This window comes from Paenibacillus glycinis (assembly GCF_009909185.1).
GTDB lineage: Bacteria > Bacillota > Bacilli > Paenibacillales > Paenibacillaceae > Paenibacillus_Z > Paenibacillus_Z glycinis.
Genome location: NZ_JAAAMV010000026.1, coordinates 57,672 through 171,624, shown reverse-complemented (window position 1 = coordinate 171,624; position 113,953 = coordinate 57,672). Strand labels below are relative to the sequence as shown.

Below are 113,953 nucleotides of genomic sequence, written 5' to 3'. Positions count from 1 at the left end.
ATTAGGCACGCCGCCAGCGTTCGTCCTGAGCCAGGATCAAACTCTCCATAAAAGTGGCCGAAGCCATTTTCAGGATGCGCTTGTTAGCTCATCGCTGACTTACGCGATGAAACTCGCTTCGTCACCAAGATGACGTCGATCGTTTCACCGTATTTATAACCTTTTGACAGGTCGCTCATTGTTCAGTTTTCAAGGAACAAATGTGTTGCTTGTTGATTGTCCGGTTCAAGCCCGGAACTAGAATATATCATATTCGCTAGCAACTTTGCAACTGTTTATTTTCTCCAAGTGGTTCGCAGTGAAGATCGAGACTACTTTGGATGCCACCGGCGTCTCGTTCTTGCCTGGCGACAAGAGTATATATTACTAGGATTAAGAGAGGGATGCAAGTTGTAAAATTTTACAGCCCATAATCGAAGAAGAAGGCTCTCACATGCTTGAATAAACTAAGAGACTGCCCGCAGCGCGGAACAGTCTCGATAAACAAATAACGATGCCCGCATAACTGGCATCTACGCTTCCCAGCGCCAGCCGAACGGAAACTGCTCCGACAACGCGAGCGGCAGGCGTCCCCTTGGCGTGATCTCGCCGATCAACGCGCGGGCCGCGGATTCCAGCGCCAACGGACGGCATTCGTAAACCGCGAGAAAAACAGGCATCTCCGGGTAGACAAGCAAATCGAGCGGATTGCGGACCGAGACGGCCACCGTGCGGTCGCCTGCGAGTTCAAGCAGGCGGCTCGCGATTTCGCGCTCTTCGGCATGCTTCGCCGCATCATAGCTCACGTAGACGATTTGCTTGAATTCGTCGAGACCCGCCAGGGCATCCGAATCTCCTACGCGACGCTCCGTCACGTCCAGCATGCGAATCGCCAGCCTTCCGCCAAGCGTGCCGTCGTCGGTCAGCAATTCGTCCGCCTCCGAGACGGTCACGATGGAAGGCCATAATACGAGCGTTCGCGCCGAACGCTTCAGCGGCAGCAGGCCGCCTTCGTTCTTCACGAGCGTGACCGAAGCTTCGCTCCAATGCCGCGCCGTCGCAGCTTGCTGCGCCGTATTCAGCGCGGGTTCGACTTCCGTCCAGGGTCGAGTCGGCTCCCCGGCTTTGCGTTTCTCCTTCAACCTCATGATTCTCGCCAAGGATTGTTCGATTCTCGCTTCCGTCAGCTCGCCGCGCTCGACTGCGTCCGCAACGGCCTCGACCGCCGCCCGCTGCTTGGAGGGCGTATGGCAAACCAGCACCATGTCCGCGCCGGCCTGCAGCGCCATGACGGCTCCGCGTTCCGGTCCGTAGAACGTATCGATCGCGTTCATTTCGAGGCAGTCCGTCACGATGATTCCCTCGTACCCGAGCTCTTCCCTAAGGAGTCCCGTCAGCACCGGCCGGGACAGGGTCGACGGCAAACCCGTCGGATCGATGGCGGGCAGGCACACATGCGCGGTCATCACCATGTCCGCATCGACTGCCGCGGATTTGAAAGGCACGAGCTCGACCGCATCCAGCCGGGCGCGATCATGCGTCAGCACGGGCAGGTCACGGTGCGAATCCACGCTCGTATCGCCATGCCCCGGAAAATGCTTGACGGTCGCGCTCACTCCCGCGCTCTGATAACCGCGCACCGCGGCGAGGCCCAGCTCGCCGACGACGTCCGGCCGGTCGCCGTATGACCGGACATTAATAACGGGGTTGTCCGGGTTGTTGTTGACGTCGACGACGGGCGCGAAATTCAAATTGATGCCGAGCGCCCGCAGCTGTTCGCCGCATATCGAAGCCGTCTCGAAGACGCCTTCGGCGCTGCCCGCGGCGCCGAGCGCCATATTGCCGGGCATCAACGTGACGCCCTTCGCGAGCCGCGACACCATGCCGCCCTCTTGGTCGACCGCGACAAACATCGGCGGACGTCCGGCGCGTTCCGCTGCTGCCATGAAACTCCCCGTCAGCCGGTGCACTTGCCCGGCGTCGACGATGTTGCGGGTAAAATAGACGACCCCGCCGATTCCGTGCTCCGCGATCATCGCGCCGATAGCTTCCGACGGCTCGTGGCCATGGAACCCGAACACGAACAGCTGACCGATTTTCTCCCGCAAACTCCAAGTGTCCCACGCTTCTCCCATATCGGCTCGCCTCTTCCCGTTGCTTATTCGATATGCGGACGGCTGGCGCCGCTTATCGTTCTTCCTCCGGCTCTTCGTCTGGGTGCGCCTGCGACCCAGCCCCCTGCAGCGACATCCGGTATTCCGTCGGATTCCGGCCCGTGTATTTCATGAATACTTTCGTGAAATAACGCCGTTCCGAATAGCCCACTTCCTTTGCGATCTGAGCGACGCTCTTCGGCGTGTCCCTCAGCAGGGCTTTGGCAGCTTCCATCCGCTGCCGCGTCACGTATTCGATGAACGTTTCCCCGTAGGCGCCCTTGAAAAGCAGGCTGAAGTGGGAGATCGACAGGCCGACGTACGACGCCGCCTCCTCGACGCACAGATCGCGGAACAAGTGACGGTCGATGAAGTGCTTCGCTTCCGTCATCTGCAGCTCGGAATGCTTCCGCTTGTCCGTGGAACGGGCGACGCCTTCGCTGGACGCCTGCCGGATGGCGGCGAACAGATCCTTCACGCCGAAGCGCAGGTCCATCTTGCGCCAAAGCGCCTCTTCCTGCTCCCGCGGCAGCAGTTCCGCTTCCTTCAGTTCCCGCATCAGATGCAGCGCCAGAAAATGCAGCCAAGGCTTCAGCCGGCCTTCCGCTCCTCCGTTCGCCTGCTGAAGCTGCTCGGCGATTCGCCGCTGCTCCTCGCTGACGCCGGCCTCATCGCCCCGCTTCATGGCGCCGATCAGCCGTTCCGCGATATCCCACAGCGTCCGGCCGACCTCATAGACGGAGGGCTGCTCGCTGCCGTAAAAGGCAATTTGCCCGGCATCCGTCGACAGCTGCATGCCGCGCTGCACGATCTTGTACGCTTCCGACAGCCGGTTCATCGCCGCAAGCTTGTAGTAGACGCCGGCATGCAGCCGCAGCTTCGCGTTCTGCCGCACGGACTGCAGCAGCAGCTCGATCCAACCGACGACCCGCCGACCGCAAAGCTGCTCGCGAACGGACGCCGTCGCCAGCCCGCCCTGCGTTTCCTCGTCCGCGCCGCCGAGCATGAGCACGCACCACTCCCCGTCGCGCATCTGGATGACGCAATGCGGAAGCTCCGCGTTCCGCAGCGTCTCCCGCAGTACGTTGCAAACGGCGAAATTCCACATCTTCCGCTCTTTGTCCGGCCATTCGCGCCAATCCTTGGCATCCTCGGAGCCGACGTCGATATCGAGCACGATAAGCGTGTATTGGGGTTCGCCGATCGTCTGCTCCTGTCCCGCCATCAGCCAATGATCGGGCGTCAAGTCCGCGTAGTCCATCAAGACGTCGTAGAGGATCTTCTCGTTGGCCAAATCGATCATGCGGCCCAGCTTGCTTCGTTCCTCGCGCTCCCGCGCCCGTTTGCCGCGCTGCTCCGACATGACCCGGGCGATGACGCCCGTCAGCTCGTCGTACGGAATCGGCTTCAAGATATAATCTTTGACCCCGTACTGGATCGCCGATCGCGTATACGAGAAATCCTGATAGCCCGACAGCATGATGACATCGCAAGGCAGCCCCCGCTCACGGATGCTGCGGACAAGCTCCAAACCGTCCATGACGGGCATGCGGATGTCGCACAGGACGAGATCGACGTCCTCGGCCGACAGCAGCTCCAGCGCCTCGACGCCGTTCTTCGCCGTGCCCGCGATTTCCAAGCCAAGCATGCCCCAAGGGATGACCTTCTCCAAATTACGCGTGATATGAAGCTCGTCGTCGACGAGCAGCACCTTGCCGTTCATGCGTTTCACCTCTGCTTCGGAATCTTGATCCGGATGACCGTGCCATGCCCCGCCGCGGAGCAGAGCCGAAGGCCGTACTTGGGTCCGTAATGGATCCGCAGCCGGTCCGCGACGTTGCGAAGCCCCATACCCCGGCGCTCGCCCTGCTCCGCGACGTTCATCCCGGTCTCCCGAAGCCGGCCGGGGCCGTTGACGCGTCTCAGCGCGACTTCGTCCATGCCGAGGCCGTCGTCCGAGACGACAAAGACGAGATCGCCCGCCTCCGCCGTTACCGCGATGCGGATCGTGCCGCCGTAGGGGAGGCCCTCGAAGCCATGCTGGATCGCATTCTCGACGAGCGGCTGCAGGGTCAGCTTCAAAATCGTGCAATCCAGCGCTTCGTCCGGGATCTCCAGCTCGTAGCCGAACAGCTCCTCGAAGCGGTATTTCTGGATCTCGAGGTAGCTTCGCACATGCTCGATCTCTTCGCGGACCGTGATGATCTCGGAAGGATGCATGCTCGTGCGCAGCAAAATGCTGAGCCGGCGCACCATCGCCATGATTTTGCCGCCTTCGTTCTGGGCGGCCAGCGCGTTGATCGACTCCAGCGTATTAAACAGAAAATGCGGCTTGATCTGCGCCTGCATGAGCATCAGCTCCGCCCGCTGCTTGCGTTCCTGCTCGGTCCGGACCTCGCTCAGCAGCCGACCGATCGTATCCACCATGCTGTTGAAGCTGCGCGCCAGCAGGACGGTCTCGTCCTTGCCCTTCGCCGGCACGCGGATGTCCAGCAGTCCCTGTTCCACAAGACGCATCTTGCGCACGACGCGGATGATGGACTTGGCGACCCGGCTGACGAAGAAGATGTTGAACAAGATCGCGAAGATCAGGCAGAGCAGCGTGATCCCGCCGATCCACTGCACGAAGCGGACGTTCTCGCTCGTCAGCGACTGCCAGGACTTGACGGAGACGAGCACCCAGCCGCTCCGATCGAGATTGTACGCGGAGATGAGCGAGTCTTCGCTGCCGAACAATCCGCGGTAACTCGCGTAACGCGCGGTATCCTGCAGGTTCAGCTTCGTCTCGCCGCCGGCCAATCGGCCGTTCAGCTCATGCCGGCTGTCCAGCATGACGAGCCCGTCCCGGTCGATGATCAAATACCGCGTCTGCGTCTGCTGTTCGCCGGTCAGCGTGAAGTCCTGCAGCATGTTGTCGACCTCGTCCGACTTCACCTGCGTGACCATGATCCCGGAATCGTTCAGCGTATCGGCATCCTTGACCAGGCGCATCTGCGTGAACAACGCGGCGTCCGTGCCCGTCAGCTCCGGCTGCTCGTAGGGACCGAGCCAGAGCGGGCGGCCGGCGAGCCGCATGATGTCGGGATAGACCGAATGGCTTTGCAGCAAATCGTACGGGATCGGCTTGAACGTCGTCGGGTCGTTCCGGTACGAACGGAACATCGTGCCGTCCTTGCCGTAAAGCACGACCATGCTGAGCGCGGGATGCTGGAAAAGGATCTTGCCGAGGGATTTCTCGTATTGGCTGATGGCGATCAGCCGGCTCGCGTCGTTGACCGAATCGCGCGAGCTGCGCAGGGCTTCCTGAACGCTCGGGTTCGTGACGCTGGAATCGGTGAGCTGATCAAGCTCCCGGAAGAAGTAGCGGATGTTGCCGCCGACCGCCTTGAGCGTGATTTCCGTCTGCTCGCTGTATTTCTTCTCCAGCAGATGCTCCGAATTCAGAAACGACGCGATGCCGAGCCCGATCAGCGGCACGACGATCAGGGTGATGAACGCAACCAGCAGCTTGGGACGAAGATTCATGGGCGGAAGGCTCCTTGGAATAATGGCGTCTCCTGCATGGGCGCGCGGCCGGGCTCCGCCGTCGCCGCGCTGCGGGAAGCGCCGGCGTCAGCCTTTGACGCTTCCCGCGGTCATGCCGTCGATGATCTGGCGCTGCAGGAACATGTACACGGCGAGCACCGGAATAATGCTGATGATGACAGCCGCGGACAGCGACGCGAAGTTCGTCCGGTAGCCGTCGTTGAAGGTCGCCATGCCCGTCGGCAGCGTGCGCAGCGACTCCGACGTGACGAACAGCTGCGAAAAAATATATTCGTTCCAGTTGCCGATGAAAGCCAAGATGAATACGGTTACCAAAGCCGGCACCGTTATCGGAAGAATGATTCGGGCGAACAGCCCCGCCGCCTCCAGCCCGTCCATGATGCCCGCCTCTTCGAGCTCGCGCGGAATGGACTGCATGAAAGCATGGAGAATAAAAATCGTGATCGGCAATGCATAGGTGCAGTATACCAAAATAAGCGAGCGAAGCGTATTGATCAGATGGATATCCGTCACCAGTTGATACAGTGGAATGAACACCGCGCTCGGCGGCACGATCAACCCCAACAGAACGAACGCGTAAACCCGCTTGCTGAGTCCCTTGAACGTCATCCGCGAGAGGGCGAACGCCGTGGCCGAGGAAAGCAGCAGCGTCAGGAAACAGGCGGCCAGCGTGACGAACAGGCTGTTCAGCGCATAGGTCCCGATATGGGCGGTCTCCCAAGCGGCTTTATAATTGGCGAAATCGAGCCGCTTCGGCAGCGCCCACGTATTGACCGTGATTTCGCGGTTGGTCTTGAAGGAAGACAACAGCAGCCAGACGAGCGGGAAAAGCACGAGGACGACGTAAGCCCAGAGCAGCGCATGCATCGGCAATTGACTGCTCCGAAGGCGAAGGCGGCCCGGCAGGCCGCCGCTCGAGGCGACCGGCTTCTCGGCGTTCATTTGCGTTTCCGTCTGCGTTTGCGCCGTGCGATTCATCAAAACTGCACCTCCTCCGACTTGGACATTCGCTGAAGCACGCCCGTCATGATCATCGTGATGACGAACATGGCGACGCCGATCGCGCTGCCGTAGCCGAGCTCCAGCGACCGGAATCCGACCTTCAGCATATACGTGGACATGACCTCGGTGGACTGGAACGGCCCGCCGTTCGTCATGATCTGGACGATGTCGAGCACCTTGAGCGTGCCGGAAACGGTCAGCAGCAGAATGACGAACAGGATCGGGCGGATGAGCGGCAGCGTGACGAGCCGGGTCTCGCTCCAGCCGTTCACGCCGTCGATCTTGGCCGCGTCCGTAATTTCCCGCGGGATGTTCAGAATCGCGGCCAGGCAGAGCACGATGAAGAACCCGACGTTTTGCCAGGCGTTCGCGATCAGGATGGAGAGCATCGCGAGATTCGGTTTCGACAGCCATTCGAGGGCCCAGCCATCGCCGCCGACGAGGCGCAGGGCTTGGTTGATGAGCCCGGATTCGTAGTCGTACAGCACGCCGAACAGGATGGCCACGGTCGCCGTCGAGATCACGACGGGAATGAACACCGCGGATTTATAAAAGCCGCGCATGCGCCGGACCTTGCTGATCGCGACGGCGATCAGGAACACGAGCGGTATGTTGACGATAAGCGAGAACGCCATGAAATACAGGTTGTTGCCGAGCGCCTTCAGAAATACCGCGTCCTGCAGCAGCCGCTTGAAGTTGTCGATCCCGATGAACACTTTCGGGGACACGCCGTCCCATCGGTAGAGCCCGTAGATAAACGAAACGATGACCGGATAGACGAAAAAAAGCGCGTACAGCAGCAAGGTCGGCACGACGAATGCCGCGTAGGTCCATGGATTCCGAAGCGCTTTGTTCATGGGGGACCTCCTGGATATGAGCGGTATGAAGCAAAAAAGAGGATGCCTTGCACGGGAGGGCACCCTCTTTCGCGAACGGTTCGGCACGGGGCCAAGCAACGGCGGTACCGCGCCTTTGGCTATTTCGATGCTGCGTTGCAGTGCTTCGGTGTTCGATTCTTATTTCTGCGCGTTCGCCTTGTCTTGCGACGCCTGGATTTCCTTGGCGACGGCGTCCGGCTTCTTCACTTTGCCGATCAGCTCCTGCAGGCCCACGCCAACGTCGGCGCCGACGCTCGGCTGCACGATGGCGTCGAACGCTTTCCAGGAGGAGGACGCGCTCGCCATCACCTGCAGCACTTCGGAGATCAGCGGATCCACGCCGGACAGGTCGGAGAGCTTCATCGACGGAAGGACCTTGTCTTCGAGCAGCGTGCGCTTCTGAATGTCTTCGTTGAAGAAATTTTTGATGAACGCTTTGACCATCGCCTTCTGGTCGTCCGACAGGTTGGACGAGAAGCCGAAGCCGTTGGAATAGCTGGCGTTGATCGAGGTTTGATCGCCTTTGCCGCCGGCGATGGACGGGAAGGAGAAGTAGCCGATGTTGCCTTTCAGGTCGCCGGCTTCGTCGCCCGTGAACCGGTTGGCGTCCCAGGTGCCGGTGAATACCATGGCCGCGTCGCCTTTCAGGAATCTCGCGCCCTGTTCCGCGTACGGCAGACCGAGCGAGCCTTTGGTGAAGTAATCGTTGTCGACGAGCTTCGCGTAATCCGCGAACCCGGCCACGAAGTCGGGATCGGTCCACTTGGTCGCGCCCGTGACGAGTCCTTCGAATCCCTTGATGCCGACATGGCGCTCCATGACGGTATTCCACAGCATGCCGTTGACCCAGGCGTCCTTCGCGGCCAGCGCGAACGGCGTTTTGCCTTTCGCCTTGATCGCGTCGGCGAGCGTCATCAGCTCGTCGAACGTTTTCGGAACGGTCAGGCCCATGTCCGCGAACAGCTTCTTATTGTAAAAAACGCCTTCGCTGTACCCGCCGAACGGCAGGCCGTAAACTTTGCCGTCGATGGTGAATTCGTCCAGGCTGGCAAATTGGTCCTTGATGCCGAGTTCGTCGATGATCGGCGTCAGGTCGAGCATGCGGCCCGCCTTGACGTACAAGTTCAGATCCGCGCCTCCGAACACTTCGAAGATATCGGGCGGATTGCCCGCCGCCATCTCCGCCTTCAGCTTCTGGTCGCGGTTGACGACCTCGTCGATGCCTTCCAGGTTGATCTTGAGGCCCGGATTCTCCCCGAGCGTCTTCGCGACGACGTCCTGGAGGATCTTGAGCCGGACCTTGCTCGTTTCCTTGATCTGCGTGTGGCGGAGCGATAACGTCACGTCCTTCGCCACGGGTTCGTTCGCCGGTTCGTCGGCCGGTTCCGTACTTGAGTTCGCGGGAGCGTTCGCATCGGATTTCGCGGGTGCGTCGGCGTTCGCGTTGCCCGTCCCCGCCGAATTGTTCGCTTTGTCGTTCGCGGAACCGCAAGCCGAGAGAACGAGCGAAGCCGACATCAACGTCGCCGCGGCGACTGCCAAGCCTTTCTTCATCGAAATGACCTCCCCATTTATATGGTGTTCATGGTTCCAGGTTCTTGCCGCCGTTCCTTACAAGTCAATTATAGTCGGGGATGGAAAAAAGCAGGAGGTCGAAATTACGATGGGTCCGGGCGACTTTTCGACGGAGGCGAAGGGAGAGGGGAAAATAAAACGGCCCGCAGGAGGAGAACATCCTGCGGGCAGCGTTTTCAATCAGAGGATAATACCCTTCATGTCAGGTTAAATGGACGTACGGGCCTTACCAGGCGTACGCGCGGGGCGCGTCTCCGCCGGGACCCGGGAAAATCTCGTCGATGCGCGCCAGGGTCGCATGATCCAATTCCAGTTCGACGGCACGCAGGGAGCGCTCGAATTGTTCCAGCGTCCGCACGCCGATGATCGGCGCGGTGACCGCGGGATTGGCCAGCAACCACGCCAACGATACGACGTCCTCGCGCTCGCCGAGCTCGTCGCAAAGTCCCGCATAGGCCGCCAGCTGCGCCGCATGCTTGTCCAGGCGCGACTTGTCGCCGCTCCGCTTGCCGGCTCCGCCGCGATTCGCGTTGCCCGCGAGCAGGCCTCCGTCCAGCGGGCTCCACGGGATGACGCCGATGCCGAGGCCCTGCGCCGCCGGCAGCACTTCCAATTCCGGCAAACGGCAAAGCAGGTTATATTTATGTTGTTCCGATACGAGACCGAGTATGCCGCGCGCCTTGGCTTCCCCCTGCGCTACGGCCAGATCCCAGCCCGCGAAGTTGCTGGCGCCGACATAGCCGATCTTGCCTTGGTTCTGCGCGACCTCGAACGCGTTCCACAGCTCGTCCCAGCCGACGTTGCGGTCGACGTGATGCATCTGGTACAGTTCGATGTGATCGGTCTGCAGGCGCTGAAGGGAACCCTCCAGATGGCGACGGAGCTTGTAAGCGGACAAGCCGCTGGCTTGATTCGGACCGTCCGTCTTGTCGTGCATGTCGCCGTGGAATTTGGTCGCCAGCACGGTGCGCTCGCGGCGTCCGCCGCCCTGCTTGAACCAGCGGCCGATGATTTCCTCGGTGCGTCCGGAATTCTCGCCCCAGCCGTAGATGTTGGCCGTATCGAAAAAGTTGATGCCCGCGTCAAGCGCCGCGTCCATGATCTTGAACGCTTCCTGCTCTTCCGTATCCACGCCGAAATTCATCGTGCCCAAGCACAGGCGGCTGACCTTCAACCCAGAACGTCCCAAATATGCGTACTTCATTCCTACACAGCTCCTTTGGATGAAACCGGATACAAACAGCCCTATGCGCAGGTGGCTTCCCTTGCCGTTCTCCGGCTTCGATTGGAATAAAATAAAAAAATGAGGAAGGGAACCCCAACCTCATCATTATATAGAAAAGCTAGCGGCAAAAGAAATGTCATGAAGTCTTATTTACCGGAACGCATATCCGTTACCGCTTCCCGGATCGCGCGGTAAAACGCGCGCCATTGCGGGGCGGCGCCTGCCGGACCGATGGCGGGATCCCCGCCGTCCTCGCGATCCGGGCCGATCTCGAGTCCCAAGTCCCCGGCTCCGGCGTCGCCCTCGTCGGGCGCGGACGGCCTGTCGCCGCCTGCCGGCGCTGCGCCGGGCGCCGCGCCTGATGCGGCAGCTGCACGGCCCTCGCTGCCCCCGGGTTCTCCCGCACGGCCGGCTGTCGCCCCGTCGGCGGTACGCCGTCCGTTCTGCCGATCGGCGATGGACTGCCGAACGGCGGAACCGCCGGCATTTGCGCCGTTTGCCGCCGGTGAACCGGAATCGGCTTGCCCTGCGGCGCCTCCCTCAATCGTTTGCTCATCCGACATGCCGTTCGCTCCCTTCGCTTCGCGGCGGTCCGCCGCGCTCGCTTACCCTTTCAGCCGATGCTTCCGCAGCGAGAACAGCTCGCGCAGCTCGTCGGTGGACAGCTCCGTGATCCAGTTCTCCGAGCCGCTGACGACTTGGTCGTTCAGCAGCTGCTTGCGGGAAATCATGTCGTCGATCCGTTCTTCGAGCGTGCCCAAAGTCACGTACTTGTGCACCTGCACGTTGCGGCGCTGGCCGATCCGGAACGCGCGGTCCGTCGCCTGATTCTCGACGGCGGGATTCCACCACCGGTCGAAATGGACGACATGGTTCGCCGCGGTCAAATTAAGCCCCGTGCCGCCCGCCTTCAGCGAGAGCACGAACGCGCAGCCCGGCACCGCTTCGTTCTGGAAATTCTCGATCATCGCGTCGCGGTCGGCCTTCGGAACCGCGCCGTACAGATACGGCGTCGGCAGGCCGATCCGTTCCTCCAGCAGCCGTTTCAGGGTCGCGCCCATCTCCACGTACTGCGTGAAGATCAGGCAGCGTTCCCCTTCCGCCGCGATTTCCTCGACCATCTCGAGCAGCCGAAGCAGCTTGTTGGAGCGTTCGGGGTCCCAAGCGCCCGGCGACAGGTCGCGGTCTTCCTTCAGCAGCAGGCTCGGATGATCGCAGACCTGCTTCAGCCGCGTCAGCGTGGAGAGGATCATGCCGCGCCGCTGCAAGCCCCCGGCTTTCTCGAGTCCCGACATCAGCTCCGCCACGATATTCTCGTACAGCGTCCCCTGTTCGACCGTGAGCGACAGGTACGTGTTCATCTCGTTCTTCTCCGGCAGCGAGAGCTGAATGGCCGGATCCTTCTTCAACCGGCGGAGCATGAAGGGCTTCACCCAGCGCTGCAGCTCGGCGATCCGATCCGCGTCCCGATCCTTCTCGATGGGGAGCACGACTGCTTTGCGGAATTCGTTCAAGCTGCCGAGATAACCGGGATTCGTGAAATCGTACAAGGACCACAGCTCCGTCAGCCGGTTCTCCATCGGCGTGCCCGTCAGCGCCACGCGATGGTTCGCCGACAGCCGCCGGATCGACGCGGATTGCTTCGTGTAGTAGTTCTTGATGTTCTGCGCTTCGTCCAGGCAGACGACGTCCCAAGCGACGTTCGTCAGCTCGGTCTCGTCGATCGGCGCCAGCGTGTACGAGGTGATGACCAGATCCGCGTCCGCCGCCGCGGCGGCGAACTCTTCGCCGCGCGGACGCTTGGGTCCGTAGTGCACATGCACGCGGATGCCAGGCGCGAAGCGCTCCAGCTCCTTCTCCCAGTTGCCGATGACCGAGGTCGGGCAGATAAGCAGCGAAGGGCCGAGGCCGCTGGTTTCCATGACATGCTGCAGGTAGGCCGTGAACTGAATCGTTTTGCCGAGGCCCATATCGTCGGACAAACATGCCCCCAGGCCGAAGCGGCGCAGAAAGGCGAGCCACGACACGCCCTGCAGCTGATAAGGCCGCAGTTCGCCCTGGAAAGCTTCCGGTTTGTCGACGAGCGGCAGCTCGCTGGATTCGTTCAGCTTCCCGATCCAAGCCGTCAGATGCTCGTTCAGCTCGACCTCCGCGTTAAGCGCCTCGCCGATCTCGCTCTCCGGCTCCAGCTCCGTGCCGCCGCGCAGATGCATCTCGAAGACGTCCCGCATCGTGAAGCCCTGCTTGCCGCCGTTCTTCTTGAGCCATCGCCGCAGGCGCTCCATGTCGCCGGGATCGAGATGCACCCATTCGCCGCCGATCTGCATCAGCCGCTTGTTCTCGGCCGCGAGCTTCATGAACTCCGCTTCGCTCATGTCCACGTTGCCGACCGCGAGCTTCCAGTCGAAATCGACGATCTGCTGCAGGCCGAACATCGACTGCTCCGCGGAGCCGACGGACGACTTGACCTTCGCCTTCAGCTTCATCTTCCGGCTGCGCGCCGCTTCCCACCAGCCCGGCAGCAGGACGGAGCAGCCCGCGGCAAGCAGCTTGACGCTCTCGTGCTCGAGGAACTCCCAGGCCTGCATATCCGTCAGCTCGGTCATGATGTCTGTCGAGGCGCCGCCGCTGCCCGATCCATCGGCCGGCCGCGCCCACTCCGCGAGCGCGGCCGCCCATTTCGCTTCTTCCCTGTCCAGCCGCGCGGCAAAATGCGGTCGCCATTCCTCCGGCGCTTCCGCCGGAAGCGCGAAACGGTCATGCGCGCCGTCTCCCGCGCTAGCGCCGCCGGCGTTCATCGCCGGCTCGAGCGTGAACCATTGCCCGCCCTGCGCCCGGTCCTGCATGGCCGGACGCAGCCGCCAGCCCTGCCGTTCGTTCGGCTCGAGCAGCTGGAGCGCGATCCGGAACGGCACATGGTCCTGCTTCATGCCGATCGAAACGAGCCAGTCGTCCTCGTCCGCCGCCTTCGTCAGCAGCGCTCCTTCGCCGGCGGCTTCCGCGGCGCCGCGCCATGCTTCGGCTGCGGCCGGGTTCGCCGCGATCAGCTCCTCGACGATCGCGCCGAGCCACTCCTGCACCGCGTCCAGATCGCCGCCCGCTTCCAGCCGCGGAACGAGCGCGCGCCAGGTCTCCAGCGCTTCCGTCTCGCCCGGCGGCAATTCAAGCCGCCAGGCGCGGGCTTCCGAGCCCCAGCGCGACCAATCCGGCGCATACCAGCCGTTCAGCAGCGCCTGGCGAAGCAGCGCCGCCAGCTCGGACAGGCCCTGCGCGCGAGGCGTCCACTCGACCTCGAGCAGCCGGACGGGCTCCGGCGCCGACAAATAATCCATGGCGATCGCGGCCGGCAGCACCATCTCCGTCTGCTTCAGCCGCTCGTTGCTGCTTTCCTCGATTTCCGCGCCATACCAGGAAGCCTCGTGCCAGGCGAACAGCAGCCTCCGCAGCCGGATCGTCAAGCCGGCGGCATGCGCCGCGGCGAGCACGATGCCCTCGCCTGCCCTCCAGAACCCGTCGACGACGATCGTTTCCGCGCCCGTGTATCCTCTCATGTGACGATCTTTCCTCTCCAAAGCTCTTCCTGCAGCGCGCGCAGCCGCTGATGCTTCCGAACGATGCCGTCCACGAATCGGCTCCACGCTTCATGCTGCTTTTCCGCTTTATACAGCTTCTCCAACCGCTTCATCAGCTTGACCGCCTGCCGGTAGCCCTGCCTGTTCCGCGTACGTATCGCGCCGTCGATCGCCTGGTGGTACAGCGGGTACAGCACGCGCGGCGCCGCCTTGCCGATCTCCCGCATCAGCTGCACGTCGATCTCGTCGGGCTCGATGCCGAACAGCAGCTGCAAATCCGCCCATTTCTCGTACTGCCGCAAGTCGAGCCAATGCTCGGTGAGCGCCGAATACGAATACGGCAGGAACGAGACGAGGTACCGCTGCCAGCGCGACCTATCCGGCTGCTGCCGGTCCGCCAGCCGGCACATCGAGAGAAAAGGGCCGAACGCCTTCGATTTGCGGTCCTTCGACAGCCCTTCGTACAGATAATCGATCCAGTCTTCCAGCTTGCCCCAATCACGCTCCTCCAATCGCTGCAGCGCGCAATCGCAGGCAAGCAGCGCCGTCCGGTTGAACGCCGTTCGGCCCAGAAGCGCCATCGCATCCCCGTCGCGGTCGTCCGCGAACGCGAGGAACGCCAGCGCCATCGGCACGAAGAAGAGCCCGTACGCTTCCGGCGTCCGCCGCAGCTGCGCGCGCAGCAGCGATTCTTCGCGCGCCGCCCAATCGGCATCCGCGATCAAGCGCGACCACAAGGCGAAATAAAGCGTCTCCCAGCGGTGAAGCTGCTGCTCGCGGTCCATGTCGCGGTCGTGGAAGACCGCCACCAGGCTTTCCACGGCGGCCCGTTCCTCCGGCTTCAGCGCCGCGGGATCCAGCTCGGCGGCAAGCTCCTGGTATTGGTTGATCCACGGCTCCGTCATCCGGGCGAACGCCATCTCGTAATAATAGCGGCTGTAGCTGTCCGTATGGGAATACGCGCGTTCCGACTGCTCCAGCACGAAGGCGATGCCGTGCATCCAATGCAGCCGGCGCTGACCCTCCGGCCAATTCTTCGACGCGGATTTGATCGCAGTCAGTACCGCCTGCAGCGGATGAAGGGAGTGCCGGCATTGCCGCCAAACCTCGCCGTGCTTCTCTTCCATATCCTCCAACCAGCGCTCGGGCTGGCGCTCGATCGACGCCGAATCGCCGGCATTGGCGTCCAGGACGGCCTTTCCTCCGAACGGAATGCCGCTCAGGAACCGGTTATGAATGTCGTCCGGGCTTTCCCCGATCGTCGCGCAATACGCATAAAACACGGCCGCCATGTGCTTGCAGGCGCCTTTCACGGGGCAGGTGCAGGTGCTGAACTTGAAATCGTCGCTGTCCAGCGTGACCGCGTAGATCGCCGTCCCCTGCACGACGCCGTAGACGGAAAAGCCCTCCATCACCTGAACGGAGAGCACCTTCTCGCGGCGGTAGTAATCGAAGCCTTTCTCCAGCACATCCAGCGGAACGCTGTTCGCGATCGCAGCCGCCAGTGCCCGAAGCCGCCCCTCATCCAGCTGAAAAAACGTGCTCATGGCGCCCCCCCGTTCGTTGATACCCATTCCTCCCATTATACCACATTCGACGGCGATATTACGCTTGCGCGCAAGAAGTTGCATCCGTGCGGGCAAAGAACAAAAAAAACGACCCGTAAAAGGCGCCCTTGCGGGTCCTTTCGCGAGTCGACTTTTCTTCCCTCCGGCGGAATCGTCTTAATGATCGTTCCCGATGCTTTGATAGAAATACCCCATGCCGCGCATCCGCCCGGCATCCAACATGTTGCGCCCGTCAAAGAAGTTGGGCTGTTCGAGGAACGCTTTCGCCTGCGCCCAGTCCAGCTCCGCGAACTCGGTCCATTCCGTGCACAGCATGACCGCTTCCGCCCCGAGCAGCGCTTCCTCCGGCGTGGAACAGACCGTCACGTCCCGATAGGAAGACCGGTCCGGCAGCGCCGCGACCGGATCGTACAGCCGTACGCTCGCCTGCTCGAGCAGCAGGCGGTCGATCATCCGCAGCGCCGGCGCTTCCCGAATATCGTCCGTATCCGGCTTGAACGCAAGGCCCAGCACCGCGATCTCCTTGCCCGCCAAGCTTCCGAGGCGCGCCCGCGCTTTGTCGAGCAGGTAGGCGAATTGACCTTGGTTGACTTCCATCACTTGGTCCAGGATGCGCAGGTTCACTTCGTGCTTTCTTGACGTCATGACCAGCTCCGAGACGTCTTTCGGAAAGCAGGAACCGCCGTACCCCAGGCCGGCTTGGAGAAAGCTTGGCCCGATCCGCGGATCCAGCCCCATCCCGTCGGCTACCTCTTTGACGTTGACTTCCAGTTCGTCGCATAATTTCGCGAGCTCGTTCATATACGAGATTTTCGTGGCGAGAAACGCATTGGACGCGTACTTGATCAGCTCCGCCGTCCTCGGCTTCGTCACGATCCAAGGGCAGCGGAACGAACCGTACAGCGTTCGAAGCTGCCGCGTCGCCCTCGCGCTGTCCGTTCCGATCACGATGCGATCCGGCCGCAAGGCGTCTTCCACGGCCTTGCCCTCCCGCAGAAACTCGGGATTGGAGGCGACATCGAAACGATAGGGCTGCCGCTGCGCGGATTCGATCCATGCTTTGACCTGCTCTTGCGTGCCGACGGGGACGGTGCTCTTGGTGACGACGAGCTTGTAGCCGTTCATCGCGCGCCCGATATCCTCGGCCGCTTGCCGTATATAGCGCAGGTCCGCGTTGCCGTCCGGCCGCGAGGGCGTCCCGACGCAAATGAAGATAACGTCATGGTCGGCGATGGCGGTCTCGCTGTCCGTCGTAAAGAGCAGACGGCCGCTCCGCACATGCTTGGCGATCAGGTCCTCGAGGCCGGGCTCGTGAAAATGCAAGCGTCCCTGCCGCAGCCGTTCGATCTTGCCGGCATCGATGTCAAGTCCGGTGACCTGCCAGCCCGATTCGGCGAAAACCATGGCGGTCGTTGCCCCTACGTAGCCCGTACCGATAATCAAAATGTTCAAGGTTCGTTCACTCCTTCGTCGATGCGCACGCCGGCGAAGATGGAATGATCGCCGATGATGACGTTTTTCAACGGGAAAGGAAGGTCTTTGGCATGAACCCCGTTTAGGATGATGCTGTTCTCGATCTGACAGTTGTCCAGCTTGGAGCCCTCGCCCACCGACACGTACGGGCCGATCCGGCAGTCCTTCAGCACGCAGTCCTTCTCGATCGATACCGGTTCCACGATCGTGCACCCCTCCAGCCGGACGGAGCCATGAATCCGGTTCTTCGAGGCATCCGTGCCCAGCAGTTTCTGATTGGCCTTCAGCCACCTGTCCATCGTGCCGACGTCGATGTTCAGCTGATCGGTCACGTGGTACGCGACGGCTTGCCGCTGCTCGATCAACCGCTGGATCGCGTCCGTGATTTCGTACTCTCCCCGCTTGGAAGGCCGGATCTCGCCGATCGCGGCGAAGATGTCCTTCGTGAAGGCATACGCCCCGAGCACCGCCAAATTAGACTTGGGATTCTTCGGCTTCTCCTCGAGACCGACGATGCGCGCACCTTGAATATCCGCGATGCCGTAATCCTGCGGAACCGCGACTTCCGCGAGCAGCAGGGATGCTTGTACCCCGCCAAGTTCGATGTCGTCCTTCAGCGCGGATAACGGAGCGGAAATCAAGTTATCCCCCAGAAGCAGCAGGAATGCCTCGTCCGATACGTAAGCCTTCGCTTGCTTGACCGCATGCGCGATTCCTCTCGCCTCGTGCTGATAGATGTACGTAATTGAAATGCCGAGCGCTTCCCCTTCCCCGAATTGCTCGCGAATGCCCGCTTCCTGGGATGGATGGATCACGATGCCGACTTGATCTATGCCGAGCTCCATTAATTTCACGATCGATAATTGCAGCAGGGGCGTATTCGCGACAGGTATGAGCGTCTTCGGCCGACTGTAGGTAAACGGATATAAGCGGCTCCCTTTTCCCGCGCAGAGAATCAATCCTTTCAACAGCCTCTCTCCCCTCTTCATCAACTGCTATTATTCTATGAAAACTGTTTTCACTTGGTATAGGCCATATGCTACGAGAGATTAATAATGCGGCTGAATTTGATGAATGCGCCGTGCCCTGCTCGGGAGTCCGCTCATATCCTACAATGAATGCCTATGGAAGACACTGACCTAAGGAGCTGGGGACGTTTGAGGATTGCGCAAATCTCGACGAATACGATTCCTGTGCCGCCGAAGGATTACGGGGGCACGCAGCGCGACGTTCATTATTTGACGGAAGAATTGGTCAAACGGGGGCACGAGGTGTTTCTGTTCGCCAAGAAAGGATCGACCTCGAACGCGACCCGCACGTTTGAATACGAATCCGACGATCCGCAAGAACAGCTCGACTTCATCATTAAGAACCTCCCGGATGACGTGGACATCATTCACGATCATTACGGCATCGTCGCCAAAGCGAATCCGCCGATTCCGACGATCTGCCAATCGCACTCCAAAGGAATCAAGAGCCGCGTGCAGATCCCGGTATACGTCAGCAAATTCATCCTGCGCAAGTACGGGAAACGCCGAGGCTACGCCGTCTACAACGGCATCCGCATGGACGATTACACGTTCCGGACCGCCAAGCAGAAATACCTGCTTTTCCTGGGTAGATTGATCAAGGAAAAGGGCGTCCACCTGGCCATCAAGGTCGCCAAGAAATCGGGCAGGCGGCTCATCATCGCCGGCACGCTGAACGATAAGCGCTATTTCAACGCCAAAATCAAGCCGCATCTGGGCAAAAAAATCCGCTACGTCGGCACGGTCGGCGGAGACCGCAAACGCGAGCTGCTCGCCAACGCCAGCTGCGTCCTGTTCACCTCGACGTGGGATGAACCGTTCGGACTTGTCCTCGTCGAATCGATGGCGAGCGGCACGCCCGTGCTCGGCTTCCGGAAGGGCGGCGTCGCCGAGGTGCTCCGGGGCATGCCGTCGCTCCTGTGCAAGACGACCTCCGGCATGGCGGCGAAGGTCAAATACCGCAAGCGGCTGCCCGCGGCCCGCAGACTCCGGCGCTATGCCAGAAGCCGCTATTCGGACATCATCATGACCGATTCCTTCCTGAAGCTTTACCGCAAGGTCATCAACAAAAAACTGTATAAAATCAAGAAAAATACATTATGGAACCGACGCAAGGCCAAGCTTCAAGCCGCGGCGAATGGAGATGACGACTAGATGATCACCGTGATCGCCTGTACGATGAGACCTGCCTTCATCGACAACGTTTTCGAGAATTACGACCGGCAGCTCTGGAAGAACAAACAAATGATCATCGTCTTGAACAACGACAGCATGGATATCGAACAATATCAGCAGCGGGCCAGCCAATATCCGGAGAACGAGGTCCGCGTGTTCCAGCTGCCGCAAAAGTACATGCTGGGCAGATGCCTGAATTACGCCATTAATTTGGCCGAAAACGGACTCATCGCCAAGTTCGACGACGACGATTATTACGGTCCCAAATTCCTCCGCGAAGCCGCCCGGGCGATCAAGCGGGGCAAAGCGTCCATCGCGGGCAAGCACACCGCTTACCTCTACTTCAATGCGACGCGGGCGCTGATGGTGTTCCGCCGCGGGGGCGAATGGAAATACAAACGCAGCGTCAAAGGCGGGACGCTGGTTTTCCGCAAATCGGTCTGGCGGCGGGTCAAATTCTCCGAGTACAGAAAGTCCGGCTCGGATTCGAACTGGCTCGGCCGGTGCCTCCGGCGCGGATATCGCATCTACTCCCTGTCCAAGCGGCATTACGTCTGCATCCGGCGGAAAAATTACAACAGCCATACGCAGAAGAAGAGCACGCGCCGTTACATGTCGCATTGCCGCCTGGTACGCCGAACGAAATATTTCAAGCGCTTCGTCAATTAGCGCGGGAAGCGCGCGGAAAACAAGCAAGGTCAACCCGCCTTCCGGAGTTGACCTTGCTTCGTTGGGGCCCTTACCGGTCCTTTCGCGCGCCGTTGCCCAGCGTCACGAGCTTCGCGCCGGGACGAACGGCGGCGACGACGTTGCGCGTGTCGTACACGAAGGAGCTGTGCTCGGCGATCAACCGGACCGGCAATTCGTCATGATGCGTCAGCACCAGCAGGCAATCCGCCTCTTCGAGCGCGGCCGCGGACAGTTCGCTCCGCGCCATGACGCTCCCGTCCGGCAGCTGTACGGAAGCGAGGTACGGATCGTAATACCGCACGTCGGCGCCGCGAGCAAGCAGGGCTTCCATGATCGCCATCGCGGTCGATTCCCGCGCGTCGGCAATGTTTTGCTTGTACGCGACGCCATAGATCAGGATGCGCGCTCCGTCGACGGTTGTCCCCGCCGGCAAATGCTTCTCGATTTCTTGCACGAGATAGGCCGGCATCCGGCGGTTGATCTGTTGGGCGGCCTCGATAAAACGGCTGGCCGCGCCCGACTGGGCGGCTTTCCATTGCAGGTACAGCGGATCGACGGGAATGCAATGCCCGCCGATGCCGGGACCGGGATAGAACGCGCTGAAGCCGTATGGCTTCGTGGCGGCCGCTTCGATGATTTCCCAGGCGTTCAAGCCCAAGCGCTCGCACAGCATCGCGATTTCGTTGACGAAGGAGATATTAATGAACCGGTAGCTGTTCTCGAGCAGCTTCATCGTCTCCGCGGCTTCCGTCGAGGAGAGCGGGATCACGCTGTCGAACGCCGTCCGATAGACGGACGCGACCCGCTCCAGGCATGCATCCGTCACGCCGCTGACGACCTTCGGAATCTGATGAATGCCCAGGCTGCGATTGCCGGGATCGATGCGCTCGGGAGAATAAGCCAAAAAAAAGTCGGTTCCCGCCCGCTTGCCGTTCGTCTCCAGCAGCGGCTTGACCTGCTCCGCGGTCGTCCCCGGATAGGTCGAGCTTTCGATCACGACGAGTTGGCCGTCAGCCAATACGGGCGACAGGCTGCGGCACGCGTCGAGCAGGTATCCCAAATCGGGGGCGCCGTCCGGGGCTAACGGAGTCGGCACGCAGATAATGACGGTTTCGGCAGCCGACGCCATGGCATAGCGGTCGGTGAACGCAAGCCGTCCGGACGCGATGCCGCCGAGAATTTGCCGGTCGGGCACGTCCTGAACATGGCTGCTCCCTTTCCCGAGCGCCTCCAGCTTGCGCTTATCCGTATCGAGCGCGATGACCCGGTATCCGCGCGCGAGGAAATTCATGGCCAGCGGCAGTCCCACGAACCCAAGTCCGACGATGCATACCGTTCCCGCCGCATCCTGGTTGTACGCTATCATGCAATCTTCTCCTTCCGACGCAGCTCTCTTCTATAATCTATGATTCGAGCTTGGAGTCGGCCTATGCGCATAGCCCGTTGCGAGCATCCATATTTTCATAGGAGGCGAAGAAGATGTCCACGAATGCGAACGCGGGCGTCACGGTCATTACCTCGACGATCCGGACCGAGCACATGCGCGATCTGTTCGAAAATTACGCCCGCCAGGAATGGCGCGTCAAAGAGCTCATCGTGATCGTCAACGACAACGGCATCGCCATAGGGCCGTATAAGGAGCTTGCGCGGCAGTACGCCGACGTCCGCGTCTTCCGCGTGGATGAGCGCAGGAATCTCGGGGCATGCCTGAATCATGCGGTCGCCCGCGCGCGCTACCCGTATATCGCCAAATTCGACGACGACGACTATTACGCGCCGCATTATCTGGATGAAGCCATGCTGTTGTTCGCCAAAAAAAAAGCCGATGTCATCGGCAAACGGTCCTGTTACTTCTTCTTCCCCCACCGATCCGTCCTGCTGCTGCGCAAAACGACGGTAAAGCCTTACGGACGGTGCAGGCGCATTGCAGGCGCGACGATCATGTTCCGCAAACGCGTATTCAAGAAGGTCGCGTTCTCGACGAAGGTGAAGGCGGGGTCCGACGTCAGGTTCGTTCAAGCCTGCATGAAGCAAGGCTTCAAGGTGTTCACGACCTCTTCCTACAACTTCGCCGCGTACCGACGCGCGAACCGCAAATCGCATACCTGGCAGGTATCCGAGGCGCGGCTGCTCGCCTCGAAAGGCGCCAAGATCATCCGGACGGCGGACTTCAAGCCTTACGTGGATCGAACGCTCGACCTGCTCCCCCTGCCGGAGGGGCTGGCGCCGCAGGATTCCCAAGGGACGAACAAGGCGAATGGCACGAACGGAGCAAGCGGCATGAACGACGTGAACGGCATGATTGGCGCGAACGGCCTGTTCGGCGCTTTCGGCATGGGCCCGCGGCGGTAGCGGCCGTTATTTCTTCGCGTACGCTTTGGCGTACCGCATGATCTTGCGGAACACCTTGCGGTCCGGGTGCTTTTTGAAGATATAGGGATCCGGTCTCGTGTTGACTTCCAGGATCCAGGGATGCATCGATTTATCCATCGCGACATCGAGCCCGATCACGTACACGCCGGGGAATGCCTGCTGCATCGCCGCGCCGGCTTGGGCGCCGAGCCTCGACAGCGCCTGCAGCTTGGAAGCCGGTTGATCCGTATGCGCGCGCAGGAGCGCGTCCGCGGCGACGATTTTGCCTCCGCTGTGGTAGTTGGTCACGATTTTGTTCTTGGCGGCGACTCTTCCGATAATGCCCGTCGTTTCCCACGTTCTGGAGGGACTCCACTGCACCATGACGCGAAGATCGAACCTTCTGCCCCCGTATTTCAGCAGATGGATTCCCTTCTGCACGAGATAGCGCCTGCTCCCCGTGCGACGTTTGATCGAGCGGTACAGGTCCGAATAACGAGCGAAATCCCTTCGCTTGTTGCCGACTTGGTAGCTGTAGACGTCGCCGCGCCGTTCCACGCGCATCACGCCGTTGCCGTACATGCCGAGGTCGGGCTTGATATAGACCATGCCGTATTGATTCAACCGATCGAGCAGTGAGGCGCCCGTCATTTTCAAGGTATCGGGCACGTATTGGGCTAGCGGCGCGCTCTTTCGAATGGCGGCCGTCTTTCTCCATTTGCTTCCTACATAACGCGACATAAGATTCCCCTTTTTAGTCGTCTCCCGAATTTGTATTACAACCTATTCAATGTTTTCGCGCTTGTTGCTAGGCGGCTGACATTAGCAGATAGATGTACTAGAAGGCCCGGCGTCGAAGCGAATGTGATAGAGTATGCACGCGCATAAGAAGCAGCCGCCGTCAGAACGGCGCGCAAAAAAAGAGAGGCAGTCCGCCTACCATCTGAAATGGTGTGCGGGCTGCCTCCCTGCAACGAGGACCCCTCCGTGCGTCACGCAAACGCATATTGAAATCAGTACGGAATCTTGACGATAAACGTCACGGTATCCGGCTCGTCGACCGCCATCGATATGACGCCTTTGTACTTGTCGACGATCGACTTCACGATATGCAGGCCAAGGCCCGAATGGCCGCCCGCCTTGGACGAATAGCCGGCTTTGAACAGCGGCTTGTCCTTCAGTTCCTCGGCGCGCGTGCACGTATTGCTGATCGTGAATTGAAAATAACCGGATTTCTGGCTGGCCGACAGCCGCACGCTGCGCCTGCTTTCCTCGTAGGTCATGACTTCATCGAACGCATTGTCGATCAGGTTCCCGAGGAGCCTCGTCATGTCGAGCGATTTCATCCCGAGCTCCAGCTTGTTCATGTCGGTGAATTCCGTCGCGAAGCGGATCTTGAGCATCTCCGCCTGCAGCATCTTGGAGCGGACGAGCGCCGCGAACGCGGGATTGCCGATGCTGATGATATCGTTCATCTGATGAATCTCGCCCGTCAATTCCGCGCTGTACGCCTTCAATTCCTCCGTCTTGCCAAGCTCCGCGAGCGAATGGATCGTCTGGACGTGGTTCAGGAAGTCGTGCCGCTGGGAGCGAATCGACTGGAACAGCCCGTTGATCTCTTCCAGGTACGTCTCCTGCGCTCTCCGCGCCAGCTTGTCCTGCGAGCGGCGATAAGCGGTCAAAATCCAATACAGGATGAGCAGGCTGAGGACGGTCACGCCGGCGATAATGAGGCCGATATAGAAGAACTGCTTGTCGAGCGTGTCTTGGATCATGCTATAGTCCGCGACGAGCGAGAGCACGTACCGCGGAATCGGTTCGCCGCCGCCGTCGAGCATGCTGGCCACTTTCGTGTTGACGTCGATCGGAATGAACAGCTTGATGACATGCTGGCCGTTTACGACCGTATCCTGATACACCTTGCCGTCGGTCCCGTTCGCCAGCTTCACGTTGGCGGTGTCGTTCTTGTGCTTGAACGTATACGCGCCGGCGATGACCGGATTTTGCGTCATGTGGCTGAGCTTTTCCCCGTTGTCCGTGATCGTCTGCGGAGTGCCGTCCGGGAATGTCGATGGATTGATGAGCGTGATTTCCTTCAGCCAACGGTTCGCCAGCAGCGTCTTGGCGATCAGCTTGCCGACGCCCGTGGCCGAATCGTAATCCAGCTGCCTGCTCTCGTAGCTGATGTATGGATCGGTCATATAGTTCGTGGTGCCGTCGTAATAGTAGCCCCACTTATGGATGTTGTTCGTCTCGGTCGTGGAGAATTCGAACGGACCCGTCCAGAAATTCGTCAACGATTGTCCCCAGTCGATGCTGACCGCCTTGTCGTCGTAAAGCTGATTGAACGCCTTGTACCACGGATCCCAGCTGTCGGTCTCGTAGCCCAGCTCCTTTGGATCGGAGGATTTGTACAAGACGATATTGTCCTTCGTCCGCTTCAGCAGCGTAATATCGACCAGATCCAGCTTCTTCGCCAGCTCCTCGAGCTGATCGTTCGACACGTTCTCGACGTCCGGATCCAGCGCGTACTGCGTCGCTATGGAGGCCGCGCGCAGCTCGCGGCCGATCTCGGCCTGGTAGATTTCCGCGCCGTCCCGCGAGCTCTCGATCGAGATCCCGATCTGCTTCGCAACGGAATCCAGCTCATGCTGAAGCCCGTCTTCCAGCGAATTTTTGGTCGTCAAATAATAGATGGTGTTATTCGCACCGAGCAGAACGGCAATCAAGATAATGATCAGCAGCCAAGCATTACGACGCATTCCCCGAACTCTCCGTTCAAATCCTTATTTTATGCGCATTCGCGGATCATAGACAACCTGCCAAACGCTCTCATTATGACCGATTTCCCACGGCATGACAATGTAAGAATTGAACAATAATGGAACAATAGTGCAGAAATCTATCATTATCGAAAAACGCTTGAAGATAAGCCGGTCTTTTCGAATTCTTTGACCGGAGACCCGCATCGGGAAAGGCGCGACGGCGTTCGCTTCACGCTTATACATTACGGCGGCTGCCGTTGTTTTTGATTGCAATAAATGACAATCTATTCCTTTTGTAAAGCATTTCATTGCGCTGCTGTCTGCCGGACGCGAATGCCGCAAACGAGTTTATTGAACATTCACGACGGGTTCGTTGCATATCGGACGATAACGGAAGGATTGGCGATTGAATAAATCGCTCCGCGCTGACATCATTATAGCAACAACGGTTGGTTAAACAACGTGAGTTGAGACATATTATACGGAGGGAATCTACTACTATGGACCATTTGAAATCAAAAGTCGTTCTTATTACGGGCGCATCCAGCGGAATAGGGGAGGCCGCGGCCAAGCTGTTGGCCCAAAGCGGAGCAAAGGTCGTATTGGGCGCAAGAAGAGACGATCGTCTGCAAGCCCTTGTATTTCTCAATGATTTGATACTGCGATAACTTCCCTTCAAGGAACTCGGTTACCCCTTGAAGTTTAAGTTCAGCACTATAACTTCGATTATGCGTACGACGCATGAGTCCCTCATAACCGTACTGCTTGTACCGTCGCTGCCATTTCATCAGAGACGTTTTATTAATTCCGTATTTCTTAGCTGCAGCCAAAAAGCCAATTTTCCCGCTCGAAACCTCTTCAAGAATTGTTAATTTCTCACGCGCACTATATTTTCCTCTCGACATAGAAAAGCTCCCCTCGATGAAACAGGTTTTATTATTTCACCTGTCCACCGTATGGGGAGCATATCAAATGAGCAGCTGCCGTTTTTTAGTCGTCCGAGCCGATCCCTTGGCTGTCGTCTCTTAGATCCGCATGCCCTTGAACCAAGCGAGCAGCGCCCATTTGCGCTCCTGGCGTTTCTTGTACCGGGGCAGCGACCGGTAGATCGTCCCGCACTCGGCCAGCATGCGCTTGGCTTCGTCCCTCTGCCCGAGCTGCGCGTACAGATCGGCGAGCCTGTAGTACGCTTCGATCGAAGAAGAGTGGATGCCGCGGAATGCCTGCAAGTGGCCGATCGCCTTCTGCGGGTCGTTCTTCGCGTGGATGGATGCCAGGCGCAAATACGGCGTGCCGTACTTGACGCGCGGATTGATGGACAGCGCGTTCTGAATCGCCGCCTCCGCCGCCTCCGTCTCGCCCAGATGAACGAGGCAAGCGCCCAGGTCATCCCAGAATTCCGCGGAGTTCTCCAGCGCGTCCTGCAGCGGCATGAGCCACGATTTCGCTTCCGCGTAGCGCTTGCGTTCAATGAGCAGCCTCGCAAGGTCGTGCTTTGCCGGAATATCGTTCGGATTCATCGCGATTTGCTGCCGCAGCCGACGGATTGTCCCGAAACGGCGCAGCGGTCTTACGATGCTCGGCGTGAGCCCGAGAAACCGGCGCTCGAGCGCGTACAGGATGACGATCAGGACGATGACCCCCAGAAACGGAATCCCCAGCAGCCGAGCTAAAAACAACAACAACAATATTTTGACCATGATGCCACCTGCCGCACGCTAAGAATGTAAAACCTTCCATTATTGTACACGAAAGGCGACCCGCGTCATAGCGGCAAATACGCGCTTGCGCCCCGTCCGGCCCGGGACGTACACTGAAAGCACGAATGCAACCCTCATGGGAGAAGGAGAAAACACATGCTGGACGAACTGCGCGGCAAGCTTCCCGGATGGGTGGCGGCGAGCCGGCTGCACGCAAGCGAGGGTCGCGTCGCCTCCTATATTCCGGAATTGGCCAAGGCGCCGGGCGCGGCGCTCGGCATTACCGTCCTGGGACGATCCGGGGAATCCGTCTCCGCCGGCGATACGGAGCTGCTGTTTACCATGCAGAGCATCTCGAAGGTGTTCACGCTGCTGCTGGCGCTCATGGACAACGGCGAGGAAGGCGTCTTCGCCAAGGTCGGCATGGAACCGACCGGGGACGACTTCAACTCCATGCTGAAGCTGGAGCTCGTGGAGCCGGGCAAGCCGTTCAATCCGCTGATCAATGCCGGCGCGATCGCGATCTCGTCGTTGATCCACGGCAGCACGCCCGCGGCCAAGACAGAGCGCGTGCTGGCCTTCTTCAGCGAAGCCGCCGGAGGGGCAAGCCTCGCCGTCAACGAAGAGGTCTACCGCTCGGAATCGGCCACGGCCCACCGCAATCGGTCGCTGGCGTATTTCTTGAAAGACAACGAAGTGCTGGGCGAGGATATCGACGTCGAGGACGTGCTGAGCGTCTACTTCCGGCACTGCGCGGTGGAGATCACCTGCGGGCAGCTCGCGCGGATGGCGCTCGTGCTCGCGCTCGGCGGCGCCGATCCGGCAAGCGGACGCCAGCTCGTCCCGCGGCGCTACGTGCAGATCGCCAAGGCGTTCATGCTCATGTGCGGCATGTACAACGCCTCCGGAGAATTCGCGATCAAGGTCGGCATCCCGGCCAAGAGCGGCGTATCCGGCGGCATTCTCGCGGTCGTCCCCGGCCGGTACGGCATCGGCGTCATCGGTCCGGCGCTTGGCGACAAGGGCAATAGCACGGCCGGCGTGCATTTGCTGGAAACGATGTCCCGCTCGCTGGCGTGGTCGATGTTCTGATGGCTCGGTCAGCGGCTCATGTTGCTGGCCGCCCATCGAAACGGCAAAAAAACGGCTGTACGGGATCCGATCCCGTACAGCCGTTTTGCATGAAACTTTATGAACTTAACCGACGTGCATCATCATTTCCGGCTGTACGCCATCCTCGCCTTCGACCTTCGCCGGACGGCGGAGCATCAAGCCGAGCACGGCGCCGAATACGGCGATGAACGTCAGCACGAGGAACGTGTCGCCGAACGACATCGAGTAGGCGTCGAGCGGGCTGCTCGCGGTCGGCGAATGGATCGACATGCGCTTCGCCAGGATCGTGGAGAGCCCCGCGACCGCGAACGACGTCATGACCTGTTGCGCCGCGTTCGTCAGCGACGTTACGCGGCCGACCAGCTCGCGCGGCGCCGCCTGCATCAGATGCGTGTTGAGCGGCATCATCGACAAGCCCATGCCTGCTCCGAGCAGCGCCAGCGGGCCCATGATCATCATCATGCTGGATTCCGCGTCGACGCGAGAAAGAATGAACGCCGCGACCGTGACGAGCAGCATCCCGATAAAGACGAGCGGACGCGCGCCGACTTTATCGAACAGCTTGCCGCCGATCGGCATGAACACGCCTGCCGCGATCGCTTGCGGAAGCATGATCAGGCCGGTGTCGAGCGCGCCTTTGCCGTGCGCGTTCTGCAGAAATACCGGTACGAGGAACATCGTGCCGAACAACGCGATCTGGGAGATCCACTGCACGACGATGCCGCGCGTGAAATCCGAGGAGCGGAACACGCGAAGCTCGAGAAGCGGATCCTTCTGCTTCAGCTCGGCGATGACGAACAGGATGAGCGCGACCAAGCCGACCACGATGCCCGTGATCGTTTTGGCGGAAGTCCAGCCGTTCGCGCCTTCGCTCACGCCGTAGGACAAGCCCGCGAACGCCAGCGGCGCCAAAATAAAGCCGAACCGGTCAAGGGCGGCGACCGCTTTGCGCTCGATGCGCGGAAGCGTGCGGATGCCGAGCAGGATGCCGACGATACCGATCGGAATGTTGATCAGGAAGAGCCATTTCCAGCTGACGGATTCGATCAGCCAGCCTGCGAGCACGGGACCGAGCGCCGGCGCGAGCAGGATCGGAATGCCCATCATGCCCATGACTTGACCGACCTTGTCGGGCGGGCTGAGGCGATAAGTAAACGCCATCGCGATCGGAAGCACCATGCCTCCGCCGAGACCTTGAAGCACGCGGAACGTAATGAGCATTTCCACGCTCGTGGACAGGGCGCACAAAAGCGAGCCTACCGTAAACAAAAAGACGGAAATCAGAAATACCTGCTTCGCGCCGAACCGGTCGGACAACCAGCCCGAAAGCGGAATCGCGGCGGCTTGCGCGAGCGCATAGCCCGTTACCGTCCACCCGACGATCTGAAACGTGGAGTCGAACTCCTTAATGAAGCCCGGAATAGCGACGTTGACCGCCGTACCGTCCAAGACGACCATGAAAATACCGATGATGATGGCTGCAAGCGGGGCCAAAATTTTCTTGATGGAAAACGGCTCCTCGTTACTCGCAGCGGATGTTGCCTGTGCCGACATGCAAACCCTCCTACCCAAATCTGATTTCCGCTCGGGCGGCAGCTCCTCCGGCTGACATTGACCCTCCGCCTTACGTAAGGTTACAATGATAGCAGCAGGATAGTTGTCGCCTTGCGGTTATTTTTAAATGGACAATTGTCCGCTTACTTATTTACAGCTTACCTAACAACACGCCTATTGTCAATGAAAGACGTTGTAAAGTTGCGATATAAAACAGGGGGGTCATCGCTCATGCAACAGCGCAATGAACGGAAGGACGCCGCCAGACACCGCGAAATCATTCTCGACACCGCATCCCAGTTGTTTCACGAATACGGCGTCGAGGGCGTCAGCATGCATCAGATCGCCAAATCCGCCGGCGTCGGCCAAGGCACTTTATATAGACGCTACTCTTCGAAAGCCGAGCTGTGCCTGGAACTGCTGACGGACAGCTTCAGCCGGTTCACGAGCAGCGTCGAACGCTATCTCGCGGAGGCGGCAGGCCGCTCCGCCCGCGGAAAGCTGGAAGGCTTCGTCTCCCTCGCGATCGATTACGTCTCCCGCGAGATCGAATGGCTGAACGCGATCAAGCCGTCGGAATGGTGCGCGGAAGACCGGACGAGCGTCTTCGAGTCGGATCCGTTCCTCTACGTCACCGGCATGCTGAAGGCGATCTTGGACGAGGCGGTAGTCAAAGGGGAAACGCCTCCCTTCGATACCGAATTCGCCGCCTTCACGGCGACGGCCTCGTTCAATCCAAGCACCTTCTTCTATCTGACGAAGGACCGCGGCTGCTCCGTCGAGGAGGTCAAAGCGAAGTTCGTGCAGTATTACGACCGGTTGTTCTTCGCCTAATAAAATCCAGTCATACGAAAAGGACGCTTTCGCGGATTAGGCTGCAATGCCTGATTCGCGATCGCGTCCTTTTTGCCGTTGCGGCTGTCCGGCTATTGCTTTGCCTGCGCCTTGTTCCAGTCGCTCAGGAACTTCTCGATGCCGGCATCCGTCAGCGGATGCTTCCACAGCGCCGGCAGCAGGCTGTCCGGTATCGTCGCGATATGCGCGCCGGCCAGCGCGGCCTGCTCCACGTGGCCGATGCCCCGGATGCTCGCGGAGATGATCTCCGTCACGAAGCCGTAGTTGTCGAGAATCGTCTTCAGATCGCGCACGAGCCGCATGCCGTCCGCGGCGATGTCGTCGAGACGGCCGATGAACGGGCTGACGTACGTCGCGCCGGCCTTGGCCGCCATCAAGCCCTGGGCGGCGGAGAAGACCAAGGTGACGTTGGTCCGGATGCCCTTGCGGGAAAGCTCGTTGCACGCGTACAGGCCATCCTCGGTCATCGGCAGCTTGACGACGACGTTCGGCGCCCACTGCGCCAGCTCGTAGGCTTCCCGCAGCATGTCCTCGGCCTTCGTGCCGATGACCTCGGCGCTGACCGGGCCAGCGACGACGGAGCAGATCTCCTGAATGACCTCCTTGAAGTCGCGTCCTTCCTTCGCGATCAGCGACGGATTCGTCGTGATGCCGTCGACCAGCCCGAGCCGGGCGACCCGTTTGATTTCGTCCACGTTCGCGGTGTCCAGGAAAAATTTCATCGGCGTTCATCCTCTCGTTACTTGGAATTCGTGAGGTTGCGACAGTTTGTCTTCCATCCGCGGCGGCCTGCGGGGACCGGTCTTTCCCGTCCCTGCGCGGCGCCGCTCCTCCTCTTCCTTCCCCGGCATTAGCCGTCCTTGAATCTCGCCGCGAGTTCGGCGCCTTCCCGCGCGCTGTCGCATGAACGTGCGCTTGTTCGCCTCCAAATGCCCCCGCGCGGCAAATACCCGCCCATTTTTACAGATAACCGCACCACAGCATTTGCCCTTTCATATGATACTTTGACTGTATCCCTTAACCTTGTTAAACCATAAAAACCCGAGCAAGGAGGGGTGACAAAATTAATGGGTAGCGACCAGAAGAGCAAGTTCTTATTAACTCATCGTGAACGCGAGGTTTTCGAGCTGCTGGTACAGGATAAAACGACTAGAGATATTGCTCAGCAGCTGTTCATCAGCGAGAAAACCGTTCGAAACCACATTTCCAACGTCATGCAAAAGTTGAACGTTAAAGGTCGTTCACAAGCGGTTGTCGAGCTTATAAAGCTTGGGGAATTAAAAATTTGACTTCCTGCTCACCGCATACCTTGCTCAGCCTTCTCGCAGTAATTCCGTTCTCGGACGGAATTGGTGCCAGAAGGTTTTTTGACGTCTTGCGGCGGCTTCCGGTTACCTGCAGCCTATGCCGGACGCGCACAAAAAGGACCGCGATCCCTCCGGGATCGCGGTCGGAACGGGATGCAGGCTATCTTCGCCAATAGGCTTCATGCGGATACCGGTACTGCTCCGGCCGCATCGGCGCATGCACCGCGAACGCGCCCTGCGGCCGGTAGCGGAACGGCGTCTCGTACTGCGCGTAAGCGGCGGCTTTGCGCCGCTCGATGCAATCCAGCAGCACATGCTGCTTCCGCGTCAGATACTCCAGCGTGTGCGGTCCGAACCCCGCTTCGATCTCCCCGGGACGGAATTCGTAGTAGACGGTTCGGCGCAGCGGATTCCCGTCGCCCGCGGGCGAGCCGTGCAGCACCTCGATGTTGTGGAAGATCACGTCGCCGGGCCGCATCGGCACCGGAACGGCGTCCTCCGTCGTGAAGCCGGGCCGGGCGCAGCGCGCGTTCGATTCGGCCTTCGTCCATTTGTTGCTGCCCGGGATGACCCAGAGGCAGGTCGACAAGTCAGCCTCGTCCAAGTAAAAATCGACATTGAAGATCGGGCGCGCGTCCGTGCAGCCCTCCGGGACGGCCGCATCGCGGTGCCACGGGACGATAACGCCCTCGTCCGGCGCCTTCAGGACCATGGAATCCCAGGTCGGGATGAAATTGCGCCCTTGAAGCTTCTCGACCGAGCGCAGAATGAACGGATGGCCGAGCAGCGCCTTCATGGGGTCGCTCTTGTCAATGACGTATTCGATGCGCCGCAGAACCGGTTGGCCTGATTTCACACCGATGCCGTACATAAAATCCGGATCGTTCTCCACCCCTGCCGCTCCCTTGTCGTAGAGCGCGCGCATCTCCCGCTGCACCGTCGCCAGCTCCTCGCCGGCCAACGCGCCGCGGATCACCAGAAAGCCGTTATCCAAGAAATATTGCGCCTGTTCCTCCGTGATGCAATCCTGCGCACGCGCGTCCGCCACCAAAATATCCGCATCCGTCGACCCCATTGCAATCGCTCCCTTGCCTCGAATATTACCTTCATATTCGTAAGTATAACGAGCGCGCGCGGCTTTGTATTTAGCCGAAAGTAACAAAGAGGTTGCTTCTATCACACAGCTGTGAGAACGTATACATACACAGGAATATCGCATAAAAGGAGGTTGGCGATCATGTCGGGAGCCGGCCTCGTACCGCTGCCGGAGCACGCGGCGAATCTGTATTTTCATCCGCCGTATGTCACGCTTGCCCATTTGTTCCATGCGCCGCGGTTATGGGGCATCTCGAGCCGGGTGCTCTCGAGCTATCAATTCCAATACGTCGTCGAAGGCGCGGCCGAATACGAGATCGAAGGAAGGGTCATCCTGACGAGACGCGGGGATTTGATTTACCATTCGCCTGCGCAGGTGCATGAAGTGCGCACGTTCCCCGAAGAGAAGTACATCTGCATCTCCATCCTGTTCGATTTCGGGGATATCCCATATCCCGTGGAACAGCTGCTCGGCCCGGACCGGTACCTCGGCAATTATGCCGGCCATGACGTCGAGAAATTACTTACGCAGCTCATCACGCATTACCACCAGCCCGGATTGGCGCACCATGCCTTGTGCCAAGGGCTATTGATGCAGATCCTGAGCGAGGTCGCGAACTGGAAGCAGGAGCAGGAAGCGCAGACCCGCGGCCAACAGAAAATCAAAACGAAAATGGTGCTGATCCGCAACTACATCGCGGACAACTTCGATCGCGACATCCGGCATCGCGAGCTCGAGGAATTATCCGGCCTCAGCCGCAATTACATTATTTTGAAATTTCGGAAAGCCTTCGGCATGACGCCGTTCGAATATTTGACGCGCGTCCGCATCGAGCGCGCCAAGGAACTCGGCATCCAAACGAATATGTCGATCGGCGAAATCGCCGGCCAAGTCGGTTACGCCGACGTGCATACGTTCGGGAGGATGTTCAAGAAGAAGATGGGCGCGAGCTTCAGCCAGTTCTGTTCTTCGATGGTGACGGACTGACTGCCGACAAGCAAACGATTCGACGAGTCGGAACGCGTCCGGCGAAGCAAGATGAAACAGGCAGCCGAATTCATGCTGAAACCATGAATCGGCTGCCCGTTATTGGATCATCTTAAGAAATGATGCCGCTCGCCGACATTACGGCCGGGATCGGGTCGGGAAGATCCGGTCGACCATGGCGTTGAATTCCGCGATGAAGCCTTGAATCGGATGGCCTGCCTTCACGTCCGCCATGTAAGCGCCCATGCGGTCGACGAAGTCGGGATTGGCCGACACGTAGACGTTTTTGATCGACGGCGACATTTTCTTGACTTCGCTCGCGATTTGCGCCTTCATCGCCGTTGTCACGTCGCTGTCTGCGGCCATCCGGCCGGCGGCATACGGCATGACCGTCCGAGTCATGCCGTCCGCGCCTCTCGGCATGCCCGTGGACAAGCTCGACATGCCTCTCGCGGTGTCGCGGGTTACGTCCGTCGTGCCTCTGGCGACGTCTCTGCCGAGATCCGTCGTGCCCCTGGCGACATCGCGGCCAAGGTCTACCGTGCCTCTGGCCACGTCGCGCGGCAGATTGACGGCGCCGCGAAGCACGTCGCCGGTGCCTCTGGCCAAATCGCGCATGCCCCGGGAAACATCCCGCCCCAGATCCATCGTGCCCCTGGCCGCGTCCCGGCCCAGGTTCGCCGTGCCTCGGGTGACGTCGCTCGCGTCCCTGTAGAGGGCATTCGTTCCTCTATTCATCGTGCGGGACAGGTTGGTCGTGCCGGTTACATCCGTGGATAAATTATTCAGCCCTCTCGCCGTATTCCTGGACATATTCGTTATGCCGTTGGGATGACGGGTCGTCAGGCCGTTGATATTATTGCGGTTGCTGCTGACATAGTTTTTCGACGGTCCGCGCAAGTAGCTGTTGGCGTTCATGCCGAGCGACATGTTCTTCATGCCGTTCGATACGTTGTGGAAGGAGCTGCTTTGCTTGCCGTTGGCCAGCCCCTGCGATTTCATATGCGGGCCTTTCGCCCCTGCGGTTCCATACATGCTCGTGCCGCTCGTCCCGTACATGCCGTTCGTGCCGTAGGTGCTGCTCGTCCCGATCATGCCGTTCATGCCGTACGTGTTCTTCGTGCTGGCAAGATGCATGTTCGGCGTCGCGATCGAGCTTGCCCGCGTTCGGTGCGTATTCAGCGCATGCGCGTTGGTCGACTTCATGTTATACGGCCGCATGTAAGCCTGCTGCGTCCTGCCGATCGGCGCCGGCGCGGACAGGCTCATCGCGTTTGCGCCCTTTTTCCCGGCGTCGTCCTTGAGCGACACGGCCACGTACGCGTTGTCGTCGGTCAGCATGACATAGGCTTTGCCCACGCCTTTGATGCCCGAGATGCGATCGGCCATCGCTTCGCTCATTTCCAAGCGATAGTTTTTGTGCAAGCCCACCAGGTTGTTGCTGTTCAGCCGATGGCCGTCGACGCGGTTCATCTCGTTCATTTGATCGTTGGCAAAGCGGGTATTCAAAATCCGGTTGCCGTTCATGTCGTACGAGACGCTGTTGCCACGAATGTTGCGATTGCCAAGCTCGCCGTGATTTTCCATACAGCCCGTAAGCATTGTGGATAACATCGCCCCGGCTGCAAGCATTGCCCACTTTCGCTGCATCCTCTCATCCTCCGTTTCATCATTGACCGTAACGATGCGGCCCATATGTAGCGTTAGCCGAACGGGGGCGGGCTATGCTGGCAACATTTTAGCTTAGCTGCGCCGGATCGCCCAAGCGGCTCGGAGTTTCCCGGCTTTGGAGCGGAGCGCGGACGAGCGCCGCGGTATCGCGACACGTCCAATCTTGAACGGCGCCGCCGCCGAAAGGTCGCGCCCTGCGCCGCTGCCAGGTGACAGGGGCCGCATCGCCGCAGTTAACAGGCAAAAAGGGCTCCCGCTTGAAGCAGGAGCCTTCATTGAACGATGGCGGCGGCACGTCGCCGTCCGTTTCGATGCTACACGAAATTCCGCGTATCGTCGCTGCGTCCGAACTTGTAGACCGCGATCAGGAAGAACACGGCCGCGAACGCGAGCAGCACCGCGAAATTCAGCCCGATATCGGCCAGTCCGCCGTTCGCCTGCAGCTTGCCGAGCGCGGCCAGCAGCCAGCTTTGCGGCAGAAAATCGGAGACGCGCTGCATGAATTCCGGCATCACGGACGCCGGGAAGAAGCAGCCGGCCACGAGGCAGCTCGGCGTCACGATAAAGTTCTGCATGGCGCCTGCCGCGCTCGAGCTTTTGGCGAACGAGACGACCGCGAGGGACAGGCTTACCGCCACGAGGGCGAACAGTGCCAGCAGGCCGAACATGGTTGCGAACGGCACGCCCGCGCTCAAGTGGAAGACGACCCGCATGAAGAAGAGCGCGATGAGAATCTGGCCCGCCATGACGATCAGATTCACGATTATATTCGAGAGCACGTATACCTTCGCCGAGATCGGGGATGACACGATGCGGAAGTAAGTCCGGTTCTCCCGGTTTTTGAGAATCAGCTCCGACAGGCTGCCTGCCGACGTCAGCATGAACATGAGGAGGAAGCCGATCGACTGGGTGGACATTTCTTTCGTGTTGGACGTATCGTTGACCGATTGCGCCGTCAGCTTGAAGCCTGCGCCGCTGTATTGCCCGTAGAGGCGGTCGAATGTCGCGGTATCGCCGTTCGCGATCCGCGCCATGGCGCTGACGTTGTCGACGTAGCTGGACAGCATGGATTTGAAATACGCGGTCACGGTCGCGCCTTTGACGGAGTGCAGCGCGATATGGTCCGGCTTGCCCGCCATGACGCTGTCGGAGTAGCCCGCCGACAGGATCAGTCCGGTGTCCAGCTTGCCGTCTGCCAGCTGCTCCCGAAGCTCGCTCTCCGTGACGTTCGCGAACTTGACATGATCCAGCTTGCCCAGGAATTGCACGGTATCCGCCGCCACCCGGGCATTGCCGTCGCCGTTGACGATGCCGACCTGAAGATCGGGCTGCCCGGTCGACCCGTACAGCACCGTTGCCAGCACGACGCCGGCGACCGGAAGTCCGAGATAGATGAGCCAATTGGATCGATTCCGGAATATCCGCCGCAACGTCGTCCGCACGAGAAACCATAATTCCTTCCGCATATCAGAAGCCCTCCTTATTCCGGCGCATGCTTGCCGTCGCGAGCAGCAGCAGCAGCGCCGCGCCGAGATACAGCCCGATCGCCGGCCAAGCGGCCGCCAGATTGCAGCCGTACACGATGTTGGTCAACGCCTCGTTGCCCCATCGGATCGGCGACAGCCACGAGACGAGTCCCATGACGCCCGAATCGTCGACGGGGAAGTAGGCGCCCCCGATGAACGAAGTCAGCTGCACGACCAGCATGACCAGCGCGCGCCCGCCTCCGCCTTTGACCAATTCGTTGGCCGCGATGCCGAAGCTTGTCGCCATGATGACCTCCGAGACGAGGACCGCGAAGACGACCGGGAGATGCGCGCCCCAATAGGCGTTGAACACCCACTTGCTGAAGAAGACGATGGCCAGAATGCAGAGCGTATTGGCCACGACGTTGCCCAGAACTTTGCCGACGTAGATCTCGCCGCGCCGGATCGGCGCGGACAGCAGCCGGATGCCCGTTCCCCTGACGATCTCCGAGCGAATCAGTCCCCCGACGGACATGGCGCCCCATAAGCCGACCATGACCGTCATCGCCATCGCGTAATAATCCATCGAGCCCGGCGAACGGTCGGCGGCAATGGAAAGCTCCTTCACGTAATCGCCGCTCCCGGCGTTCGCGAATACGAGCTCGGCTTTGGACGGGTCGCCGTCCCGCGTCACGGCCGCCGCCGCGTTGTATTTGTCCGCGAACGTGCTCAGCATGCCCTGCACGATATTGCTTTCGATCGCGCTTCTGCTGCTGCCGTACTGCGACATGCCGGCGTCGGACACCTCGACGTAAGCCGTGTATCGATTGTCTTCGATCGCCTTGCGTCCGTCCTCGCCCGGCTTCAGCTGCTCGAACGCGATGCCCGTAGCGCCGAGCTCCTTCTCGAACGCCTTGAACGCCTCCGATAACCCCGCGCTGCTCGAATCGCGGACCAATACCTTGATGTCGTTCAGCTGCATCTCGCTGCTGAAGGCGTTGGTTAACGTAATGCCCAAGATGAGCATGAGCACGATCGGAAACCCGAGCAGAAAGATGAACGTTCGAAAATCGCGAAAATGCTGCTTGATTTCTTTGACCGTTATGAGCCATGTAATCATGCGCGTACCTCCTTCCTTTCCCGCCTCTTAATCTCTTAAATTGCGGCCCGTCAGCGTCAGGAATACCATCTCCAGGTTCGGCTCCCGCTCCTCGACCGCGCGGATCTCCGAATCGCCCTCCATCAGCCGCTTCAGGATGCGGTTCAGGTTATCGACGGATGCGTCGCTATGGATGCGAATGACGTTCTCTTCCTGAGAGGCCTTGCGTACCCCGGGAAGGCCGGTCAGACGCTCGGCTTCGCCGCCGGTCGCGGTCTTCAGCTCGATCACGATGTCCTTCACGTCCGTAACCGTCGCCGTCAGCTGCTCCTTCGTGCCCTCGGCGATGATTTTGCCATGGTCCACGATGGCGATGCGCGAGCAGATCTCCTCGACTTCCTCCATGTAGTGGCTCGTATAGATGATCGTGCAGCCCGATTCGTTCAGCTTCCGGACCGACGCCAGGATGTAATTGCGCGACTGCGGATCGATGCCGACGGTCGGTTCGTCCATGATGATGAGCTTCGGCTTGTGCGCGATGGCGCAGGCGATATTGAGGCGGCGCTTCATCCCGCCGGAGAAGGTCTTCGGGAAGCTCTTCGCCTTGTCGCCGAGCCCGACGAACGCGAGCGCTTCCTCCGTGCGTTCTTTCAGCTGCCCGCCGCGCAGACCGTACAGCCCGGCAAAAAAACTCACGTTCTCGTAAGCCGTCATGTCCTCGTAGATAGCCAGATCCTGCGGCACGATGCCCAGGCTTTGCTTGGCAAACCGGCTCTGGGTTTTGATATCCCGGTCCAGGATGCGAATCTCGCCGCCCGACGGCTGCAGCAGCGAACAGATCATGTTGATCGTCGTGCTCTTGCCCGCCCCGTTCGCGCCGAGGAATCCGAAGATCTCGCCCTCGCCCACCTTGAACGAAATGTTGTCCACCGCGACGAAATCGCCGAATTTCTTGGTCAGTCCGCGTATATCCAGCACGTTCATTCTTGCTCACTCGCTTTCGTATGATCGTCTATTGGCTACCGGCTGGAGCGCTGACCGCCGGCCGTTCATCCTTCATGGCCTTATTATAAAAAAAAGGAATGCCCTTATGTCAGTGCATAAGTTCATCCCTTCCCCGTGGGAAATCTCATATTCGCTTGCGGTTCTTTCACGGCGCGCTTCAAGCCGCCTCCTGCAATGGCCCGCTTCGGGCAGGAAAAATCTCATGCCTCTTGCCTCTACGTAACCACTTGCGTCGCTAAGCGCCGCCCGTCCGCGGAATAAGCGTCGTGACGACGAATCCGCGCTCGCCGTCGGCCGTGACCGTACCGCTCACGGTAGCCGTTCGTTCCTCCATGCCGATGAGCCCCATGCCTTTGACCACCTTGGCCGCGCCTTGCCCGTTGTCGGAGACGACGGCCTTGATGAAGCGGTTCAGCACCCGCACCTCCACGTGGACCGCGGACGCGCCGGAATACTTGGCCGCGTTCGTCAGCGCCTCCATCACGTTCTCGTGAATGATCTTCCACTGCAGCGGGGTGATGGCTTCCATGCTTCCTTCATGCACGACCGTCGTCAGCAGGTCCGACTTGCCCCCGAAAGCTTCCACGGCGGAGCGAAGCCGGCCGAGGCCGAGCTGCTCCACGGGCGGCTTCATATCCTTGAGCGTCCGGCGGATCTGTTCGATGCCCTCCTTGGAGATGGCGATCGCGTTGTTCAGCAGCGCCTCCGCCCCGTCCGGATCGCGCCGGAGCGTCAATCTGGCGGCTTCCATCTGGATCAGCCCGCCGGTGATGGAATGCCCGATGCCGTCATGAATTTCCTGCGCGAGCCGGTTGCGTTCCTCGAGCTTCACGAGGTATTCGCTCGCCTGCGCGAATTCCGCGTTGTCGTTCAATTGGCGGCCCAGCTCCCGTTGGCGCCGCCGCGCGCGCTCCAGCTCGTCCTCCTGCGCGTTCACCCGGTTCATGTAACGCCTGATCATGGCGTAGTTAAAGAAGCTGAACACGGCGATGAAGCCGTAATGCACCAGCAGCCCTGACGCCATGAACAGCATCGGCGCAAGCACGATCGCCAGCGCGAAGCGCTGCCTGCGAAGAACGAACGAAGCCAGCTCGAAGAAGCCAAGCGGCAGCAGCAGCAGGAATTCCGGCTTCACGTAAGCGCCGCACAGCAGCACGTAAGCCAGCACGAGCACGATAAGCCCCTGCTTCAGCCGCTCCCGCTTCACAATATGAATGATCAAGTTGATCGCCAAATAAAGCAGAAAATAGAGCACGAGCAGCCGCGGCGCTTCCGGGCGCGAGAAGTACGCGAGCGCGATGACGTAGATCCATACGATCGTTTTGTTGCCGACTGTCCATAATTCCACGGCGGACGGGCCTCCTTCTCTGCGGCTAGCGGGTCCTGCCCGTCAAATAATAGATGGCGATCTGGGTCCGGTGCTCCAGGGCCGTCTTATTCAGGATCGACGTGATGTAATTCGCCGTCGTGCCTTCGGATATGAACAGCTCCTTGGAAATCTCCTTATTGGCATAGCCCTTCGCGATGAGCGACATGACCTCGATCTCCCGTTCGGTGAACGGGCTGAGATCGATCGGACTGACGGCGGGCGCCTGCGCGGCCGGTTCGGCAGGCTGCGCCCCCGCGCCGATCGAGGATTTGAGCTTGTCGAGAATGATGTCCTGCAGGACGTTGTTGCCGTGATAGACGCTCTTGATCGCATCGCGGATGCGTTCGGGATCGTTGTTCTTCAGCAGGTAGCCCTTCGCGCCGCAGCGGACCGCCTCCAGGATATATTCGTCGTCGTCGAACGTCGTCAGGATGAGCGGCTTCGTCGCGGTGTGCTGCGTAATGAGCCGCGTCGCCTCCACGCCGTTCATGTTCGGCATCCGCACGTCCAGCAGCGCGACGTCCACGTCGTTGGTCCGGCAGTACTCGACCGCTTCCTGCCCGTCCTCGACGGCGCCTAGCACCTCGAATTCCTCGAACGTATTGAGAATGATGCGCATTCCTTCGCGGATAAACGAATTGTCGTCCGCGATCAACACTTTGATTTTCATGCCGGCATCGCCCCTTTGCTCCTAATTTACCTCATTCCGCCAAAGACTGGAAAGCCGCGGAAACGGATCCTTCTCGTGGATTAGCCTGTTGGCAGGACAAACGGAAAACTGCCTCCGGCCCATGACCGGAAGCAGTTTCGATGGCTTGCATTTGGCGATCAGGCGAATTCCTTCAGAAACGCCGTCAATCCTTCGTCGACGCCCTGCAGCGGAAAATATTCCAAGCCGACATAGCCGGCGTAGCCCGCATCCCGGATCGCGTTCAGCACGTTGCGATAGTTAATCTCCCCCGTGCCGATCTCGTGGCGTCCCGGGTGGTCGGCGATATGGAAATAGCCGATGCGGCCGATGTTCGCCTTGATCGTCGGGATCAGATTGCCTTCGGAAATCTGCTGGTGGTAGACGTCGTAGAGCACCTTCACGCGGCTGCTGCCGACCTTGTCGATGATCGCGAAGGCTTCGTCCGTGCGGACCAAATAATAGCCGCGATGGTCGACCAACTCATTGAGCGGTTCCACCACGAGCGTAATGCCCGCTTCCTCCAGGTACGGCGCCGACGCCTTCAGCCCGTCCACGATGCTGTCATGCTGCGCTTCGCGCGATGCGCCTTCGACGGCGTTGCCGACCGTCGCGATCAAGTATTCGCAGCCGAGCTTCTTCGCCGCCGCGATGCTTTCGATCAAGCCCCCGATATACGCGCCGCGCTGCGACGGGTCGACCAGGTTGCCGTGCTTCGTGCAGAACGAGCCGACGCGCAGGCCGAGCCGGTCCTTCAAGGCCGCAAGCGCGTCCAGGTCCTTATCGCCCCAGCCCCAGAATTCGAAAGCCTTGAAGCCCAGCTCCCCCGTCCGCTGCACGCGTTCGGCGAACGACAGGTCGGTTTTGCTGAATATGGCATCCAGCGATGGTGAGAAAATCATGACGAGTACCCCTCTCCGGTTAAAAGGAACGCCAAGCTTGATGCCGGCTTCCGTTTGTTGATCGACTTCGTGTTCTTAGGCTTCTCCGGCTTGGCCGAACGGACGACGGGACCGTTGCTTGCTTGGCAATCGATCTTGCCGCTCGCCGGGCAGCTCCGGGCAGGTTTCGCGGAGCCGCTGACATCCCAGCGCGGATGCTTCGGATACGGCTCGCCGCAGGCCCGGGCTCACGCGGCGGTTGCCGTTCGCTCGGCGCCGCGCCTCGGCGAGCGTGTTCCGCGCGGCTCGCGGCGGATGGCCGTTCGCTCGGCGCCGCGCCTCGGCGAGCGTATTCCGCGCGGCTCGCGGCGGATGGCCGTCCGCTCGGCGCCGCGCCTCGGCGAGCGTGTTCCACGCGGCTCGCGGCGGATGGCCGTTCGCTCGGCGCCGCGCTTCGGCGAGCGTATTCCGCGCGGCTCGCGGCGGATGGCCGTCCGCTCGGCGCCGCGCCTCGGCGAGCGTGTTCCACGCGGCTCGCGGCGGATGGCCGTTCGCTCGGCGCCGCGCTTCGGCGAGCGTATTCCGCGTGGCGCGACGGCAACCCATCGATGCGGCATGCAACGCTAGTGCTTCCCGGGTCGGAAGCGCGGAAGCAACACTCCCATTGTACGCCCCTTCCGCTTGAAAGCGCTATTAATTTTTGTGCTTATTTCTTACTCGGATGTGGTATGGTTGCTGATTTCCGCATCTAACTTTTACAATTGCGGGCTGAACGAGGCGGGGCGGTCCTTTACCAAATGACCCCCGCGTCCGGGATCTATACGAGACGATTCAGGTTACCTTCCCCCCCACAACCTTTGGCAGAACGAATTTATGGCGGAAGATGGCTCGCCGCACGGCGGCCAGCGGCGGCGAGCGGCGGCGGACGGCGGACGGCGGCTGGGCAAGGCAGACCAATCCTCTGTTCCGTGCCGGATGTTTAGGAGCTTCGCGATTCGGCTAATGAACCTTGAGAACAGCTGCAAAGGAGGCCGTTGCCATGCCGTGGACTCATGACGATTATCCGGAATCGCTCAAGAACTTCCTGGCTCCCGTGCGCAACAAAGCGATCGACATTGCCAATGCGCTGCTGGAGGACGGGTACGAAGAAGGACGCGCGATCTCGATCGCGACCTCGCAGGCGAAGGAATGGGCGGAGCACCGTCATAAACGCATTCGAAAAAAAGGCCATTGACCCGCCCCGCCGTCAGACAGAGGCTGTCCCGCGCATCATCCCCGATGGCGCCGTCAGGCAGAGGCTGTCTCGAGCGTCATCCCCGATGGTGCCGTTAGGCAGAGACTGTCCAGCGCATCATCCCGATGGCGCGAGGCAGCCTCTGCCTGTTGTCGTTCAGGTGAAGAGCGGGAATGCGGCCGACGGGCAATTTTCCATTGCTGCAGCCGAGATGAAGATTGCTGCTGACCAGCAACATTCTCGGCAATGCAACCGTGATCCGCGGAAATACTGCAAATCCGCAGCATTTTTCCGAGATAGAGCGGCCAATCGGGAGAATATTGCAAATCTGCAGCATTTCCGTCCATCGACCCGCACGGGCGGTTAATTTGCAATGTATTTCCTGCATATTTGCAGGAAATTTCTCTTCAAGGCTGGAACACGATGCGAATTCCTGTACTTTTGCAGCAATTCCTGCACCTGCCATTAACCGCCTCCTCCTATCCAACCTCGTTTCCGGCAAATGCCGCTCTCGGGAAAAATTACGTTGCATCCTCTATCGAAGGGGTATACTTAAGCTAGCGATCGAACTATTTGAGTTATTAGAGCTTCACCCGAGGAGGATGACGATGAAACGAATGCCCTACGTGCGTCCGACGGAGTATTACGACGAACGGGTCAAGGATATCGACGAGCAACTGTGTTGGCTGCTGAGGCAGCGAAAGGACCTTGCGGACAACAACCCGGGTTATCCGCCCTTCGCGTATATTGCGGAGTGGGCGGCCGCTACCGGTTTGTACGAAGATTTATTGAAATCATTATTCGGTCTCCTGAACAATGAGGAGCATCTCCGCCCTATCGTAGTGCCGTCCGGCCCTGTGAAGCGCAGGCTGGTGTCGCGATTCGTCGAGCAGGAGAATTCTTTATACGCCGTGCCTTTTATCAACCACTATCCGAACGCGAGCGTCGTTCGTTTCACGATCGACCGGGAAGAGGAAACCGACGACCGAAGCGATCGCGCATCCCGAAGAAACTTCTACGAGCTGCATATCGACGAGACGTACGAGTGCAGGATGACGATCGGCAGCAGTTCGTCCGGCCACAATGTGTACAATTACGTGGTATCTCCGCCTCTGCCTGACGATTCGACGGGAATGGAGCTACAGTTCCAGGCTTATGCTGAGCCGCTGCGGAAAAACCCGATTGGCCCGGTAATCGACATTTGCCTGTGATCGTTCTTGCGCATATCGCATGAAGGGGGAATCATTCGACGCGGTTGACCTTGCTTTATATCATCATTGACTTCATACGACGAACGTATTTGGAACCGCTCGCGCGTTACGCGGCGCCGCCAGCCGCTGCAGCCAGCGCCATACCGCCTAGCACCGGAGGCTTCTGAATCATAGCTGCCGTCCGCAAGTTCCCACCCCGCGCGGAAGCTGTGTTACAATACGACTAAAAACGCACACCGGAGGTACGCGATGCGCAAGCTTCTCTTCTTCATCGGCCCCGCCGGCGCGGGGAAAACGACGCTCGCGGAAGCATGGGTTCGCCGGCACGGCGGCGCGTTCCTGGATATGGATACGCTGCTGCGGCCCGCCGCGGAGGTGATCATGACGCTCGCCGGCAAGGATCCCGCGGATCGGGATTCGCCCTTCTACAAGGCGCACTGCCGCGATCTCGGGTACCGGATCACCATGGACGCCGCGCTGCAGCAGCTGTCGCTCGGCCTGGACGCCGTCGCGATCGGCCCGTTCACCAAGGAGACGGACGACCCGGCGTGGCTCGACCGCGAGCTTGCCCGCATCGGCGCGACGACCGGCGACGTCGCGGTCAAGGTCGTCTCCGTCTATCTGCCCGGCGACGACGATTACCGGCAGCGGATCCAAGCGCGCGGCTCGTCGCTCGACGCCTGGAAGCTGGACAATTGGCCGCAATTCCGCGGCTCCCTCCGCCGACGCGCGATCGCCTGGCCGCTGCGGCCGTCGTCGGTGCTCGAGTTCGACAACTCGGGGCCGTTCACGGCGGACAAGCTGGCCGAACTCGAGCGCTTCATGCTGGCGGATTGACGATTCGGCAAGGCCGATCCGATTCCGCGAAATTCAAAACGGACCGCAAACTGGCCGATGGGCTTGCGGTCCGTTTTGTTCAAGGCGCGGCTTTGGACGGACGGAATCGATCGGCTTACGAGTGAAGGAGGGCGAACGGCGTTTGTCGGGAACAACCCGCGCAGGCTTTGCCCGGGACCGGCATGGACATGAAGCGGCCGCCGGATTATTCGTCTTGCATTCACGCGAACCGAAACGTCAATCTAACCCGCTGCTCCGGGTGCGGATCGAGCACGCGGAAATCGATCGCGTACCAGGCAGCGTCCCGCCCGTCATGGTCCCGCATCGTATGGCTTTCGATGTCGGGACGCAGCGCCGCGGCGTCGAAATGAATGACCAGGCTGCCCCCGTTCGTCCCCGGCAGCACCACGCGCGAATCGCCGTCCGCGGCTGGCCGGATGCGGGTCACGATGCGCTCCACGATGGCGTCCGGCGCTTCCTCGAAGCTGTACGCATCCTCCAGCACGAGGAACGGCAGCTCCGCTTTATGCCATTCGTACCGCCGAACGAGCGCGGTCAGCCCCGGCAGGCGGTATGCCTCCGCCAAGTCGAGCTGCAGCTCGTCCCGCGCTTCGCCGATGCTTGCCTGCACGCCGCGGGCGGCATTCGCTCGGCCTTCCAGCTGACGGCAGCCGTCCACGATCGGTACCGAATGGCCCTGCGACCCGTTGCAGGCGTAATCGTAGCGCGCCGCGCCGAAGTAATCGGCCGTGTATTCGCCGCTGCCGAGATCGCAGACGAACACCTCGCCGTCGCCCGTCAGGATGAACTGCCCGAGGTCGTTATGGTTATGCGGTTCGCCGTTATGGCCGCCCTTGGCGGCAAAGCCGAAACGCCCGGAGCCGGTCGAGTGGCGGGAGACCAGCCACTGGGCATCCGGCAGGTAGAAGTCGCCGTCCGCCCAGCGCTCGCCCATGCGCGCCGGATCGAACCAAAGGAGGTTTCGAAAGGCATGCGCCCAGCGGCTGCAATGATCGTCCGTGAACGAAGCCCGCAATTGAACGGGCGGAACGGCGATCTCCGGATACAGACCCGCCAAATAATGCGACAGGCCGATCTGCACGCGCGCATGCTGGGCGGAATCGGAGAAATTGACCGCCGTCGCGCCGTCCAGGTAAGCCTTCTGCTGAAAAAGGGCGATCTGCCGCACTTTCCCGCCGTCGAACAAATCGATCGCGCCCCGCGTCCGCCGCTTCAGCATATCCGCGAAATACACGAAATACCCGAAGCCGTAATTCCAATACCCGACGCCTTCCAGACAGGCGCCGTCCGTACCGAAGCCCGCCAAATAATGGTCCATCGTGCCGAGCGCCTTCTCGACGATGCGCGCCAGCTGCTCCGCATCGTCCAGCAGCAGCAGCGCCGCGGAGGCGACGGAGCCGGCGCATACCGCGGCCCAGTTATGGTCGGCCGTCTCCCAATGGTACGGACCGTGCAGCAGATACGGCTTGAACAGCCGCCCGACGGCCTCTTCCGCGATCCTGCCGCGCAGCAGAGGCGGAAGCGCGCTGCCGGTCAGCGCCAAAATCTCGCACAGCGCGAAGCCCGTCTCCGCGGCGAACAGATCGATGCGCGCGCCGCGCTCCCTTCTGCTCCATTCCGGCGAGTCGACTGCAAACGCCATGCCCCCGTCCATCTCCGCGGAATCCCGCAAATGTGCCGGAAGGCACCATGTGTATTCGTTGCAGATCGACCAGACGACGTCGTGCAGCGCCGTCCGGTACCGCTCGTCGGCCGGTTCCAGCAGCGACATGAACGCCATCGCGTTGAGCCGTCTCCGTTTCGCGAAATAACCGCCTTCGTACGCCAGCCGGTTGCCCGTCCGCTCGAACAGCGCGAACTGGGCATACGTCGGTTCGGCGATCGGCTCCGCCAGCAGCCTGCGGCCCTCCGCGCGAATCTCCTCGGCCTGCTCCGTGTGGTTCAACCGGCTCCAGAATTGCTCCTGATTGCCCTCCGGAAACAGCAGCCCGGCTCCGGCCGGCGCGCCGGCTTTCAAGCTTGCGAGAATATCCGCCCGATTCATCGTCAGTTCCTCCCATGCCCGCATTGCATCCGGCAATCCGGTGATCTCCCTCCATTGTACATGACTTCCCTTGGCGGAATGAGACGAAATTGGAAGCGCTATCGTGAAAATTTGCGCAACTCGGCCCGAACGCGAAAGAAGCCCGAAACGGGCTTCTTTCTTAGTGATCAACTCGTTCCGATCATGGCCGCGCGAATCGTTTCTTGGCGACCGCTTCTTCCGGTCACGACCGCGCGAATCGCTTCCAGGCGACCGCTTCGCCGCGCGAATCGTTTCTTCACGACCGCTGCTTTCCCGTCATGGCCGCGCGAATCGCTTCTTCACGACCGCTGCTTTCCCGTCATGGCTGCGCAAATCGCTTCTTCACGACCGCCGGCACCCCGGCCGCCATGACGAAGGCGGGGATGTCGTCCTTGACGAACGCGCCGCCGCCGACCACGGACCAGCAGCCGACGCGCCGCTTCTCGCGCACCGAGGCCCCGATGCCGATATAGGCGCCCTCCTCGATCGTGACGTTGCCCGCCAGAGTCACGCCGGGGGCAATCGTCGCGTAATCGCCGACAACTCCGTCGTGGCTGATCGTGACGCTCCGATTGATGATGACATGCTCGCCGATCGCGATCTGTTCCGAGAGCAGCGCCCCCTCGAAGATCATGCTGCCCGCGCCGATCGCGTTGCGCCGGGACCAGCGAACCCGAGGATGGATCAGCGGCGGCGCGATACGGAAGCCCGCGCGGTCGGCCTCCGCGGCGAACCGCCGCTTCAATGCCGGGTCGCCGACGCCCGCGCAGACGAGCGCCGCTTCCCCCTTCAGCGCCTCGATATCGGCCCATGAGCCCAGCACCGGAACGCCCTCCAAGAGGTGTCCTTTCATCTCCGGCCGTTCGTCCAGGAAGCCCGCGACTTGAACCCCGAGCTCCTCGCACAACCAAAGGATCTCCCGGGCATGGCCGCCCGCTCCGCAGACGATGACGGCGCTCATGGGTTCGCCTCGCCGCCGAGGCTCGCCAGCGCCTGCACGATGCGATGCACGATGCGCTCGTCCATCCCCTCCCACAAGGGCAGGCTCACGATGCGAGCGGCGAGCTGTTCGGTTGCGCCCAGCGGCGCGCGGGGATGGCTGCGAAACTGCGGCTGTTGATGGCAGGCGGGCGAGAAATACGTTCTCGCTTCGATGGAACGGTCGGCGAGCAGCTGCACGACCGCTTGATTGCCGAGCGCGTCCGGACAGCGGATCGGAATGAATTGCGGCACGATGAGCCCGCGGGTCTCCTGCTCGGCCCACCCTTGCTCCGCCAAGCCAGCTTGGCGCAGCGCGTGCCGGTACCAGGCGTGGATCGTCCTTCGCGTCTCTTTCGCGGTCTCGAATTGATCGAGCGCGGCCAAGGCGATCGCGGCCGTGTATTCGGACATCTTGCTGTTCAGTCCCTGGCTGACGGACGCCCGTCCGCCGGCGAAGCCGAAATTGCCGGCTTGGCGAATCCGACGGATGAGCTCCCGGTCCGCGCTGTACACCAAGCCGCCCTCGCCGACGCCGAAGGACTTCGTCGCGTGAAAGCTGAACACGACCGCGCCCCCGAAACCTTTGCCGAAATGCGCGTCGTTCTCCGCCGTCGTCGAACCGAAGCTGGACGCGGCGTCGACGACGACGGGGATGCCGCGCCGCTGCAGCGCGTCGTAATCCGCCATTTCAATCGCCGAGCCGAACGCTGCATAAGGCACGACCACCGCGATCTCGTCCCCCAGACGCTCGACGGTTTGCTCCAATTGCGCTCGGCTCAGCTGCCAATTGCCCGGCTCGATGTCGAGAAAATAAGGCTCGAGCCCGCACCACTCGGCGGCCAGCGGCGTGGCCGCGAACGTAAAGCTGGGCATTACCGCGTACCGGCCCTGCGGCCGCTTGCTCTGGGAGATCGCCAGCATCAGCCCGACCGTGGCGTTGTGGACCGTCACGGCCGAACCGGTCCCGTCGAACACCTCCGCGACGACGCGCTCCTCGAATCGGCCGTTCAGCGGACCGTAATTGGAATAGATCCGGGTCGCCTCGATTTCCTCGTAATAGGCCAGAAACCGTTCTTTCTCCACTAGACGCGGGCGCAGAAAGGGGATGTCGAACATGCTCCCGCCTCCTTTCCCAAGATGTAGGATCCCGATGCCGGAGAGTCAGCCCAGGTCATGCAGGATCGTCTCGATCCGCGCGATATCCGCGGCGAAGGCGGCGTGGCCCAGAATGCGGCTCCTGTAGGCCCGAAGAGCGGTCTTGTACTGCTCGTCATCGGCCAGAAAGCCCTGCGATCTCGAAGCGATCATGAGCTCGAGCCATTCGGAGAACGCCGTATAACCGAGCTTCTGGTTGTTTTGATTCGGATGCAGGCGAAAATAGCTCAGCGCTTCGGGCACGTAGACCGCTCTTCCCCGGGACAGCAAATTCAACCAAGCCGCGAGATCGTTAAGCAGCGAGTATTGCTTTCCTTGATAGACGCCGAATCGTTCGGGCAGGTCCGCCTTCTTGAACAGGACGGTCGTCGGTTCGCCGATCACGTTCAAGCACCGTTCCAGCGCCGCGTTAGCCATCAGCTTGCCGTCCATGATCCTCGTCTCCCCGTACAGCCGGACCGTCGCTTGAAGCGGCGGAATCGTCGTCCCGGTCTCGTCGATCGTCTGCCGGTACGAGGTGACAAGCTTGATGTCGTCGAATGCCCGGTAGAAATAAACCATCTTTTCCAGTTTCTCGCGATGAAACGCATCGTCGTCCATCAAATAATTGATGTATTCCCCCGACGCCAAGTCGAAGCATTTGTGCCAATTTTCCAGAAAGAGGTTTTTCTCGTTGCGGTAATAGCGGATGCGGAAGCGGCCGCCGGCGTAAGCTGCCATCAAGTCCTGCACCCCGTTATCCGTGCTGTCGTCGCATACGACGATCTCGACGTTCGGATACGTCTGCTCGAGCACGCTGTCCAAGGCGATGCGCAGCGTGCGCGGCCGGTTATAGGCGGGAATGACGACGCTGACCAACGGATATTCCATGCGATTGCCCACCTTTCCTGTCGATTGTCCGCTTCCCGTGCCCGAATCCATGCGTTTGCTTGATCATTTTATATGCCGCGCGCGCCGAGAACGTTCGGTTCCGCCGGATGCCGGGACGTTGTCATCTTTCTCCGTCGCCGCGCATACATACATAGCGGCGCGAATGCGATGCTCGGAACTCGTAAAGGAGAATGATCATGTCGTTGAATGCCACTCCGCTGCTGACCACCTATCTTTTTGTCGCGGACGGAATTCCGCGGGACCGGCTGCAGGCGTTGATCAAACGATTGGAAGACGGCCACCTGACGGTCGCCTTGCACGAAGCCGACGATGCGCAGCCGACCGACGGACGGCTGCCCGCGCCGCGGGTGTACGTGTCGCTCGGGGATGCTTGGGAACGGTTCGCGGCGCTGGTCGCGCTGCCCCTCCACGAGAAGAAACGCTGGCTCCATTTTCAATCGCCGGACGACGTTCAGCCCGAGAACGTATTTTATTGCTGGCTCAAAGCGACCGATCCCCTGCCGGTTAACCGGACGATTCCGCCGGTTCGCTTCGCCTCCGATTCGCCGCTCGTATCCGTCTTTACGGCCAGCTATCGGTCGCGGGACAAAATCCTTCGTCCTTATCGCTCTTTATTGAAGCAAACGTACGCCAACTGGGAGTGGGTCATCGTCGACGACTCCGGCGACGACGACGAGACCTATAGGCAGGATCTGCTCCCCTTGGAGGACCGCCGCGTGCGGAGATACCGCCAGGATGCCCGGAACGGCTATATCGGGGCGATCAAGCGCTATGCGGCCGGTTTATGCACCGGGGAAATCCTCGTGGAAGTCGATCATGACGACGAGCTCGCGCCGGACTGCCTGGAGAAGATCGTTCAGGCGTTCCGCAGCCATCCGGAATGCGGGTTCGTCTACGGGGACTGCGCGGAGGTGTACGCCGATAGTCGCCATGCGCACTGGTACGGCTGGGACTGCGGCTTCGGCTACAGCGTCCACTACCGCGTCTGGCTGCCCGAGATGAACCGCTGGCAGAACGCGCAGCGGCATACCACGGTGAACGCGAGCACCATCCGCCATTTGGTCGGCCTTCCGAATCATCCGCGCGCCTGGACGAGGGATTGTTATCATCTGATCGGCGGCCATCGCGACGAGCTGCTGGTGTCGGACGATTACGACATGCTGGTTCGGACGTTTCTGTGCACCCGGTTCGCGGCGATCCCCGATCTGCTCTACATCCAATACCGCAACGAACACGGAAACAATACGACGTTCCTCCGCAACAAGCAGATTCAGGTGCTCGTCAAGGAGCTCAACCGTTCCTACCAATCGCGGATACAAACGCGGCTGCAAGAGCTCGATCTGCCCGTCACGCTGGCCTACAGCCGCATCTGGGAACGGCCCGGGAACGACCCTGCCCGGAAAACCGCCCACATCCTCGACGAAGACCCGACCGGCGTCTCGCTGTTGTTTCCGATTCCTTATTCCGGTGCCGAAGAAGCACATGCCGAGTTGTCGAAGACGCTGCGAAAAGGCGAGGAGAACGGCTTCGACGGGCTCGAGGTCGTGGTCGTCGGCCGTATTCCGGCGGAAGTCGAAGCCCATGCCGCGCGCGCTCCCATGGGAGCGATCCGTTGGTGGCCCATGGAGCCGTCCGATGGCATGGAAGCGTGCATTCAATACGCCAAATTGATCGCGTCCTGCAAAGAGAAAATCGTCATCCTGCCGTAATAACCCGGCCGCGGACGCGCCCGATCGTAAAAAAAACGACTCAAAAGTTAGAAACAACCTTTGAGTCATCTTCGAATGATTGCCGATCATGCAGCCGATTCAAGCGCCGGCAACCTGCCCTGCCGACGCTTGATCGGACCGTTACGGCGCTGCCGGTCCTTGGTCGCCTTGCGGGCCTTGCGGGCCTGCCGCTCCGGTATCGCCTTGAACGCCCTGCGGACCCTGGTCGCCCTGCGGTCCTTGCGCTCCATCTGCTCCGGTTTCCCCTTGGTCGCCTTGCGCGCCTGTTGCTCCGGTCGCCCCTTGGCTGCCCTGAGGTCCTTGAACGCCCTGCGCGCCTGCCGCTCCGGTTGCCCCTTGGTCGCCTTGGTCGCCTTGCGGGCCTGCTGCGCCTTGAGGTCCTTGAACGCCTTGCGTGCCTGCGGCTCCGGTTGCCCCTTGGTCGCCTTGGTCGCCTTGCGGGCCTGCTGCGCCTTGCGGTCCTTGAACACCCTGCGTGCCCGCCGCTCCGGTTGTGCCTTGGTCACCTTGGTCGCCTTGCGGGCCTGCTGCGCCTTGCGGTCCTTGAACGCCTTGCGCGCCTGCCGCTCCTTGGTCACCTTGGTCGCCTTGCGGACCTGCTGCGCCCTGCGGACCTTGAACGCCCTGCGTGCCTGCCGCTCCGGTTGCCCCTTGGACGCCTTGGTCACCTTGGTCGCCTTGCGGGCCTGCTGCGCCTTGCGGTCCTTGATCGCCTTGCGTGCCCGCTGCTCCGGTCTCCCCTTGGTCGCCTTGCGGACCTTGCGGACCTTCGCCCTGCGGTCCTTGAACGCCCTGCGTGCCCGCTGCTCCGGTCTCCCCTTGGTCCCCTTGCGGGCCTTGCGGGCCTTCGCCTTGCGGGCCTTGAACGCCCTGCGGTCCTTGATCGCCTTGAGCGCCAGTACCTTGCGGTCCTTGATCGCCCTGCGTGCCTGCCGCTCCGGTCGGGCCTTGGTTGCCCTGAGGACCTTGCGCGCCTTGCGTGCCTTCGCCTTGCGGCCCTTGAACGCCCTGCGGTCCTTGAACGCCCGCCGCGCCTTGCGCGCCCGTTCCCTGCGGTCCTTGCGGACCTTGCGCGCCGCTAAGGCCCTGCGGTCCGACCGGTCCTTGCGTGCCGACTCCGGTTCCCGCTCCCGCGAGCTCGCTAGCCACTAACCGATGGGCGGGTACCAATTGCCCGATCCCGTCCTTGCCCCAAAACGAGATTTGCGTCTCGTTCTCTGCCGGACCGCTGACCGTAAATACGAACTCGAACCCGTCCAAACCCGCGTAATAGGTTTTCGTAAACACCGCATTCGGCGCCAACGTTACCATTTCAACCACGTACAACGTTCTTGTGCCGTTCAGAAAATAACCGTTGATCAACACGGTGGACGAGTCCAGCGCGTCCCGGTTATCCATTCTGACCGTCACCTGCTGGGTCGCTCTGTTTCCGTTGACCAGCGGATTATCGATCGGCCCCGTTGATAAGATCGCCATTAAGTTGTCCCCTCCCTTTCCAATTCATGATGAAGCGTCATGCGCTCCCGAATGCCTTGCTATTCGCCGGAAACGACGCGCTGTACGCTGAGAATCTCGCCTTCCGCGCTCTTTCCCCAAACCGAAATCTCGATATTACCTTGTGCCGGACCGCTTGTCGTGAAGACGAATTCATAACCCGGAACGTTTGTCGCATAATTTCGCGATATTGCCGCATTCGGGCCGATGGTGAGCTCCTCCAGTACATACAGCGACCTAATGCTCGTTAAATAGTAGCCTTGAATCAATATGGTAGAGAAATTCGCAAAATCGCGGTTCGCCAATTTGATCGTGACCTGCTGCGCGGAGCCGAGCTTGCTCACGGGACTGTTATCGATAGGTCCGGTCGATATTACCGCCATTAAGCTGACACCTCCTTCGTTCGTCGTCTTGTGCGCGCTTCGGCTTGCCTGTCCACGACTTCCGCGTCGTTTCCGCGCCCGGCTCGCTGGCCCCATGCGCTTCGCCGCGAAGCTAGTAGAGAGTTTGGTTATAATGTCCAAGCGCACGATATAGCATATTACGCATTTGATAGAGTTGATTGTTTGTTCGCCCTCCGTTCGCCGTTCAAAGGTCCGCCAAAAGCCCATTTCCCCCGAAAATCCCGGTTTTCGGCGAAGCGCGCGGCAGTCGCGGGAACGAATTAGCGCCGCGGCCGCAAAAAAAAGAAACCCGGCGTCAACGCGCAACGCGGATTTCTCTTTGATTCTACTCTACGGATTCATTAACCGTGCGCAAAGGCGTTTCGCCGAAGCGGCGCTGCCGTTCCGGAAGCCGTCCTGCTTCCGCTGCCGCATTTGCCGCATCAGCGCGTCGCCGATTGGCGGCCTGCAAGCATGCGCTCGAGCTCCCGCAGCTTCGGCAGCCCTTCCCAGTCGCCCTTGTACTGGACGGCAAGGGCGCCCATCAGATTGGCCCGCGCGAGCGCGTCCCCGAGCCGCGTTTCCTCGTCCGCCGCCGCTCCGTTCAGCCACGACGAGAGGAATCCGGCCGCGAACGCATCGCCCGCGCCGACGGTATCGACGACCCGGTTCACGGCATGCCCTTTAGCGCGGACGGCCGTTCCGGACGTAAATCCGGCGGACCCTTCCTCGCCCAGCTTGAGCGCCACCGTCTGCGCGCCCAAGCCCAGAAAATGCGCGCCGTAGGCTTCCTCCTCCATCGCGCCGGCGAGAAATTCCGCTTCCTCGATACCTGGCATGAATACGTCGCACAGGGGAATCAGCGAAAGCAGCGTGCGCCGCGCCTCGTCCTCGCTCCACAGCTTGCGGCGCAGGTTCGGGTCGAACGAAACCGTGAGGCCGCTTTCGCGCGCTTGACGCATCGCGGCGCGAATCGCGTCCGCCGTTCCCGCGCCGAGCGCCGGTGTGATTCCCGTGACGTGAAGATGGCGGGCGCTGTCGAACCAATCCGGCCGGACATGCTCCGGCGTCCACTTGCTGACCGCCGACCCCCGCCGGTAGTAGTAGACGTTGGGATCGCCGTAGCCCTTGAACTCCTTGAAGTAAACGGAGGTCGGCGCGTTCGCGTCGCGCTCGGCCAGCGAGACGTCGATGCCTTCTCCCGCCAGCGTCGATTGGATCAAGTCGCCGAACGGATCGTCGCCGAGGCGGCTGATCCAGCGGACCCGCATGCCGAGCCGCGACAGGCCGATCGCCAGGTTGGATTCCGCGCCGGCGATCGAACGCGTGAACAGGGGCGCGGAGGCGAGCGGTCCGTCGGCGAGCGGCTGCAGCAGCACCATGCTCTCGCCGAGCGTTACGACGTCAGCCGGACGGATGGACTCCGGCCCGCTCATTTCGTCCCTTTCGCTTCGGCCACGAACGCTTGCGCCAGCTTCGTCAGCTCCTCGAAACGGCCTTCCTTGACCAGCTGCTTGTCGACGAGGTTCCCGCCGAGTCCGACGCCCGCGGCGCCCGCATCCAGCACGCTGCGGACGTTCTGCAGATTGACGCCGCCGGTGGCGATCATCGGAATATGGTTCAGCGGCGCGCGGATTTCCTTGAGGTAATTGATGCCGAGCGAGCCGAGCGGGAATACCTTCACCGCCGTTGCGCCTGCCTTGAACGCCCGCACGATCTCGGTCGGGGTCATCGTGCCCGGCCATACGTCGACGCCGTGCTCCAGCCCGTACGCGAGCACTTCCTCGTCCAGGTTGGGCGAGATGATATATTCCGCTCCCGCGGCGACGGCTTCCTTCGCTTGACCGAGATCGAGCACGGTGCCGGCGCCGATTCGCATGCGGCCGGCATGCTGCTCCCGGAAGCGCGAGATCATGCCGAGCGCGCCGTCCGTATTCAAGGTGACCTCCAGGAAGACGATGCCGCCGTCCGCCAGCGCCTGCGCCGTCCGGTCCCCCGATTCCGCAGAGATGCCGCGGATGATCGCGATGATTTTCTCTTCATATAAAGCCTGCAGCAGATTCAAAGACATGATGCGCTCCTCTCCGCCGGGCGTCCATGCCCGGCTCCGCCTCGGAACCTTTGCGTTCCTTGCGGTTACGTTTGTTTAGGCGTGTCTACGGTTACGTGTCGGTATTCATGATTCGGTTCCTTAGCGAACCTTCGCTTGCCTTTGCATCGGCCTTGCCTTCCCGCTTAGCGCGCCATCCAGCCGCCGTCCACGCACAGCACGTGGCCGTTCATATAATCCGACGCGGAGGACGCGAGAAAGACCGCCGGTCCCTTCAAGTCCTCCGGGCTGCCCCATCGTCCCGCCGGGATGCGCTCCAGGATCGCCTGGTTCCGCTTCTCGTCCGCCCTGAGCGGCGCCGTGTTGCGCGTGCTGATGTAGCCCGGCGCGATCGCGTTCACTTGAATGCCCTTGCTCGCCCATTCGTTGGCGAGCGCTTTGGTAACCCCGGCCACGGCATGCTTGCTCGCCGTATACCCCGGGACGTTGACGCCGCCCTGATAGCTGAGCATGGAGGCGATGCTGATGATTTTGCCGCTGCCTCTCGCGATCATGTGCTTGCCCGCCAGCTGGCTGAGGAAGAACAGCGAATTCAGGTTCAGGTCGATGACGTCCTGCCAGTCCTGGCGCGAATGCTCCGCGGCCGGCGCGCGGCGAATCGTGCCCGCGTTGTTGACGAGGATGTCGATCCCCCCGAAGCACCCGAGCGCCTGTTCGAATACGGCTTCCAGCCCCTCCGCGTCGCTCAGGTCGGCGGACAGTTCCTCAATGGCGCCGCCGAAGCCGCGCACGGCGGCGACCGTCTCGTTGCTGTTCGAGGCCGATACGGCAACGACGGATGCGCCCGCTTCCGCCAGGCCGATCGCGATCGCTTGTCCGATGCCTCCGGACGTGCCCGTGACCAGCGCCGTTTTGCCCGTCAAATCAAAGCTCATGGCTTCCACTCCCTTCTATGATTACCCGGGCTCCCCCTTGGCGGAACAGCTCCGCCGTGCCGGAAGGCATGCCCGAATCCGTAATGATCGCTTCGACCTCGTTCAGCTTGGCGAACGTAAACAACGCCGCCTGCCCGAACTTGTGATGATCCGCCACCACGTAAGACGATTCGGCCGTCTCGAGCCAGGCGCGCTTGAGATCCACGGATTCGCCCGCGTAGATCGTGAAGCCGTATTCCAGATGGACGCCCGTCGCGGACAGGAACGCCTTGGAAACGTTCAGTTTGCGGATATAGGCTTCGGCCTCGGCGCCGATCAGCATGTTGCGGCGCTGATGGCCGCCGGGCACCACGAGCCGGATCTGTTCCCTGCGGGCAAGCTCCGCAATAATGAGCAGATCGTTCGTCACGACGGTCAGCGGCCGGTCGGGCAGCCGCCTGGCCATCTCCAGCGTCGTCCGCCCGCCGTCCAAGGCGATCACGTCGTTCGGCTCGATCAGCGCGATGGCCGCGGCCGCGGTCTCCAGGCGTTCCGCCTCGTTCGGCGCAGCCGCCGGCTTCGGCGAGAGGATGCCGAGCTGGTTCGCCTGCGCGAGCACCGCTCCGCCGTGAATGCGCGTCAGCAGACCTTTCTCCTCGAGCTTCGCCAGGTCTTCCCGGATCGTCTTGCCCGTTACGTGCAGCTGCTCGGTGAGCTCCGCCACCGTCACTTCGCGCGCGGCCAGCAGCATTTCCATGATTTTCTCGTATCTTCGCAGTGGGTTCATCGGATTCATCGCTTTCTTGCTTCGTTTTGCTCTTATTTTAAGTCTTTCATCGCCACGGCGTCCATGTCCTCGAAGATTTGGTTCTCGCCGGCCATGCCCCAGATGAACGTATAGCTGCTCGTGCCGACGCCGCTGTGGATTGACCAGCTCGGCGAGATGACCGCCTGTTCGTTGCGCATCACCACATGGCGCGTCTCGTCCGGCTCGCCCATCAGATGGAAGACGACGCCGTCATCCGGCATGTCGAAGTAGAAATACACCTCCGAACGGCGGTTGTGCGTATGGCAGGGCATCGTGTTCCACATGCTGCCGGACTGCAGCAGCGTCATGCCCATGACGAGCTGGCAGCTTTGGATGCCGCCGGCGTGGATGTAGCGGTAGATCGTGCGTTCGTTGGAATTCGTTTGGCTGCCCAAACGGTTCGGGGACGCTTCGCTGATCGCGGCTTTCACCGTCGGATGCGTTTGGTGCGCGGGGGTGGAGTTGAGGTAATACTTCGCCGGCCGGGCGGCATCCTCGCTGGCGAAGGTCACGTCCTTCGCCCCGCGGCCGACGTAGAGGCAGTCCTTGCTTGCCATCGCGTACGTCTCGCCGTCGACCGTCACCGTGCCGGCGCCGCCGACGTTGATGATGCCGACCTCGCGGCGTTCCAGGAACGTGGCCGCGCCGATCGTCGCCGGATCCGCTTCCAGCTTGACGGATTCGTTCACGGGAACGACGCCGCCGATAATGAAGCGGTCGACGTGGGAGTAGCTCAGCAGCAGCCGATCGGCCGCGAACAGCCGCTCGATCAGAAACTCGTCGCGCAGGCGGGCGGTATCGAATGCCTTCACTTCGTTCGGGTGGGATGCGTAACGGATTTCCATGATTCTCGATCTCCTTTTAGGTTTATATAAGTTCGTTTATTACTTAATACGTTCATATTAGATCCGAACCGGCGTTTTGGCAACCCTTTTCGCTGCGCCCGCGATAGAGCCGGCTTCGGCAAATGCAATTCGAAGCCCGGAAATGCATCCTCCGAACGGAAGCCCTCGACCGAATATGAAATCATGGCGTTTAATCAGACGCTTGCACGCCGATAATGGTAGTTATCCGTCGTAACCGGCGGAGCCGGAAATCACTGAAGGAGGCGAGAGAACGTGACGCTCGCGATTTGCATGTTCGTCACATGGTGCGTATGGATCGCGTTTTCGCTCATGCCCAAGAAGCTGTCCGTCTTGGATACGGTATTCGTGCTCTTCGGCGGCACCGTCTTCGAGCTCAGCATATTCACGCTCCTCCACGTCAACCTCTCGTGGATCGTCGTGAACCCGGACATCGAGAAGTCCTGCGCGAATTTGGTGATCCGCCTGCTGCTGATCCCGGTCGCGCTCCTGATCTCGACCAACATCATGCTGTATGACTGGAAGGTTCTGAAATGGATCGTCGCGGCGGGAATCCTGCTCTCGTTCGTTCCGCTGCAAATGCTGCAGGTGCGGCTCGGCGTGATTACGGCGCTGCATGTCCCAACGATCGGCATGCTGCTCTTTTTCAGCGCCTATATGTTGTTCGCGAGATTATTGGCGGGACTCATTCGAGCGGCCGGCCGGAAAGAAGAGCGTCGGCTGTCATGAACGTATACGATACTCATTTCGACAGCAATGAATGGTTTGTCCTGTCCGGATTGTTCATCGGAGCCGTGCTGGTCGTTCTTTTGCCCAAGCGGTTTCGCGCGAAGAACGCGATCGTGTACTATACGTGCGGATTGTACACCGGGTTATTCTTCGACCACTCCCTGGGCCTCGAGCCGATAGACTTATATGACGTGGACGACAGTTCCGCCTACGAATGGACGGATTTTCTGTCGTACGTCTCGTACGGCTGCGTGAGCTATATCTTCTTCTATGTTTATGACCGGATAGGCGTGAGGCCTTCGCGCATCGCGGTCTATGTCCTCGTCTGGGCCCTGCTCTCGACCGGCATGGAATGGCTCGCGGTCCAAGCGCATGTCTTCCATTACCGGCTCGGCTACCGGCTCGCCTATTCGTTTCTCATCTACTTGATCGTGCACTCGTGCTGGCTCGCCTTGTTCCACTGGTGCGAGAAGATCGCGGGAGAGCGTCCGCGCCGGCATCCCGGCTAGTCAATGCGCGGGACGAGAGACGGGGCATGGGGTTGTCAGCCGCCAGCCGCCACGTACCTCCACGCTTCGCGCGAGGAGCCGCGTGAGATGCCGCCGCGCGCATGCCGAAAAGCCGCCATTCTCCCCGAACGGCGGCTTTGCTTGTATCTGCGCCTCTCGTTAACCGACGGCGTTCAAGCGCGCTTGCTCCTCGATATCGACTCGGCGATTTCCCTCATTCGGGTACCGTTGCCCGCATAACCATTGTAGTGCATCGGAAAATCAACGTGGGCTGCATCCGCGCGAGCGATTGGCCCGGATTTTTCGAACGCCTGCTTGGAACCGCTTTCATTTCTGTTCGCAGCCAAGTCCGCCGCCATCCGCCTCATCGTCTCTCCGCTGCCCGTCCATCCAGTATAGTAAGGCACGCAATCAGGATTTTTCTCCGCGATGACCGTCACCTCCCTCTCTTGCTACTATTTCTATGCATCGCTCATCCTGAAATACCCTATAACTTCCAAATTATTGATGAACGTGCTTTCCGGTTCCCGCCCAGATCAGGCCTCCTGCAAGACAAGCAAAAACCACCGCGCGGAAAAGCGCGGCGGCCGATATTCACGTTCGCTCCGACTATCCGATCGTCTCCGCCGTTACGCGCCTGTCGGCGAAATCGTAACGGAAAACGACGACGGTATTGGCCTGCTCGATGATCAGCTTGGCTTTCGTGGACGAGCCGCTGCGGGGATAGCGGTCGATCGAATACGTCTGCGACAAGGTTCCGTACGGCGCGACCGCGTACTCGTATTCACCCGGATACGGGAAGACGCAGGCGAGCGCGTACCGGCCGTCGCCGGCATAATACATGCGCGTCGTTTCGCTGTTGGAATCGTGGTTGACGGCTCCGGCATGATGCTGGAAGTCGCCGTAGACGATGACCCGCGAAGGGAGCTTGACCCCGGTGCTCGGATCGTATTCTTCCTCTCCGCCGTAATGCTGGGAGGTCCGTGGAACGTTTGCATGCTGCCGCCAATCGCCGGCGTCCGACCAGATCCGCTTGATCGTCTCTTCCTGTCCGAATCCGAGCGGGCAGCCGGCGCCCGGCATATTCGCCTGATAGCAGACGCTGGCCGACGCCGCCTCTATACCGTGCACCCGCGGGACAATCCGGCAGTTGCCCAACGTTCTCCGTACCGGCATCTGGAAATGGGCATTCGCGAAATGGGTCGCCGTCCATTTGTACGTATAGTCCAAAAACGCGTTGCGGCGCTCCTCGGATCGGGAAGCGAACCACGTGATCTGATCGTAGCCCCACCACTCCATCCACGCCCGACGTTCGAAGGGGATTCCGTCCTCTTCCTTGAAAAATTTCCCGCCCCAATTATCGAATTCCATCAAGAGCGGCAGGGAGTCGGTCTGCCAGCCAGAAGGCGTCGTGCCGCCTTCGCTGAAGCCTTCCCGAACGAGCGCGAGGCTGTCGCCGGGCTTGTCCAGGATCGGCATCCTGGAGTACGGCATGGAATGGAAGTCGAAGAGCAGCCTCCCGCCGACATTGACGCCGTGAGTATGCGCGTCTAGCAGTACCATGCCCCGCCTCGCATGCCCTGCCGCATATGCGCGGATCTTATCGAACAGCGCGTACGTCTTCGCGAAACCGATATCGTCGGCGGTGTATAAGTGAATCTGCCCCATATGGATAGCCTCGAAGCCGGCATCGATGTAGCGGGCCGCCCGATAATAGAACCATAGCTGCGCTTCCGTCTTGTCGATGTTCGGGATCGCGCCGTTCTCGTCCCACACGTACCCGGCAGGCCGGTTGTCGAACAGCATGCGCTCGAATTGAAAGGTCCGTTCCTCCGGCGGAAGCCCGAACGCCTCGAATACCCAAGCGGGGATCGGCACCCGGTTCGCTTCCTTGAAGATCGCTTCGAAGATGCACGTCTGCAAAATAATGTCGCCGTCGATCGCGTGCACGCGCGCCGCCAGCCGCTCGGACTTGGCGAAATGCGCCTCGTCGTCGGCCTCCATCTCCCACACGCCGGACGACCGGCCGAGAAACTTGGCGCCGATGTTCGCGATCATGCGCAAATCGTCGTCCAAAGTGTCGCTGTTGACCAGGCCCGCCGCGGTGACCGCTCTGGCCAGGTAGCTCTCCAATACGCGTTCGCTGATACTGCCTTGAAAGGCATACTCGTTCATCCGTTTCATCCTCCTGTTGTTCGCATCATCCGTCGGGCATGTATGGAACCGATACCAGAACGAGGCAAACAAAACATTTTCAATTCGATATGGTATCGTTACCAGATTCGACTGCACGTTCTTCTCTGGGATCGCTTTCATCCCCGTGACACCAGTATAATCGCATCCGCGCGGATTGACAATCCTTGATTCCGGGCAAAAAAAAGCCGAGCGGGCAATGCCCGCCCGTCCGCGACCGCGGATTCATCGGCACGCTACGATTCTACCCTGCGTCCTTTGCCGAAGGGAATGCACATCGGCGTGCCGAAGATCGGATCCGCGGTGATCCGGCTTTCCATGCCGAAGACGTCCCGGATGAAATGCTCGTTCACGATCTCTTCCGGGCGGCCCTTCGTATACACCTGGCCTTCTTTGACCGCCACGATATGGTGCGCGTACCGGCAGGCGAGGTTGATGTCGTGCAGGACCATCGCGATCGTCCGGTTCTCCCGCTCGTTCAGGTCGTACAGCAGATCCAGTATCTCGATCTGATGCGTCATGTCCAGGAACGTCGTCGGTTCGTCGAGCAATATCGTCGGCGTATTCTGCGCCAGCGTCATCGCGATCCAAGCCCGCTGCCGCTGTCCGCCGGAAAGCGAATCGACCGCGCGGCTCGACAGATCCGCCATATGCGTGACCTCGAGCGCTCGCTTGACCGCCTTCTCGTCCTCGAGCGACCATTGCTGCAGGAAGCTCTGGTACGGGTAGCGCCCTTGCTTCACGAGCTGATGCACGGTCAACCCTTCCGGGGCGATCGGTCCCTGCGGCAGGATCGCGAGCCGTTTCGCGATTTCCTTGCTGGGCAGCTTGGCGATGTCGCTGCCCTCCAGGATGATCGATCCCTCCTGCGGCTTCAGCAGGCGGGCGATCGATCGCAGGATCGTGGATTTGCCGCAGCCGTTGCTGCCGATGAAGACGGTGATCTCGCCCTTCGGAATCAGCAGATCGAGATTCGAGAAGACGGGGGTTTTTCCATAGGACAGCGTAAGATTGCGCGCTTGGATGACGGACACGGGATTCACTCCTTCTAGGCTTTGCGGTGGCGATAGAGTAGATACAGGAAGAACGGCGCTCCGACCGCGGCCGTGAACACGCCTGCCGGAATATCCAGCGGGATGAACGCGATTCTGGCGGCCAGGTCCGACAGCAGCAGCACGAGCGAGCCGACCAGCGCCGATGCCGGGATGACGCCGCCGTAGGCGGGGCCGACGAGCCTGCGGGCGATATGCGGCGCCATGAGCCCGATGAAATTGATCGCGCCGCCGATGGCGACCGCGGAACCGGCAAGCGCCACGCTGACGAACAACAGCATCGTGCGCTTCTTGTGCACGGCGCTTCCGACGCTCGCGGCGACCTCGTCCCCAAGCTCCTGCACGTTCAAATGCCGGGCATAGACGAGCGCCACGGGCAGCAGCACGACGAGCCAGGGCAGCAGCGTAAGGACGTCCCGATCCCAGGATACGCCGTAAATGCTGCCCGTCATGAAGGTGAACGCTTTAACCGCGACGGCCGACGGGGTAAACGGCGCGGTCAAGATCAGCATGTAGGTGAACGCCGTCAGCGCGGTCGCCATGCCGATGCCGATCAGCACGAGCCTCAGCGGCGTGATGCCTCCGCGCCGATAGGCGAAGACGTAGATCAAGACGGCGGCGGCGAACGCGCCGCCGATCGACCAGATCGGCATGAAGCGGATGCTTACGCCCGAGAAATACAGGATGAAGACGATCGTGCCGAGCGAGGCGCCGCCGGAGATCCCGATGACATCCGGCGACGTCAGCGGGTTGCGGACGATGCCCTGCAGCAGCGCGCCCGAGACCGCGAGCGCCGAGCCGACCAGCATCGCGATCACGACGCGCGGCAGCCTCAGCGAGACCACGATCATGGCATGCGACGGATCGCCGCCGCCGAAGAGCGAACGGACGACCTCGATCGGACTGATCGTCGTGCTTCCGAGACCCGCGCACACGACCAAGGCGACGACATTGGCCGCGGCCAGCAGCAGGATCGCGACGAGCGTTCTGCGATGGAATTGGAAGGAATGCTTACGGCCTCTGAAATTCAGCCAGTTGCTCATGCTATCCGCGCTCCCCTCTTCTGGCGATGTAGATGAAGAAAGGCACGCCGATGATCGCCGTCATGACGCCGACCGGCACTTCCTTGGGAAACGAGATGAAACGCGAGCCGATATCCGCGGCGAGCAGCAAAATGCCGCCGAGCACGGCGCAGTAAGGAATGACCCAGCGATGATCGATGCCGACCAGGTAACGCGTGACATGCGGGATGATAATCCCGACGAATGCGATCGGGCCCGCGATGGAGACGGAGCCCCCAGCAAGCAGGACGACCGCGACGCCAGCGGCCAGCTTGACGTAGATCGGCTTCTGCCCCATGCCTGCGGCGACGTCGTCGCCGAGGCCGAGCAGATTCAAATGCCTGGCCAGCACCCAGGCGCCGATCAGCGCGATGCCCATGTACGGAGCCGCGGAGGCGAAGATGCCCATGTCGCGTCCGGCCACGGAGCCGACGAACCAGTACAGCACTTGGTCGAAGCTTTGTCCGCCCGTGAGCAGAATCCCGAGCGAGACCGACGAGAAGAACGCGGTCATGGCCGCGCCGGCAAGCGTGACTTTAAGCGGCGTCAGGCCGTCGCTGCCGATCGAGCCAAGCAAGTATACGAGCAGCGCCGCGAATGCCGCGCCGACGAATGCGAGGAGGGCAAAGGCGGACAGGCCGCTCACGCCGAAAAAAGCGGATGCGGCGACGATAAAAAAGGCCGCCCCGGAATTGATCCCGAACAGGCTCGGGGAAGCGAGCGGGTTGCGCGTGATGCTCTGCATCAGGCAGCCCGCGACGGCCAGGCTCGCGCCGGCCATCGCCGCGATGAGCGCCCGCGGCACTCGCGCGGTACGCACGATAAGCTGCTGCTGCGAGCCGTCGAAGTGGGTGTACGAGCTTACGATGGTATGCCAGCCGATGTCCGCGACGCCGAATACGATGCTGCATACGATTCCGGCGAGGAGCACCGCCAGGCCGATCAGCAAACCCGAGATTTTGCGCGTTCTTGTGGCGAGTACAGATTCCATGCGATCCTCTTTCTTATTCTCCTATGGGCGTAGCCGCTCGCGACGGATCGTATCGACCCGACGATAGGAACACGAGATTCTTAAAATTATTTCAACATTAAATAATTTTAGGCGATGTTGCGGGGGGTGTCAATGATTTTGAGAATCATTATCATATTGATTGACGCCGGTGATCGACCCTGTTATAGTTTTTCTCAGTAATGAGAATCATTTTCATATCGAAAGGAAGCTTAATCCATGTTGCCTAAGGTTAGAAAGAAGTTCATTTGGACCGTTTCATCGCTTTTGCTCGTCTTTGCCGTCGTACTCTCGGGGTGCGGCCAATCCGGCTCCGATACGAATTCCAATAGCGGCTCCGGGAACGCAGGCTCGACGAATTCGTCGAACGGGGCGGCTCCCGCATCGGACGCTTCCGAACGCACGATCACCCATGCCATGGGCGAAACCGTCATCAAGGGAACGCCGTCCAGAATCGTGGTCTTGACCAACGAAGGCACAGAAGCGCTGCTCGCGCTCGGCGTGAAACCGGTCGGCGCGGTAAAATCGTGGACGGGCGATCCCTGGTACGACCACATCGCGAAGGACATGGAAGGCGTCACCGTCGTCGGCGAAGAAAGCCAGCCGAACCTCGAGCTGATCGCCAGCTTGAAGCCGGACCTGATCATCGGCAGCAAGTTCCGCCAAGAGAAAGTGTACGAGCAGTTGAAAGCCATCGCGCCTACCGTCTTCTCCGATACGCTCCGCGGCGCATGGCAATCGAACTTCAAGCTCTACGCGGACACGATCGGCAAGAAGGCCGAGGGCGACAAGATCATCGCCGACTACGATGCCCGCACCGCCGACTTCAAAGCCAAAGCCGGCGACAAGCTGAACCAACGGGTATCCGTCGTTCGCTTCATGGCGGGCAAAATTCGCATCTACCTGTCGGATACGTTCACGGGCATCGCGTTCGACAAGCTCGGCATCAAGCGTCCGGACAGCCAGATGAACTACAAGGATACGTTCGTCGAAGAAATCACGAAGGAACGTCTGCCGGAAGCCGACGCGGACATCATCTTCTACTTCACGTACGATACGGGAGACGGCAAAGGCAACCAGATGGAAGAGGAAATGCTCAAGGATCCGCTGTGGCAAAGCCTCTCCGCCGTAAAGAACAAAAAGGCTTACCGGGTGAGCGACGCCATCTGGAATACGTCCGGCGGCGTTATCTCGGCCAATATGATGCTGGACGAGCTGTTCAAAATGTACGACATTCAAGAATAAGAAACAGACGAAAAAGCCTGAGACCGGCGTGCTAGCATGCGCCGGCCCAGGCTTTTTTTGCGCTGCAGGGAAGCTGATTGACCCCCGTCCGCATCCGCGGGAGCATCCCGTAATCCGCCATACTTTCGTCATCGCATGCCGCGCTCCATTCGGGAATGGACTTTATGCAGGCTCGTTGCATGCGTTAGTCTTCCTTTGCGCAATAGTGGCTATGCGCTTTCGTATTCGGACGGATTGCCGAAGCCCTGTTCATTGCCGCCCTGCTTCACGGACGATAGAAGTCGCAGTCCCGCGTATGGTCGTTGACCATGCCGCTCGCCTGCATGTAGGCGTAGCAGATCGTCGATCCCACGAACGTGAAGCCCCGCTTCTTCAAATCCTTGCTCAGCGCGTCCGATTGCGGCGAGGTCGCCGGCACGTCGCTTTTGGTTCGCCAATGGTTGCGAATCGGCTCGCCGTCCACGAACCGCCAAACGTAGGCCGCGAAGCTGCCGAACTCCTCGCTTACTTGCAGAAATCGCTGCGCGTTGTTGATCGCCGAGCGAATCTTCGAGCGGTTGCGGATAATCGCTTCGTTCGTCATGAATTCCGCGATCTCGGACTCGCCGTATTGGGCTACTTTGCGGGGATCGAATCCGTCGAAAGCCCGCCGGTAGCCCTCGCGTTTCTTCAGCACCGTATACCAGCTGAGTCCCGCCTGCGCGCCTTCCAACACCAGCAGCTCGAACAACTTGCGGTCTTCGCGGACGGGAACGCCCCATTCGCGATCATGATAATCGATATACAGCGGGTCTTCGTTGACCCATGCGCAGCGTGCGGTCATTCGTGCGAACTTCCTTTCCGTCAGCTTACTTGTCTATTAACGTCACGGTCAGTTACGCTACCGTCTCCCACATGACCAGCGCGGAACATTTATTCAGCGCGGCTTGCAGCCGGCCCGAGCCGTCTTTCGCGCCTACGATCCTGCCCGCCAGCGCCAGCGCGAAGTACCACAGCCACGAGACGGCGATGCAGGCGATCGCGAACGCGGCTTTGGCTGCCCCGTCGTAATTCAGGGTGCTCGTGCCGATGACGCCGATCGTGTCCATCAAGGGCGCTTGCCATCGCGATTCCCCCTTCGCTGCAACGATGCCGTCCGCAAGTTCCCGCTCGTGGAAGGAGGCCTTGTCCCATCTATTCTGGCAGCTTTTCTCAGCGGTAGCCCGCCGCCGCCAGGTTCTTGTAGCTGGTATCCAGACAGTCGAACGGGCTGCCTTCGCAAGTATCCTGCTCGACAAGCAGGTATTCCGTCGTGCCGGCTTGCTCGAGCGCGTTCAGGATCGCCTTGAAGTTCATGTTCCCTTCCATGACCGGCGCCATGATCGGCTCCATGCCCCTGACGGCCATATCCTTGAGATGCACGCAGTGCAGCCGGTCCTTCAAGATGCCGATCCATTCGCAGACGTCCGCGCCTGCCGCCTGCACCCAATAGGTATCGAGCGTGATCCCCATTTCTTCGGGCGCGAAGTCCTCGAGCAGCCGTTCGATCATCCGTTTGCCGCCGATCTTCGCGAATTCGAAGTTATGGTTGTGGTACATGAACGTCTTGCCCGCTTCGGCGATGCGCTTGGCGGCTTGCCGGTAGTCCGGCGCGAAATGCGCGTACCAATCCGGCGTCCGGTACTTCTCCGGCATCCCTCCGATGCCGATGTACCGGCAGCCGAGTATATCATGCTCCCGAATCACTTCCTCGGTATCGTGCAGGATTCTTTCCGGACTTGCGTGCGTGAGCGCGATACGCAGCGACAGCTCGTCGCAAATTTCCCTCAACCGCTCGGGTTCGATCTTGCCCATGGCCGACACTTGGATCGTCGTGTACCCCATCGCGGCGATTTTTTGCAAGGTGCGCCGAATATCGGTCTCGGTCTGGATAAAGCTGCGTACCGTGTACAACTGGGCTCCCAGGATCATGGATGATTCCTCCTTGGCTAATCGATTGCTTCACGCTTACATTATACAACTTGCGACGCCATGCAGGCGGGCTTTCGCGAATTTCCTTGATCGCAACCCGGCGCATGCCGAGGAAGGAACATCGAATATGAACGCAATCGGCGCGCATAATCCCGTTTGGCCCGGAACAAGTTAAGAACTGCGAGCATCAGGAAACGATTCGCAGTCGAACCTAAGACGACCGCATTACCCGATCCCAGTTCAAGAAACGGAGAGATGACAGTGAAAACCTTGGTGATCGTCGCTCACCCTAACATGGATGCATCCCGTATCAACAAAGCCTGGCTGGAGGAGCTGCGAACGCAGCCGGAGATCACGATCCACGAGCTGTACCTGGAATATCCCGACGAAGCCATCGACGCGGCGCGCGAGCAGGGGCTGCTCGCCCAGCACGACCGCATCATCTTCCAATATCCGTTCTACTGGTACAGCACGCCGCCGCTGCTCAAGAAATGGTTCGACCTCGTCCTGCTGTACGGCTGGGCGTACGGTCCGGGCGGGGACAAAATGGTCGACAAGGAGGTCGGCGCGGCCATCTCCACGTACGGCTCGACGGAATCCTACCAGCGCGGCGGCTCCAACCTGTTCACCTTGACCGAGCTCTTGAGCCCCTTCCGGTCGCTCGTTAACTTTATCGGCGCCGACTACCTGCCGCATTTCGCGCTGAGCGACGTATCCAACGTCACGGACGAGCAGCTCGCCCAAAGCAAGCGCGATTACGTGCGGCATGTGACGACCGCGAAGCCGCTCGAGGCTGCTTTTTCCAACTGAACGCCGTCCCCGCTTTGCATAATGCGGCACAACGCAAAAAGAGCCTGCCGGCTGATGTCCGGCAGGCTTTTTTTGGGGAAGGACCGGCGATCGGCGTGGGAATGTTCCGCTACGTGGCCTCGCGGTCGGATTTGCTTCCGGTCGAATGCCGGAGCATCATTTTGTAGGGAATGATCATCTTCACCGGAACCGAGTACCGATGCTCCATATAATCGAGCAGCAGCTTGGCGGCGAACATCCCCATCTCCAGCTTCGGTACATGGATGGTCGACAGCGGCGGCGAGGTGAACTCCGAGATCTCGATGTTGTCGACGCCGAAGAAAGCGACGTCGCCCGGAATCTTCAGCTCGCGCTCCGTCGCGGCCCGCATCGCGGCGATGGCCATCATGTCGCTTGCGGCAAAAATCGCGGTCGGCGCCTCCGCGTTCGTCTCGAACGCCCTTTTCGTCAGCTCGTAGCTCAGCGAGACATCCCACTTCACGTCGATGACCCAGCTGTCGTCGATCGGCAAGCCCGCTTCCTCCATCGCGCTCCGGTAGCCTTGGAAACGCCGCTCGTCGCGGAAATTGTCGGTGAGCTCCGATCCCCCGATGTAGGCGATTCGCCGATGCCCTTGCTCGATCAGATACGCAACGGCCTCCTTCGCGGCGGCGGCGCGGTCATAGCTGACGACGGGCAGCGCCTTGTCCGAGATATCCACGCCGACGATATGCCTTACGTTCGCCTTGATCCATTGATACGCTTCGTCGTCGATCCGTTCGACCACGAGCATGCCGTCGATCCGATTGTCCTTGACGAGCGACTTCAGCTGCTCGATATCCATGTGCTTCTCGATGCTGCAGACGAATTCCAGACGCATGCCCGCTTCGGTGAGCGTCTTCTCGATGCCTTCGAGGATCACCGAGAAATACGGGTTGTTGTATTTATTTTGAGGCATTGCCACGACGCAGCCGATGCGGTACGCATGTTTGGGTTCGTTTTTCTTCACTTTCGTCGGGCGGACGGTCTTATAGCCGAGCTGTTCGGCGGTTTCCCATATTTTCTTCCGCGTCTCGTCGCTGACCGAACGGTTCGCGTCGTTCTTCATGACCCGCGAAACGGTCGAGATCGAGACGCCTACGCGCTCCGCAATATCCTTCAGCTTCGCCATGTTCCATTCCTCTCTTCGCCAATCCGGGTAAGGGCCGAAGCCTTATTGGGGCAACTTCGATTCACGCAATAGAAATTTGCGGCAAATTCATTTTATATTTCTCGCGGGAGTAAGTCAATAACGCCGCGCCGGCCCGGGCGGCAACCGTTCATGTCCGGTCGAGAGAAACAGAAAAAAATACAGAACAGGCAGGGTCACTCCCGCATGTTCTGTATCGAAGTCCGTATATAGGATGCCCTTTCTTGCCCTTGCCGCGTTATTTCATTTTGGAAGCCAAATCCTTGAGCGCCGCTTGCAGATCGCCGTCGCCCGAAAGCGGAAGCTTCAGCGCCTGTTCGCCGTACGTCCATACCAGATCGGTCTTCTTGGCCGTGAACGGCGAGACGATGCCGTACTTCTGGGCATCCAGGAATATTTTGTTCGCTTCGCCCACCGTCTGCACGTAAGCGTCCGATGCCGCTTTGTTGGCCGGAATGGAGTAGCCTTGCTTCGCCAGCTCCGTCTCGCCCTCCGGGCCGGCCAGCCAAGCCAGCAGCTTGTAGGCGGCTTCTTCGTGCTTCGTATTGGCGCTGATCGCGAGGCCGGCGGGCTGCACGACCGTTTGGTTCGTCTTGAACTTAGGCAAGTACGAGATGCCGTAATCGACCTTCGCTTCCTGATAGTTGGTCGTGTTCCAGCTGCCGCCCGGATTCATCGCCACCTTGCCGGTCGTAAGCGTCAGATTCACGTCGCCGCCGAGTCCCTCGATCTGGGCCGGGGTCGTATTGATCTTCTTGTTCTTCGTCAGGTCGATGAAGAAATTCAGCACTTCCTGCGCCTCCGGCGTATCGAGCGCGAGCGTATCGTCGTCGTTCACCAATTTGGCGCCGTTCGACCACAGTTCCGGCTCCAGGAACCAATCCATGGAAGAACCAGGGGACAAGGACAGGCCCCACTGCACGATGTTCTTGGCATCGAAGCCGGCATCCGCCGCGCTCTTGCCGCTCTTGTCGAGCGTCATCTTGGTCGCGATGTCGACGATCTCGTCCCAGCCAGGCTCCAGGGAAGGCACGGCCGCGCCCTTCGGATTCGTCTTCGGATCCGCGAACAGCGCCTTGTTGTAATACCAGACGATGACATTGGCATCGATCGGGAGCGATACCTGCTTGCCTTGGTATTTATGAAGACCGAGCAGGCTGTCGTCGATATTCGTAAGATCGAATGCGTTCTTGGCAAGCAGGTCGTCCAACTCTTTGAAAATGCCGAGCTCGGCGTATTTGTCGATATACGCGTAGCTGGTCTTGAAGACGTCCGGAAGCGTTCCCCCCGCCGCGTTGGCGGTCAGGCCGTCCCAGTAGCTGGCCCAATCCTTGCCCTCGAGCTTGACGGTGATGTTCGGATTGGCCGCCGTGAACTTGTCCAGCAGCTCCTGCGTGCGCGCCAGCTCCTCCGCGGTTCCCCACTGGGAGTACGTGATCGTGACGGGCTCAGCGGCTGCGGCATTGCCGCTTCCCGCGTTGTTCGCAGCGTTCGCGTCGCCGCCTGCATTATCGTTCGAACCGCATCCCGTTAATGCAACCGCCATCGTCGATGCCAAGACCAAAGTGCCGATTTTCCATTTTCTCTTCGTTTTCACTTGTCAGTTCCCCTTTACCATAATGTCGATCGCAAGCAGAACCTTTCGCAAGAGCTATCCTTTGGAGCCCGTGAGCACGACCCCCTCCACGATGTATCGCTGCGCGAAGAAGTAGAGCAGGCCGATCGGGATGATGCTTATGAATGCACCGGCAGCGAGCGCCGGGAAATCCTGACTGGTCTGGCCGATCAGCAGCTGCAGGCCCACGCTCAGCGTGAACAGCGCGCTGTTCTTGATATACAGGAAGGGGCCGAGAAAATCGAGCCAGGAATTGACGAAAGCGAAAATGACCGTCGTAATGATGATCGGCTTCGACAACGGCATGATCACCCTGGCGTAGACCGTCCACCGATTGCCGCCGTCGAGGTACGTCGCCTCGTCCAGCTCCTGCGGGATGGTCAGGAAGAACTGCCGGAACAAGAAAATGTAATACGCGCCTCCGAGCCAGGCGGGCACGATCAGCGGCAGCCAGGTATCGATCCAGCCCAGCTTCGCGAACAGCACGTAAGAAGGAATCATCATGATGGAGGGCGGAATCATGAGCGTGATCAGCACGATCGGAAACAGCCTGTCCCGGTATTTGGTCAAGAAGCGCGAGAACCCGTACGCCACGATGGAGCTGGAGACGACGGCTCCGAGCGCGACGAGGATCGAGATCGCGAACGAGTTCCGGATCCACGTCCACATCAGCGGCTGAATGGAGAACAACCGCTCGAACGCTTCGAAATTAAACGACTCCGGCAGCAGCGCGGGAGGCGCCTTGTACGTCTCCGCCTTCGTCTTCATCATGGTCGAGAGCATCCATGCCAGCGGCCCCGCAAACAGCAGGAAGACCGCGCATAACAGCACATATTTGAACGCGGCGCTCACGGCGCCGCTCTTTCGAGTATCGTTCATCGGAATCCCCCCTATTTCTCGCCCTCGTAGTAGACAAACCGGTTGGAGAGCTTCATCAGCACGAAGGTGACCAGCGCGATGACCGCGAACAGGAAGATCGACTGCGACATCGCCATGCTGAATTTCAAGTCCGTGAAGGACGATTTATAAATGTTGTACACGAAGGTGTAGGACGCGTAGTTCGGACCGCCCTTGGACAGCAGCAGCGCTTCCGTGAACATTTGAAAATTGTACATGGTCTGAATGATGACGACGAACAGGATCGACGGGCTGATCATGGGAAGCGTGATGGCGAAAAACCGGCGAATCCGGTCCGCCCCGTCGATCTCGGCGGCTTCGTACAGATGGCGGGGGACATTCTTGAGCGCCGCGAGGAAGATCAGCACGCCGCTGCCGGATATCCACACCTGAAGCAGGATGATGACCGGCTTGATCGTATGCTCCCCGCCCAGCCAATCGGTCTTGCCCGCCCCGAAGAAGCCGAGCACGGCATTGAGAATGCCGAACTCCGAGTTGAACACGAGCCGCCAGATGATGACCGTCGCCACGATCGGCACGAGCGTGGGCAGGTAATAGAACGTGCGGAACACCGCTATGCCTTTGACGTCGAGATTGAGCAGCATCGCCAGCAGCAGCATCCCCGCCGTCACGACCGGCACGCCCAGCACGACGAAGTACAGCGTGTTGAACAGGCTCTTCGTGAAGATCGGATCCTTCGCCATATGCACGAAATTATCGAATCCGACGAAATCGTAATGCACCGCGCCCGGAAGCTTGGCGTCCGTGAACGCATAGAAGATCGAGGTTCCGAACGGAATCAGGAAGAACGCAATGAAGCCGATGATCCATGGCATGATAAACAAGAAAAATAACGCCGTGTCGTATTTCCTCAGACTATTCATCCGGACACCCCTTACTCGGATAGCTCATCCAAATACACGTACCGCTCTTCCACGATGGATTTCTCCGCGGCCAGGGCGATCAGCAGGGCGTTCCGCCCGACCTGCCCCGTCGCGAACGGCTGCTTGCCTTCCTTGATGCAGGCAATGAAATCGATGCGCTGCGTCTGCCCGCCGGTATGCCCGCCCATGATGGAGTCCGAAGTCACGTCCATATCCAGATGCTCCTTGGTAAAATCAGCTCCGCCCACGATATCGATCGCTTTGTCGTTCCGCGCGACCATCTGTCCGCCGTTCTCGCCGATCAAGCCGATCTCGAGCCCTTCGCCCATCAGGTTCCGCGGCTTCAAGTACATGCACAAGCCCAGGTTCGCCTTGCTCCCGTTATCGTAATCGACGGTAATGAACGCATGATCGACGATCGACGTGTCGGCGATCGTTTTCGCCGGATAATGGCTGTACGAATTGGTGATGAGATTCTGCTCGCCTTGCTTCATGACATGCTGGCCGCCGGAAGCGAATACGCGAACGGGGTTCGCCCCGATCATCCAGTTGAAGATATCGAAATGATGGCAGTCCTTCTCGACGATGGCGCCGCCCGACTTGTCCTTGTCGTAGAACCAATCCGCCGGCGGAAAGGGATCGCGGAATTCCTTGCACCACATCAGCTTGACGTCGCCGATCCGTCCGTTCTCCACTTCCTTCGCCATGCGGCGGTACAGGTTCGAGTAGCGGTAGACCAGGCCGATCTGCAGGATCCGCTTGTGCTTGTCCGCCGCTTCGATGATCGCGTCGCAGTCCGCCAGCGTATGCGCGACGGGCTTCTCCAGGAAAACATGCTTGCCCGCCTCCAGAAAAGCGACCGCCACTTCCCGGTGTTTATAGTTAGGGACGCTGATGACGACCGCATCCAGATCTTCTTTGCCCAGCAGCTCGCGGTAATCGGTGTATACGTCCGGCTTGCCGTTCTTAAGCTCCGCCAGCGTGCGGGCCACGTTCGCCCCGTTCATATCGCATATGTACCTCACCTCTACCTCGTTCAATAAGTCAAAGCCGATGCAATGATGCGAGCCCATATCGCCGACGCCAATAAATGCCATTCTGATCTTGCCCATTTGTGCACGCTCCGTTGTCATGTTTTTTGCGCCAATGCATGTGTGATGTCAGCTAAGTTAACAACCCTGTAAGCCTGATATGATCGTAATGCAATTTTACGGCAATGTCAATCGTATTTGGCTAAATAATATTGATAATTTGCCGCAAATAGTGATATTGATTGCAATTCAGACAAACAAGGCTCCCGATTGGGCGATCTTTTGATCTGTCGGCATTGGGTACGGTTACATTTTCATTTTTTCTCTTTAGGCAAAAAAAACGAGATTTTGCGTAAAACTCCTGATGTTATGCTGCTGTTAGCTATGCAAATAATGGAATTACGGCCAAGGCAAACGAACGCAGCAAAAAGCGCCAGCTGCGTGAGCCGGCGCTTGGCGCTTGCCATGCGGTGCGGGATGGGATGGAATCGCTTAGTCAGAATCAGCTCCGACTCGCGGCCTCAATTGCCGTCGATATCGTAGGAGACGAGCGTCAAGCCGCCGTCGACGGAGATGATCTGGCCGGTAATGAAGCCTGCCGCCTCGCTCGCCAGGAACAAGGCGACGCCGGAGACGTCCTCCGGCTGGGTAAGCCGGCCGAGCGGCGTGCGGCGCGTGACGTTTTGCTTGAAGGCGTCGAAGCGCTCCTTGGCGTAGAATTTCACCGAGTCCGTCTCCACGACGCCCGGCGAGATGACGTTGCACGTGATGCCCTTGGCCCCGAGCTCCGCCGCCAGATAGCGCGTCAGCGATTCGAGCGCCGCCTTGGCCGATCCGATCGTCGAATAGTTCGGCAGCGTGAATAGACTGCCGAGGCTCGAGACGGTAATGATCCGTCCCGGCCGGCCTTCCATGAGCGGCACCGCGCGCTGCGCCGCGTGGAGCACGCTCTTGACCACCACTTGGTACGTGCGGTCGATATGGTAGTCCTTCGTCTCCATGATCGGCTTGAACGCGGTGGCCGCGGCGTTCGCCATGAAGACGTCCAGCGCGCCCCACTCGCTTGCGACCGTATCGAACATCGCGTCGATCTCGGCCGACGATTCCAGCTCGGCCTTGCACAGCAGTACTTGGCCGCCGAACTTCCTCGCCTCTTCCGCCGTCGCCAGCGCGGCCTCTTCGTCCCTGCGGTAATGAATGGCGACGTCCGCGCCTTCCTTCGCGAACGCGAGGGCGGTTGCCTGCCCGATGCCCCGCGAGCTGCCCGTGATGAGCGCTTTTTTTCCCTTGAACGATTCCGGCACTGCTATCGCTTCCTCTCGAATTACGCGTTTTTTATAAGGACTTGGCAAGCTCGTAGGCTTGGCGGATCGCCCGGGCGGCGTTCAATTCCGCCGCGTCGCTCGCGCCGCCGACGACGTCCGGACGAAGCCGTTCCGCGTCCCCCTCGCCGGCCTGCAGCCATTCGGCCCAATCCGTCCGGGAGCGCTGTCCCGTGCACAAGACGACCTGGTCCGCTTCCAGGAAGCGTTCGCCCGCTTCGTTCTCCACCCAGACGCCGCCTGCGTCAATCGCGCGGCAGCGGTACCCCTTCAGCACCTCGACGCCTCTGCGCTTCAGTTCCTCGAGCAGCACCCATCGCGTCGTCGGGCCGACGCCCTTGGCGACCTTCTCCGATCGCGACACGAGCGTGATGCCGAACGGGACGGCGTGCGCCGAAGCGGGAGCATAGCCCCTTTCCGCGAAAAAGGCGTTCACGTCCTGCCCGAGCGCGGCCGTCTCGGCCATATAATGCGCGACGTCGCTGCCGATGCCTCCGCCCCCGACGATGACGACCTTGCGCCCGAACGCACGGGCGCCGGACAATATATCCGCGTACGTGCACACGAGCGACAAGTCCGCGCCTTCGAGCTGCTCGGGCACGTAAGGCTCCACGCCGGTCGCCACGACGACGCGGTCGAATGCCTTCAATTCCTCGGCCGACGGAACGGTGCCGGTGCGGACCGCGACGCCCAGCCGCTGCAGCGCCACCGCATAGTAGCGCAGCGTCTCGCGGAAGACGGCCTTGCTCGGAATCCGCGACGCGAGCAGGAATTGCCCGCCGAGCCGGTCGCGCGCCTCGAACAGCGTTACGGCGTGGCCCCGTTCCGCGGCCGTCTTGGCCGCCTGCAGCCCGGCGACGCCGCCGCCGACGACGGCAACGGCGATCGGCGCGTCCGACGGTACGAACGGCTCCGCTTCCCGTCCGGTCCGCGGGTTCACCAAGCAGGCGACCGCCTTGCGCGGATTGCCGAACGCATGGTCCAGGCAAGCTTGATTGCAGGCCAGGCACAGATTGAGCCCGTCGCGGTCGGATTGCGCGATCTTCCGCGCGAACGCCGCGTCGGCGAGCCAAGGGCGCGCCGGCGCGACGAAATCCATGTCGCCCCGGGCCAGCGCCTGCTCGGCCGCTTCCGGCGTATGCAGGCGGTTCGCCCCGATGACGGGGATGCCGACCGCGGCGCGGACGGCGCCGACGATATGCGCGAAGGCGCCGGAGGGCACGGTCGCCCCGACGGTCGGCAGCCGCGATTCATGCCAGCCGATGCCGACGTTGAGGGCATCGGCCCCGCTTTGCTCCAGCGCCCGGGCGAGCGCGAGCGTCTCGTCCGGCGTCGTGCTCCCGTCCATGACATCCTCGCCGGACATGCGGAAGATGACGGGAAATTCGCGTCCCACCCGCGCCCGGATGCCGGCGACGACCTCCGCGCTCAGCCGGATGCGGCCGTCCAGCGTGCCGCCGTATTCATCCTCGCGCGCATTGGTCAGCGGAGACATGAATTCGTTCAGCAGGTAGCCTTCGGAGCCCATGATCTCGATGGCATGGAACCCCGCGTCCCTGGCGAAGCGCGCGCCTTCCGCGAACGCTTCCTTCACGTCCGCGATATCGGATGCCGTCATCGCCTCCGGCGTCTCCCGCGTCAGCCGCGAAGCGATCGCGCTCGGCGCCTTCGGCGTCAGCCCGGTCTCGGCGCTTCTGGCGTAGCGGCCCGTATGGGTGAGCTGCAGGGCGAGCTTGCCGCCCGCCGCCCGGATCCGCCCGGCAAGCTCCCGCAGCTGATCGCGGTGGTCGGGAACGGTCAGGCAAAACATGCCGTGCCCGCCGCCTTCGGGAAGGACGGCCGCATGGCCCGTGATGATCAGCGCCGCGCCGCCGCGCACCCGCTCTTCGTAGAACGCCGCGAGCTGGTCCAGCTCCCGGCGGTCGCCTTCGATGCCGAGATGCATGGCTCCCATGAGGATGCGATGATCCAGCGCGAGCGTGCCGATCGTTCCCCGTTGGAGCAAGAGCGATGATCCCATGCCGCGACTACCTCCCCGCCAAGATATGTTTGGCTATGACCGCCTTTTGAATCTCCGCCGTTCCTTCTTCGAATTTTTGCGCCCGGGCGTCGCGGTAGATCCGTTCGATCTCGTAGCCTTTGAAATAACCGATCCCGCCCCAGATCTGCTGGGCCTTGTCCGTGACGCGCTGCAGCATCTCCAGCGCGTACAGCTTCGCCATCGAGGCCGGCGGCGGCGTCAGCGCGCCCTCGTCCTTCAGCCGTCCCGCATGCATGACGAGCTGGCGCGCGGCTTCGATATCCGTGGCCATCTCGGCGATCCACGTCTGCACGACCTGACGCTGGCTGAGCGGCTTGCCGAACGTCACCCGCTCGTTGCTGCGCATGACGGCCAGATCGAACGCGCGCTGCGCGAGGCCGACGCAGGTCATCCCGACGCATACGCGGCTCGGATCGAGAAATCCGTTCAGCGCGCTCGCCAGCCCTTGCCCGACGTCCCCCAGCAAATTCGCGGCGGGCACGCGGGCATCCTTCATCAGGATATGCGCATGGCCCGTGCCCGTGAGTCCCAGCGTCGGCGGCATGAGCCGGATCTCGACGCCCGGCGCGGTTCTCGGGACGAGCAGCGCCATCGTGCCCTCGTAGCCGCGCGTGCCTTCCATCCGGCAGTAGAGCATCAGGTAATCCGCGGTGTCGCCGAACGTGATCAGCCATTTCTCCCCATTCAGGACGTATTCGTCGCCTTCCTTGCGCGCGGACGTCTCGATGTCGGCGCCGGAGCCCGCGTTGGGCTCCGTCAACGTGAACGCGACGGTAAGCTCGCCCCGCACGAGCGGCTTCACGAATCGCTCGCGCTGCACCTCGTTGGCGAGGAAATCGATCGGCCGCCAGACGCCGTTGATGACGTGCACGACCATCCGAATCGAACCGTGCGACTGCGAGAACAGCTCGAGCAGCTGCAAATATTGCGTGAACGACAGCCCCCGCCCGCCGTACTCGACCGGAGCGGCCAGCCTTAGATAGCCGCGCTCGCGCAGCTCCTGCCAGACGTCGGGGCCGCATTCCCCGGATTCCTCGATACGCTCCGACAGCTCCCGGAGACGGCCGTTCACGTAACGGTCCACTTCGTCTTTCAATCTCTGAAACTCGGTTTCTTCCATGGGCTCCTACCTCTCCAACGTTAATAAACTTTCAAAGCGGCAAATCGGATTCGCAAGCCCAAGCAAGCGGCCGGACGCCGGACGGAAGAGATTTCGCCCGGCTTGTCCGGCGCCGGTCAATAGACCATCAGCTTGTCCGATATCATTTGCCGCAAAACGTATTTCTGGATCTTGCCCGTCGTCGTGCGGGGCATCTCGCGGATGACCTCCAGCCGCTCCGGCCAATAAATCTTCGTGACGCCCTGCGATTTCAAGAACGAGGTGAGCTCGTCCAATTCGATGGCGGCATCGGGATTCTTGAGCGAGACATAGACGCAGATCCGCTCGTTCAGCCGCTCGTCGGGCATGCCGACAACGGCGACGTCCCGCAGCGATTCCATCTGGTACAGCAGGTTCTCGACTTCCGCGACCGGCACCTTCATCCCGCCGCGGTTGATGATGTCCTTGACCCGCCCCGTCAAGCGCAGGTTGCCCTCGTCGTCGATCACCGCGAGGTCCCCGGTATTGAAATAACCGTCCTTGTCGACCGCCGCTTCGTACCATTCCGGATGGTCCAAATACCCCGTGAACATGGCCGGGGTCTTCACTTTGAACAGTCCTTCCCTGCCCGGCGGCAGCGTCCGGCCTTCCTCGTCGGTGATTTTCATGTCGCGTCCGGCGATGACCCGGCCGTCCGAGTTCCAAGACGACTCCCCGTAGGCGTGCACGCTGCCGACGCTGATCATGCACGACTCCGTCGATCCCCATCCGCCGACGACTTTGCAGCTGAGCCGCTCCGCCGCTTCCTGCGCCAGCTTGCGCGGCACCGGAGCGCCCGTGGCGACGAAAGCCCGGAGCCCTTTCGGCGGCTCGCTTTCGCGGGTCAGATCGGCCAGGAACGGCATCGCGGCCTGCACGAACGTGGCCCCGTGCCGCTCGACGGCGGACCGTGCCGTCTCGATATTCCACACGGCCTGGCAGATTTGGACCGCCCCAAGGTACAACGCGAGCGACATGCCGTAGAGAAACCCGGTCTGATGCGCCATCGGGGAAGGAATCCAGATTCTGTCGTCCTCCGTCAGCCCCATCGCCTCCACGTGCGCGGCGACCCCATGGCCGAGCGTGCCGTGCGTATGCACGACGCCCTTCGGCTCGCCCGTCGTTCCCGAGGTGAACAGCAGCTGCGCGGCGGAAGACGGACCCGGTCGTCGGCTGCCGATCCGCGCGCGATCCGGCTCCCGCTCGGCAAGTCCGCCGAGGCTGGTCGCCAGGCGGGCCGGGCTGCCCGGCTTGATCGTGACGAGCGACTGCATCCCCGGCAGCTCGCCGAGAATGCCCGCGATCAACTCCCCGTAGCGGAAGCCCTTATGCTCCTCCGGAATGATCAGGATTTTGCTCTTGGACTTGCGCATGATGAACGGGATTTCCCGTTCGCGCAGCGCGGGCAGCATCGGGCAGGCGACCGCGCCGGCCTTCCAGACGGCCAGCGTGAGCGCGACGAATTCCCAGCCGTTCGGCAGCAGGTAGGCGACGTTCTCGCCTTCTTTCACGCCGAGGTCGATCAGCCCCTGCGCGGCCCGGTCGCTGATCTCTCTCAACTGGCCGAAGGTGAGGAGGACCGGGCGGTCGCCGTTCAGATCGATGACGGCGGTTTTCCCGGTATCCGCTTGGGCCAGCCGGTTCAGAAACAAAAAGTCGTTTTCGAGTGCGTTTTCCGAAATCATGCTCAATCACCAATCTCCTTTAATCAGCGGATCTTAACCTTAACGAATCAATGCCGGCTCGCGGACGTACACCCCGAGCGCTTCCAAATGGCCGAAAAACTCGGGGTACGAGATTCGGTAGGCGTTCGGGTAGGTCAGTTCGCTGACGCCCTCCGCCGCCCTAAGTCCGGCCAGCGTGAACGCCATCTGGACGCGGTGGTCGTTGTACGTGGATATCTTGGCGCCCTGGAGCCGCTCTACCCCTTCGATGACCAGATCGTCCCCGTCCTCCGCGATGGCGGCGTTCATCTTGTTCAGCTGCAGCATCGCCCGGACGCGGTTCGATTCCTTCATCCGGCCCGGCCCGATATTGCGCAGCACCGTCCGGCCCCTGGAGAGCGCGGCCAGGACGGAGAGCACCGGAATCAAATCCGGGATATGCCGCATGTCGATGTCCAGCCCGCTCGTCGGCCGCGCGCCCGAGTGGCGGATGCGCAGTCCCTGCTTCGCGCTGTCGTACGCCATCGGAATCCCGAAGTCCTCCATGATTTCAAGCACCTTGTTTTCCGGATGCGTTCCCGCCCCCGTGATGCCCTGAAGCACGATATCCGACTTATACATGGCGGACAACGCGAGCAGGAACGCCGACGACGACAGGTCCGGCTCGATCGTGATTTCCGTCGGGCGGTAGGCTTGGCCGGCGGGCACCCGCCATTTGGTCCCGCTCGGATCTTCCTCGATCTCGATGCCGAATTGCCGCATCATCTGGATCGTCAAGCCGACGTAGGTCAGCTCGTTATGGGGCGGGAGCGCCTCGATCGTCGTATCCTTCGCGGCGAACGGCGCGACGATGAGCAGGCCCGAGATCCATTGGCTGAGCGTGCCCGGAATTTGAACGAGCCCGCCTCGGGGTCTCCCGGGTTGGATCGTGACCGGCATTTTGTATTGGTTCGCCTGCCACTGGATGCCGAAGGAACCCAGCGCCTCCAGCAGCGGACCGATGGGTCTCTCACGAAGCGCCTTGTGCCCGTCGTACGTAGGCGGCTTCCCTTGGGCCAAGCTTCCGAGCCCGAGCATGAACTGCAGCGTCGATCCCGAGCTGCCCACCCGGATTTTGCCGTTTCGCGGTTTATAGGGTCCGCCCCTTACCGCGTAACCGTCGTCCGTCTGCTTGACGGAGATGCCGAAGTCCTGCAAGGAATGAAGCGTATCCTTGATGTGAAGCGCGTTCGACTTCCCGTGGATCAGCGTCTCCCCGTCGGCCAGCGATCCGAAAATCAACGCGCGATGCAGATGGTACTTGGATGGAGGTACCCGCACCACGCCGCTCACCATGCCCCGGTGAGGAAAAACCATCGATTTAGTCAAGTGGCTCCACCTGCCCTCATCCTGTTTTACGGAACACTAATAGTTACGACCGTTCGCCGCCAAAAATGATTATTTTAGAAAAGTGATGCTATCATTCTGTCTACATTTTCGTCCGGTTAAACTTTTTCCGCGCAAAAAACAAGATTGCAAACGTGCTCTTAACCGGCGAAGGCCGAACGAAAAACACCGTTCAAAATTGAACGGTGCCCGTCTGACGCGCGATGCGGTCGTGATCCTTCATTGCTTCCGGCAATCGTGAACGAATGGCATGTTCGTCACCTCGACAAGGCGCCGGCCAATTCTTCGATATAGCCGACGAATCTTCGGCTTGCCGGGGACAGGAACCGGTCCTTCCGGAGGTGCAGGCCTACTTCCCACACCCAGCCTTCCTCTTGGATCGGAATCCAGCGCAAGCCATCCAGGTTCAAGCCGGCGGTTTGGGGCAAGACGGACACGCCGAGCCCCGCCGCCACGAATCCGGCTACCGTCTGCAGATCTTCCGCGTCGTAGGCGGAAGCGAGCGAGAAGTTCATATGCTGGAATCGGGTCATGAGCGAATCGCGCAAACCGCAGTTGGACTTCAAGCCCACGAACGGCTCCCCGACAATTTCGGTCAGGCTGATCGACGCCCTGTCCGCGAACCGATGATCGGAGGCGACCGCGAGATAGAGCGGCAGCAACCGGATCGGCACCCAGTCGTAAGCGTCGCTGACCGGCCTCTCCGAAGTGATCATCAAGTCCGCGTAACCGTTCTCGAGCTGCTCCTGGATCGCGCCTTTGTCCCCTTGCGTCAGCTCGAAGGCGATTTTCGGATTGGCTGACCGATAGTCGCGAACGAGGCGGGGAATCAGATCCACGCCCAGGATGTTCAAATAAGCGAGATGGACGGTGCCCGAATCGGGATTGACGCTCTCTTCGATCTCCTTGCGCCCCCGCTCCACCTCCTGCAGGATCTTCTCGACATGCTTCGCGAACATGGTGCCGTAGCGGTTGATCTGCAGGCTTCTGCCCTTGCGTTCGAACAACGGGACGCCGAGCTCGGCTTCCAGCTTCGAGATGGAATGGCTCAGCGCGGGCTGCGTAATGGATAACGTCTCGGCCGCTTTCGTCAGATGCTCCGTTCGCGCGACCGCCAAGAAATACTCCAATTGCGTCAGTTCCATATTCGTCAGCTCCTTTATGCATGCCGTGCATGATTATTTCCGCTATCATACTTAGAATTCATGTGCAATGCAAGATCGAGGCCGGAGCCCGAACAGCCTGAGCCCGAGCGGCCGAAAAAAAAGAGGACATCACCCTGGCGGGATCGATGTCCTCCGACGAAAATCAACTTTTCCCTGATCGGTCCTTATCCCGAGGCACGTTCATCACGTTCATGCCTTCGGCAGCAGCTTGCGAATATCCGCGGCTTCCACCGCCAGATGGATCCCCTCCATCGTCCGCAGCGAGCCCGACAGCACCCCGATCATGCGGCCGCCTTCGTCCAGCAGCGGTCCGCCGGACATGCCGCTTACGACCTGCGCGGAGGCGAGCACGACCGTCCGCCCGTTGACCAGGGCGGCAGGCGAATTCACGATTCCCTCGGTGATGATCGGCGTCGCTTTGAGCGGGTAGCCGATCGCGAATGCCACTTCCCCGTGATCCGCCGGCTCGGCGCGAAGCTCGATCGCGGCGTAGGCCGTACCGGTTCGGGGCTTCGGCAGCTGCAGTATCGCGGCATCCGATCCTTCGTCCGACGCGAGCACCTTGATGCCCGCCAGCGTGCGGCCGTCGCTCAGCACCGCTTCGATTCGGTCCGCGCCGGCAATGACATGATAGGCCGTTGCGGCAAGTCCGTCCGCGGACAGCACGACGCCCGTGCCGGTATCCTTCAGCGCGCCGCCGGCGCCGAGCGAGCGGACGTAGAAGACCGCCGCCTGCGAACGCGCATAGATCTCCTGCGCATCGTAGACGGCCGGCGCGTCCGCGTAAGCGCTGCGGCTAGCCTGCGCGTTCGCAAAGGCGCCCGCGGCGACCCCGAGCGCGACGGAGAGGAGCAGGGCCAGCAGTTTCCGTATCATGATCCGATCATCCTTCCCTTCGTGTCCTTACTTCGCAGCCGCCATGATCGCCGGGTACGCCCAATGTCCGGGAGGAACGTCGTCGAACCGCGGCGCCGTGACCAGCTGAAGTCCTCTGCCGACGATGCCGTTGATCAGCACGACCGCCTGCGCCCTGGTGATTTTGCCGTCGGGTTTGAACGAGCCGTCCGGGAATCCCTTGATATAGCCGGCTTTGGCGAACGCTTCGATATACCCCCTCGCCCAATGCGAGGACGCGTCGGCGAATTCCGGCTTGCCGGACGCGACGGCCGCGTTCAGATGAAACACCCGCGACAGGATGACGACGAATTCCGCTCGCGTCAGCCCGTTCCCGCCGCGGAAGGTGCCGTCGGGATAGCCGGAGAGGATGCCCGCGGAGGTAAAGAACGCGACGGCTTCCTCGCGTCCGCGCTCCACGTCGCCGAACACGTTGCCCACGGAGACCTCCTCCGTGTCGAGCAGCCGCGACAGAATATCCGTCATCTCGTATCGGGTAAGCGGCGCGTTCGGCTTGAACTCGCGGTCGCCCGTGCCGGAAATGTATTTGACGTTCTTGGCGTCCCGCTTCAACTCGTACTTCGCGTTCTCGACCGTGCAGTTGATCGTGATCACCCGATCGTCGGCATCGGTGATGAATTTGATCGTCATCGCGCCCGTTACCAGAATTTCATCGCGGTAGACGGGGCTGTTTTTGGTTGGCATGCTTCCGTCCGTCGTGTAATAGATCATGTGACCCTCTGGCGCTGTAAGAGTGAGCTTGCTGTTCTTGGCGACGGTCACCGTCTCGCCGCCGTCGGTCTGCAGCGGCTTCGAGCCGACGGACGCCGTGACCTCCGGCTCCGCTTCGGGCGGCGGAATCATGATGCCGCCGAACGACTGCCTGGTCCAAGTGCCGGCGAAAACCGTGCTCGGTTCCTTGTCCTCGGCGATCGTCACGGCCCTGACCGTCGTCGTGTGATTAATCAGGATCGGCCCGGCGTACGGCGCGGAGTCCGCGCCCGGCTCGCTGCCGTCCAACGTATAATGGATCATTCCGTCCGGCTCCTCGGTGTCGAGGCGAACCGTGACCGTATCCGTGAAGATCGGCCCCTTCGGCTCGGACGCCGCCGCCGGCGCTGCGGCCGTGCCCGCAAAGAGCGGCGCGGCGGCGTTCAGCAGGAAGCTTCGCTCGTAGCCGTCCGCCTTGGCGGTCAGAACGGCGCTGCCGGCCGTCTTCAGGCTGCCCGTCTGCGAGCCGCCGGAGGACGAGAGCGCGACATCGCGAGGATCGGCGCTCCAAGCCAGTCCTCCGCCGCTCAGGCCGAAGCCGGAGCGGACGCGATATATCGTGTCATGCACGTTCAATACAACGGCCGCCGCGCCGAGCTTCGCTGCCTCGTTGCCTTCGAACGCGGCGAGCTGCGGGTAGAAGCCCGCTTCGGCGATCCACGTGCCGGCATCGAGGCCGGCCGGCAGGCTGCCGCCCGCCAGGTCCGCCGCCGACAGGCCCGCGGCTGCCGCCGTACCGCCGGCGACGCGCTTGCCGTCCGCGCCGTAATACGCCGTGTCCGCCTTCAGCATCTGCTTGTTGAAGACCGTCGCGGCGATCGAGGCTGCCGCGTCCTTGCGGCCGGCGATCCCGCCGAATTCGTTCTTGCCCGGCACGATGCTGCCGCCGGTCGTCGCGACGGCCTCGCCGGCGCCGAAGGCGCCGCGGATGCTGCCCGAAGCCGCGTAACCGGCGATTCCGCCTGCCCGCGAGCCCGAAGCGCCCTCCGCCGCGGCGCTTCCCGTATAGTACGCCTCGCGGATCGTCCCGCGATTCTCGCCGGCGATTCCGCCGACCGTCGAACGGTCGGCGGCGGCGGCGATGTCCATATAAGAGAACGATTCGCGGATGTCGCCGCTCTCGGCGTTCAATCCCGCGATTCCGCCGCGGGTTATCGCCGCGGCGGAACGATCGTTCATGCCGCCGCTCGCGTAGGAGCGGCTGATCGCGCCTTCGTTCGTTCCGGCGATGCCGCCGGCCAGCTCGCCGGTCGACGTTATTTTCGCGTCCGCGAAGGAGCCTTCGATCGTGCCCTTGTTCAGGCCGGCCAAACCGCCCGTATCGTTCGCCCCGCCGATGGACGCCTTGCCGAGCGCGATGCCCGTCATCGCGCCTTCGTTGGTGCCCGCCGCGCCGCCGGTGCGATCGCCGCCGCGGACGGAGCCGCTCAGTTCGATGCCGCTCAGCGTCGCCCCTTCGCGGTTGATGCCGGCTGCGATGCCGGTGTCGTCGCCTCCGGAGATATCCGCGTCGACGAAGCGGATGTCGGCGATCGTGCCGTAGTTCTCGGCGGCGAAGCCGTATGCGGCTCCCTCCGCCGCGGTTCCCTTCAGCCCGGCGATCGTCTTGCCCTTGCCGTCGAAGCTGCCGCGAAACGCCTCGAACGGCACCCAAACATGCCCGTCCATGACGATATCCGCGCCAAGCGTCAGATGACCCAGCTCCGGCTTATCCGCCGCCGTCCGGTCGAACAACCGGAAATACGCGAGCGCGGTGCCGTCGTTGCTCAGCTTGACCGCGGCGTTCAACTGCGCCGCGCTGCCGATCGAGAGCCCGTCCGGATTCGACGCGCTCAGGAACGCCGGATCCAGATCGAAATTCCATCTGTCGTAACCGTACGCCGGAATAGGATCCGTCTCCGTAGCGGTCGCGTCGGCGGCGCCGAGATTGCGGCCGATGCCGCTTGCCGTGCCCGCGTACGACGAGGCCGTAATTTTGCCGTTCCGGAAATTGTAGCCGACGAACGCGCCGTTGAACGCGTTCGCCCCGCCGGCGTCGACCGTGACGGACGGCACGCCCGCATACGCGCGGTCGATAAGCCCGTCGTTATACCCGGCAAACCCGCCGACATACGACCGGGCCGGATGGTTGACGCCCTTCGTCGCGACATGCGGCTGCGCCGCATAGGCTCCGCGAATGACGGCCGCTCGCTCCACCACGCCGGCGAACCCGCCGCTCTGCGTGTCGAAGCCGGCGTTGTCCACGCTGCCGCTCGCATAGGCGCCGGTAACCGTATAACGGTCCACGGAGCCGACGAATCCGCCGACGTAGGCGCCGGTCATGCCTTGCACCCGCAACGCGCCCGTGGCATAAGCCCGGTCGATCGTGCCCGCTCCGGCGCCGGAACCGCCGAGAAGGCCGGCGAAGCCGCCGGCATAGATCGTATTGTCCGGGTTGTCGCAATCGATCGCGACGGGCAGCTCGGCATACGAGTCGGCGATCGCGGCGTTGTCGCCCATGCCGATCAATCCGCCGGCATGCGTGGCCGGCGTCTTGCCCGCCAGCGTGACGGCGCGGCCGATCTCGAGCTTGCCGCCGGCCGACGACAAGGCGCGCACGTAATGCAATTCCCCGCCCGCCGCTTGGCCGACCGCTCCGCCGACGGCATAGACGCGGCTGTCATCCGCTTGGATGCCGCCGGTTGCGGTCGTGTTAACGATGATGCCGTCGCTGTAGCCCGCGATGCCGCCGGCGGCCGACGTATTCCCGCCGCCGACGGTCAGGGCGGCCTTCGAGTCCGCATAATAGACGGACGCCGCCTCTACCCTGCCGGCGATGCCGCCGACGTACAGATCCGCGGCCTGGCTCGTTCCGTCTGCCGTCAAGCCCGCCGCCGCCATAACGGCGTTGTAGATGCCGGGATAGTACGGCGCGGCCGTGCCGGTCATCATCTCCTTGTCCGGATCGGTCGCCGCGAGCGTGCCGGCGACGCCGCCGATCGCGGCTTGTCCCGTCCGGCCCGCGCCGTCGACCGTCATTCGCGCGTCGATCTGCGTCAGCAGCGAATCTTCGGCGCGTCCGACGATGCCGCCGGCGTCGATGCCGGCGCCTGCGGCGCGAACCGTGCCGCCGGCCGCCGCGTTCCGCAGCGCGGCGTCGGTCAGCTTGCCCGCGATGCCGCCGGCCGCCGCAGGGGCGCCGTCTCCGCGAGCATCGAGCGCGAGGCCGTCGACCCGGACACCGTCCAGATCGAAGCTGCCTCCGCCAAGGCCCTTCTTGCTGCCGACGATGCCGCCGACCGTGCCGTTGCCGGCCAGCTGCGGTCCGTCCTGCGCGCCCGTCGCGACGACGTTCGAGATCGCGGCGCCCGCGTCGGATTGCCCGATGACGCCGCCCAATACGGAAGCGGCTCCGTCCGTGCGAAGATTGCCGCCGGCGAAGATGACCGTCAGGCTGTCCGCCTTGCCCGACAGTTGCCGGCCGATCATGCCGCCGAGCGTGTCGCCCTTGCCCTCGGCCGAAAGAACCAGACTGGCGGGAATCTCCAGCCGGAAGCCGGTCATATCGCCGGACTGCCATCCGATCAATCCGCCGACGGTGGCGTTGTCGGCCGCGCTGCCCACGCTTCCGTTCGCCAGCGTGTACGCCACGCTATCCGGCGTGATCGTCCCGGCATTGTCGCCGATCAATCCGCCGGCGACCGGATTCGCGCCTACGGCTTCGATCCGGCTGCCTCCCTCGAGTTCGAGCGAGAGCCCGCGCAGGATGCCGGTGTTTTTGCCGAGCAGGCCGCCGGCGGTGCCGCCGCCGATCGTCGTTCCGTTCAGCAGCTTGACCTCCGCGTTCGAGATCATGCCTTTGTTCCAGCCCGCGAGCGCTCCCGTATTGCCCGTCCCGGCGATCGACAGCGGCTCCAAGCGAATATCCTCCGCCGTGCCCCGCTCGCCGATGACGCCGAACAGTCCGGTATTCGCCCCGCCCGCCGGCGCGCTCAGCCCGTCGATCAACTGGCCGTCCCCATCGAAATTCCCTTGGAACGGATGGTTCTCGTCGATCCCGATCGGCACCCATTGGTTCGATTGGATGTGAATCGGATTCATGAGCTTGACCGCGCGGTCCTCGAACGAGAACGCGTCGACGCCCGGAATCGAGCCGTTCACGATGGCGGCCAGCCCCGCCAGCTCCGCCTCGGTCCGGATCTCGAAGCCGCTCGCGCCTTTGTCCCGCAAGTACCAGTTGATGTTGGCGTTGACGTCGCTTCCTCCGTCTTCTCCGTCTCCGCCGTCGCCGCTGTTCGCCGTGCGGATCAGCTCGGGATACTGGTAAGCCGCCCCCTTCGAGGCATAACGCCAGGTGCCGCCGAAATCCCAGCCCGACAGCGTCGGGAAGTATTCCCGGTCCTTCAGCGAGGACGTCAGAATCGTGCTGAGGCGCGAATACACGTTCAGCCAGATGTAATTGCCTTCCGCGAAATCCGGCAAATCCCCGTTGATGTCGCCCTCCACGTCCTTGACGTAGTACGTCTTGAAGAGCAGCTCCTTGCTCGCGTTGTCGTAACGTCCGGCAAAGCCGCCCGCGAACGCGCCGGCGCCGGCCGTTACCCGGCTGGCGGAATAAGCCGTCTCCACCTTGCCGCCGCTCAGCCTGCCGAGAAAACCCCCGGCGTAGGAATGGCCGGCCTTGGCGATGACCTCCTTGGCCGTGTACGAATTGGCGATGCTGCCGGCCGACTGCTCGCCGACAAGTCCGCCGACTACCGAATAGCTGCCGTTCGCCGTTACTTTGGATACCGAATAGGACTTGTCCACCTTGCCGGCATTGCGGCCGATCAGGCCGCCCAGATAGACGGAATGGCCGCTCGTGCCGGCCGCGTCGCCCGTAATGTCGATGTCGACGTAGGAGGCGAGCACGCTGCCCCGGTTCTCGCCGACCAATCCGCCCGCGAGGGCGTTCTCGCCTTTGACCGTCAGATTCGCGTTGGAATAACCGTAATAGACGGTGCCCTTCTCCCCGTTCAGGCCGACCAGCCCGCCGATCGTGCCGGATTTCCCGGCCGAGGATACGGCGATTTTATCGGAAATGCTGCTGTTGGCGATCAAGCTGCGGTTCTCGCCCACTAGCCCGCCGACGATCGCATCGGGCGCGCTTGCCTGAATGGTCCCGACGGCCCGGCTGTTCTGGATCGTGCTCTTGCCGCGGAGCGGATCGGCATCCGCGTCGCCGTCTCTCGCGTCGTTGAGGCCGACGATGCCGCCGACGACCGCCGAAGTTCCGGAAGCGCCGACCTTGATGCTGAGCGCCGCCGTGTTGCTGTCCTTGATGACGGCTTGCCCGGAGCCGCGGTTATAGCCCGCCATGCCGCCGGCGGTCGCGTTCGGACCGCTTGCCAGCAGGTTGACCGCGCCCGAGAAGACTTTATTCAGCGCCGTTCCGTCATTCGATCCGACGATGCCGCCAAGCTTCGCCGATTCCGCCGAAGCCGCGGCGGTCAGGTTGACATTGTCCGCATTGACCGCTGAACCGTCGCCGGCGATCGCGCCGCCGACGCTTGCCCCGGCGATGCCGCCGATCGCGGCGCCGGTGCCTTCGGCAGTCAGCATCGCGTAATCGGGCAGCTCCCCGCTCACGCAGAAATCGCCGATCGCCGTCTGCCGCGCGGAGCCGACGATGCCGCCGATCGCCGCGTTCGCGCCGGTCGCATGGACGAGCGCTTCCTCCCCGGCCAGCACCCGGACGCGTTCGAGCGATGCCGAAGCCGACCGGCCCTCGGGCGTCTCCGACCGGCCGGCAATGCCGCCTGCTTCGGCGTCGGCGCCGGAGGTTTCGATCCGGACGCTGCCGGCCGACGCGTCGGCGAGGTTCCCCGTATTGCGTCCGGCGATGCCGCCGAGCCGGTTGGCCGCGCCGGTCGCCGCGATGGCGACGTCCTCCGCGGCGCCCGATTGCGTAACGCCGGCGTTACGCCCGTACAGTCCGCCGATCTCGAGCGCGTCTCCCGCGGCGGTGATCTCCAGCCCGTTCACGGTCAGAGCGGGTCCGCCATCCGCGGACGCGACCGGCGCGCCGGATGGCAAAGCTTCCTGCAGGCCGGCAATCCCGCCGACTGTCGCCCCGGATGCAGGAATCGCGATGGCGATCTGCTCCGCGTCCAGATAGACGCCGGACGACGCGCTGCTGCCGATGCCGCCCCCGACGAGGCTGTCCGCCGCGTTCACCGCGATGTCCAGCTGCTTCACGGCCACCGGCGCTCCGGCTGCCCCGATCTGCGCTTCGGCCGTCAATTTGCCGGCCGCGCCGCCGAGCGTCAAGCCGCTTCTGCCGGCTTCGCTCAGCAGGCCGATCCGGACGACCGCGCTGTCCGTGACGGCAAGCGGCCCTTCATTTCGTCCGACGATCCCGCCGGCGGTCAAGCGCTCGATGCCGCCCGATGCCGCGAGCAGCACGCTGTCGCTGTCCGCGGCCCCTTCGTCGCCGACGGTCGCGCCGGCGATGCTGCCGCCCGCAATGCCGGCGATGCCGCCGACGATGCCGTCGCCCGTCTTCGCCGTCACGTCGACGAACCGCACGGCCGCCGTATCCACGGCGCCCTGCATATAGCCGGCCACGCCGCCGGATACACCGTCGGCCGCAATGACCGCATGGCTGCCCGCCTCGGCTCCGACGGCGGCATGATCGAGCTTGCCGCCGTTCACGTAACCGGCGATACCGCCGGTGTACGTATCGGCGCCGCCGCCCGTCGCGGCGATCGTGCCGCCGAAGGTATCCGCGCTCAAGGCGCCGACCCCTTCGGCATCCTCGAAGTAGCCGACGATGCCGCCGGTTGCGACAGGCTCCGACGGATCGGAAGATGCGGCAACGACGTTGATCGTCCCGGCATACGCGGCGTTACTGACCGTCTTGTCGACGCCGTCCCGAACGGCGCCGATGAAGCCGCCCGTGTATAAACCGCTGACGCCCGTTACGTCGATGTTTCCGGCGCTCAGCACGTTGTCGCTTCGCTCGGCGTCCTCCCCGGCCATTCGCGCATAAGCCCGGTTGCCGGCGATACCGCCCGTGTAGACGTCCTTGCCGCCGACAACGGCGATCGCCCCGCGGTTCGCGTAGGCCTCGGCCGCCGCATTATCGAAGAGCAGACGGCTGCCGGCAAAGCCGATCAGTCCGCCCGTGTAAGCCTTGTCCGGTCCGGCCGGACGCGCGCCGCCGGTTACGTCGAGCCCGGCCGCGTTCGACGCGGTTCCCGCGAGACGCAGCTCGCCCGACACGTAGCCGAACAGCCCGCCGCTGTATACCTCGCTCCCGCCCGATGCCCGGACGCCGGCCTCATTCGCCAAGCTGCCGTCCCACGCCAGCGCGCCGTCGACGAAGCCGGCCACGCCGCCCGTGTAAACGTTCGTGCCGCCATCGTTGGTCACCGCGCCCGTATTGGCGAACGGGAGCGCGTAGCTGCGGCCGTCCGTCAACGTATCCAGCGCTCCGGCCAGGCCGCCGGCATAGGAACCGGCAGCTTCCGGCGCGGAGACGTTGACGCCTCCGCTGTTCGCGGTCGCCGTCGAGAACCCGGCCGGCCCGCTCGCGCGCCCGATAATGCCGCCGGCGTAGCTTGCCGTGCCTCCGGCGGCTTGCACCGCGCCCGCGTTTAAAATGGGCGTATCGTCCTCGCCCATATCGACCGGCGCCGGCGCATAGCCGGCCACGCCGCCGGCGTATGCCGCGCCGATGCTGCCGGCGGCGAAGACCGCGCCGTAGTTCCAGATTTTCTTCAGCTTCAGGCCCGTTCCGCCGACGTCGCCGACGATGCCGCCGGCGGAGACGTCCGAGCCGGAGGCGGTCACCGCGGCGTTGTTTTGCACGTTGGAGACCGTGCCCTCGCTCGAGCCCGCGATGCCTCCGGCATACGCCGCTCCGGACGCCGATTCGGCCTTGACGTGCATGCCGGCGCCGACGGTGATGTCGTACAGCGTGCTGCTGCCCGTCATTTTGCCGACGGCCGCGCCCGCATAGACGTCTTCCGCGACGGTAACCGGATCGAGTCCGCCGCCCGCGAACGTCAGGCCGCCGACCGTCGCCGCGTCCATGTTGCCGACGAAGCCCGCATAGGCGGTATTTCCGTCCACGGTCATGCCGCTGATCGTCTTGACGGCGCCTCCGGCCGCGATCAGCGTCCCGTGAAAGGGATGCTCGGCCGTGCCGATCGGCACCCACTTGTACGCCGATACGTCCATGTCCCCCGTAATTTCCAGCACCTTGCCGCCGAACCCGTCGATCGCCTGTCCGCTGCCGCTGACACCGTCGTTGACCAGCTTGGCGATGCCCGCAAGCTTGGCCGGCGTGTCGATCGTATAGGTCGCATAGGTCGGATCGTACCAACCGATATCCGCATGATCGGACCAATAATCCGAATCCGCCTGCGCCGTGAGCATTTTCCAACCGCCCAGCCCGGCCACCACCGCCAGCGCGACCGCTCCCGCGGCAAATCTAGTTCCCAGCTTAAACGTCACTTCGTCACCGCCTCGATATGTTCAACGTCCGCCTCGCGGCGAACATTCTGCTTTGCGCTTGCCATGCGATAAAAAGGCAGGAGCCGGCCGCTCGCTCGCGCGGCTGCCGGCTTTGCCTGCTATTGCTGTTCCGTAATCCATGCGTCGAGCCGCAGCGCGATCGCGGCGGCCTGCGCCCGCGTCAACCGGTCATCCGGCTTGATCCGGGCATCATCGCCCGTCACGAGGCCTTCCCGGATACAGAGCGCAACCGGCAATCTGGCCCATTCGGGAACGGAAGACCCGTCCTGGAACGCGCTCAGCAGCTTGCCCGCTTCCGCGTCCGTCATTTCGCCGCCGCGTCCGATCGCTCCGAGCAGCCGTCCGGCCATCGTCATCGCTTCGATCCGCGAAATCGTCGCTTTCGGTCCGTAACCGCCGTCTCCGGTTCCCGCCGCTACGCCGAGCTGCGAGGCGATCGCCACGCTCCGGTAATACCAGTCCGCCGGCTTGACGTCGACGTACGACGCTTCGGCCTGCTGCGTCATCAGCCCCGCCGCCCGCAGCAGCAGCGTCGGATATTCCGCCCGCGTGATGCTGCTGTCCGGCGCGAATACGTCCGCGCTTCTGCCCATGACGAGCAGCTTGGCAGCCGCTTGGTCGATCGCCGGCTTGGCCCATGATCCGGACTTCACGTCGGCGAACGACGCATGCTTCCCGATGAACGCCACGCTGCCAGGTCCGGTCAGCTTGACGTTCACATAAGCGCTGCCCGCGGCGTCAAGCGTCCACGGCAGCGTCGTCCACGATCCGTCCGTCCCTCGCAGTACGACTGCTGTGATGTCGCCAGGCTTGATTCCGCTCGGCACCGGGATGCGAACGGCCGCGCACGACCGCCAGACCGCCGCCGGAATATTCGCCCGGAAGGTCGCTCCGTCGCCCGAAGCGAGCAAGGTGGCGTCCGCCTCTGCCGCGATCGGCCCGAACGCCGCGCGCGAAGCCCCGTCATTCGGATCGATGCTGACTTCCAGTTCCTTGTCCATGCCTCGGAGCATGGCCGGCGTCAGCGTCAGACTGCCCGGCGGCACGTCGATGACGATCCGCCGTCCGGCATCTGCCGCCTGCTGCACGGCTTCCCGGTCGAAGCGGAAGGTGAAGCCCTTCGCCGACGCGTCCCTCGACGCGACCGCGATGTCCGAGTTGCCGTCTCCGATATCCTTGGCCGCGATTCGGGCCGTCAGCCTGCCGTCGTCCGACCTTTCCGCGTCAAACGGCTCCCCGTTCAGGCTGAACGCCGGTCCGTCTTCACCGGGCACGCCGATGTCGCCGCCGATGCCTCCGCCGATCATGCCGCCGCCGAATGGCGGCTGCCACGTCTGGGCGGTCAGCTTGTCCGAGGCCGCCACCGCCTTCTTGCCCGACGAAGTCCGCTTCGCCGCGACGACGACGCTGCCGCTCTTGACGGCCACGTTGCCGTCTTGCGGCAGGAACGCCCAATCGCCGATATCGTCGCCAAGCGACGGAATCGCGGCTTCCGACGGATTCGCGTACGTGCGGTAGACGAGCTGGTAACCGAGCATCTCGCCCGGATTGGCTACCGTCAATTTGATTCTGGCGCCGTCGCCGGTTATTTGCGACGTACCGGCCGTCAGACGGCCCAGCGCCGACGGCTCGGGCACGTCCACGGACACGGCCTTCATCGCCTGCAGCGTCACGCCTTCCGCCGCCTCGTAGCTGGCCTGGATCAGGCTCGCGCCGACTGATAACGCCTTGATCGTCCCGTCGTCCGCCAGCTCGACCGAATCTCCCTGCAGCACGGTATACGTCACCTTGGCCGCGTCGGCCTGAACCTCGCCGAACGTCGGCTTGCCGTCCCCGCCCTTGCCCTGCGGCAGCAGCAGCTTGACCTGCAGCTTCTGCGAGTCGCCCGGTTTCAGGCCAAGCACTTCGTCGCCGCCGCCCGTCGTTCCCGCGCGTTCGATCGCGATCGCCTCCGGCGCCTCGAAGCCGTCGTTCGTCACTTCGATCACCGCGTGATTGGCGTTGCCCGCCTCGTCGCGCGCCTGCACGGTCAGCTCGACCGTCGGCTCCTGCGAGTTTACGGCGACTTCGCCGGCGAATTTGCCGTCGTCGCCGACCGTCAGCCGCGTGGCCTTGCCGTTCTCGAGTACCTCTATACTGTCGCCCGCGGTCGTCTGGCCCGCGAAGCGGATTTTCCCGCCGTCCGTTCTGTCCCCGGTAACCGGTTCGCTGAGATAGAGCATCGGCGCGATCGTGTCGACGGTCAGGTACAGCATCTTGACGGAGCTGTCGTGCGTCTTCGTATTGGTCGCGCGAAGCTCGATGCCGTAGGTGCCGTCCGTGGCGAACGGATCGAGCTTCAGCGTGCCATGGCTGCCGGAGCCATCGTTGCTCAGCGTCGTCTTGCCGACGGGCTGGCCGTCGTTGAACGCCTCCACCTCGATGTCCGGCTGATCCGAATAAAGCGCAAGGCTCTGCGCCTTCGTATCGCGCGTCGTGATCTCGATTTTAGGCGCCGCCGCCGCGAAGGCCGCCGACTGCGCAAGCTTCGGCTTGGCCGGCACGGGAAGCAGCGTATTGGCGCTGTCGACTCTTTCGGCGAAATGATAGTTTTCGTTTTTGTCCGCCGTCTTGTCCGGCTTGACGGCGGCTTCGACGCCGATCGCGTACTTCTGTCCGACCTGCAGGCCGGAGTAGCGAATCTTCGCCTCGTCCGGCAGCTGGCCCGCCAGACTGCTTTCGTCGATCTTATTATCGTTCGTCGTCGCCGCCCAGCCGCCGAGCAGAATGCCTTCGTAACGGCCGGTCTTCGCGTTCCAGTGCTCCTTCAGCTCGTTTTCCGTGAACAGCGTGTCGCCGTAGTTCGCGTACGGCTCGAGCTTGCCGTTTACGGTTTGCAGCGCGCTGAACACGTAATCGTGCTCGAACTTCTCCTGCCCCTGCTGCTTCGCCGCCGGTTTGAAGGACAGCGAGAAGTAACCGTCGCCCGCGGGCTCGATCTTCACGTCGCTTACCTTCTCCGGCGCGAGCGGGTCGACGAGGGAGAATTTCTCCGGCGACGTCTTCGTGCCGTACGCGGAATCCGATTTGAGCTCGGCGCGCAAGTAGTAGTCGCCCTGCTGCAGCAGCCCGCGGATATCCTCCTCGTCGCCCAGCATGCCGATCTTGGAGACGTCGATGGCCTTGCTGCCGCTCGCCGTCCCTCCCGAACCGGCGCTGCCGACGGGCAAGCCCTGCGCGATGAGCATCCCCGGATCGCCCGGATTCAGCACGTCTTCCCCGTTCGCGAGCTTGGCCGTGCCGCCGGTTACGGCGTCCTTGGTCAAGTACAGATCGATCGTATCGCCCGGCTTGGCGTTGCTCACCGTCCAGCCGGCCGTAAAGACGTTCGCGTCCGAAGCGCTCTTGGTCAGGCTGACCTGCTTCAGCTGCGGCGTCGTCGGCACGTTGATCAGCCGCGTCTCGACCGGCGACTGCGCGGTCAGCGTCCAGCTGCCGCCGTTCTTGATCTTGTCCTGCGGCAGGATGATATAGGCCTTCCGGTGGTCGACCTGATCGCTCGACGCCTTGGCCGAGATGATTTGCGTGAAGGCGTTCGCGTTCGGATTCGTGTTCGTGTTGTCGAAGACGACCGGATACGGCTTGCCGCTCGGATCCTTCAGCGTAAAGGACGGCATGGTCTTGTCCGTGTATTCCATCTCGATGATCGCATTGCCGCTCACGCCGCTCATCGGAACGATATGGACGCGCCCGTTGTTCGACACGCCGATGCCGCCGACGCCGATATCCATCGCGCCGTTATCGAGAATTTGCACGCCTTCGGAAACCGCCCGGTACGTGACCGGCTGCGTCTCCCGCTCGGCCTGCACCCACGAGGTCGCGACCGTCTTCATGCCCTGCCCGATCACCATCATGCTCGGGCCGTGCACCGGATCGTTGACCAGCAGGTCGGCGAAGCCGTCCGGCGGCCGGTTGCCCGACGTGCCGAATTCGACGCCGCCGCCCCAGTAGTAGGTAATGCCGAGCGAGATGAACAGAATGCCGACGCTGCCCCAGATCTTGTCGTTGTTGAGGCCGAAGAACACGCTGGCGAGCGGCATCCCGCCCACGACCGGCACGCTCTCGGGAATTTGCACCTTCGCCCCGATATAACCTTCGAAATCGGTCCGGTGCTTCTCCAGGTTCTGGCCGACGAAGATGCCGACCTTGCCGACGATCAGGTTCCAGCCGCCGATGTCGACCTCCGCCGCCAGATGCACGAACCACGGGCTCGTCCACTGCGCCTCGATCAGCGCCATCGTGATCATCTTGAGCAGCTGATCGTCCTCGGGCTCGGCTTCCGCAGAATAATCCAGCGTGCCCTCGAGGGCGATGCCCGTCCGCTTCAGCGTCAGGTCGATATCGCCGAAGAAGTAAGCCGGCGCGACCCCGAAGCGCAGTCCGACGCCGGCCTGCAGCGTCAGCGGGAACGGGTCTTCCTTGGTGCCGCCGGCGATCGTGTCGGCCAGCTCGCGCACCGCTCCCCGGATCGCCGTCAAATTGATGGCCCCGGCGATCGGAATGCCCGGCGGCGGAAGCTCCGCGCCGAAGGCGATCACGTCGGGCAGCACGCGCCCGTCGTCCACCTGCTTGAAGGCGATCTCCGCCGAGATGCCGACCATGTTCTTCAATTGGGCGTCGAACTTCAGCCCGTATTGGTTCGATACGCCTTCCACCGGCTGCACGAAATGCACGATGTTGATCTCGCCGCTCGGTTTCTCCGGCCCCTCCTTCTCGACGGAGCCGCCGGTCCCGGCCAAGGCCGCAGCGGCCGCCCCGCCTCCCGCGGAGGACGGCTTCGCGTCTTCCTCCTCGTCGTCCTCCTCCTCGCTCGGCGCGACGAGTCCCAGGTTTTCGTTCAGATTGAACTTGAGCCCGGCGTCGATGCCGACGAAGCCTTTGTCGTTGAAGATGACGTTGCGGATCTCGGCGCTCAGCACCTTCAGCGAGATCGCGCCGCCGAAGGACACGCCTTCCGGCCGCAGGACGAAATCGTTGAACGCGATGCTGAAGCCGTTCAGGCTGAAGGTCGGCGTCGCGAACAAGCTGTGCTTGTTGAAATAGACCAGATCGATCGACGCCTGGCGGAGCGGGTTGAGCTGATCGTTCAGCGCTCCCGCGGCCCACTGCAGGCTACCGTTCAAGCTGGAATCCGCCGGATTGCCTTCGCTCTCGGGCATCTCCTCGCCGTCGACGGTATAGCCGTCGCCGAGCGATTTGTCGAAGCCGTTGAAGAAATCGAGCGTCCACTCGCCCTTATGGAACACGAACCCGCTGCTCGCGATGCTCAGCGTGCCGTCCCCTTTCACGAACAGCGTATCGAGAAACGGCATCTCGTTATAGCCGGCCACGCTCGAGAGGTTGAACACGTCGAGCTTGCCGCGCACGAACACCATGTCCTTGCCCCGGTATGCGACGGCGTCGTTGATGATCGCCGGCTCGGTCTTCGTGTCCACCACGACCTGCACGTCGTCGCCGGCGCCGGCCTCCTTGATCATCCCGCGGATGCTGACCAGCATCTCGCGCTCGGGATGCTCCTCCTCGTCGAAGAACGCCTCGAAGTCCTCTTCCGAATCGAACAGCTTGTATTGATAAGCCGGGAATTCCTCCAGCGCCTCGTCGTCCAGAAATCCGCTCGTGTCGAAGCCCGGATCCGTCGCCTTGCTCGCCGCGCCGATCAGCGCCCTGGCCGTGCGGTACGACACCATGCCGTTGTACAGGGCCGCGCCGTCCTTGAACTGCTCCGCCTCGGGGAAGGCGTCGTTGATCTCGTCCAGCCGGTCGCCGCCCGTCGACGGGGAAACCGATCGGACGTCGACCGCCGTCTTGTAGACGGCCATGAGCTCCGCCTGCCGGATGCGGGTCGCCTCGTTGTCCGTAACGGCGAACGTGCGGCTCGTCGTCAGGCTGTACATCGACGAGATATCGGCATTGCCGCCGGTATCGCCCTTGTAGTCGATCTCGACCTTGTACGCGCCGAGCGGCAGCTCCGGACCGAGTCCCGTCTTGCCCTCGATGGGCGCGCCGTTCTCGTCCACTTGGTCGCCGCCGCGATACGTGATGCGCATATCGCCGGAGAAGCCGTCGTCCGTCGGCTGGACGATGACCGAGCTCTTGACCGGCACCTTGTACCTGTCGCCGGTCTCGGCGTTGACCAGGAACAGGTCGAAATTCGGATCGGCCGCGTCGTTGCCCGGATTATAGGCATCGATGTTCGTCATATTGACCGTGATGTACTTGACGTCGCTGGCGTACGCTTCCTTCGGCGTGAGCCCGTACGCCGTCGTCGGCACGGCGGTCCCGACGGCCGGCAGCAGGATGAAGCTCGACTTGGTCGACTCGTACTGCGCCTTGATCGTCTCGTCCTTCTGTCCTTCGAGCGTCTTCTCCGTCTCCGGGCTGCTCGCCGTCATCAGGTACTGCTGGGTCGTCGGCCACGGCCTGCCCTTGGCTTTCACCTTGAAGGTGGCCGTCACCGTGTCGCCGGGCTTGTATTTCGGAATGATGCCCTGCTCCGATTCCTCGGGCGTCGCCGTCTTCCGAAAGGTCAGCTTCTTGCTGCGGGCCGTCTCGGTCAGCGCGCTGCCGTCCGAGCCGCGCACGATGCGGCCCTGGTCGTCCAGCTGGACGAAGCTGAGCCCGTCGTCGAGCGCCAGCTTCACGTCGATCTGCGACTGCGCCATGTTGAAGGCGGCCAGGTTCTCCACCTCGGCGTTGATATCGAAAATGCCCTCGTCCGCATAAGCGCTGCCGTCGTCGTTCGTCGCCAGCTGCAGCGGCGTGTCCAGGTAGCGGATCGAAAACACCTTGTCCGGCGCGATCAGCTCGCCGAGCCCGTAGACCGTCTCGAACGATTGGACGGCGTTGTTCGCCAGCTTGTCCGGATTCCAATAGAAGGCCACCGCGGAATCGGCGGTGCCGTAATCGTTGGTATCCGTCGTGAAATCGAGATTGCCGTTGGGACGGTAATCCCACTTCGTGTTCGCCAGGCCGTTCCAATGGCCGACGATCATCTTGTCCACGATATTGATGTTCTGCTCGGCGAAGTTGTTGAAGCCGTAGGCCATGACGTCCGTCGCCGACGGATCGTTCAGGCCGAGCTTGTCCTTCATGATCCAGTAGGGCGGCAGCTTGTAGTACGCTTCGTCGGCCGGCGCCACGCCGAGCTCCTTGACCGGATCGTGCACGAGCTCCCGCTCCACGGTGAGCGGCTGCTCGTAGGCCGTGCCGATCTGGAAAGCCGGGCCGTCGTTGCCGCCCACCATCGTATCGAGCAGGATGCGGCCTCCGAGCTGCACGTCGCGGCCGCTCGCGTTCAGCACCTCGTAGCGGATGTCGACGTTGCCCGCGTTGACTTTGTCGGACGCGTCGGTGTACAGCATCAGAATCTGCTTGATGCGCACGTCCTTGATCGTCCAGACCGTCTCGATCTGCTTCGTCCCGTTGGCATTGGAGACGATGACCGGCGGAGTCGTCTCCGAGAAGAAGTCGACGCCGAATTTATACGGATTGCCGAAGATATAGTCGGTCCCGTCGATCTTGAACGTCGTGAACGAGGTCTCCGGATCGTCGCCCTGGAACAGCAGGCTGACGTTCTGGTCCTTCTTGCGGATCGGCTGCCCGTCCACGGTCCGGATGCCGAAGCGGCCCGATGCGTTGTCGACGGAAATCTTGATGAAATCGTTCTGCAGCACCGTCGTCTTGGAAGCGGCGAGACTGTCCGCAAAGGCTTTGACGACGTCGCTTCCGGAATAAAAGAACAGGATGAGTCCGAGCAAACTTGCTATCCATCTGGTAAACAGCTTCAAAGCCGAATGCCTCCTCCGAAGTCTCCGATATGTGTGCTTCCGGGAGCGAAACGGCGGCCGGCTTGGCCGCCTTTCCTTCCCGCGCTTGCCGCCGAGGCGGCCGAGACTTCGCTCTAATTCGTTTTGCTGATGAAAAAGGTCGCGAATTCGCGCTCCCGCTCCTGGTTGCGGACGATGATCGTATACCAGCCCGCGCTCGGGAAGGTCACCTTGAAATTTCCTTTCACTAGATCGCCGTACGAGATGTCCGTGGCGATGTACTTGAGCTGGCCTTCCCGGAACAAGCCCGATTGGTACATCAGATCGAACGTGCCCTTCTCGTTCGCCTGCTCTTGCCCGCCCACGTTCACCAGATTGAAATTGGTCACGTTGAACGTCAGCGTGTTCCGGTCGAAGATCGCCGTCGTCGCCGAGAAGGCCGAGATCAGCGCGCCGTCGGCGAATATATGCATGCCGCCGTCCGCGACGACCGTGACGTATTGGGTGGCGGTCGCCTTGTTGCCGACCTCGTCGAGCGCGGTATACGTGACCTGCTGCGGCACGCCCAGCTTGGCCATGTCCAGCCCGGCGATGCTGACGCGGACGTTCTCCGCCGCCGACACGTTGTCGGCGACCGCGAATCCGCCGAACCCCAGCGACTTGGCCTTGTCGCCGGTAAGGACGTAGCCTCCCGTAACCGGATCCTTCGCGAGGCCCTGCTTCGCCAGGTCCGTCTTGACCAGGCCCACCGCGGACAGCGCCGGTTCGATCGTCGGCGGCGTATTATCCAGCCCCGCGATCTCCACCGGAATTTTCCTGACGCTGCCGAGCAGGTCGGAGAGCGCGACCATCGTCACGCCGTTCGCCGCATACAGCCGCGAATAACTGAATTTGCCGTCCGGGCCGCCGACTTCGTTCGTGTACTCGCCGCTCTGCGCGTCCCACAGCGCGGTCGGCCCGGCGAATACGCGGTTCGGCGCCTCGATCCGACCGGTCAGCGTCGCTTTCACGTAACCCCTGGCATACGGCTTGCCGCCGATCGTCTTGATCCGGTCCTGCGGCAGCGGAGCGCCGTTCGCGTCGACGAACGCGTACTCGATCTTCTCCGTCGTCGGCGGAGCGCCGATCAGGTTGTCGACCGTTTCCTTGACCAGGCTCGTGTTGCCGTAGCGGTCCGTCACGATGAAGGACGCCGTGCCGTTCTTCTGCATCGTCACGGTGTCCTTGCCGTTCATCACCGTGAAATCCTCGGCGTCGTTATCCGCCTTGACGACCGTCAGATTGACGCCGGACGCATAGAGCACGTTGCCCTCGTCGTCCGTGATCGTGCCGAAGCGCTGGCTGTCGTTCTCGCCGAAAGCGTAAGAGCGCACGATCTTGACCCGCGGCGCATCCTTGCGGATGTTGTTCACGGTAGCCGGAATGTCGCTCGTATTGCCCGCCTCGTCCATGATCTGGAAGGTGAATTCGCCGTTCTCCGTAAAGGTGTACGACGTTCTGCCGTTGTTGTTAAGCACCCTCGCCGGCTCGGATAGGCCGGTCAGCTGCACCGTCACGTTGCCGTTCGTCGGGCCGGGGTGAAGCGACTCGACCTCCGCGCGCGGCTTGTCCCCGTCGACGTTCGCCACGGAGATGTAGAGCGTGGCCGTGCGGCTGCCGTCGGCGATATCCTTCAGATCGAAGGCATACACGCCGCTCGCGTTGACCTTGAACGTATTGCCGGCGCGTACCGGCACCGACGGATTGACCTTGGCCGGCGTCACCTTGATGCCGAGCGGGGCCGTTACGCTCACGTCGACGCCCTTGGCGGGCGTGACCGGCCGCGTCGTGCTCAAGGACGCAAGCGCATAGACCGGCTCGTCCGCGGAGACGCCCGACGCGTCGAGCGCCGCCGGGTCGCCGATGACGCCGCCGGGGGTGCGGAACTTGACCTGAATCGACAACTTGGCCGGGTCGTCCGTCGGCACCTTCAAGGCGACGAAGTTCGTATACGGGGCCCATTTCACCCAGCTCTCCCCGCCGTCCTGAGACACCGAATATTCATAGCCCGTCTTGTCCTCCGCGCCGAGGCCGAGCTTCACGATCGCCGTGAACCCGTCCTGCGCGTCCCCGTTCACGTACAGAAGTCCGGCGGATACGGAGGAGGGCGGAATATCGTCGGCCTGCTTCGATATATTGAATGTCCCGGTATGGACGATGCCCGCGTTGCCCGCGCCGTCGGCGGCCAGCACGTACAAGATGTAGCGCGCCGTCTCGCCGGGCTGGAGCTGCGAATTGTCCACCGTCACCGTCGCGCCGTCGCCGAGCTCCTGCCAGCCGGAAGCGGCCGCGTCGGGCGCCGGCTGGTCCTCCTTGGCGAACTGGTAGCGCGCGTAGGCGCCGCTCTTGCTGTACGGCTCCGTCACGCTGACCGCCACGCTCGCGGACGGCTGCGGATAGTCGGAGCCGGTCCGGCCGAACGCGACCTCGGGCGCTTCGTTATCGAAGAAATACGCCTTTGAGAAATAGTAGTTTTTGAGCACGCCGGACTGCTTCGTCCTCGCGACGACGTGGACGTACGTTTTGCCGTTCGCCGTCTTGTCGGCCGGTATCGTATAGCTCAGCGATCCGTCGGCGTCGGTCCCGTCCGCGATCAGCGGCGCATAGGCCGCGTCGCCGGACGGTTGAACCGCGCTGTCGCTGAACGCATAGCCCACGAAGAGCGAGTCCAGCGCTTCGTTCGCCGCGGCGGCAGCGGACGAATGGTTCTCGCCTCCGGGCTCGTTCGCGGCGGGGTCGCCGGACGGATCGGCCGCGGTTTCGTCCCCATTGGCCCCGGCATCGCCGGCGGGTTCGCCCGCGGCATCGGCCGCGTTGTTGCCGGCGGACGCTTGATCCGTATCCGCGTTCTCGGCATCCGCCTCCGGTTGTCCTGCAGCACCGCTATCGCCTGAGCCGTCCCCGGCTGCGTCAGGCTTGCCTGCGCCTGTACCTTCTGCGTCCTGCGCGCCGCCGGCATTTTCCGCGGCTTCCTGCGCTTGCGGCTGCAGCAGCGTCCCGCCCAGCCGGAACTTGACGTCGTAGCTCTGCAAGTAAACGTCCGCCTCTGGCTCCGGCTCGAAGCTGCCGGTAACCGCGTTCGCGGAATTGACCGTTACGGCTTCGCTGTTGACCGCCGAGAGATTACCCGCGTTGTCGGTGGATCTGACGTAGAGGACGTAGCTGCCGTCCTCGATCACGTCGCTGAGCGTCGACAGCTCCAGCGTATTCCCCGCATTCGCAAGCGGCTTCCAATCGACGTCCTGCGGCCCGCTGCCTGCCTTCGCCCATTGATACTCGCTCGTCCGCACTCCGCTGTGCGGATCCTTGACCGTCACCTTCACCTGCACGGCGGCGGTATTGTCGCCGGTCGTCCCGTCGAAGGAAATTTCCGGCGCGCGGTTGTCCAGCTTGTCCACGGCGACGCCGTGCGTCCAGTTGGAGTCTTCTTCCATGTAATCGGCGAGCGTCCAAACGTTCAGATCGGCGTAGTTGCCCACGGCCGCCAGCGCCTTGTTGTTGGCGTAGAACGTCTTGTCCGCGTCCGAGCCCGGCGCTTCGTTATACCAGCCCTCGTATTCGGCCGGATGATCCGTGATATAGGCGTCCTTCTTCTGCTCCTGCATGAGCTCGCGGGCCGAATCCCAGGTCATGTCGGCGGTCCAGACATGCAGGAACCATTCGCCGCTGCCCTCCGGAGTCAGCGCCTCCGCAGGCAGCGGAAGCAGGTTCGTCTTGTTGTTGGCCACGCTCAGGTTCAACTCGGCCAGCGCGGTGTCGTCCGGATATAGATCCTCTCTCGGCTGCTTGCCGGACAACGCGTACCGTTTCACCGCCGCGAAATGGTCGTCCTCCTTGCCCGCCAACGGATCGTCCGCGCTGCGGGTCCACGCGTAGTAGACCAATCCGACCGCCGGCGCCCCCGAGCCCGTCAGGTTCGACGGCCGGTAGATGCCCTTGCTCGGACGGGTCGTGCCGGGATTCTCCGGATCAAGCGGCGGCACGATGATCGGGGCGTCGTTGGCGTCGATCGTCACCTTGCCGTCCCGCGCATAGGCCTGGTCGCTCGCCCCGCCGTTCTCGTAATGCACGGCGATCGTCGGCGGCGTGTTGTCGATGGACAGCCCGGCCCAGTCGATCTTCGAATTGACGCTCGCCCGGTCGTCGGCGCTCGGGTCCGGAGGCCAGATGCCGTCGTAATTGGCCGGCTCGATCAGCATATTGCCCGCATAATCCTGCAGCACGTCGGTATCGGACGGCTTGCCCGTCGCCGGGTTGACGGGAGCGGCGTCATTGGTCAGCGCGATCACCTTGAGGAGCGGCGCTTCCACCGCGGTCCCGGCCGGAATCTGGAGATGGAACGTCCATCTGTCCGTGCCTTCGCCCGCCGCGTAGTTGGCCTTCAAGCCGTTGTTCAGGAGCAGGAACGTCCGCGTGACGTCCCAGCCCCGCTTGACGACCGCCGCCTCCGACAGCTGCAGCGTAAAGTCGAACGCGTCCTTGTCGTTGAGGTTGACGCCCGTCAATATTTGCGGCTGAACGCCGTTGCCGACCTTGGTGTATTTCGGCGGCACCGCGTCGACGATGATCCGATAGCCGCCCCGTTCGTAATCGAAGGGGTTGCCGGTCTTGCCTTTCAAATAGTCGTTGCTGCCGCCGCTTGCCGTGCCCGGGAAGACGATCGCCGCCACGTTGCCCGCCGCGTCGGCGAATACGGCGTCCTTGAATTTCTTCTCCAGCGGCTGGTCGATCGGCGGATCGCCCGACGTATCCTGCCGCGGATCGACGACGATGCGCGGTTCCAAGGGGTTGTTGCCGCTGTTATGGAACTGGACGCCGGTATATTGATAGACGATGTTCTTGTTCAGCGGGAATTTGAAGTACTGGTACTGGTCCCCCTGATTCGCCGAAAAATCGCTCTTCGCATAGGTCTGGCTGGTCAAATACTGCGCCTGTCCCGAGGCGGGCAGGCCGGTTCCGGCCGGGTTGACGAACAACGGCTGCTTCAGGAAGGCGTCGGCGTTCCCGGCAACGATCGTCGTCGGCCGCACCGGCTCGTCGAAGTTGTAGCTCAGGCGGATATTCTCGCCTTTCTTGACGTACAGCTCTTCCTGGTTGATCTTGGTGTTGGGCCATTCCTCGCCGTTGCCGGTGAACGTGTAATCGGTCATCTTCGGACGGACTTTATCCTGAAATTTGACATAGACGCCGCGCGGTCCGGCAGGCGCATCGGTGCCGTCCCGGACTCCCCGGGCATCGATGACGATGACGGAATTCGGGGTGATCGACACCGTGGCGCTCTTGGCTGGCGTCCCGCCGTCCCACGCCTCGTCTTGGACGACGACGTCCCCGTCGACCGTAATCGACGCGTTCGTGCCTCCGAAGCACTTGAACGCGCCGAGAAAACCGCAGCCGCTTCCCTGCTCGACCCAATCCAGGTGGCTCCATCCGACGACGACCTGCGCCTCGCCGCTCTGCGCCAGCGCCTTCAGCGCGGGATTGCCGGCCACGTCGATCTCGTAGCGCGCCGATTCCCCGGAATGCACGAAGACGTCGCCGTCATCGGGATTATGCGAAGCGCCGCCGCTCTTCGAGAAACCGAAGCCCGGCTGGCTGCTGGCAAAGTTAATAAACGCGTTGTCCGCCGCATACGTCAAATTGCCGATATGCGTGCCTGCCCCGAAGGTGATCTCCAGGTCGGCGCTCGCCGCATCCGCCCGCTGCGGCATCCATGCGGGCAGCAGCGTGAACAGCAGGCAGATAAGCAATGCTTCCGCCATTCGTTTTCTGATCTTTCGGCTAGTTTCCATTCCACTTGAGCCTCCCGGCAAAAATACTGATTCCAAATACCTATACTACGCGCCGATTCTCACAGATCGCTGACAAGCTTTGACAGAAATCGAGGTTTTGCAACAAAAAAACAAGCTGCGAACATGCGTCTCGGCATGCTTCGCAGCTTGTTATTTCAGTTCCGCCTTCATTTTTTTATACAGCTTCTTCATGGACGCGGACGGGGCGATCCCGACTTCCTTCTGGAGCCAATGTTCCATTTTCTTGTAGTGGGCGAAAAAGGCCGTCCGGTCCTGCCGATGGGCGTATATGCCGAGCAGTCGTTCATGCGCCGCCTCGTCGTCCGGCACCCGGTCGAGCAGGAATTGAAGCAGGTCTTGCGCCCGCTCGTGATTTTCCGCGTCCATGAAGGTCCGAACGACCTGCTTGGCATGCTCGGCGAAGCTTTTGCGGACGCGTTCCCGCTCCGGCTCGCACCACGGATAATCCTTGTCCCCGAAAAGCGTGCCGCGATAACGGTACAACAGCCTTTCCGCTTCCTCCGTATCCGGGAGCAGGGAATCGGAACCGCGGCCGACGGATGCGCGCCAAGCCAAGTAGTCGCAAGAATCGGGCGGCTCCAGGCGGTACACGCCTTTTCGGGAGGCGAGCTTCACGCCGATGCCGTTCTCCTGCAGCGTCTTCTTCATCCGGTAGACGGACGTGTGCAGGTTATGCTCCGCCTTATCCGGCTCGTGGTCCGGCCATAACGCTTCGCATATCTTCCACTTGGACAGCTCCGTGCCGCTGTGCACCAGAAAATAAGCCAGCAGCTCTTCCGCCTTCGCCGTCGGAAAGCGGACCGGCTGCCCGTCGATCCCTGTGACCGCGAAGCTGCCGAAGCATTGCATGCGCGCCGGGGCGGCCTGTTCCGGAGCTTGAGCAGGGGCCGGCGCGGCCGCCGGGACACGCATTTTCCGTTTGCCGATCCGCTGCAGCGTATGCCCGAGCAGGGCCGGATCGACCGGCTTGAGCAAATAATCCACCGCATTGACCCTGAACGCCTCCAGGGCGTACTGATTATAAGCGGTGACGAAGACGATCTCGACGTCCTCGTGCAAATCGAGCAGCAGCGAAGCCAGCGCCAGGCCGCTCCTTTCCGGCATCTCGATATCCAGAAATGCCACGTCCGGCTTCAGGTCGGCGAACGCCCGCAGCGCCTCCGACGCCTTGGTGAATCCGCCGACGATCTCGATGTCCTCCCGCGAATCCAGCATTTGCTGCAGCCGGCGGATCGCCGGTCTTTCGTCGTCCACGATGACGGCTCTTAGCATGGCTAGCTCCTCTTTCCGATAGTGTATTCGACCGTCGTGCCTTCGCCCGGCGCGCTGTTGATTTTGAGGCCGTTTCCGAAGAAATGAATCAACCGGAGATGAATATTAAGCAAGCCCACGCCCTGCCGTGCCGGTTTGTCCGCGGACGCGGATGCGTCGAGCAGCGTACGAAGCCTGTCGGGCGGGATGCCGACGCCGTCGTCGCGCACCTCGACACGTACCGCGCCGTCTTCGACCTTTACGGCGACATGGACCGTCCCTCCGTCTTCTTTTCGCATGACCCCGTGGCGAATCGCGTTCTCCACCAGCGGCTGAATGGACAGCGGCAGCAAGGTTTTCGGCAGCGCGGCTTCATCCACGTCCATCCGTATTTCCAGCCTTTCCTCGAATCTGGCCTTCTCGATCTCCGCGTAGGCATGCACGAGCTGGAGCTCGTCCTGCACGGTGACGTAGGCGCCTTGCCCCGGATCGAAGCTTCTGCGCAAATAATCGCTCAGATGCGTAAGCAGCTGCTCCGCCCGCGCGCCGTCGGTGCGGCAGAACGAGAGGATCGCGTTCAGGGCGTTGAATAGAAAATGCGGCTTGATCTGCGACTGCAGGAAATCCATCCGCGCTTTGAGCGCGTCGCCGACCGATTGCTTCAATTGCAGCAGCGTCGCCGTCCGTGCTCGGATCTCGCGCAGATCGAAAGGCTTGACCACGTAATCGTTCGCGCCCGCCTCGAAGCCGGCCGAGACGTCCTCGGCCGAATGGAGCACGGTCATCAGCATGACCGGGAGCTCGAACAGCGAATGCCGCTTGCGGATCTCGCGGCAGGTCTCGTAGCCCGACATGCCCGGCATCATGACGTCCAGCAGGACGAGATCGACTCCGGGCGTTTCGTGCAGCAGCTCGAGCGCGTCCCGTCCGTTGGTCGCGTGCAGAAAGTTGAATTCTCCCTCGAACAGGCTCGACAGCACCTGCAAATTGGACGGCTCGTCGTCGACCGCCAGCACCGTGCGGCGATCGGACCGCAGCGGCGGCAGAGCGGCGGCATGCAAGCCGCCCGCTGCCGCGGGTTCCGGCTGCGCGAGGCCCATGGCGGCCGCCTTCGAAGGCGGCTCCTTCGCGAGCGGGAGCGTCGCCGCCATCCGGGTTCCGGCTCCGGCCTGCGACCAGTCCACCCGGATGTCGCCGTCCATCATCCGCATCAGCCGCCGCGAGATGTACAGCCCGAGGCCGGTGCTCCCCGAACCCTCGGAGAGCGGATTGTGCAGAGTCTCGAAGGCGCGGAACGCGCGCTCCCGCTGGTCCTCCGCGATGCCGATCCCGGTGTCCTCGACGAACAGCGTCAGCCGGTTTCTCTGCACGGACGCCGACAGGACGACCGAGCCGCTGGCGGTGAATTTCAACGCGTTGCCGACCAGATTGTAGACGACCTGCTTCAGCCGGTCCTCGTCGGCCAGAACGGCGGGAAGGCCGTCGGGAATCTCGTTCCGCAGCTCCACCGACTTGCCGGCGGAGTGATAGGCCAGGAGCTCGAACACGACGGCCGCGACGGCCTTGAGATCGACGGAAGCCGGGCGGATGCTCAGCTCGTCGCGCTTGATTTTCTCCAGGTCCAAGATATCCCGCACGAGCGCGGACAACCTGCGGGATACGTCGTGAATGATGGACATATTCCGCTGCTGCGACGCATTCAACCTGCCGGAGGAGCCTTCGAGCATCGCATCGGAGAGATTGATCAGCCCGTTCAGCGGCGTCTGGAACTCGTGGGCGGTATGGACCAGAAATTCATCCTTCAGCCGGTCCGCCTGCCGGAGCTCCACGGACATGCTGGCAATCGTCTGATAGGCTTGCGAGAAACGGAACGCCATCATGACGGCGATCATCATGCAGAAGCCGAGAATGCCCAGGTAGCCGGGATAATAGTCGCGGACGATGCTGCCGAGGTACAGGGTATAATCGATCAGCCCGACCAGGAAGCAGACCAGCGCGAGAATGAACAGCAGCAGATCGTTGCGGCTGAAATTGCCGTAGCGCCCTTTCAGCAGCGAACGGGTCAGCATGACGATAACCGCGAGGTAGACCAGGATCTGGACGAAGCCGATGGTCAGATTGAACCGGGAATAAACGGCGAACGGCGTCGCCAGCACGAAGAGGACATAGAGCCCGATGGCGTAAGCCACGCCCCGGCTGAACCAGACCGGGATCAGGCCGACGCACATCGTGCGCAGGAACAAGACCATCAAGATGAGCGCGGAGAACAGCGAGGCCGTGTATATTTTGTAGAACGGCTCCATCGGCAGGTTCACGTAACTCATGAAAATCCGGTCTCCGTTGCAGGCGAAGGCCAGCGAGCTCACGACGGCATACAGCCCGAAATAAAGCAGCCCCTTCTCTTCCCTTCGAACCAGGTAGACGCACAAATGATAGATGCCGAGCATGAACAACGCGATGATCGCGACCATGTTCAGCGTGATCGTGGTCATGTTGAGCTCGTTGATCGAACGGGCCTTGCCGAAGTATATGTCGTACGGAATTCCCCCTTGGGGGAAATCGAAATTGGCGGCATGAATGACGATATCCGCGGTATCGCCTTTTACTTGAAAGAACACGCTGTATGGATTATTCCTGTACGCATACGCGCTCTTGGTCAACCCCGGCCTGCCGCCGCCGCCGACCAGCTCGCCGTTGACGTAGATCGCGCTCGCCATGCGGATATTGGATATCTTCATGCCATATACGGCATCGGACGGCTTCATCTTCATGACCAGCCGGTAGGTCGCGGCGCCGTGACCGGTGAGCTGCTGCCCGTCTACTTGTCCCTTCCAATTCGACGGGACGGCAAAAAAAGACGGCTGCACGAATGCACCGCCCTGAGGGTCGATCAATCGATTCCAATAAAATTCCCACCTGCCGTCCAGCCGAAGCGGCCGGTCGTTCGACAGATTCACCCGCGTCAAATCCAGCCGTCCGTCCTGAATATTCGCGTGCGCGGGCGAATTCGGGTCCTCGGAGAAGGAATGCAAGCCGGCGTACAGCATGACGCTGCCCATGACGATGACGAGCAGAGTCAGCAAAAAAGTTTTCATCGGTGTCTCACCTTTGATGTCGGATTTCCATCGGCCGCTGCCGATAAGGGCTCACTGGCGCCACATGCCGGACGCGCTCTCCGGGGATTGCCTCTACGAACCCGCAATCTACTGAAATAAAGGTATCATAGACCCGTATTTTGGTAAAGAGGGAGACCGCGCGTTCGAACGGGCGCGCTAATCCCTGCCGAGCGGCCGCATCCGGGTTAGTCCCATACCTTTCCATTTGCTGTATATTCATGCCAGATCAGGGGATACTCCATGTATCTATCACCATGCAAAGGATGAACCGCCATGCATACGCTGATCCAGGAGATGAAGAACAAATTTTCCGGCGACGACGATTTTTTCGCGTTGGAAGAGACGTTTATGGATTCCCGGGTCGTCCTTGCCGGCTTCAATACGTTATTGGATATCGCGACTACGAAACTCGGCTTGCAAGCTTATATAGAAGCCGCCGTCCTAACCGGGACCGCGCGGGACGAGCTCAAAGCCGAACTGGGCGAAGTCTGCGATCGGTCCGATAGCGCGAAGGCACGTTTGAGCCTGCTGACGGGCAAGCTCCTGATCTGCTTCGAAGACGACGGGTCCTGCGTCATCATGGAACCGACGCCAAAGCCGCTCAATCGCGCCATCGAGCCGCCGATCAACGAGAACGTATTCCAAGGCTCCTTGAATTCGTTCACGGAGGATATCCATGCCAATATCGGCATCGTTCGCAAGCAGCTGTTGACCGACAATTTAAGAGTCGGCTCCTATCATATCGGAACCGAGGAAACCACGAAGATCTCGCTCCTGTATTACGAGGGCCGCACGAACATGGAATTCATTCATAAACTCGTGGGCCAGATCCAAAAAAACCGGAGCAGGCAAATCGAAAACCTGCAGCAGCTCTCGAAAAAAATCATGGGCTTCCCGTCCTGGGTCTTGATTTCGAAATTCAGCCAAACGGAGCTGCCGCAGGAAGCCGCCAATTTCCTGCGAAAAGGCAGAGCCGTCCTGTTCATCGACCGGCTGCCGATCGCGCTCGTCGTCCCGAGCCTGCTTTGGGACGTCTTCTTCCTGGACAGCGACCGGAATCTTCCGCTGCCGCTGATGTTGTTTTTGCGCGCGCTGCGCTTGATCGGCGCATGGCTGACCGTGGTCCTCCCGGGCCTGTACGTCGCGCTCGTTTCCGTCAATCCCGAGGTGCTCCGCATCGAGATGGCGATCTCCATCGCCCAAACCCGGGTAGGCATCCCTTATCCCGCCATCATCGAAATGATCCTCATGCTCTTCATCCTGGAGTTGATCATCGAGGCGAGCATCCGCTTGCCCAAAAATATCGGACCGACGATCACCATGGTCGGCGGCATCATCCTGGGACAGGCCGTCGTGCAAGCCAAGCTGGTCAGCAATCTGCTGATCATCATTCTGGCGGCCACCACGATCTCGAACTCGACCATCGTAGGGCTGCAGCATTCGCTTTCCCTTCGCATCTCGAAATACGTCATCGTGATCATGGCCGCCATCTACGGGGTGCTCGGCATCTTGGAGGGGCTGCTGCTGATTTGCGCCTATGTGGCGAGTTTGAATACCTACGGGATTCCGTATATCGGCTTCTCGAGCAAGAAGGATGAAATCAAGCATGGATAAGTCCTGGCAGGTGACCCTGATCTATTTCATCACGCATCTCGGCCTGATCTTCTTCATGTACCCGGGCGATATTATCGCCAGCACGGAGGACGGGCATTGGATTCCGATCGTCCTCGGGTTCGCGGTGCATCTCGGCGCGATCGCCGTTTATATGAAAGGGCTCGTCCGGCTGGGGAATCGGGATATCGTCAGCATGTACCTGGGAATGGGGAAAGGCGTATCGCTCTTGTTCCTGCTTCCGATCACCGTTTATTTTCTATTGATCTGCGTCGTCTCGGTGCGGTGCTTGTCGGAGATCATGACGGTCGTTTTCCTGTCCAGCACGCCGCTTTGGGCGATCATGTTTTTATTCTTGTTCATCTCGTCCTATATCGCCTTCAAGGGCATTCGATCCATCTTCCGCACGGGCTTGCTGATCGGCTGCATCAATGTGCCGGTGATCTTGTTTTTCTTCTCCGCCTCTTTCCAGAACGTCGATTGGCGGTACGTCTATCCGTTGATCGGCAAGTCCTCGTTCCTGACCAACCCGAGCTACCTGGAGAGCTTCTTCGTGTTTGCGGGAGGATTTCTGTTTCTCGGCTTCACGCAGCCTTACGTTGCCTACCGGAAACGGCATATCGTCTTCGGCGCCCTCGCGCTCCTGCCGTTCTTTGTTTTCTCCGTCTATATCCCTATTCTGACCTTCGGCCAAGCTACCGCCTCCACGTTTAATTTTCCGTTCGTCGTGGCGCTCGACACCATTTCGATCACGTGGATCATGTTCGACCGCATCACGCTGTTCTTGCTGCTCAGCTTGATCTCGTTCATGATGCTCTATCTATCGATCGTGCTATGGTCGGCGATGCGGGTCGTGAACCAAAGCTTTCCGTCGTTA

General features: G+C 61.6%; 79 protein-coding genes and 4 pseudogenes (1 of these 83 running past the window's edge). 19 read left to right on the top strand and 64 right to left on the bottom strand.

From position 1 onward, the window contains the following. Positions 1 to 512 precede the first annotated feature (512 nt). The 12 genes from GT019_RS26060 to GT019_RS26005 all read right to left on the bottom strand — a co-directional run bounded on the left by GT019_RS26060 (position 513) and on the right by GT019_RS26005 (position 17,939). Positions 513 to 2,114 (bottom strand): glycoside hydrolase family 3 protein, encoded by a 1,602-nt coding sequence (locus tag GT019_RS26060; RefSeq protein ID WP_161746370.1) that lies wholly within the window; start codon positions 2,112 to 2,114, stop codon positions 513 to 515. Between the two features lie 52 nt (positions 2,115 to 2,166). Continuing rightward, the gene (locus tag GT019_RS26055; RefSeq protein ID WP_161746369.1) at positions 2,167 to 3,855 is read right to left on the bottom strand and encodes a response regulator; all 1,689 of its coding nucleotides are present in this window, start codon (positions 3,853 to 3,855) and stop codon (positions 2,167 to 2,169) included. Between the two features lie 5 nt (positions 3,856 to 3,860). Continuing rightward, a complete protein-coding gene (locus tag GT019_RS26050) occupies positions 3,861 to 5,657 on the bottom strand; it encodes a sensor histidine kinase (protein WP_161746368.1) in 1,797 nt (598 codons plus the stop codon). A gap of 87 nt (positions 5,658 to 5,744) precedes the next feature. Then, a complete protein-coding gene (locus GT019_RS26045; RefSeq protein ID WP_235949408.1) occupies positions 5,745 to 6,656 on the bottom strand; it encodes a carbohydrate ABC transporter permease in 912 nt (303 codons plus the stop codon). Beyond that, positions 6,656 to 7,537, bottom strand: a complete 882-nt coding sequence (locus tag GT019_RS26040) for a carbohydrate ABC transporter permease (protein ID WP_161746367.1) — start codon at positions 7,535 to 7,537, stop codon at positions 6,656 to 6,658. Before GT019_RS26040 ends, GT019_RS26045 begins: the two co-directional genes overlap by 1 nt. 159 nt (positions 7,538 to 7,696) lie before the next feature. Then, complete coding sequence (locus tag GT019_RS26035; RefSeq protein ID WP_161746366.1) at positions 7,697 to 9,112, bottom strand: extracellular solute-binding protein; 1,416 nt, start codon at positions 9,110 to 9,112, stop codon at positions 7,697 to 7,699. A 247-nt stretch (positions 9,113 to 9,359) separates the two neighbouring features. Further along, positions 9,360 to 10,337 carry an aldo/keto reductase gene (locus GT019_RS26030; RefSeq protein ID WP_161746365.1) on the bottom strand — a complete coding sequence of 326 codons (978 nt, stop codon included), beginning with the start codon at positions 10,335 to 10,337 and terminating at the stop codon, positions 9,360 to 9,362. 167 nt (positions 10,338 to 10,504) lie between these two features. Next, the gene (locus tag GT019_RS26025) at positions 10,505 to 10,921 is read right to left on the bottom strand and encodes a hypothetical protein (RefSeq protein WP_161746364.1); all 417 of its coding nucleotides are present in this window, start codon (positions 10,919 to 10,921) and stop codon (positions 10,505 to 10,507) included. A gap of 42 nt (positions 10,922 to 10,963) precedes the next feature. After that, positions 10,964 to 13,909: a DEAD/DEAH box helicase gene (locus GT019_RS26020; protein ID WP_161746363.1), complete on the bottom strand. Its 2,946-nt coding sequence runs from the start codon at positions 13,907 to 13,909 to the stop codon at positions 10,964 to 10,966. Next, entirely contained in the window at positions 13,906 to 15,477 is a 1,572-nt protein-coding gene (locus GT019_RS26015) for an SWIM zinc finger family protein (protein ID WP_161746362.1), read from the bottom strand. Before GT019_RS26015 ends, GT019_RS26020 begins: the two co-directional genes overlap by 4 nt. Positions 15,478 to 15,654: 177 nt before the next feature. Continuing rightward, the gene (locus GT019_RS26010; RefSeq protein WP_161746361.1) at positions 15,655 to 16,950 is read right to left on the bottom strand and encodes a UDP-glucose dehydrogenase family protein; all 1,296 of its coding nucleotides are present in this window, start codon (positions 16,948 to 16,950) and stop codon (positions 15,655 to 15,657) included. Further along, positions 16,947 to 17,939, bottom strand: a complete 993-nt coding sequence (locus tag GT019_RS26005; RefSeq protein ID WP_161746360.1) for a sugar phosphate nucleotidyltransferase — start codon at positions 17,937 to 17,939, stop codon at positions 16,947 to 16,949. The genes GT019_RS26010 and GT019_RS26005 overlap by 4 nt, the downstream gene beginning before the upstream one ends. A 189-nt stretch (positions 17,940 to 18,128) precedes the next feature. Here GT019_RS26005 and GT019_RS26000 point away from each other — a divergent pair, with 189 nt between their 5' ends. Both GT019_RS26000 and GT019_RS25995 read left to right on the top strand, forming a co-directional pair. Continuing rightward, positions 18,129 to 19,154, top strand: a complete 1,026-nt coding sequence (locus GT019_RS26000) for a glycosyltransferase (RefSeq protein WP_161746359.1) — start codon at positions 18,129 to 18,131, stop codon at positions 19,152 to 19,154. Then, positions 19,155 to 19,844 carry a glycosyltransferase family 2 protein gene (locus GT019_RS25995; protein ID WP_161746358.1) on the top strand — a complete coding sequence of 230 codons (690 nt, stop codon included), beginning with the start codon at positions 19,155 to 19,157 and terminating at the stop codon, positions 19,842 to 19,844. Between the two features lie 70 nt (positions 19,845 to 19,914). Here the strand turns inward: GT019_RS25995 and GT019_RS25990 are convergent, their stop codons facing one another. Further along, entirely contained in the window at positions 19,915 to 21,231 is a 1,317-nt protein-coding gene (locus GT019_RS25990; RefSeq protein ID WP_161746357.1) for a nucleotide sugar dehydrogenase, read from the bottom strand. 113 nt (positions 21,232 to 21,344) lie between these two features. Between GT019_RS25990 and GT019_RS25985 the strand changes: the two genes are divergently transcribed. Further along, complete coding sequence (locus tag GT019_RS25985) at positions 21,345 to 22,217, top strand: glycosyltransferase family 2 protein (RefSeq protein WP_161746356.1); 873 nt, start codon at positions 21,345 to 21,347, stop codon at positions 22,215 to 22,217. A 6-nt stretch (positions 22,218 to 22,223) separates the two neighbouring features. On the opposite strand, the gene GT019_RS25980 is transcribed toward GT019_RS25985, so the two are convergent. Further along, complete coding sequence (locus GT019_RS25980; protein ID WP_161746355.1) at positions 22,224 to 22,958, bottom strand: YheC/YheD family protein; 735 nt, start codon at positions 22,956 to 22,958, stop codon at positions 22,224 to 22,226. Positions 22,959 to 23,230: 272 nt separating this feature from the next. Further along, complete coding sequence (locus tag GT019_RS25975; protein WP_161746354.1) at positions 23,231 to 24,979, bottom strand: sensor histidine kinase; 1,749 nt, start codon at positions 24,977 to 24,979, stop codon at positions 23,231 to 23,233. A gap of 503 nt (positions 24,980 to 25,482) precedes the next feature. Here GT019_RS25975 and GT019_RS25970 point away from each other — a divergent pair. After that, positions 25,483 to 25,620 (top strand): annotated as a pseudogene (locus GT019_RS25970) (SDR family NAD(P)-dependent oxidoreductase); the annotation flags it as partial. Positions 25,621 to 25,737: 117 nt separating this feature from the next. Here GT019_RS25970 and GT019_RS32110 read toward each other — a convergent pair. After that, positions 25,738 to 25,887, bottom strand: a pseudogene (locus GT019_RS32110) (helix-turn-helix domain-containing protein); the annotation flags it as partial. A gap of 120 nt (positions 25,888 to 26,007) precedes the next feature. Next, a complete protein-coding gene (locus tag GT019_RS25965; protein ID WP_161746352.1) occupies positions 26,008 to 26,682 on the bottom strand; it encodes a tetratricopeptide repeat protein in 675 nt (224 codons plus the stop codon). A 156-nt stretch (positions 26,683 to 26,838) separates the two neighbouring features. Here GT019_RS25965 and glsA point away from each other — a divergent pair, with 156 nt between their 5' ends. After that, positions 26,839 to 27,774 (top strand): glutaminase A, encoded by a 936-nt coding sequence (gene glsA, locus GT019_RS25960; RefSeq protein ID WP_161746351.1) that lies wholly within the window; start codon positions 26,839 to 26,841, stop codon positions 27,772 to 27,774. A 105-nt stretch (positions 27,775 to 27,879) separates the two neighbouring features. Here glsA and GT019_RS25955 read toward each other — a convergent pair whose 3' ends face one another. Further along, on the bottom strand, positions 27,880 to 29,349 hold the full coding sequence (locus GT019_RS25955) for a DHA2 family efflux MFS transporter permease subunit (protein ID WP_161746350.1): 1,470 nt from the start codon (positions 29,347 to 29,349) through the stop codon (positions 27,880 to 27,882). A 231-nt stretch (positions 29,350 to 29,580) separates the two neighbouring features. On the opposite strand from GT019_RS25955, the gene GT019_RS25950 reads away from it, so the two are divergent. Beyond that, a complete protein-coding gene (locus GT019_RS25950) occupies positions 29,581 to 30,183 on the top strand; it encodes a TetR/AcrR family transcriptional regulator (RefSeq protein ID WP_161746349.1) in 603 nt (200 codons plus the stop codon). 92 nt (positions 30,184 to 30,275) lie between these two features. On the opposite strand, the gene fsa is transcribed toward GT019_RS25950, so the two are convergent. Further along, entirely contained in the window at positions 30,276 to 30,926 is a 651-nt protein-coding gene (gene fsa / locus GT019_RS25945; protein ID WP_161746348.1) for a fructose-6-phosphate aldolase, read from the bottom strand. 345 nt (positions 30,927 to 31,271) lie between these two features. On the opposite strand from fsa, the gene GT019_RS25940 reads away from it, so the two are divergent. Beyond that, positions 31,272 to 31,493, top strand: coding sequence for a helix-turn-helix domain-containing protein (locus GT019_RS25940; protein WP_090641524.1), 222 nt, complete (start codon positions 31,272 to 31,274; stop codon positions 31,491 to 31,493). 178 nt (positions 31,494 to 31,671) lie between these two features. Here GT019_RS25940 and GT019_RS25935 read toward each other — a convergent pair whose 3' ends face one another. Continuing rightward, positions 31,672 to 32,586: a phytanoyl-CoA dioxygenase family protein gene (locus GT019_RS25935; protein ID WP_161746347.1), complete on the bottom strand. Its 915-nt coding sequence runs from the start codon at positions 32,584 to 32,586 to the stop codon at positions 31,672 to 31,674. 162 nt (positions 32,587 to 32,748) lie between these two features. On the opposite strand from GT019_RS25935, the gene GT019_RS25930 reads away from it, so the two are divergent. Then, entirely contained in the window at positions 32,749 to 33,594 is an 846-nt protein-coding gene (locus GT019_RS25930; RefSeq protein ID WP_161746346.1) for a helix-turn-helix transcriptional regulator, read from the top strand. Positions 33,595 to 33,732: 138 nt separating this feature from the next. On the opposite strand, the gene GT019_RS25925 is transcribed toward GT019_RS25930, so the two are convergent. The 7 genes from GT019_RS25925 to GT019_RS25895 form a co-directional block, all read right to left on the bottom strand. Further along, the gene (locus GT019_RS25925) at positions 33,733 to 35,244 is read right to left on the bottom strand and encodes a YhcN/YlaJ family sporulation lipoprotein (protein ID WP_161746345.1); all 1,512 of its coding nucleotides are present in this window, start codon (positions 35,242 to 35,244) and stop codon (positions 33,733 to 33,735) included. A 335-nt stretch (positions 35,245 to 35,579) separates the two neighbouring features. Beyond that, a complete protein-coding gene (locus GT019_RS25920) occupies positions 35,580 to 36,731 on the bottom strand; it encodes an ABC transporter permease (protein WP_161746344.1) in 1,152 nt (383 codons plus the stop codon). Position 36,732: 1 nt separating this feature from the next. Continuing rightward, positions 36,733 to 37,851, bottom strand: a complete 1,119-nt coding sequence (locus GT019_RS25915) for an ABC transporter permease (protein ID WP_161746343.1) — start codon at positions 37,849 to 37,851, stop codon at positions 36,733 to 36,735. Between the two features lie 27 nt (positions 37,852 to 37,878). After that, positions 37,879 to 38,814, bottom strand: a complete 936-nt coding sequence (locus GT019_RS25910) for an ABC transporter ATP-binding protein (RefSeq protein ID WP_161746342.1) — start codon at positions 38,812 to 38,814, stop codon at positions 37,879 to 37,881. Positions 38,815 to 39,070: 256 nt separating this feature from the next. Then, complete coding sequence (locus tag GT019_RS32545; protein WP_161746341.1) at positions 39,071 to 40,183, bottom strand: sensor histidine kinase; 1,113 nt, start codon at positions 40,181 to 40,183, stop codon at positions 39,071 to 39,073. A 25-nt stretch (positions 40,184 to 40,208) separates the two neighbouring features. After that, positions 40,209 to 40,874 carry a response regulator transcription factor gene (locus GT019_RS25900; protein ID WP_161746340.1) on the bottom strand — a complete coding sequence of 222 codons (666 nt, stop codon included), beginning with the start codon at positions 40,872 to 40,874 and terminating at the stop codon, positions 40,209 to 40,211. Positions 40,875 to 41,032: 158 nt separating this feature from the next. Then, the gene (locus GT019_RS25895) at positions 41,033 to 41,794 is read right to left on the bottom strand and encodes a hydroxypyruvate isomerase family protein (RefSeq protein WP_161746339.1); all 762 of its coding nucleotides are present in this window, start codon (positions 41,792 to 41,794) and stop codon (positions 41,033 to 41,035) included. Between the two features lie 57 nt (positions 41,795 to 41,851). Here GT019_RS25895 and GT019_RS25890 point away from each other — a divergent pair, with 57 nt between their 5' ends. Both GT019_RS25890 and GT019_RS25885 read left to right on the top strand, forming a co-directional pair. Beyond that, positions 41,852 to 42,400 carry a hypothetical protein gene (locus tag GT019_RS25890; protein ID WP_161746338.1) on the top strand — a complete coding sequence of 183 codons (549 nt, stop codon included), beginning with the start codon at positions 41,852 to 41,854 and terminating at the stop codon, positions 42,398 to 42,400. Between the two features lie 412 nt (positions 42,401 to 42,812). After that, positions 42,813 to 42,974 (top strand): annotated as a pseudogene (locus GT019_RS25885) (DUF2188 domain-containing protein); the annotation flags it as partial. Between the two features lie 127 nt (positions 42,975 to 43,101). Here GT019_RS25885 and GT019_RS25880 read toward each other — a convergent pair. Next, positions 43,102 to 43,473 (bottom strand): hypothetical protein, encoded by a 372-nt coding sequence (locus tag GT019_RS25880; protein WP_161746336.1) that lies wholly within the window; start codon positions 43,471 to 43,473, stop codon positions 43,102 to 43,104. A 142-nt stretch (positions 43,474 to 43,615) separates the two neighbouring features. On the opposite strand from GT019_RS25880, the gene GT019_RS25875 reads away from it, so the two are divergent. Both GT019_RS25875 and GT019_RS25870 read left to right on the top strand, forming a co-directional pair. Next, complete coding sequence (locus GT019_RS25875) at positions 43,616 to 44,218, top strand: hypothetical protein (protein ID WP_161746335.1); 603 nt, start codon at positions 43,616 to 43,618, stop codon at positions 44,216 to 44,218. Positions 44,219 to 44,467: 249 nt separating this feature from the next. Then, positions 44,468 to 45,055 carry an AAA family ATPase gene (locus GT019_RS25870; RefSeq protein ID WP_161746334.1) on the top strand — a complete coding sequence of 196 codons (588 nt, stop codon included), beginning with the start codon at positions 44,468 to 44,470 and terminating at the stop codon, positions 45,053 to 45,055. A gap of 220 nt (positions 45,056 to 45,275) precedes the next feature. Here the strand turns inward: GT019_RS25870 and GT019_RS25865 are convergent, their stop codons facing one another. The 4 genes from GT019_RS25865 to GT019_RS25850 all read right to left on the bottom strand — a co-directional run bounded on the left by GT019_RS25865 (position 45,276) and on the right by GT019_RS25850 (position 50,147). Then, positions 45,276 to 47,156 (bottom strand): heparinase II/III family protein, encoded by a 1,881-nt coding sequence (locus GT019_RS25865; protein WP_235949327.1) that lies wholly within the window; start codon positions 47,154 to 47,156, stop codon positions 45,276 to 45,278. A 304-nt stretch (positions 47,157 to 47,460) separates the two neighbouring features. Beyond that, positions 47,461 to 48,102, bottom strand: coding sequence for an acetyltransferase (locus GT019_RS25860; RefSeq protein WP_161746333.1), 642 nt, complete (start codon positions 48,100 to 48,102; stop codon positions 47,461 to 47,463). After that, positions 48,099 to 49,238 carry a DegT/DnrJ/EryC1/StrS family aminotransferase gene (locus tag GT019_RS25855; RefSeq protein WP_161746332.1) on the bottom strand — a complete coding sequence of 380 codons (1,140 nt, stop codon included), beginning with the start codon at positions 49,236 to 49,238 and terminating at the stop codon, positions 48,099 to 48,101. The genes GT019_RS25860 and GT019_RS25855 overlap by 4 nt, the downstream gene beginning before the upstream one ends. Positions 49,239 to 49,283: 45 nt before the next feature. Then, positions 49,284 to 50,147, bottom strand: coding sequence for a glycosyltransferase family 2 protein (locus GT019_RS25850; RefSeq protein WP_161746331.1), 864 nt, complete (start codon positions 50,145 to 50,147; stop codon positions 49,284 to 49,286). A gap of 197 nt (positions 50,148 to 50,344) precedes the next feature. Between GT019_RS25850 and GT019_RS25845 the strand changes: the two genes are divergently transcribed. Then, entirely contained in the window at positions 50,345 to 51,877 is a 1,533-nt protein-coding gene (locus GT019_RS25845) for a glycosyltransferase (RefSeq protein WP_161746330.1), read from the top strand. A 153-nt stretch (positions 51,878 to 52,030) separates the two neighbouring features. On the opposite strand, the pseudogene GT019_RS25840 reads toward GT019_RS25845, so the two are convergent. The 7 genes and pseudogenes from GT019_RS25840 to kduI form a co-directional block, all read right to left on the bottom strand. Further along, a pseudogene (locus GT019_RS25840) lies at positions 52,031 to 53,374 on the bottom strand (collagen-like triple helix repeat-containing protein); the annotation flags it as partial. A gap of 59 nt (positions 53,375 to 53,433) precedes the next feature. Continuing rightward, positions 53,434 to 53,775 (bottom strand): hypothetical protein, encoded by a 342-nt coding sequence (locus tag GT019_RS25835; RefSeq protein WP_161746329.1) that lies wholly within the window; start codon positions 53,773 to 53,775, stop codon positions 53,434 to 53,436. Between the two features lie 443 nt (positions 53,776 to 54,218). After that, positions 54,219 to 55,211: a sugar kinase gene (locus GT019_RS25830; RefSeq protein WP_161746328.1), complete on the bottom strand. Its 993-nt coding sequence runs from the start codon at positions 55,209 to 55,211 to the stop codon at positions 54,219 to 54,221. After that, on the bottom strand, positions 55,208 to 55,846 hold the full coding sequence (locus tag GT019_RS25825) for a bifunctional 4-hydroxy-2-oxoglutarate aldolase/2-dehydro-3-deoxy-phosphogluconate aldolase (protein ID WP_161746327.1): 639 nt from the start codon (positions 55,844 to 55,846) through the stop codon (positions 55,208 to 55,210). The genes GT019_RS25830 and GT019_RS25825 overlap by 4 nt, the downstream gene beginning before the upstream one ends. Positions 55,847 to 56,010: 164 nt before the next feature. Continuing rightward, the gene (gene kduD, locus GT019_RS25820; RefSeq protein ID WP_161746326.1) at positions 56,011 to 56,760 is read right to left on the bottom strand and encodes a 2-dehydro-3-deoxy-D-gluconate 5-dehydrogenase KduD; all 750 of its coding nucleotides are present in this window, start codon (positions 56,758 to 56,760) and stop codon (positions 56,011 to 56,013) included. Beyond that, positions 56,750 to 57,526: a DeoR/GlpR family DNA-binding transcription regulator gene (locus tag GT019_RS25815; RefSeq protein WP_161746325.1), complete on the bottom strand. Its 777-nt coding sequence runs from the start codon at positions 57,524 to 57,526 to the stop codon at positions 56,750 to 56,752. Before GT019_RS25815 ends, kduD begins: the two co-directional genes overlap by 11 nt. Before the next feature lie 32 nt (positions 57,527 to 57,558). Then, entirely contained in the window at positions 57,559 to 58,392 is an 834-nt protein-coding gene (gene kduI, locus GT019_RS25810; RefSeq protein WP_161746324.1) for a 5-dehydro-4-deoxy-D-glucuronate isomerase, read from the bottom strand. Positions 58,393 to 58,665: 273 nt separating this feature from the next. Between kduI and GT019_RS25805 the strand changes: the two genes are divergently transcribed. Continuing rightward, a complete protein-coding gene (locus tag GT019_RS25805; RefSeq protein ID WP_161746323.1) occupies positions 58,666 to 59,139 on the top strand; it encodes a hypothetical protein in 474 nt (157 codons plus the stop codon). Further along, on the top strand, positions 59,136 to 59,648 hold the full coding sequence (locus GT019_RS25800; protein ID WP_161746322.1) for a hypothetical protein: 513 nt from the start codon (positions 59,136 to 59,138) through the stop codon (positions 59,646 to 59,648). The genes GT019_RS25805 and GT019_RS25800 overlap by 4 nt, the downstream gene beginning before the upstream one ends. Before the next feature lie 173 nt (positions 59,649 to 59,821). On the opposite strand, the gene GT019_RS25795 is transcribed toward GT019_RS25800, so the two are convergent. From GT019_RS25795 to GT019_RS25775, 5 genes are all read right to left on the bottom strand, one after another. Next, entirely contained in the window at positions 59,822 to 60,088 is a 267-nt protein-coding gene (locus GT019_RS25795) for a hypothetical protein (protein ID WP_161746320.1), read from the bottom strand. A gap of 169 nt (positions 60,089 to 60,257) precedes the next feature. Continuing rightward, the gene (locus GT019_RS25790; RefSeq protein ID WP_161746319.1) at positions 60,258 to 61,823 is read right to left on the bottom strand and encodes a hypothetical protein; all 1,566 of its coding nucleotides are present in this window, start codon (positions 61,821 to 61,823) and stop codon (positions 60,258 to 60,260) included. Between the two features lie 254 nt (positions 61,824 to 62,077). Continuing rightward, the gene (locus GT019_RS25785; protein ID WP_161746317.1) at positions 62,078 to 62,875 is read right to left on the bottom strand and encodes an ABC transporter ATP-binding protein; all 798 of its coding nucleotides are present in this window, start codon (positions 62,873 to 62,875) and stop codon (positions 62,078 to 62,080) included. Between the two features lie 14 nt (positions 62,876 to 62,889). After that, complete coding sequence (locus tag GT019_RS25780) at positions 62,890 to 63,936, bottom strand: FecCD family ABC transporter permease (protein WP_161746316.1); 1,047 nt, start codon at positions 63,934 to 63,936, stop codon at positions 62,890 to 62,892. A 1-nt stretch (position 63,937) separates the two neighbouring features. Continuing rightward, the gene (locus tag GT019_RS25775; RefSeq protein WP_161746314.1) at positions 63,938 to 64,945 is read right to left on the bottom strand and encodes a FecCD family ABC transporter permease; all 1,008 of its coding nucleotides are present in this window, start codon (positions 64,943 to 64,945) and stop codon (positions 63,938 to 63,940) included. Positions 64,946 to 65,182: 237 nt separating this feature from the next. Here GT019_RS25775 and GT019_RS25770 point away from each other — a divergent pair, with 237 nt between their 5' ends. Beyond that, entirely contained in the window at positions 65,183 to 66,208 is a 1,026-nt protein-coding gene (locus GT019_RS25770; RefSeq protein WP_161746313.1) for an ABC transporter substrate-binding protein, read from the top strand. A 265-nt stretch (positions 66,209 to 66,473) separates the two neighbouring features. Here GT019_RS25770 and GT019_RS25765 read toward each other — a convergent pair whose 3' ends face one another. The 3 genes from GT019_RS25765 to GT019_RS25755 all read right to left on the bottom strand — a co-directional run bounded on the left by GT019_RS25765 (position 66,474) and on the right by GT019_RS25755 (position 68,158). Beyond that, positions 66,474 to 67,031 (bottom strand): DNA-3-methyladenine glycosylase I, encoded by a 558-nt coding sequence (locus GT019_RS25765; RefSeq protein WP_161746312.1) that lies wholly within the window; start codon positions 67,029 to 67,031, stop codon positions 66,474 to 66,476. 52 nt (positions 67,032 to 67,083) lie between these two features. Continuing rightward, the gene (locus GT019_RS25760; RefSeq protein WP_161746311.1) at positions 67,084 to 67,299 is read right to left on the bottom strand and encodes a hypothetical protein; all 216 of its coding nucleotides are present in this window, start codon (positions 67,297 to 67,299) and stop codon (positions 67,084 to 67,086) included. 100 nt (positions 67,300 to 67,399) lie between these two features. Next, on the bottom strand, positions 67,400 to 68,158 hold the full coding sequence (locus GT019_RS25755) for a sugar phosphate isomerase/epimerase family protein (protein ID WP_161746310.1): 759 nt from the start codon (positions 68,156 to 68,158) through the stop codon (positions 67,400 to 67,402). Between the two features lie 261 nt (positions 68,159 to 68,419). Between GT019_RS25755 and GT019_RS25750 the strand changes: the two genes are divergently transcribed. After that, complete coding sequence (locus GT019_RS25750; RefSeq protein ID WP_161746309.1) at positions 68,420 to 68,968, top strand: NAD(P)H-dependent oxidoreductase; 549 nt, start codon at positions 68,420 to 68,422, stop codon at positions 68,966 to 68,968. A gap of 109 nt (positions 68,969 to 69,077) precedes the next feature. Here GT019_RS25750 and GT019_RS25745 read toward each other — a convergent pair whose 3' ends face one another. The 17 genes from GT019_RS25745 to GT019_RS25665 all read right to left on the bottom strand — a co-directional run bounded on the left by GT019_RS25745 (position 69,078) and on the right by GT019_RS25665 (position 111,444). Next, complete coding sequence (locus GT019_RS25745; protein ID WP_161746308.1) at positions 69,078 to 70,118, bottom strand: LacI family DNA-binding transcriptional regulator; 1,041 nt, start codon at positions 70,116 to 70,118, stop codon at positions 69,078 to 69,080. Between the two features lie 256 nt (positions 70,119 to 70,374). Continuing rightward, complete coding sequence (locus GT019_RS25740; RefSeq protein ID WP_161746307.1) at positions 70,375 to 71,733, bottom strand: ABC transporter substrate-binding protein; 1,359 nt, start codon at positions 71,731 to 71,733, stop codon at positions 70,375 to 70,377. Positions 71,734 to 71,787: 54 nt separating this feature from the next. Next, complete coding sequence (locus tag GT019_RS25735) at positions 71,788 to 72,630, bottom strand: carbohydrate ABC transporter permease (protein ID WP_161746306.1); 843 nt, start codon at positions 72,628 to 72,630, stop codon at positions 71,788 to 71,790. 11 nt (positions 72,631 to 72,641) lie between these two features. Beyond that, positions 72,642 to 73,532: a carbohydrate ABC transporter permease gene (locus tag GT019_RS25730; protein ID WP_161746305.1), complete on the bottom strand. Its 891-nt coding sequence runs from the start codon at positions 73,530 to 73,532 to the stop codon at positions 72,642 to 72,644. Positions 73,533 to 73,543: 11 nt separating this feature from the next. Further along, positions 73,544 to 74,644 (bottom strand): Gfo/Idh/MocA family protein, encoded by a 1,101-nt coding sequence (locus GT019_RS25725; RefSeq protein ID WP_161746304.1) that lies wholly within the window; start codon positions 74,642 to 74,644, stop codon positions 73,544 to 73,546. A gap of 440 nt (positions 74,645 to 75,084) precedes the next feature. After that, on the bottom strand, positions 75,085 to 75,867 hold the full coding sequence (locus GT019_RS25720; RefSeq protein WP_161746303.1) for an SDR family oxidoreductase: 783 nt from the start codon (positions 75,865 to 75,867) through the stop codon (positions 75,085 to 75,087). Between the two features lie 31 nt (positions 75,868 to 75,898). After that, positions 75,899 to 77,905, bottom strand: coding sequence for an oxidoreductase (locus GT019_RS25715; protein ID WP_161746302.1), 2,007 nt, complete (start codon positions 77,903 to 77,905; stop codon positions 75,899 to 75,901). A 7-nt stretch (positions 77,906 to 77,912) separates the two neighbouring features. Then, positions 77,913 to 79,046: an acyl-CoA dehydrogenase family protein gene (locus GT019_RS25710; protein WP_161746301.1), complete on the bottom strand. Its 1,134-nt coding sequence runs from the start codon at positions 79,044 to 79,046 to the stop codon at positions 77,913 to 77,915. Positions 79,047 to 79,162: 116 nt separating this feature from the next. Then, the gene (locus tag GT019_RS25705) at positions 79,163 to 80,749 is read right to left on the bottom strand and encodes an AMP-binding protein (RefSeq protein WP_161746374.1); all 1,587 of its coding nucleotides are present in this window, start codon (positions 80,747 to 80,749) and stop codon (positions 79,163 to 79,165) included. A 39-nt stretch (positions 80,750 to 80,788) separates the two neighbouring features. Beyond that, complete coding sequence (aroA, locus tag GT019_RS25700) at positions 80,789 to 82,096, bottom strand: 3-phosphoshikimate 1-carboxyvinyltransferase (protein ID WP_161746300.1); 1,308 nt, start codon at positions 82,094 to 82,096, stop codon at positions 80,789 to 80,791. Positions 82,097 to 82,371: 275 nt separating this feature from the next. After that, complete coding sequence (locus tag GT019_RS25695) at positions 82,372 to 83,259, bottom strand: LysR family transcriptional regulator (protein WP_161746299.1); 888 nt, start codon at positions 83,257 to 83,259, stop codon at positions 82,372 to 82,374. Between the two features lie 210 nt (positions 83,260 to 83,469). After that, positions 83,470 to 84,156: a S1 family peptidase gene (locus tag GT019_RS25690; RefSeq protein ID WP_161746298.1), complete on the bottom strand. Its 687-nt coding sequence runs from the start codon at positions 84,154 to 84,156 to the stop codon at positions 83,470 to 83,472. 27 nt (positions 84,157 to 84,183) lie between these two features. Further along, entirely contained in the window at positions 84,184 to 93,423 is a 9,240-nt protein-coding gene (locus tag GT019_RS25685) for a chitobiase/beta-hexosaminidase C-terminal domain-containing protein (RefSeq protein ID WP_161746297.1), read from the bottom strand. A 119-nt stretch (positions 93,424 to 93,542) separates the two neighbouring features. Further along, the gene (locus tag GT019_RS25680) at positions 93,543 to 101,270 is read right to left on the bottom strand and encodes an S-layer homology domain-containing protein (RefSeq protein WP_161746296.1); all 7,728 of its coding nucleotides are present in this window, start codon (positions 101,268 to 101,270) and stop codon (positions 93,543 to 93,545) included. A 113-nt stretch (positions 101,271 to 101,383) separates the two neighbouring features. After that, positions 101,384 to 107,077, bottom strand: a complete 5,694-nt coding sequence (locus GT019_RS25675; RefSeq protein ID WP_161746295.1) for a hypothetical protein — start codon at positions 107,075 to 107,077, stop codon at positions 101,384 to 101,386. Positions 107,078 to 107,227: 150 nt separating this feature from the next. After that, positions 107,228 to 108,370, bottom strand: a complete 1,143-nt coding sequence (locus GT019_RS25670) for a response regulator (protein WP_161746294.1) — start codon at positions 108,368 to 108,370, stop codon at positions 107,228 to 107,230. 2 nt (positions 108,371 to 108,372) lie between these two features. Further along, positions 108,373 to 111,444 carry a hybrid sensor histidine kinase/response regulator gene (locus tag GT019_RS25665; protein WP_161746293.1) on the bottom strand — a complete coding sequence of 1,024 codons (3,072 nt, stop codon included), beginning with the start codon at positions 111,442 to 111,444 and terminating at the stop codon, positions 108,373 to 108,375. A 294-nt stretch (positions 111,445 to 111,738) separates the two neighbouring features. Here GT019_RS25665 and GT019_RS25660 point away from each other — a divergent pair, with 294 nt between their 5' ends. Then, complete coding sequence (locus GT019_RS25660) at positions 111,739 to 113,079, top strand: spore germination protein (protein ID WP_235949324.1); 1,341 nt, start codon at positions 111,739 to 111,741, stop codon at positions 113,077 to 113,079. Next, positions 113,072 to 113,953, top strand: partial view of a GerAB/ArcD/ProY family transporter gene (locus GT019_RS25655; protein ID WP_161746292.1) — the 5' portion only. It continues 189 nt past the right edge of the window; 882 of the gene's 1,071 nt are visible here — the first part of the coding sequence; its start codon is at positions 113,072 to 113,074; its stop codon lies beyond the right edge, outside the window. Before GT019_RS25660 ends, GT019_RS25655 begins: the two co-directional genes overlap by 8 nt.

Excerpts from the sequence above, each read along its gene's own strand:
- GT019_RS25705 (WP_161746374.1), bottom strand. The coding sequence starts at position 80,749 with ATGATTTCGGAAAACGCACTCGAAAACGACTTTTTGTTTCTGAACCGG.
- GT019_RS25990 (WP_161746357.1), bottom strand. The coding sequence starts at position 21,231 with ATGATAGCGTACAACCAGGATGCGGCGGGAACGGTATGCATCGTCGGA.
- GT019_RS25950 (WP_161746349.1), top strand. The coding sequence starts at position 29,581 with ATGCAACAGCGCAATGAACGGAAGGACGCCGCCAGACACCGCGAAATC.
- GT019_RS26020 (WP_161746363.1), bottom strand. The coding sequence starts at position 13,909 with ATGAGAGGATACACGGGCGCGGAAACGATCGTCGTCGACGGGTTCTGG.
- GT019_RS25755 (WP_161746310.1), bottom strand. The coding sequence starts at position 68,158 with ATGATCCTGGGAGCCCAGTTGTACACGGTACGCAGCTTTATCCAGACC.
- GT019_RS26015 (WP_161746362.1), bottom strand. The coding sequence starts at position 15,477 with ATGAGCACGTTTTTTCAGCTGGATGAGGGGCGGCTTCGGGCACTGGCG.
- GT019_RS25800 (WP_161746322.1), top strand. The coding sequence starts at position 59,136 with ATGAACGTATACGATACTCATTTCGACAGCAATGAATGGTTTGTCCTG.
- glsA (WP_161746351.1), top strand. The coding sequence starts at position 26,839 with ATGCTGGACGAACTGCGCGGCAAGCTTCCCGGATGGGTGGCGGCGAGC.
- GT019_RS25830 (WP_161746328.1), bottom strand. The coding sequence starts at position 55,211 with ATGAGCGGGCCGGAGTCCATCCGTCCGGCTGACGTCGTAACGCTCGGC.
- GT019_RS25855 (WP_161746332.1), bottom strand. The coding sequence starts at position 49,238 with ATGTTCGACATCCCCTTTCTGCGCCCGCGTCTAGTGGAGAAAGAACGG.
- GT019_RS25985 (WP_161746356.1), top strand. The coding sequence starts at position 21,345 with ATGTCCACGAATGCGAACGCGGGCGTCACGGTCATTACCTCGACGATC.
- GT019_RS25745 (WP_161746308.1), bottom strand. The coding sequence starts at position 70,118 with ATGGCGAAGCTGAAGGATATTGCGGAGCGCGTAGGCGTCTCGATCTCG.
- GT019_RS25710 (WP_161746301.1), bottom strand. The coding sequence starts at position 79,046 with ATGGAAGAAACCGAGTTTCAGAGATTGAAAGACGAAGTGGACCGTTAC.
- GT019_RS25915 (WP_161746343.1), bottom strand. The coding sequence starts at position 37,851 with ATGATTACATGGCTCATAACGGTCAAAGAAATCAAGCAGCATTTTCGC.
- GT019_RS26060 (WP_161746370.1), bottom strand. The coding sequence starts at position 2,114 with ATGGGAGAAGCGTGGGACACTTGGAGTTTGCGGGAGAAAATCGGTCAG.
- GT019_RS26050 (WP_161746368.1), bottom strand. The coding sequence starts at position 5,657 with ATGAATCTTCGTCCCAAGCTGCTGGTTGCGTTCATCACCCTGATCGTC.
- GT019_RS25980 (WP_161746355.1), bottom strand. The coding sequence starts at position 22,958 with ATGTCGCGTTATGTAGGAAGCAAATGGAGAAAGACGGCCGCCATTCGA.
- GT019_RS25895 (WP_161746339.1), bottom strand. The coding sequence starts at position 41,794 with ATGATTTTCTCACCATCGCTGGATGCCATATTCAGCAAAACCGACCTG.
- GT019_RS25940 (WP_090641524.1), top strand. The coding sequence starts at position 31,272 with ATGGGTAGCGACCAGAAGAGCAAGTTCTTATTAACTCATCGTGAACGC.
- GT019_RS25860 (WP_161746333.1), bottom strand. The coding sequence starts at position 48,102 with ATGAGCGCCGTCATCGTCTGCGGAGCGGGCGGCCATGCCCGGGAGATC.
- GT019_RS25690 (WP_161746298.1), bottom strand. The coding sequence starts at position 84,156 with ATGATACGGAAACTGCTGGCCCTGCTCCTCTCCGTCGCGCTCGGGGTC.
- GT019_RS25845 (WP_161746330.1), top strand. The coding sequence starts at position 50,345 with ATGTCGTTGAATGCCACTCCGCTGCTGACCACCTATCTTTTTGTCGCG.
- GT019_RS25825 (WP_161746327.1), bottom strand. The coding sequence starts at position 55,846 with ATGTCTTTGAATCTGCTGCAGGCTTTATATGAAGAGAAAATCATCGCG.
- GT019_RS25815 (WP_161746325.1), bottom strand. The coding sequence starts at position 57,526 with ATGAACCCACTGCGAAGATACGAGAAAATCATGGAAATGCTGCTGGCC.
- GT019_RS25870 (WP_161746334.1), top strand. The coding sequence starts at position 44,468 with ATGCGCAAGCTTCTCTTCTTCATCGGCCCCGCCGGCGCGGGGAAAACG.
- GT019_RS26040 (WP_161746367.1), bottom strand. The coding sequence starts at position 7,537 with ATGAACAAAGCGCTTCGGAATCCATGGACCTACGCGGCATTCGTCGTG.
- GT019_RS25695 (WP_161746299.1), bottom strand. The coding sequence starts at position 83,259 with ATGGAACTGACGCAATTGGAGTATTTCTTGGCGGTCGCGCGAACGGAG.
- GT019_RS25670 (WP_161746294.1), bottom strand. The coding sequence starts at position 108,370 with ATGCTAAGAGCCGTCATCGTGGACGACGAAAGACCGGCGATCCGCCGG.
- kduI (WP_161746324.1), bottom strand. The coding sequence starts at position 58,392 with ATGGAAATCCGTTACGCATCCCACCCGAACGAAGTGAAGGCATTCGAT.
- GT019_RS25660 (WP_235949324.1), top strand. The coding sequence starts at position 111,739 with ATGCATACGCTGATCCAGGAGATGAAGAACAAATTTTCCGGCGACGAC.
- GT019_RS25925 (WP_161746345.1), bottom strand. The coding sequence starts at position 35,244 with ATGCAGCGAAAGTGGGCAATGCTTGCAGCCGGGGCGATGTTATCCACA.
- GT019_RS25955 (WP_161746350.1), bottom strand. The coding sequence starts at position 29,349 with ATGTCGGCACAGGCAACATCCGCTGCGAGTAACGAGGAGCCGTTTTCC.
- GT019_RS25930 (WP_161746346.1), top strand. The coding sequence starts at position 32,749 with ATGTCGGGAGCCGGCCTCGTACCGCTGCCGGAGCACGCGGCGAATCTG.
- GT019_RS26030 (WP_161746365.1), bottom strand. The coding sequence starts at position 10,337 with ATGAAGTACGCATATTTGGGACGTTCTGGGTTGAAGGTCAGCCGCCTG.
- GT019_RS25730 (WP_161746305.1), bottom strand. The coding sequence starts at position 73,532 with ATGAATAGTCTGAGGAAATACGACACGGCGTTATTTTTCTTGTTTATC.
- GT019_RS25965 (WP_161746352.1), bottom strand. The coding sequence starts at position 26,682 with ATGGTCAAAATATTGTTGTTGTTGTTTTTAGCTCGGCTGCTGGGGATT.
- GT019_RS25900 (WP_161746340.1), bottom strand. The coding sequence starts at position 40,874 with ATGAAAATCAAAGTGTTGATCGCGGACGACAATTCGTTTATCCGCGAA.
- GT019_RS25715 (WP_161746302.1), bottom strand. The coding sequence starts at position 77,905 with ATGGGATCATCGCTCTTGCTCCAACGGGGAACGATCGGCACGCTCGCG.
- fsa (WP_161746348.1), bottom strand. The coding sequence starts at position 30,926 with ATGAAATTTTTCCTGGACACCGCGAACGTGGACGAAATCAAACGGGTC.
- kduD (WP_161746326.1), bottom strand. The coding sequence starts at position 56,760 with ATGAGCTTTGATTTGACGGGCAAAACGGCGCTGGTCACGGGCACGTCC.
- GT019_RS25665 (WP_161746293.1), bottom strand. The coding sequence starts at position 111,444 with ATGAAAACTTTTTTGCTGACTCTGCTCGTCATCGTCATGGGCAGCGTC.
- GT019_RS25675 (WP_161746295.1), bottom strand. The coding sequence starts at position 107,077 with ATGGAAACTAGCCGAAAGATCAGAAAACGAATGGCGGAAGCATTGCTT.
- GT019_RS25935 (WP_161746347.1), bottom strand. The coding sequence starts at position 32,586 with ATGGGGTCGACGGATGCGGATATTTTGGTGGCGGACGCGCGTGCGCAG.
- GT019_RS25910 (WP_161746342.1), bottom strand. The coding sequence starts at position 38,814 with ATGAACGTGCTGGATATACGCGGACTGACCAAGAAATTCGGCGATTTC.
- GT019_RS25775 (WP_161746314.1), bottom strand. The coding sequence starts at position 64,945 with ATGGAATCTGTACTCGCCACAAGAACGCGCAAAATCTCGGGTTTGCTG.
- GT019_RS25835 (WP_161746329.1), bottom strand. The coding sequence starts at position 53,775 with ATGGCGGTAATATCGACCGGACCTATCGATAACAGTCCCGTGAGCAAG.
- GT019_RS25920 (WP_161746344.1), bottom strand. The coding sequence starts at position 36,731 with ATGCGGAAGGAATTATGGTTTCTCGTGCGGACGACGTTGCGGCGGATA.
- GT019_RS26035 (WP_161746366.1), bottom strand. The coding sequence starts at position 9,112 with ATGAAGAAAGGCTTGGCAGTCGCCGCGGCGACGTTGATGTCGGCTTCG.
- GT019_RS26055 (WP_161746369.1), bottom strand. The coding sequence starts at position 3,855 with ATGAACGGCAAGGTGCTGCTCGTCGACGACGAGCTTCATATCACGCGT.
- GT019_RS26025 (WP_161746364.1), bottom strand. The coding sequence starts at position 10,921 with ATGTCGGATGAGCAAACGATTGAGGGAGGCGCCGCAGGGCAAGCCGAT.
- GT019_RS25880 (WP_161746336.1), bottom strand. The coding sequence starts at position 43,473 with ATGGCAGGTGCAGGAATTGCTGCAAAAGTACAGGAATTCGCATCGTGT.
- GT019_RS25780 (WP_161746316.1), bottom strand. The coding sequence starts at position 63,936 with ATGAGCAACTGGCTGAATTTCAGAGGCCGTAAGCATTCCTTCCAATTC.
- GT019_RS25765 (WP_161746312.1), bottom strand. The coding sequence starts at position 67,031 with ATGACCGCACGCTGCGCATGGGTCAACGAAGACCCGCTGTATATCGAT.
- GT019_RS25975 (WP_161746354.1), bottom strand. The coding sequence starts at position 24,979 with ATGCGTCGTAATGCTTGGCTGCTGATCATTATCTTGATTGCCGTTCTG.
- GT019_RS25850 (WP_161746331.1), bottom strand. The coding sequence starts at position 50,147 with ATGGAATATCCGTTGGTCAGCGTCGTCATTCCCGCCTATAACCGGCCG.
- GT019_RS25875 (WP_161746335.1), top strand. The coding sequence starts at position 43,616 with ATGAAACGAATGCCCTACGTGCGTCCGACGGAGTATTACGACGAACGG.
- GT019_RS25770 (WP_161746313.1), top strand. The coding sequence starts at position 65,183 with ATGTTGCCTAAGGTTAGAAAGAAGTTCATTTGGACCGTTTCATCGCTT.
- GT019_RS25725 (WP_161746304.1), bottom strand. The coding sequence starts at position 74,644 with ATGGGCAAGATCAGAATGGCATTTATTGGCGTCGGCGATATGGGCTCG.
- GT019_RS25735 (WP_161746306.1), bottom strand. The coding sequence starts at position 72,630 with ATGAACGATACTCGAAAGAGCGGCGCCGTGAGCGCCGCGTTCAAATAT.
- GT019_RS25995 (WP_161746358.1), top strand. The coding sequence starts at position 19,155 with ATGATCACCGTGATCGCCTGTACGATGAGACCTGCCTTCATCGACAAC.
- GT019_RS26045 (WP_235949408.1), bottom strand. The coding sequence starts at position 6,656 with ATGAATCGCACGGCGCAAACGCAGACGGAAACGCAAATGAACGCCGAG.
- GT019_RS25790 (WP_161746319.1), bottom strand. The coding sequence starts at position 61,823 with ATGAACGAGTATGCCTTTCAAGGCAGTATCAGCGAACGCGTATTGGAG.